General features: G+C 73.7%; 113 protein-coding genes and 1 pseudogene (1 of these 114 only partly in view). 60 read left to right on the forward strand and 54 right to left on the reverse strand.

Features of this window, described 5'->3' with window-relative positions:
* On the forward strand, positions 1-585 hold the end of the coding sequence (locus Dvina_RS24495) for a non-reducing end alpha-L-arabinofuranosidase family hydrolase (RefSeq protein WP_223104794.1). The gene continues 1887 nt to the left of window position 1, outside the view; the window shows 585 of its 2472 coding nt (coding positions 1888-2472); its start codon lies beyond the left edge, outside the window; the stop codon is at positions 583-585.
* Here the strand turns inward: Dvina_RS24495 and Dvina_RS24500 are convergent.
* Positions 582-1433, reverse strand: coding sequence for a LysR family transcriptional regulator (locus tag Dvina_RS24500; RefSeq protein ID WP_223104795.1), 852 nt, complete (start codon positions 1431-1433; stop codon positions 582-584). The two genes, Dvina_RS24495 and Dvina_RS24500, sit on opposite strands and share 4 nt — an antisense overlap.
* A 70-nt stretch (positions 1434-1503) precedes the next feature.
* Here Dvina_RS24500 and Dvina_RS24505 point away from each other — a divergent pair, with 70 nt between their 5' ends.
* Complete coding sequence (locus Dvina_RS24505; protein WP_223104796.1) at positions 1504-2247, forward strand: SDR family oxidoreductase; 744 nt, start codon at positions 1504-1506, stop codon at positions 2245-2247.
* A gap of 10 nt (positions 2248-2257) precedes the next feature.
* Here the strand turns inward: Dvina_RS24505 and Dvina_RS24510 are convergent, their stop codons facing one another.
* Positions 2258-2830, reverse strand: coding sequence for an ATP-binding protein (locus Dvina_RS24510; RefSeq protein ID WP_223104797.1), 573 nt, complete (start codon positions 2828-2830; stop codon positions 2258-2260).
* A gap of 371 nt (positions 2831-3201) precedes the next feature.
* Here Dvina_RS24510 and Dvina_RS24515 point away from each other — a divergent pair, with 371 nt between their 5' ends.
* From Dvina_RS24515 to Dvina_RS24535, 5 genes are all read left to right on the forward strand, one after another.
* The gene (locus tag Dvina_RS24515) at positions 3202-4470 is read left to right on the forward strand and encodes an MFS transporter (RefSeq protein ID WP_223104798.1); all 1269 of its coding nucleotides are present in this window, start codon (positions 3202-3204) and stop codon (positions 4468-4470) included.
* A 76-nt stretch (positions 4471-4546) separates the two neighbouring features.
* Positions 4547-5914 (forward strand): ABC transporter substrate-binding protein, encoded by a 1368-nt coding sequence (locus Dvina_RS24520; RefSeq protein WP_223104799.1) that lies wholly within the window; start codon positions 4547-4549, stop codon positions 5912-5914.
* Complete coding sequence (locus Dvina_RS24525) at positions 5911-6807, forward strand: carbohydrate ABC transporter permease (RefSeq protein ID WP_223104800.1); 897 nt, start codon at positions 5911-5913, stop codon at positions 6805-6807. The genes Dvina_RS24520 and Dvina_RS24525 overlap by 4 nt, the downstream gene beginning before the upstream one ends.
* Positions 6807-7733 carry a carbohydrate ABC transporter permease gene (locus Dvina_RS24530; RefSeq protein WP_246656412.1) on the forward strand — a complete coding sequence of 309 codons (927 nt, stop codon included), beginning with the start codon at positions 6807-6809 and terminating at the stop codon, positions 7731-7733. Before Dvina_RS24525 ends, Dvina_RS24530 begins: the two co-directional genes overlap by 1 nt.
* A complete protein-coding gene (locus Dvina_RS24535) occupies positions 7730-8437 on the forward strand; it encodes an alpha/beta hydrolase family protein (protein ID WP_223104801.1) in 708 nt (235 codons plus the stop codon). The genes Dvina_RS24530 and Dvina_RS24535 overlap by 4 nt, the downstream gene beginning before the upstream one ends.
* A gap of 60 nt (positions 8438-8497) precedes the next feature.
* On the opposite strand, the gene Dvina_RS24540 is transcribed toward Dvina_RS24535, so the two are convergent.
* The 10 genes and pseudogenes from Dvina_RS24540 to Dvina_RS24580 all read right to left on the reverse strand — a co-directional run bounded on the left by Dvina_RS24540 (position 8498) and on the right by Dvina_RS24580 (position 18356).
* Positions 8498-9733, reverse strand: coding sequence for an ABC transporter substrate-binding protein (locus Dvina_RS24540; RefSeq protein ID WP_223104802.1), 1236 nt, complete (start codon positions 9731-9733; stop codon positions 8498-8500).
* Positions 9624-10760 carry a branched-chain amino acid ABC transporter permease gene (locus Dvina_RS24545; protein WP_223104803.1) on the reverse strand — a complete coding sequence of 379 codons (1137 nt, stop codon included), beginning with the start codon at positions 10758-10760 and terminating at the stop codon, positions 9624-9626. The genes Dvina_RS24540 and Dvina_RS24545 overlap by 110 nt, the downstream gene beginning before the upstream one ends.
* The gene (locus Dvina_RS24550; protein ID WP_223104804.1) at positions 10753-11643 is read right to left on the reverse strand and encodes a branched-chain amino acid ABC transporter permease; all 891 of its coding nucleotides are present in this window, start codon (positions 11641-11643) and stop codon (positions 10753-10755) included. Before Dvina_RS24550 ends, Dvina_RS24545 begins: the two co-directional genes overlap by 8 nt.
* Complete coding sequence (locus Dvina_RS55530) at positions 11640-12392, reverse strand: ABC transporter ATP-binding protein (RefSeq protein WP_343217192.1); 753 nt, start codon at positions 12390-12392, stop codon at positions 11640-11642. Before Dvina_RS55530 ends, Dvina_RS24550 begins: the two co-directional genes overlap by 4 nt.
* A 90-nt stretch (positions 12393-12482) precedes the next feature.
* A pseudogene (locus tag Dvina_RS55535) lies at positions 12483-13196 on the reverse strand (ABC transporter ATP-binding protein); the annotation flags it as partial.
* Positions 13197-13211: 15 nt separating this feature from the next.
* Entirely contained in the window at positions 13212-13661 is a 450-nt protein-coding gene (locus tag Dvina_RS24560; protein WP_223104806.1) for a DUF3237 domain-containing protein, read from the reverse strand.
* A 51-nt stretch (positions 13662-13712) separates the two neighbouring features.
* A complete protein-coding gene (locus Dvina_RS24565) occupies positions 13713-14606 on the reverse strand; it encodes an amidohydrolase family protein (RefSeq protein ID WP_281428404.1) in 894 nt (297 codons plus the stop codon).
* Entirely contained in the window at positions 14603-15550 is a 948-nt protein-coding gene (locus Dvina_RS24570) for a 3-hydroxyacyl-CoA dehydrogenase NAD-binding domain-containing protein (RefSeq protein WP_223104807.1), read from the reverse strand. Before Dvina_RS24570 ends, Dvina_RS24565 begins: the two co-directional genes overlap by 4 nt.
* Complete coding sequence (locus Dvina_RS24575; protein WP_223104808.1) at positions 15547-17520, reverse strand: acetoacetate--CoA ligase; 1974 nt, start codon at positions 17518-17520, stop codon at positions 15547-15549. Before Dvina_RS24575 ends, Dvina_RS24570 begins: the two co-directional genes overlap by 4 nt.
* Entirely contained in the window at positions 17517-18356 is an 840-nt protein-coding gene (locus Dvina_RS24580) for a crotonase/enoyl-CoA hydratase family protein (RefSeq protein ID WP_223104809.1), read from the reverse strand. Before Dvina_RS24580 ends, Dvina_RS24575 begins: the two co-directional genes overlap by 4 nt.
* Before the next feature lie 81 nt (positions 18357-18437).
* Here Dvina_RS24580 and Dvina_RS24585 point away from each other — a divergent pair, with 81 nt between their 5' ends.
* Both Dvina_RS24585 and Dvina_RS24590 read left to right on the forward strand, forming a co-directional pair.
* Entirely contained in the window at positions 18438-19319 is an 882-nt protein-coding gene (locus tag Dvina_RS24585; protein ID WP_246656583.1) for a PaaX family transcriptional regulator, read from the forward strand.
* 188 nt (positions 19320-19507) lie between these two features.
* On the forward strand, positions 19508-21319 hold the full coding sequence (locus Dvina_RS24590; RefSeq protein ID WP_223104811.1) for a GAF domain-containing SpoIIE family protein phosphatase: 1812 nt from the start codon (positions 19508-19510) through the stop codon (positions 21317-21319).
* A gap of 176 nt (positions 21320-21495) precedes the next feature.
* On the opposite strand, the gene Dvina_RS24595 is transcribed toward Dvina_RS24590, so the two are convergent.
* Positions 21496-22236 (reverse strand): hypothetical protein, encoded by a 741-nt coding sequence (locus Dvina_RS24595; protein WP_223104812.1) that lies wholly within the window; start codon positions 22234-22236, stop codon positions 21496-21498.
* Positions 22237-22329: 93 nt separating this feature from the next.
* Between Dvina_RS24595 and Dvina_RS24600 the strand changes: the two genes are divergently transcribed.
* Entirely contained in the window at positions 22330-22779 is a 450-nt protein-coding gene (locus Dvina_RS24600) for a hypothetical protein (protein WP_223104813.1), read from the forward strand.
* Positions 22780-22784: 5 nt separating this feature from the next.
* Positions 22785-25715 (forward strand): hypothetical protein, encoded by a 2931-nt coding sequence (locus Dvina_RS24605; RefSeq protein ID WP_223104814.1) that lies wholly within the window; start codon positions 22785-22787, stop codon positions 25713-25715.
* A 277-nt stretch (positions 25716-25992) separates the two neighbouring features.
* Here Dvina_RS24605 and Dvina_RS24610 read toward each other — a convergent pair whose 3' ends face one another.
* The 5 genes from Dvina_RS24610 to Dvina_RS24630 form a co-directional block, all read right to left on the reverse strand.
* Complete coding sequence (locus Dvina_RS24610) at positions 25993-26376, reverse strand: nuclear transport factor 2 family protein (protein WP_246656413.1); 384 nt, start codon at positions 26374-26376, stop codon at positions 25993-25995.
* On the reverse strand, positions 26373-27347 hold the full coding sequence (locus Dvina_RS24615; RefSeq protein ID WP_223104815.1) for an SAM-dependent methyltransferase: 975 nt from the start codon (positions 27345-27347) through the stop codon (positions 26373-26375). Before Dvina_RS24615 ends, Dvina_RS24610 begins: the two co-directional genes overlap by 4 nt.
* Positions 27344-28042 carry a 3-isopropylmalate dehydratase small subunit gene (gene leuD / locus Dvina_RS24620; protein WP_380032018.1) on the reverse strand — a complete coding sequence of 233 codons (699 nt, stop codon included), beginning with the start codon at positions 28040-28042 and terminating at the stop codon, positions 27344-27346. Before leuD ends, Dvina_RS24615 begins: the two co-directional genes overlap by 4 nt.
* 11 nt (positions 28043-28053) lie before the next feature.
* Complete coding sequence (leuC, locus tag Dvina_RS24625; RefSeq protein ID WP_223104816.1) at positions 28054-29454, reverse strand: 3-isopropylmalate dehydratase large subunit; 1401 nt, start codon at positions 29452-29454, stop codon at positions 28054-28056.
* 263 nt (positions 29455-29717) lie between these two features.
* Positions 29718-30890: a LeuA family protein gene (locus Dvina_RS24630; RefSeq protein ID WP_246656414.1), complete on the reverse strand. Its 1173-nt coding sequence runs from the start codon at positions 30888-30890 to the stop codon at positions 29718-29720.
* A gap of 298 nt (positions 30891-31188) precedes the next feature.
* Between Dvina_RS24630 and Dvina_RS24635 the strand changes: the two genes are divergently transcribed.
* From Dvina_RS24635 to Dvina_RS24645, 3 genes are all read left to right on the forward strand, one after another.
* Complete coding sequence (locus Dvina_RS24635; RefSeq protein WP_223104818.1) at positions 31189-31458, forward strand: phosphopantetheine-binding protein; 270 nt, start codon at positions 31189-31191, stop codon at positions 31456-31458.
* Entirely contained in the window at positions 31455-32144 is a 690-nt protein-coding gene (locus tag Dvina_RS24640; RefSeq protein ID WP_223104819.1) for a dihydrodipicolinate reductase C-terminal domain-containing protein, read from the forward strand. Before Dvina_RS24635 ends, Dvina_RS24640 begins: the two co-directional genes overlap by 4 nt.
* Positions 32145-32210: 66 nt before the next feature.
* Positions 32211-33629 (forward strand): MFS transporter, encoded by a 1419-nt coding sequence (locus Dvina_RS24645; RefSeq protein WP_223104820.1) that lies wholly within the window; start codon positions 32211-32213, stop codon positions 33627-33629.
* Positions 33630-33709: 80 nt separating this feature from the next.
* Here Dvina_RS24645 and Dvina_RS24650 read toward each other — a convergent pair whose 3' ends face one another.
* The 3 genes from Dvina_RS24650 to Dvina_RS24660 all read right to left on the reverse strand — a co-directional run bounded on the left by Dvina_RS24650 (position 33710) and on the right by Dvina_RS24660 (position 36891).
* Positions 33710-34396 carry an LmbU family transcriptional regulator gene (locus tag Dvina_RS24650; protein WP_223104821.1) on the reverse strand — a complete coding sequence of 229 codons (687 nt, stop codon included), beginning with the start codon at positions 34394-34396 and terminating at the stop codon, positions 33710-33712.
* A 498-nt stretch (positions 34397-34894) separates the two neighbouring features.
* On the reverse strand, positions 34895-36070 hold the full coding sequence (locus tag Dvina_RS24655; RefSeq protein WP_223104822.1) for a cytochrome P450: 1176 nt from the start codon (positions 36068-36070) through the stop codon (positions 34895-34897).
* A 182-nt stretch (positions 36071-36252) separates the two neighbouring features.
* Entirely contained in the window at positions 36253-36891 is a 639-nt protein-coding gene (locus tag Dvina_RS24660) for a DJ-1/PfpI family protein (protein WP_223104823.1), read from the reverse strand.
* A gap of 207 nt (positions 36892-37098) precedes the next feature.
* On the opposite strand from Dvina_RS24660, the gene Dvina_RS24665 reads away from it, so the two are divergent.
* The 7 genes from Dvina_RS24665 to Dvina_RS24695 are packed head-to-tail and all read left to right on the forward strand — an operon-like array spanning position 37099 to position 44214.
* Complete coding sequence (locus tag Dvina_RS24665) at positions 37099-38286, forward strand: condensation domain-containing protein (RefSeq protein ID WP_223104824.1); 1188 nt, start codon at positions 37099-37101, stop codon at positions 38284-38286.
* 23 nt (positions 38287-38309) lie between these two features.
* The gene (locus Dvina_RS24670) at positions 38310-39002 is read left to right on the forward strand and encodes a class II aldolase/adducin family protein (RefSeq protein WP_223104825.1); all 693 of its coding nucleotides are present in this window, start codon (positions 38310-38312) and stop codon (positions 39000-39002) included.
* 30 nt (positions 39003-39032) lie between these two features.
* Complete coding sequence (locus Dvina_RS24675; protein WP_223104826.1) at positions 39033-40226, forward strand: nitroreductase family protein; 1194 nt, start codon at positions 39033-39035, stop codon at positions 40224-40226.
* Positions 40223-41686, forward strand: a complete 1464-nt coding sequence (locus Dvina_RS24680; RefSeq protein WP_223104827.1) for an AMP-binding protein — start codon at positions 40223-40225, stop codon at positions 41684-41686. Before Dvina_RS24675 ends, Dvina_RS24680 begins: the two co-directional genes overlap by 4 nt.
* Positions 41683-41952, forward strand: coding sequence for a phosphopantetheine-binding protein (locus tag Dvina_RS24685; protein ID WP_223104818.1), 270 nt, complete (start codon positions 41683-41685; stop codon positions 41950-41952). The genes Dvina_RS24680 and Dvina_RS24685 overlap by 4 nt, the downstream gene beginning before the upstream one ends.
* Entirely contained in the window at positions 41949-43067 is a 1119-nt protein-coding gene (locus tag Dvina_RS24690) for an acyl-CoA dehydrogenase family protein (RefSeq protein ID WP_223104828.1), read from the forward strand. Before Dvina_RS24685 ends, Dvina_RS24690 begins: the two co-directional genes overlap by 4 nt.
* 4 nt (positions 43068-43071) lie before the next feature.
* Positions 43072-44214, forward strand: coding sequence for an LLM class flavin-dependent oxidoreductase (locus Dvina_RS24695; RefSeq protein ID WP_223104829.1), 1143 nt, complete (start codon positions 43072-43074; stop codon positions 44212-44214).
* 44 nt (positions 44215-44258) lie between these two features.
* Here the strand turns inward: Dvina_RS24695 and Dvina_RS24700 are convergent, their stop codons facing one another.
* Together Dvina_RS24700 and Dvina_RS24705 are read right to left on the reverse strand one after the other, a co-directional pair.
* Positions 44259-45086, reverse strand: coding sequence for a metallophosphoesterase family protein (locus Dvina_RS24700; protein WP_223105695.1), 828 nt, complete (start codon positions 45084-45086; stop codon positions 44259-44261).
* A 263-nt stretch (positions 45087-45349) separates the two neighbouring features.
* The gene (locus tag Dvina_RS24705) at positions 45350-45943 is read right to left on the reverse strand and encodes a TetR/AcrR family transcriptional regulator (RefSeq protein WP_223104830.1); all 594 of its coding nucleotides are present in this window, start codon (positions 45941-45943) and stop codon (positions 45350-45352) included.
* A 96-nt stretch (positions 45944-46039) separates the two neighbouring features.
* On the opposite strand from Dvina_RS24705, the gene Dvina_RS24710 reads away from it, so the two are divergent.
* Complete coding sequence (locus Dvina_RS24710) at positions 46040-46963, forward strand: alpha/beta fold hydrolase (protein ID WP_223104831.1); 924 nt, start codon at positions 46040-46042, stop codon at positions 46961-46963.
* Positions 46964-47036: 73 nt separating this feature from the next.
* A complete protein-coding gene (locus Dvina_RS24715) occupies positions 47037-47498 on the forward strand; it encodes an NUDIX domain-containing protein (RefSeq protein WP_223104832.1) in 462 nt (153 codons plus the stop codon).
* A 6-nt stretch (positions 47499-47504) separates the two neighbouring features.
* Here Dvina_RS24715 and Dvina_RS24720 read toward each other — a convergent pair whose 3' ends face one another.
* Positions 47505-47915: a DUF3253 domain-containing protein gene (locus Dvina_RS24720; RefSeq protein ID WP_223104833.1), complete on the reverse strand. Its 411-nt coding sequence runs from the start codon at positions 47913-47915 to the stop codon at positions 47505-47507.
* Between the two features lie 119 nt (positions 47916-48034).
* On the opposite strand from Dvina_RS24720, the gene Dvina_RS24725 reads away from it, so the two are divergent.
* Positions 48035-48601, forward strand: a complete 567-nt coding sequence (locus Dvina_RS24725; protein ID WP_223104834.1) for a hemerythrin domain-containing protein — start codon at positions 48035-48037, stop codon at positions 48599-48601.
* A 14-nt stretch (positions 48602-48615) separates the two neighbouring features.
* On the opposite strand, the gene Dvina_RS24730 is transcribed toward Dvina_RS24725, so the two are convergent.
* Positions 48616-49878, reverse strand: a complete 1263-nt coding sequence (locus Dvina_RS24730) for an ammonium transporter (RefSeq protein WP_223104835.1) — start codon at positions 49876-49878, stop codon at positions 48616-48618.
* A 140-nt stretch (positions 49879-50018) separates the two neighbouring features.
* Positions 50019-50921 carry a GNAT family N-acetyltransferase family protein gene (locus tag Dvina_RS24735; RefSeq protein ID WP_223104836.1) on the reverse strand — a complete coding sequence of 301 codons (903 nt, stop codon included), beginning with the start codon at positions 50919-50921 and terminating at the stop codon, positions 50019-50021.
* A 67-nt stretch (positions 50922-50988) separates the two neighbouring features.
* Between Dvina_RS24735 and Dvina_RS24740 the strand changes: the two genes are divergently transcribed.
* Positions 50989-51627 (forward strand): class I SAM-dependent methyltransferase, encoded by a 639-nt coding sequence (locus tag Dvina_RS24740; RefSeq protein ID WP_223104837.1) that lies wholly within the window; start codon positions 50989-50991, stop codon positions 51625-51627.
* Between the two features lie 20 nt (positions 51628-51647).
* On the opposite strand, the gene Dvina_RS24745 is transcribed toward Dvina_RS24740, so the two are convergent.
* Complete coding sequence (locus Dvina_RS24745; protein WP_223104838.1) at positions 51648-51824, reverse strand: hypothetical protein; 177 nt, start codon at positions 51822-51824, stop codon at positions 51648-51650.
* Between the two features lie 84 nt (positions 51825-51908).
* Between Dvina_RS24745 and Dvina_RS24750 the strand changes: the two genes are divergently transcribed.
* Genes Dvina_RS24750 through Dvina_RS24765 form a run of 4 tightly spaced genes read left to right on the forward strand, consistent with a single transcriptional unit; the run spans position 51909 to position 54982 of the window.
* Positions 51909-53078 (forward strand): sensor histidine kinase, encoded by a 1170-nt coding sequence (locus Dvina_RS24750; RefSeq protein ID WP_223104839.1) that lies wholly within the window; start codon positions 51909-51911, stop codon positions 53076-53078.
* The gene (locus Dvina_RS24755) at positions 53075-53701 is read left to right on the forward strand and encodes a response regulator transcription factor (protein WP_246656415.1); all 627 of its coding nucleotides are present in this window, start codon (positions 53075-53077) and stop codon (positions 53699-53701) included. Before Dvina_RS24750 ends, Dvina_RS24755 begins: the two co-directional genes overlap by 4 nt.
* Positions 53702-53720: 19 nt before the next feature.
* Positions 53721-54029, forward strand: coding sequence for a hypothetical protein (locus tag Dvina_RS24760; RefSeq protein WP_223104840.1), 309 nt, complete (start codon positions 53721-53723; stop codon positions 54027-54029).
* Positions 54026-54982 (forward strand): anti-sigma factor RsbA family regulatory protein, encoded by a 957-nt coding sequence (locus Dvina_RS24765; protein WP_223104841.1) that lies wholly within the window; start codon positions 54026-54028, stop codon positions 54980-54982. The genes Dvina_RS24760 and Dvina_RS24765 overlap by 4 nt, the downstream gene beginning before the upstream one ends.
* Here the strand turns inward: Dvina_RS24765 and Dvina_RS24770 are convergent.
* Complete coding sequence (locus Dvina_RS24770; RefSeq protein ID WP_223104842.1) at positions 54970-57213, reverse strand: putative bifunctional diguanylate cyclase/phosphodiesterase; 2244 nt, start codon at positions 57211-57213, stop codon at positions 54970-54972. The genes Dvina_RS24765 and Dvina_RS24770 overlap by 13 nt on opposite strands.
* Positions 57214-57399: 186 nt before the next feature.
* On the opposite strand from Dvina_RS24770, the gene Dvina_RS24775 reads away from it, so the two are divergent.
* Complete coding sequence (locus Dvina_RS24775; protein WP_223104843.1) at positions 57400-57885, forward strand: hypothetical protein; 486 nt, start codon at positions 57400-57402, stop codon at positions 57883-57885.
* Positions 57886-58041: 156 nt separating this feature from the next.
* On the opposite strand, the gene Dvina_RS24780 is transcribed toward Dvina_RS24775, so the two are convergent.
* Entirely contained in the window at positions 58042-59628 is a 1587-nt protein-coding gene (locus Dvina_RS24780) for a tetratricopeptide repeat-containing diguanylate cyclase (protein WP_223104844.1), read from the reverse strand.
* A 170-nt stretch (positions 59629-59798) separates the two neighbouring features.
* Here Dvina_RS24780 and Dvina_RS24785 point away from each other — a divergent pair, with 170 nt between their 5' ends.
* The 10 genes from Dvina_RS24785 to Dvina_RS24830 all read left to right on the forward strand — a co-directional run bounded on the left by Dvina_RS24785 (position 59799) and on the right by Dvina_RS24830 (position 70160).
* Complete coding sequence (locus Dvina_RS24785) at positions 59799-60266, forward strand: TolB family protein (RefSeq protein WP_223104845.1); 468 nt, start codon at positions 59799-59801, stop codon at positions 60264-60266.
* A 966-nt stretch (positions 60267-61232) separates the two neighbouring features.
* Positions 61233-62636 (forward strand): FGGY family carbohydrate kinase, encoded by a 1404-nt coding sequence (locus Dvina_RS24790; protein ID WP_223104846.1) that lies wholly within the window; start codon positions 61233-61235, stop codon positions 62634-62636.
* Positions 62633-63991 (forward strand): NAD(P)/FAD-dependent oxidoreductase, encoded by a 1359-nt coding sequence (locus Dvina_RS24795; RefSeq protein ID WP_223104847.1) that lies wholly within the window; start codon positions 62633-62635, stop codon positions 63989-63991. The genes Dvina_RS24790 and Dvina_RS24795 overlap by 4 nt, the downstream gene beginning before the upstream one ends.
* Positions 63988-65199, forward strand: a complete 1212-nt coding sequence (locus Dvina_RS24800) for an NAD(P)/FAD-dependent oxidoreductase (protein WP_223104848.1) — start codon at positions 63988-63990, stop codon at positions 65197-65199. Before Dvina_RS24795 ends, Dvina_RS24800 begins: the two co-directional genes overlap by 4 nt.
* 167 nt (positions 65200-65366) lie before the next feature.
* Positions 65367-66440 carry a sensor histidine kinase gene (locus tag Dvina_RS24805; RefSeq protein WP_223104849.1) on the forward strand — a complete coding sequence of 358 codons (1074 nt, stop codon included), beginning with the start codon at positions 65367-65369 and terminating at the stop codon, positions 66438-66440.
* A gap of 5 nt (positions 66441-66445) precedes the next feature.
* Complete coding sequence (locus Dvina_RS24810) at positions 66446-67498, forward strand: LolA-like protein (protein ID WP_223104850.1); 1053 nt, start codon at positions 66446-66448, stop codon at positions 67496-67498.
* Positions 67495-68400 (forward strand): ABC transporter ATP-binding protein, encoded by a 906-nt coding sequence (locus Dvina_RS24815; protein WP_223104851.1) that lies wholly within the window; start codon positions 67495-67497, stop codon positions 68398-68400. The genes Dvina_RS24810 and Dvina_RS24815 overlap by 4 nt, the downstream gene beginning before the upstream one ends.
* Positions 68397-69212, forward strand: a complete 816-nt coding sequence (locus Dvina_RS24820; protein ID WP_223104852.1) for an ABC transporter permease — start codon at positions 68397-68399, stop codon at positions 69210-69212. The genes Dvina_RS24815 and Dvina_RS24820 overlap by 4 nt, the downstream gene beginning before the upstream one ends.
* Positions 69213-69223: 11 nt before the next feature.
* Positions 69224-69751: a hypothetical protein gene (locus Dvina_RS24825; RefSeq protein ID WP_223104853.1), complete on the forward strand. Its 528-nt coding sequence runs from the start codon at positions 69224-69226 to the stop codon at positions 69749-69751.
* Positions 69744-70160 carry a hypothetical protein gene (locus tag Dvina_RS24830; RefSeq protein ID WP_223104854.1) on the forward strand — a complete coding sequence of 139 codons (417 nt, stop codon included), beginning with the start codon at positions 69744-69746 and terminating at the stop codon, positions 70158-70160. The genes Dvina_RS24825 and Dvina_RS24830 overlap by 8 nt, the downstream gene beginning before the upstream one ends.
* Before the next feature lie 27 nt (positions 70161-70187).
* On the opposite strand, the gene Dvina_RS24835 is transcribed toward Dvina_RS24830, so the two are convergent.
* From Dvina_RS24835 to Dvina_RS54440, 3 genes are read right to left on the reverse strand one after another with little or no spacing between them, the layout of a single operon-like run.
* On the reverse strand, positions 70188-71807 hold the full coding sequence (locus tag Dvina_RS24835; protein ID WP_223104855.1) for an amylo-alpha-1,6-glucosidase: 1620 nt from the start codon (positions 71805-71807) through the stop codon (positions 70188-70190).
* Between the two features lie 7 nt (positions 71808-71814).
* Complete coding sequence (locus Dvina_RS24840; protein ID WP_223104856.1) at positions 71815-72612, reverse strand: carbohydrate ABC transporter permease; 798 nt, start codon at positions 72610-72612, stop codon at positions 71815-71817.
* Positions 72609-72941 carry a carbohydrate ABC transporter permease gene (locus Dvina_RS54440; RefSeq protein WP_246656416.1) on the reverse strand — a complete coding sequence of 111 codons (333 nt, stop codon included), beginning with the start codon at positions 72939-72941 and terminating at the stop codon, positions 72609-72611. Before Dvina_RS54440 ends, Dvina_RS24840 begins: the two co-directional genes overlap by 4 nt.
* Positions 72942-72955: 14 nt before the next feature.
* On the opposite strand from Dvina_RS54440, the gene Dvina_RS54445 reads away from it, so the two are divergent.
* Positions 72956-73174: a hypothetical protein gene (locus tag Dvina_RS54445; RefSeq protein ID WP_246656417.1), complete on the forward strand. Its 219-nt coding sequence runs from the start codon at positions 72956-72958 to the stop codon at positions 73172-73174.
* A 163-nt stretch (positions 73175-73337) separates the two neighbouring features.
* Here the strand turns inward: Dvina_RS54445 and Dvina_RS24850 are convergent, their stop codons facing one another.
* Positions 73338-74522, reverse strand: coding sequence for a sugar ABC transporter substrate-binding protein (locus Dvina_RS24850; protein WP_223104857.1), 1185 nt, complete (start codon positions 74520-74522; stop codon positions 73338-73340).
* 156 nt (positions 74523-74678) lie between these two features.
* On the opposite strand from Dvina_RS24850, the gene Dvina_RS24855 reads away from it, so the two are divergent.
* Together Dvina_RS24855 and Dvina_RS24860 are read left to right on the forward strand one after the other, a co-directional pair.
* Positions 74679-75689 carry a LacI family DNA-binding transcriptional regulator gene (locus Dvina_RS24855; RefSeq protein WP_223104858.1) on the forward strand — a complete coding sequence of 337 codons (1011 nt, stop codon included), beginning with the start codon at positions 74679-74681 and terminating at the stop codon, positions 75687-75689.
* Positions 75690-75752: 63 nt separating this feature from the next.
* The gene (locus Dvina_RS24860; protein ID WP_223104859.1) at positions 75753-77486 is read left to right on the forward strand and encodes a hypothetical protein; all 1734 of its coding nucleotides are present in this window, start codon (positions 75753-75755) and stop codon (positions 77484-77486) included.
* 66 nt (positions 77487-77552) lie between these two features.
* Here the strand turns inward: Dvina_RS24860 and Dvina_RS24865 are convergent, their stop codons facing one another.
* Positions 77553-78308 carry an esterase/lipase family protein gene (locus Dvina_RS24865; RefSeq protein ID WP_246656418.1) on the reverse strand — a complete coding sequence of 252 codons (756 nt, stop codon included), beginning with the start codon at positions 78306-78308 and terminating at the stop codon, positions 77553-77555.
* A 33-nt stretch (positions 78309-78341) separates the two neighbouring features.
* Positions 78342-79301, reverse strand: coding sequence for a DUF1152 domain-containing protein (locus Dvina_RS24870; protein ID WP_223104860.1), 960 nt, complete (start codon positions 79299-79301; stop codon positions 78342-78344).
* 88 nt (positions 79302-79389) lie between these two features.
* Between Dvina_RS24870 and Dvina_RS24875 the strand changes: the two genes are divergently transcribed.
* Positions 79390-79818 (forward strand): PPOX class F420-dependent oxidoreductase, encoded by a 429-nt coding sequence (locus Dvina_RS24875; RefSeq protein ID WP_246656419.1) that lies wholly within the window; start codon positions 79390-79392, stop codon positions 79816-79818.
* 37 nt (positions 79819-79855) lie between these two features.
* Here the strand turns inward: Dvina_RS24875 and Dvina_RS24880 are convergent, their stop codons facing one another.
* The 3 genes from Dvina_RS24880 to Dvina_RS24890 form a co-directional block, all read right to left on the reverse strand.
* Positions 79856-80467 (reverse strand): hypothetical protein, encoded by a 612-nt coding sequence (locus Dvina_RS24880; RefSeq protein WP_223104862.1) that lies wholly within the window; start codon positions 80465-80467, stop codon positions 79856-79858.
* Positions 80468-80604: 137 nt separating this feature from the next.
* A complete protein-coding gene (locus Dvina_RS24885; protein WP_223104863.1) occupies positions 80605-81438 on the reverse strand; it encodes an NAD-dependent epimerase/dehydratase family protein in 834 nt (277 codons plus the stop codon).
* Positions 81435-82733, reverse strand: coding sequence for an enolase C-terminal domain-like protein (locus Dvina_RS24890; protein ID WP_246656420.1), 1299 nt, complete (start codon positions 82731-82733; stop codon positions 81435-81437). Before Dvina_RS24890 ends, Dvina_RS24885 begins: the two co-directional genes overlap by 4 nt.
* 31 nt (positions 82734-82764) lie before the next feature.
* On the opposite strand from Dvina_RS24890, the gene Dvina_RS24895 reads away from it, so the two are divergent.
* The 5 genes from Dvina_RS24895 (at position 82765) to Dvina_RS24915 (ending at position 86733) form a co-directional block, all read left to right on the forward strand.
* Positions 82765-83265, forward strand: a complete 501-nt coding sequence (locus Dvina_RS24895) for a DUF4240 domain-containing protein (protein ID WP_246656421.1) — start codon at positions 82765-82767, stop codon at positions 83263-83265.
* Positions 83266-83410: 145 nt separating this feature from the next.
* A complete protein-coding gene (locus tag Dvina_RS24900; RefSeq protein ID WP_223104866.1) occupies positions 83411-84220 on the forward strand; it encodes a hypothetical protein in 810 nt (269 codons plus the stop codon).
* A 127-nt stretch (positions 84221-84347) separates the two neighbouring features.
* Complete coding sequence (locus tag Dvina_RS24905; protein ID WP_223104867.1) at positions 84348-84698, forward strand: MmcQ/YjbR family DNA-binding protein; 351 nt, start codon at positions 84348-84350, stop codon at positions 84696-84698.
* 36 nt (positions 84699-84734) lie between these two features.
* Positions 84735-85247 carry a sigma-70 family RNA polymerase sigma factor gene (locus tag Dvina_RS24910; RefSeq protein WP_223104868.1) on the forward strand — a complete coding sequence of 171 codons (513 nt, stop codon included), beginning with the start codon at positions 84735-84737 and terminating at the stop codon, positions 85245-85247.
* Positions 85231-86733: an outer membrane protein assembly factor BamB family protein gene (locus Dvina_RS24915; protein ID WP_223104869.1), complete on the forward strand. Its 1503-nt coding sequence runs from the start codon at positions 85231-85233 to the stop codon at positions 86731-86733. The genes Dvina_RS24910 and Dvina_RS24915 overlap by 17 nt, the downstream gene beginning before the upstream one ends.
* Here the strand turns inward: Dvina_RS24915 and Dvina_RS24920 are convergent.
* Complete coding sequence (locus tag Dvina_RS24920; RefSeq protein ID WP_246656422.1) at positions 86708-87289, reverse strand: class I SAM-dependent methyltransferase; 582 nt, start codon at positions 87287-87289, stop codon at positions 86708-86710. The two genes, Dvina_RS24915 and Dvina_RS24920, sit on opposite strands and share 26 nt — an antisense overlap.
* A 113-nt stretch (positions 87290-87402) precedes the next feature.
* On the opposite strand from Dvina_RS24920, the gene Dvina_RS24925 reads away from it, so the two are divergent.
* Complete coding sequence (locus Dvina_RS24925) at positions 87403-87918, forward strand: YfbM family protein (RefSeq protein WP_223104871.1); 516 nt, start codon at positions 87403-87405, stop codon at positions 87916-87918.
* Here Dvina_RS24925 and Dvina_RS24930 read toward each other — a convergent pair.
* Together Dvina_RS24930 and Dvina_RS24935 are read right to left on the reverse strand one after the other, a co-directional pair.
* Positions 87911-88870 (reverse strand): RNA polymerase subunit sigma-70, encoded by a 960-nt coding sequence (locus Dvina_RS24930; RefSeq protein ID WP_223104872.1) that lies wholly within the window; start codon positions 88868-88870, stop codon positions 87911-87913. The genes Dvina_RS24925 and Dvina_RS24930 overlap by 8 nt on opposite strands.
* Positions 88871-88900: 30 nt before the next feature.
* Positions 88901-90085, reverse strand: a complete 1185-nt coding sequence (locus Dvina_RS24935; protein WP_223104873.1) for a molybdopterin molybdotransferase MoeA — start codon at positions 90083-90085, stop codon at positions 88901-88903.
* Between the two features lie 175 nt (positions 90086-90260).
* Here Dvina_RS24935 and Dvina_RS24940 point away from each other — a divergent pair, with 175 nt between their 5' ends.
* Positions 90261-90851 carry a maleylpyruvate isomerase family mycothiol-dependent enzyme gene (locus Dvina_RS24940; protein ID WP_246656423.1) on the forward strand — a complete coding sequence of 197 codons (591 nt, stop codon included), beginning with the start codon at positions 90261-90263 and terminating at the stop codon, positions 90849-90851.
* Here Dvina_RS24940 and Dvina_RS24945 read toward each other — a convergent pair.
* Positions 90844-92067: an aspartyl protease family protein gene (locus tag Dvina_RS24945; RefSeq protein WP_223104874.1), complete on the reverse strand. Its 1224-nt coding sequence runs from the start codon at positions 92065-92067 to the stop codon at positions 90844-90846. The genes Dvina_RS24940 and Dvina_RS24945 overlap by 8 nt on opposite strands.
* 62 nt (positions 92068-92129) lie before the next feature.
* On the opposite strand from Dvina_RS24945, the gene Dvina_RS24950 reads away from it, so the two are divergent.
* A complete protein-coding gene (locus Dvina_RS24950) occupies positions 92130-93053 on the forward strand; it encodes an NADP-dependent oxidoreductase (RefSeq protein ID WP_223104875.1) in 924 nt (307 codons plus the stop codon).
* A gap of 280 nt (positions 93054-93333) precedes the next feature.
* A complete protein-coding gene (locus Dvina_RS24955) occupies positions 93334-93900 on the forward strand; it encodes an NUDIX domain-containing protein (protein WP_223104876.1) in 567 nt (188 codons plus the stop codon).
* A 3-nt stretch (positions 93901-93903) separates the two neighbouring features.
* Here Dvina_RS24955 and Dvina_RS24960 read toward each other — a convergent pair whose 3' ends face one another.
* On the reverse strand, positions 93904-94050 hold the full coding sequence (locus Dvina_RS24960; protein WP_223104877.1) for a hypothetical protein: 147 nt from the start codon (positions 94048-94050) through the stop codon (positions 93904-93906).
* A gap of 175 nt (positions 94051-94225) precedes the next feature.
* On the opposite strand from Dvina_RS24960, the gene Dvina_RS24965 reads away from it, so the two are divergent.
* Positions 94226-95887, forward strand: coding sequence for an ABC transporter transmembrane domain-containing protein (locus tag Dvina_RS24965; protein ID WP_223104878.1), 1662 nt, complete (start codon positions 94226-94228; stop codon positions 95885-95887).
* On the forward strand, positions 95884-97593 hold the full coding sequence (locus Dvina_RS24970) for an ABC transporter ATP-binding protein (RefSeq protein WP_223104879.1): 1710 nt from the start codon (positions 95884-95886) through the stop codon (positions 97591-97593). The genes Dvina_RS24965 and Dvina_RS24970 overlap by 4 nt, the downstream gene beginning before the upstream one ends.
* 298 nt (positions 97594-97891) lie before the next feature.
* Here Dvina_RS24970 and Dvina_RS24975 read toward each other — a convergent pair whose 3' ends face one another.
* The 4 genes from Dvina_RS24975 to Dvina_RS24990 all read right to left on the reverse strand — a co-directional run bounded on the left by Dvina_RS24975 (position 97892) and on the right by Dvina_RS24990 (position 101119).
* Positions 97892-98359 carry a MarR family winged helix-turn-helix transcriptional regulator gene (locus tag Dvina_RS24975; RefSeq protein WP_246656424.1) on the reverse strand — a complete coding sequence of 156 codons (468 nt, stop codon included), beginning with the start codon at positions 98357-98359 and terminating at the stop codon, positions 97892-97894.
* A 7-nt stretch (positions 98360-98366) separates the two neighbouring features.
* Positions 98367-99497: an FAD-dependent oxidoreductase gene (locus Dvina_RS24980; RefSeq protein WP_223104880.1), complete on the reverse strand. Its 1131-nt coding sequence runs from the start codon at positions 99495-99497 to the stop codon at positions 98367-98369.
* A gap of 99 nt (positions 99498-99596) precedes the next feature.
* Positions 99597-100505 (reverse strand): SDR family NAD(P)-dependent oxidoreductase, encoded by a 909-nt coding sequence (locus Dvina_RS24985; RefSeq protein WP_223104881.1) that lies wholly within the window; start codon positions 100503-100505, stop codon positions 99597-99599.
* Positions 100502-101119, reverse strand: a complete 618-nt coding sequence (locus Dvina_RS24990; protein WP_223104882.1) for an NAD(P)-dependent oxidoreductase — start codon at positions 101117-101119, stop codon at positions 100502-100504. The genes Dvina_RS24985 and Dvina_RS24990 overlap by 4 nt, the downstream gene beginning before the upstream one ends.
* Before the next feature lie 77 nt (positions 101120-101196).
* On the opposite strand from Dvina_RS24990, the gene Dvina_RS24995 reads away from it, so the two are divergent.
* Positions 101197-101766 (forward strand): TetR/AcrR family transcriptional regulator, encoded by a 570-nt coding sequence (locus Dvina_RS24995; protein WP_223104883.1) that lies wholly within the window; start codon positions 101197-101199, stop codon positions 101764-101766.
* Positions 101767-101784: 18 nt separating this feature from the next.
* Here the strand turns inward: Dvina_RS24995 and Dvina_RS25000 are convergent, their stop codons facing one another.
* From Dvina_RS25000 to Dvina_RS25010, 3 genes are read right to left on the reverse strand one after another with little or no spacing between them, the layout of a single operon-like run.
* The gene (locus Dvina_RS25000) at positions 101785-102420 is read right to left on the reverse strand and encodes a response regulator (RefSeq protein ID WP_223104884.1); all 636 of its coding nucleotides are present in this window, start codon (positions 102418-102420) and stop codon (positions 101785-101787) included.
* Positions 102413-103624: a sensor histidine kinase gene (locus tag Dvina_RS25005; protein WP_223104885.1), complete on the reverse strand. Its 1212-nt coding sequence runs from the start codon at positions 103622-103624 to the stop codon at positions 102413-102415. Before Dvina_RS25005 ends, Dvina_RS25000 begins: the two co-directional genes overlap by 8 nt.
* Positions 103614-103994 (reverse strand): hypothetical protein, encoded by a 381-nt coding sequence (locus Dvina_RS25010; RefSeq protein ID WP_223104886.1) that lies wholly within the window; start codon positions 103992-103994, stop codon positions 103614-103616. Before Dvina_RS25010 ends, Dvina_RS25005 begins: the two co-directional genes overlap by 11 nt.
* Positions 103995-104252: 258 nt before the next feature.
* Between Dvina_RS25010 and Dvina_RS55280 the strand changes: the two genes are divergently transcribed.
* Positions 104253-104384 (forward strand): hypothetical protein, encoded by a 132-nt coding sequence (locus Dvina_RS55280; RefSeq protein ID WP_281428405.1) that lies wholly within the window; start codon positions 104253-104255, stop codon positions 104382-104384.
* On the opposite strand, the gene Dvina_RS25015 is transcribed toward Dvina_RS55280, so the two are convergent.
* The gene (locus Dvina_RS25015) at positions 104347-104544 is read right to left on the reverse strand and encodes a hypothetical protein (RefSeq protein ID WP_223104887.1); all 198 of its coding nucleotides are present in this window, start codon (positions 104542-104544) and stop codon (positions 104347-104349) included. The genes Dvina_RS55280 and Dvina_RS25015 overlap by 38 nt on opposite strands.
* 90 nt (positions 104545-104634) lie before the next feature.
* Here Dvina_RS25015 and Dvina_RS25020 point away from each other — a divergent pair, with 90 nt between their 5' ends.
* The 3 genes from Dvina_RS25020 to Dvina_RS25030 all read left to right on the forward strand — a co-directional run bounded on the left by Dvina_RS25020 (position 104635) and on the right by Dvina_RS25030 (position 106922).
* On the forward strand, positions 104635-105753 hold the full coding sequence (locus tag Dvina_RS25020; RefSeq protein ID WP_246656425.1) for a PQQ-dependent sugar dehydrogenase: 1119 nt from the start codon (positions 104635-104637) through the stop codon (positions 105751-105753).
* Positions 105754-105850: 97 nt separating this feature from the next.
* Positions 105851-106033 carry a 4-oxalocrotonate tautomerase DmpI gene (dmpI, locus tag Dvina_RS25025; RefSeq protein WP_223104889.1) on the forward strand — a complete coding sequence of 61 codons (183 nt, stop codon included), beginning with the start codon at positions 105851-105853 and terminating at the stop codon, positions 106031-106033.
* A 16-nt stretch (positions 106034-106049) separates the two neighbouring features.
* Positions 106050-106922: a LysR family transcriptional regulator gene (locus Dvina_RS25030; RefSeq protein ID WP_223104890.1), complete on the forward strand. Its 873-nt coding sequence runs from the start codon at positions 106050-106052 to the stop codon at positions 106920-106922.
* A 54-nt stretch (positions 106923-106976) separates the two neighbouring features.
* Here Dvina_RS25030 and Dvina_RS25035 read toward each other — a convergent pair whose 3' ends face one another.
* The 3 genes from Dvina_RS25035 to Dvina_RS25045 form a co-directional block, all read right to left on the reverse strand.
* Entirely contained in the window at positions 106977-107984 is a 1008-nt protein-coding gene (locus Dvina_RS25035; protein ID WP_223104891.1) for a LacI family DNA-binding transcriptional regulator, read from the reverse strand.
* Between the two features lie 263 nt (positions 107985-108247).
* A complete protein-coding gene (locus Dvina_RS25040) occupies positions 108248-109264 on the reverse strand; it encodes a LacI family DNA-binding transcriptional regulator (RefSeq protein WP_223104892.1) in 1017 nt (338 codons plus the stop codon).
* A 35-nt stretch (positions 109265-109299) separates the two neighbouring features.
* On the reverse strand, positions 109300-110208 hold the full coding sequence (locus Dvina_RS25045; protein ID WP_246656426.1) for an acetylxylan esterase: 909 nt from the start codon (positions 110206-110208) through the stop codon (positions 109300-109302).
* Between the last annotated feature and the right edge of the window lie 197 nt (positions 110209-110405).

The following is a 110405-nucleotide window of genomic DNA, read 5'->3' on the forward strand; positions in this document are numbered from 1 at the left end:
GACCCGACCAACCCCAACGGCTGGTCATCGCCGCAGGCGCTGTTCACGGGCAGCATCTCCGGCTCCGGCACCGGCGTGATCGACCAGACGCTCATCGGCGACAGCCAGAACATGTACCTGTTCTTCGCCGGTGACAACGGCAACATCTACCGGGCCAGCATGCCGATCGGCAACTTCCCCGGGAACTTCGGCTCGAGCTACACGACGGTCATGAGCGACTCGCAGTACAACCTCTTCGAGGCCGTCGAGGTCTACAAGGTCCAGGGCCAGAACCAGTACCTGATGATCGTCGAGGCGATCGGGAGCCAGGGGCGTTACTTCCGCTCCTTCACGTCCTCCAGCCTGAGCGGCTCGTGGACCCCGAACGCCGCGACGGAGAGCAACCCGTTCGCCGGCAAGGCCAACAGCGGCGCGAGCTGGACGAACGACATCAGCCACGGGGACCTGGTCCGCAACAACCCCGACCAGACCAAGACCGTCGACCCGTGCAACCTGCAGTTGCTGTACCAGGGCAAGAACCCCAGCGCCAGTGGTGACTACAACCTGCTGCCGTGGCGGCCGGGCGTGCTGACCCTGCAGCGCTAAGCGTGCGCGCGTACCGCGGCGGCCCAGATGCGGGCGGCTTCGTGGAAGGCGGCCGTCAGGCCGCCGCGGTCGTGCACCCGGGTGACCGCGACGACCCGGCAGGGTTCCATGCCGGTGACGGGGACCGTCGCGACACCGGGGTGCAGGGTGCCCCGCTGGTCCCCGGCGGGCAGGACGGCGACCGCGCCACCCGCGACGCGTTCGAGCTTGTCCTCGAAGCTGTCGTCCGACTCCGGCGGCCGGCTCCACATCGTCGGGGTGCTCGTGCAGGCGACGAGGCCCTCGCCGGCCAGCTCGCCGGCCGTCAGCGCGGCCCGGCCCGCGAGGGGATGCGTGGCGGGCAGCAGCGCCACCCGCGGCTCGTCATAGAGGACGTCCAGCCGCACAGCGTCAGCGGGCAGTGCCACCGGCAGCCGGGTGAGCAGGGCGTCCACCCGGCCGTCGAGCAGTGCCGACGCCTGCGGCCAGGTCAGGTGCCGGGTCCGGATGCCGGCCTGCGGGAATCGGTCGCGCAGCCGCTGCGCGACAGGGGTGACCACGAGGTCGCCGACGTGACCGATCGTCAAGGCCCCGCCCGGACCGCGGGCGGCCGCGACGGCCCGCGCCGCGCCGTCCAGCAGCGACGTCGCCTCGGTGCGGAAGGCGTCGCCGGCGGCGGTGAGGCGGCTGCCCTGCGCCGTGCGCTCGATGAGACGCACCCCGAGCTGCTCCTCGAGGCGCCGGATCTGCCGGCTCAGCGACGGCTGAGCCACGTGCAGGACGGCGGCGGCCCGGCCGAAGCTGCCGTGCTCGGCGACGACCGTGAAGTAGCGGACCAGCCGCAGGTCGAGGTCCGGCGTGCGCGTCATACCCCGATGGTATGGCGGCCGTGCGGAACAGGTCTTGGACCCGGCCGCCGGGGCGGGCTTGAGTGGGCGCATGAGCGACTATGCGGGCAAGAAGGTTGTCATCACCGGCGGGAGCGGCGGCATCGGGTTCGCCGCCGCGCAGCTCCTGGCCGCGGGCGGCGCGCGGGTGCTGATCACCGGGCGGGACCCGGACCGGCTCGGCACCGCCCGTGATCGGCTCGGCGGTGACGTCGTGGCGGTCCGCAGCGACACGGCGGTCCCGGCCGAGGTTGACGCGCTCGCGCAGCGGGTGCGGGCCGAGTGCGGCACCGTCGACGCGCTGCTCGTCAACGCCGGGATCACCAGCAACCGCCCGTTCGCGCAGGTGACGGCCGACGACTACGACGAGGTGTTCGCGGTGAACACCCGCGGGCCCTACTTCACGGTGCAGCGCCTCGCCCCGCTGCTGGCCGACGGCGGCGGCGTCGTGTTCACCACCTCGGTCGCCGGCACCAAGGGCCTGCCGGCGAGCAGCGTCTACGCCGCCAGCAAGGCCGCGCTGCGCTCGATGACCCGCAGCCTCGCCCGTGAGCTGCTCGCCCGCAACATCCGGGTCAATGCGGTGAGCCCGGGCCCGATCGACACCGGCATCCTGCGCCGGAGCATGCCGGCGGACGCGGCGGCCGGGCTGGAGGCGCAGTTCGTCGCCCGCAACCCGATGGGCCGCCTGGGCGAGCCGGCCGAGGTGGCGCGGGCGATGCTGTTCCTGGCGTTCGACGCCACCTACACCACCGGCGCCGAGCTGACCGTCGACGGCGGCGCGGCCCAGCTGTAGTCGCGGTGCGCTACAGCGGGCGTGGCTCGATGCGTCGCCGGGGTCGTCGCCGGCATATCTCCGCGGCGGCGGCGGTCGCCGCGGCCGCCCGGGCGCACAGATACTGGCTCGTCCCGAGCAGCTCACGGGTTCGTTCGGCCAGGGCAGCGGCCAGCGAGGCCGGGGCGGGCGAGGGCGGCGTCCGCCTGCCGTCCGGCTGCTCCGAGGCGATGATCGCGGTGATGGTCGTGCCGACGCGTCCGGGGCCGGCGTGGACGTACAGCAGCCGGGCGAGCCGGCGGCAGAGCCACAGGCCGCGCCCGCCGGTCGCGGTGGGCTCCGGCCGGACGCGCCCGATGTCGGTCCTGGTGAGCCCCGGACCGGCGTCGGTGACCCGGCAGTAGAGCGTGGTGCCGCGGTGCCACAGCTGCAGCCGGCCCCGGCCGCCGCCGTGCCGGATGGCGTTGGTCGCCAGCTCGGTGGCGATGAGCAGGAGGCCGTCGATCTGGCGCCGGTCGGTGGTGTGCTCGCCGGCCCGGGCGGCCAGACTCGGGCGCAGCTCGGCGAGGTCGCCGAGGTCGAAGTGCCGGTCCAGGTCGAACATCGGCCGGCTCCCCGGCGGCGCCGGACGCGCTGTGCCGGCCGGCTCGTCCAGGCCGACCGAGCGTAACTCCTCGGCCACTCCGGACCTCCAGCGTCGGGCCCGCGCCGGACGCGGGCGGCGGCACCTGAGGCCGCCGACCGGCAGGTCACTGGTGCGCTTGTCATGATACGTCGCAGGTCGGGCGTCCCTCAACCGGACCGCTGCCCGTCCGTCGGAACCCCGGACGCCGCGGCCGTGGACCGCGACCGGCCCGCAGCGGGTGGCCGTTTGACGGCCGGCGGGGGCCTGCTATAGCGTTACCCACCCCCGAGCAGCGCATCTTGGAGCCGGGGCGGCGGGACTGCGTACCCACCGTCTCAGCGGAGGCTCCAATGTCCGATCGACCTGCCCTGCGGCACCGCGACTTCCGGCTCCTGCTGTTCGGCCAGACGACGAGTCAGTTCGGCGCGCAGGTCAGTGGGGTGGCCATCCCGCTGCTCGCCGTGCTGATGCTGCACGCCTCGCCGTTCGAGCTCGGGCTCGTCACCGCGGCCGGGACCGTCGCGTTCGCGCTGATCGGGCTGCCGGCCGGGGCGTGGGTCGACAGGTGGCCGCGGCGGCCGGTGCTCGTCGCCGCGGATCTGAGCCGGGCGGTGCTGCTGGCCGCCATCGTGGTCGCCGCGCTCGCGGGCTGGTTGAACGTGTGGTTGCTGATCGTGGTGTCGCTGCTGACCGGCTTCGCGCGGGTGTTCTTCGACGTCGGGTACCAGAGCTATCTGCCCTTCGTGGTCGGACCGCGCGGGCTGCTGGCCGGCAACTCGGCGATGGAGACCGTCCGCGCCACGGGCCAGGTGGCCGGTCCGGGGATCGGCGGCTGGCTCGTCGCCGTCGCCGGGGCGGTGCCGGTCGTGGTGATCCAGGCGGTCACCTACGCCGTGTCCGCCGGGTCGCTGCTGGCGATCTCGGCCCGGGAGCCCGCCCGGCCGGCCCCGGCGGTCCGCCCGCGGCTGCGGGCCGACATCGGGGAGGGCCTGGCGCTCGTGGCCCGGACCCCGGTGCTGCGGGCCACCGCCGTCACCAGCGCCGCGAGCAATTTCGCATTCGCTGTCGCCTCCGCCGTCACGGTCCCGTTCATGGTGCACACCGTCGGGCTGTCACCGGCCGGCATCGGCATCGTCATGGCGCTCGGCTCGCTGACCGTCGTCGCCGGCGCGGCGGTGACGCCACGCCTGGCCCGGCGCCTGGGGTCGGCGCGCATCGTGTGGCTGTCGCTCGCCGTGACCGGCCCCGTGGGGCTGCTCGGCCCCCTCGCCCGCCCCGGATGGCCGGTGGTCCTGCTCGTCGTCGGCGCGGCCGCGGGTGAGCTCGGCCAGATCGTCTACGCGATCAGCAACGTCAGCCTGCGCCAGCGGCTGTGCCCAGGGCACCTCCTGGGCCGGGTGAACGCGACGATGCGGTTCGTGATGATGGGCATCTTCCCGCTGGGCGCGCTGCTCGGCGGCGTCGCCGGCCAGTACGCCGGCCTGCGGGCGACCCTGTGGCTGGCCGGCGCCATCATCGCCGTCGCCGCCCTGCCGGTGCACCTGGCGCTCCGCGGCACCCGCGATGTCGAGCAGTTACCGCAGTGGATTCCTTCGAACACGGAGAGTAGCGTTGATTGATGACGTTGCGGGCGGGGTATGGGCGGGAGCCGCAGGCCATGCGGCGTGTGTAGGCGTTGTCGAAAGGACCCCCCTCATGACATACAGGCGATTGGTCACCGCCATGGTCGGCGTCGCGACCGTGCTGGCCGCGACGACCGCGTGCGGATCGTCCGGCGGCGGTGGCGGCTCCGCCGACGCCGTCGACTTCGGCGCCAAGGCCACGGGCACGCTCAGTGCCTGGGGCTTCAACAACGCCGACGACGTCGGCAAGGCCCGCATCGGCTACGCCGCGCAGCAGCTCGGTGACGTGAAGATCGAGATGGATCAGACCAACTTCGACGCGCAGAAGTTCACCACCCGCCTGGCCAGCGGCAGCGTTCCGGACGTCGTGCAGATGGACCGCGAGCTGGTCGTCACCTACGCCGCGCAGAACCTGGTGATGCCGCTCGACAAGTGTCTGTCGGCGAACACCGTCGACGCCAAGCAGCGGTGGTACCCCAACGTCGTCGCCGATGTCACGTACAAGAACCAGATCTGGGCGGTGCCGCAGTTCTACCAGCCGGCGGCGATCCTGCTGAACCGGACCCTGATGGAGGCCGCGGGGGTCCAGGACGCCGACATCGATACGTCGAACCCCGACCGGCTCATCGCCGCCATCGCCAAGATGTACAAGGCCAACGGGGACGTACCCGCCACGCTCGGCTTCAACCCGCAGGCGACCGGGCAGATCCCGCTGTGGCTGGTCGCGATGGGCGGCAAGGTCGCCGATGCCGACGGCAAGCCGACGCTCACCGACCCGGCCAACGCGGCCGCGATCGAGCTGCTCAAGAAGATCGTCGACGCGCAGGGCGGCTACGCCAAGTACAAGAGCTTCACCGACTCGTTCGACGTGTTCGGCGACAAGAACCAGTTCGTCGGCAACCAGGTGGCCGCGGAAGTCGACGCGCAGTGGTACCCCAACGTCCTGTCGCCGTACAAGGACAAGGTGAAGCTGGGCGCGGTGCCGTTCAAGGGCAAGGACGGCCAGCCGGTCACGCAGGCCGGCGGCTCGGCGTTCGTGATCCCGGCCAAGGCGAAGAACCCGGCCGCGGCGTGCAAGTGGGCCCTGGCGCTGACCGACGACGGGTCCTGGAGCGCGGCCGCCGAGGCCCGGGCGGCGACGGTCAAGGCGAAGAACTCCGTCAACACCGGGCTGTTCACCGGCTCGCCCGCCGCCGACAAGGCGATCCGCGACAAGTACATCACCCCCAGCGGCAGCGCCGGGTTCGACCAGGTGATCAGCACCTACTACGACATCGTCGGCACCGGCAAGAGCGCCGGCGCGTCCCCCGCGGGGCAGCAGATCAAGCAGGAGATGCTCAACGCCGTCACCGCGGCGCTGCTGGGCACCAAGACGGTCCAGAAGGCCCTCGAGGACGCGCAGGCGGCGTCGATGGGCGCCTACAAGAACATCGTCGGATGAGGTACCAGCGCCGCGAGGCCGTGGCCGGCTACCTGTTCATCGCGCCGTGGATCATCGGGTTCCTCATCTTCACCCTCGGCGCGATGATCTACAGCCTGGTCATCTCCTTCAGCCACTACAACCTGGCGACCGACGTCATCAAGCCGGCGGGCCTGGCCAACTACCAGGCGCTGCTCGACGACCCGAAGGTCGCCACGTCACTGAGCAACACGCTGTTCTACGCACTGCTGGCAGTACCCGCGGAGATCTGCTTCGCGCTCCTGCTGGCGGTGCTGCTCGACCGGGTCGGCCGCGGTGCCGGATTCTTCCGGACGGTCTACTACCTGCCGAAGATGACGCCCACCGTCGCCACCGCGTCGGTCTTCCTGCTGCTGCTCAACGGCAATGTCGGAGCCGTCAACCAGGGGCTGCGGCTGATCGGGATCGACGGGCCGCAGTGGCTCGTCGACCCGGCCTGGCTCAAGCCGTCGGTCGTGCTCATGACACTGTGGACGGTCAGCGGCACGATGGTCATCTTCCTCGCGGCGCTCAAGAACGTGCCGCGCGACCTGTACGAGGTGGCCTCGCTCGACGGGGCCGGTCCGGTGCGCCGGTTCTTCTCCATCACGCTGCCGATGATCTCGGGTGCGATGTTCTTCAACGTGATCATCCTGACCATCGCCGCGTTCCAGGTGTTCGACCAGGCGTACCTGCTGTTCTGGCGGGACCAGAACAACGCCGCGCCCGACGCGTCGCTGTTCTACGCGGTGTACCTGTTCCAGGAGGCGTTCCGGCAGTTCAACTTCGGCTTCGCGGCCGCCATGGCCTGGCTGCTGTTCGTCATCCTCATGATCCTGACGTTCATCCAGGTCAAGGTCGGCAACCGGTTCGTGTACTACGAAGGGTCCCGCTGATGACGACGACCCGGCCCGTCCCCGCCCCGCTGGCCGTGACCGGACCGCTGATCGAGCCCGCGCCCGCCCGCCCGGCCGAGCGCCCGCGCTGGAGCGTGGCCCGGGTCCTCATGACCGTGCTGCTCGTCGGGTTCGCGGCGCTGTTCCTGTACCCGCTGGTGTGGCTGCTGGCCGCCAGCCTCAAGCCGGCCGGGCAGGTGTTCGACAACTCCCTCATCCCGCACACCTGGCGCTGGGACAACTACGTCGCCATCTGGGACGAGCTGCCGCTGCTGCACTGGGTGGTCAACAGCGTGTCGATCTCCCTGCTCGCGGCGGTGGCGGTGTCCGTCTCCAGCTCGGTCGTCGCGTTCGGGTTCGCCTACTTCCGCTTCCCCGGCCGCAACCTGCTCTTCGGGCTGGTGCTCGCCACCATGATGCTGCCGGGCTCGGTCACGATGATCCCCACGTACCTCATCTGGCGCGAGACGGGCCTGCTCGGCACCTGGGTGCCGCTGTTCGGGGCCAACCTGTTCGGCTCCGCGTTCTACATCTTCCTGCAGCGGCAGTTCTTCCTCGGCCTGCCCCGCGAGCTGTTCGAGGCGGCCCGCATGGACGGGGCGAGCTACTGGCAGCTGTTCTCGCGCATCGCCATGCCGCTGTCGATCCCGTCGTTCGTCATCGTGTTCCTCTTCGAGTTCCAGGCCGCGTGGAACAACTTCCAGAGCGCGCTGATCTACCTCAACGGCGGCACCGTCGAAGGCTTCACTGCACCGCTGGGCATCGCCTACGCCATGACGAAGTACAGCCCGACGGCCGGCGGCCACGGCGACTACCAGTACGTCATGGTGGCCTCGCTGCTCGTGACGATCCCGATGCTGCTGCTGTTCAGTTTCGGTCAGCGGTACTTCATCGAGGGCGTCGCCACCCAGGGGCGCAAGGGATGACCGGCGCCGCCCGCACGATCACGTTCGCCAACGGCACCGGCGGCCGCTGCCTGGCCTCGCTGCTCGTCCCGGACGAGCCCGGCGACGCGGCCGTCATCATCTCGCACGGCGGCACGGCCGACGGCCGGCGGTTCTTCATGGAGGAGGCCCGCGACCTCGCCCGGCGCGGCGTCACCGTGCTGCTGCCGGTCAGCGAGTTTCCCGAGCACGGCGACGCGCAGGCGAGCGAGGCGGCGGTGCGCCGCTCGGTCATCGCCCACCGCCGGGGCCTGGACGTGCTGACGACGGTGGCCGCCGAGCCGCCGCGGCGCCTGTACTATTTCGGGCACAGCGGCGGGTCGGTGGCCGGCGCCATCCTCAGCGCCGTCGAGCCCCGGCTCACCGGTGTCGTCATCGCCGGGCTGGGTGACGGGACAGTGCTGCGCCACGCCGCCGCCGGCCTGCCCCCGGGCCCGGCCACCGACGACTACCTGCGCCGGCTGCGCCGCTTCGAGCCGGTCGGATACGTCTCGGTCCCCGGGCCCCGGCAGCTGCTGTTCCAGTACGGCACCCGCGACGACGCCGTGCTGCGGTCCGAGGCGGTCGCCCTGTACGAGGCGGCCGCCGCACCGAAGGAGTGGCGCGAGTACGACTGCGGCCACGACACCGACAACGCCGACGCCCGCGCCGACCGGGCCCGGCTGTACACCGGCCGCAGTTCGTGACCCCATCATGGCGATCGATCCGCCCGGCCGGCACCGCCGGGCGAATCGGCACGCCACCGGTCAGGCCGCGTCGGCGCCGCGGTAGGGGCCCTTCGCCAGGACCAGGCCGCCGGGCGCGTCGGCGGCCTTCATGAGGTAGGACTCCCGGGTCGGCGGCGTGCCCGCGGTGCCGTAGTCGAGCACCGCGGCCAGCCCGCCGGTGTCGACCTTGGTCAGCGACTGGCGCGCCCGGACCAGGCCCTGACGGGTGAGGTCCTTCGCGCCGCAGGCGGACTCCAGCAGCTGGCGCATGACGTCGGCGCGGGCCCAGCCGTAGGAGATCTGCAGCGTCGGGTTGGTGCCGGGGTACTTCTTGAGGTACTTGTCCAGCACCGCCTTGGACGCCGGCCTGTCGAACGGGGAGACCGGCTGCGCACCGAGGAAGTGGTCCTTGAGGTACGCCCCGCCCGGGGTCTTCAGCGCACCGGGGGCGAAGGTCTGGGTGTTGCCCAGCAGCGGCACCTGCATGCCGCCGGCGGCGGCCACGGCGGCGGCCGAGGCGAGCGGGCCGCTGCTCGTGGACAGCACGATCGCCTTGACGCCCTGCGCCTTCATGGCGGTGACGTGCGCGGTCATGTCGGTGTCGGTCGGCTTGATCTTCGCCTCGACGAGCTTGAGGTTGTGCGCGGCCGCGACCTTCTTGGAGCCGATGAGGCCGCTCTCGCCCAGCTCGCCCTCGAAGTAGATGTGGCCTATCGCGTCACCGGCGGCGAGCGTCTGCTGATCGAGCAGATAGTCGAGCAGGTTGACCACCTCGAGGTCGGTGGTCGTGCCGACGACTGTCATCAGCGGGTTCTTCAGCAGCACCGGGGCCCAACTGGCCGGCAGCGTGACGATGCCGTCCTTCTGGATGTCGGCGGAGAGCGCCGCGTTCATCGGTGAGCCGAGGATCTGCTCGAACCCGAGGCTCTTCGCCTTCATGCTCGAATACAGCGACACCGCGGTCTGCACGTTGTACCCGTGGTCGCGCACGTCGAGGTCGACCTGGAACCGGCCGCCGCAGACGCCTCCGGCGGCGTTGCGCTCCTCCCAGTACAGCTTCTCGGCGTTTGTCAGTTCGGTGGCCAGCGGCGCGAACTGCCCGGTGAGGTCGGTGAGCACGCCGAGGCTTATCCGGTTGCCGCTGACTCCGACGTCGGTCTTGAACTCACCTGTCGAGCCGGAGCTCGGTGCGTTGGCCTTCCCGCTGCACCCGCTCAGGGTGACGCCGATGGTCACCGTGACGGCGACGGCCAGAAGGCGAAGGGCTCGATGCATTGGTACTCCCAGGGGGTGTCCGGCGCAGGCGGAGGCGGGTGAAGCCGCGGGCACGTACGAGCACCACCGCGATCACGGCGGTGCCGAACGCGAACCGGGCGGCATGGCTGGCGGTGACGCCACCGCTGCCCGGTTCGGCGAGGAAGGGCAGGTCGGCGGCGTACTCCTGCAGCAGTACGGGTAGGGCGGTGACGACGGCGGCGCCGGCGATCGCGCCGCCGACCGAGCCGAGGCCGCCGATCACGATCATCACCAGGTAGAGGACGGAGACGTCGAGCGCGAAGGACTGGGGTGCGACGCTGCCGATCGCCACGGCGTAGAAGACCCCGGCGAGCCCGGCGTACATGGAGGACAGGACGAACGCGAGGGCCTTGTACGACTGGATGGGGATGCCGACGGCGGCCGCCGCCGGTTCGCTGTCGCGCACCAGGATCAGCGCCCGCCCGACCCGGCCGGCCACCAGGTTGCGGGCGAACACGGCGGCGAGCACCAGTGCGGCCGCGCCGACGTACCACAGCTTCTCGTACTCGCCGAACGGGACCCGGGCGACGACGGTGACCGTGTCGCCGACCAGACCGGGGGCGCGCCGGCCGTTGAAGCCGCCGGTCAGCGGCTCGGCGACGTCGAGCACGTGCTGGCCGATGAGGACCAGGGCGATGCTGGCGATGCCGAGGTAGATGTGGCGCAGCCGGGCGGCGATCGGCGAGAACGCGAGCCCGGCCAGGCCGGCCAGCAGCGCCCCGGCCACCGCGGCGACGGGCGCCGGCAGCCCGAGGCCGACGAGGTCGCCGCCGGCCGGTGCGGCCAGGACGCAGTACGTGACCGCGCCGACGCCCAGAAAGAAGGCGTGGGCGAGGGAGAGTTGCCCGGCGACGCCGGTGAGCAACGTCAGGCCGATCGCGCCGATGCCCGCGGCGGCGACCGAGAAGCCGAGCCGGAGCCAGAACTCGTCGAGGTAGTACGGCGGGACGAGGACCGCGAGCCCGATCGCCACCCAGCCGGCGGCGGCCCGGGCGCGCTCAGACACGGCCGGCCGCCCGGGTGCCGAAGAGGCCCGCCGGCCGGATCAGCAGCACCGCGATCATCACGATGTACGGCACCACCTCACCGGAGCCGCGCCCGAACACGGCGAGCTCGTCCTGGTAGCCGGCGGCGAGGCCCTCCGCGACACCGACGATCAGGCCGCCGACGAGCGCACCGGTCGTCGAGTCGAGCCCCCCGAGGATGGCGGCGGGCAGGGCCCGCAGGGCGACGAGGCCGACGGCGGGCGACAGCCCGGGCGTCGGGGAGCCGGCGAGGAAGATCCCGGCGACGACGGCGAGCCCACCGGCGAGCATCCAGCTCGTCGTGACGACCCGCCGCACCCGCACCCCGACGAGCGCCGCGGCCTCCGGGTCCTCGGCGGCCGCCCGCATGGCCACGCCCCAGCCGGTGAAACGGAACGCCAGCAGGAACGCGGCGATGATGAGCGCCGCGACCCCGAGCGCGATGGCCCGGTTGGCCGGCACCGCGACCGCACCGAGCCGCACGGCCGCGCCGCCCCAGGGGTGGCCGAGGACCGTGATGTCCGGCCCCATCCGGCGGCTGAGCTCGGTGCTGAGCACGATGTCCACGCCGATCGTCATGATGGCGAGCGCGACCGGGGCGGCGTCGCGCATCTGCTCGGCCAGCAGCCGCTGGATCACGAGCGCGGCCCCGGCTCCGGTCAGCACCCCGAGGCCCACGGCGGCCGGGAAGCCGACCGTCTCCCAGGTGCGTGCGGTGACGTAGGTGCCGAGCAGCAGCAGCGAGCCGTGCGCGAAGTTCACCACGCCGGCCGCCTTGTACAGCAGCACGAAGCCCAGTGCGACGAGTGCGTAGATGGAGCCGGTGGACAGTCCGGTGAGCACGATGGACAGCAGCCGGGTCATGGCGCCGTCCCCAGGTAGGCGCGCAGGACGTCCGGGTCCTGCTGAATCCGGGCGGGCGGGCCGTCGGCGATGCGCCGGCCGAAGTCGAGCACGGTGACCCGGTCGGCCAGGCGCATCACCATTGGCATGTCGTGCTCGACGAGCACCACCGTGACGCCGTCCTCGTCGCGCAGCCGGCGGATCAGCTCGGCGACGGCCTCGGTCTCGGTGGCGTTGAGGCCGGCCACCGGCTCGTCGACGAGGAGCAGGCGCGGCTCGGCGCACATCGCCCGGGCCAGGTCGACCCGCTTGCGGTCGCCGTAGGCGAGCTGCACCACCGGCCGGTCGAGCAGGCCGGTGACGCCGCAGCGTTCGGCGACGACCTCGACCCGGGCCCGCTCCCGCCGCTCCTCGCGCCGCGCGCCGGGCAGCCGCAGCCCGGTGCGAACCGGCCCGGCGGACATCCGCAGGTGGCAGCCCAGCAGCAGGCTGTCGCGGACGGTCTGGCCGCCGGAGAGCGCGACGTTCTGGAAGGAGCGGGCGATGCCGAGGCGGGCGACGGCGTGCGGCCGGAGGCCGATCAGCTCGGTGTCGCCGAAGCGGATCCGGCCCCGCCGCGGGCGGTACAGCCCCGACAAGACGTTGAGCAGCGTCGACTTGCCGGCTCCGTTGGGCCCGATGACCGCGTGGATGGTGCCCGGCTCGACGCTCAGCGCGACCTCGGACAGCGCGGCGACCGCGCCGAAGCTGACCGCGAGATCCTCAACCACGAGGCGCTCCGCGGCACCCGGCGGCCTGCGCGCCGCAGCGCGGGCGGGCGGCTCGCTGCCGTCGTGCTCGCCGGTGCTCGCCGCCGATCCGCCGAGGTACAGCCGGCGTACCTCCCGGTCCTCGCGCAGCCGCTCGCCGGGGCCCTCCAGCGACACCCCGCCGAGCTCGAGCACATAGGCGTGCCGGGCGATGCTCAGCGCCAGCGCCGCGTTCTGCTCGACGAGCAGCACCGCCATCCCGTCGGCGTTGAGCCGGCGGATCGCGGCCATGACCCGGTCCGCGGTCTGCGGCGCCAGGCCGAGGGTCGGCTCGTCGAGCATGAGCAGGCGCGGTGCGGCGGCCAGCGCCCGGCCGATGGCGAGCATCTGCTGCTCACCGCCGGACAGCAGCAGGCCGCGCTGGCGGCGACGGTCGGCCAGGACCGGGAAGAGGTCGTACACCCGCTGGATCGCACCCCGGCCCCGGGTCCGGCCGGCAGCCGCGGCCGCGAGGCGCAGGTTCTCCTCGACCGTCAGCGTGCCGAAGATGCGTCGGCCCTCCGGGACCTGGACGATGCCGTGCCGGACGGGCTCCTCGGGATCGGCGCCGGTCAGCGCCCGGCCGTCGAACCGGATCTCGCCCTGGGTGATCCGGCCGCGGTGCCGGCGCAGGTTCTGGCTCACCGCCCGCAGCAGCGTGGTCTTGCCCGCGCCGTTGTTGCCGACCAGCGCGACGATGGCGCCCTCCGGCACCGTCAGGCTGACCCCGCGAAGGGCGGCGATGCTGCCCTGGTACGCGATGCTCAGGTCACGAACGTCAAGCATGGCGCCCTCTCGATGTCAGCTCAGCGTGTAGGCGTCGTAGACGACGGCGGCGGGCTCGCGGCGCGCGGACGCGACGGCGACTGTGCGGCCCAGCCACGCGTACGCCGGCGCGGCGGTCTCGAAGTGCAGGGAGAGCCGGAAGTAGTAGTCGGCCGGGTCGACCGGGTCACCGGCGGCCAGGCGGGCCAGCACGTCGGGCGGGCCGTGCCGGAAGCCGCGGGTCCGGATGTACACCAGTGCCCCGTCATCGGTGCGCAGCAGGTAGCGGGTGTCGATGAGCGCGGTGCCGTCCGCCAGCACCAGCTGCCAGTCGGCGCCGCCGGACAGCACCGAGCCGGTGAACGCGGCGCCGGTGAACGAGCCGCCGACGATCGGGTACACCCGCCGTTCGCCACCGGGCGTGGCCCCGACCCCGAGGGCGGGCGCGAGCTCGACGCGGACGGTCGCGAGAGGTTCCAGGTGCATGTCGCCGTCCCTTCGATGAGACAACATTCTGACGACCGCAGCGATAGTGTCTTACGTCGTGCGGAGTCCGAGCACGTGTGCGGCGTTGTGCTTGAGGATCAGCGGGCGGACCTCGTCCTTGATCGGCAGTTCGGCGAACTCGGCCAGCCACCGGTCCGGGCTGATGAGCGGGTAGTCGGTGCCGAACAGCACCTTGTGCCGCAGCGGGCCGTTGGCGTACGAGACGAGCTGCGCCGGGAAGTACTTCGGAGCCCAGCCCGACAGGTCGATGTACACGTTGGGCTTGTGCGAGGCCACCGCGAGCGCCTCGTCCTGCCAGGGGAACGACGGGTGGGCCAGCACGACTGTCAGCTCCGGCAGGTCGGCCGCCACGGCGTCGAGCAGCATCGGGTTGGAGTGTCCGAGCCGGATCCCGGCGCCGCCGGGCATCCCCGCGCCGATGCCGGTCTGGCCGCTGTGGAACAGGGCGGGCACCCCCAGCTCGGCGATCGCCTCGTAGAGCGGGTACGCCATCCGGTCGTCAGGTGCGAACCCCTGCAGGCTCGGGTGGAACTTGAACCCGCGGACCCCGTGCTCGGCGACCAGCCGCCGGGCCAGCGCCACGCCCGCGGGGCCGCGGTGCGGGTCGATGCTGGCGAACGGGATCAGCACGTCGGGGTGGCGGGCCGCGGCCGCCGCCACGTGCTCGTTGGGGATCGGGGGATGGCCGGTCACCGACTCGGAGTCGACGGTGAACAGCACCGCCGCCAGCCGGCGCGAGCGGTAGACCTCGGCGATCTCGTCGATGCCCGGCGCTCGCCCGCCGGTCGTGCGGAAGTACTTCGCCGACGCCGCCATGTGCTGCGGCGGCAGGCTCTCGTGCCCGTCGTCGGCCCGCTCGGCGTGCACGTGGAAGTCGATGGCGTCCACGGTGTCGGGGTCCAGCAGGGCCCGGTGCGCGGTCACGGCAGCGCCTCCTCGGCGGCCTTCGCGGCGAGCAGCCGGACCACCACGCGGTCGCGGGCCGCGGCCAGGTCGGCGTCGGCCCGGTCGCCCAGCTCCGCCCGCACACCGTCCACGAGGGCGGCGCCGAGCTCGGCGGTGAGCGTCGGGGTCCCGAGGTCGGCCCACCACTGCACCATCGGCGGGCCGAGGTGGGCAAGCGTGTGGCTCAGCCCGCCGGCGCCCCCGGAGAGGTGCTGGTTGACGAACGGCCCGAGGACCGACCAGCGCAGCCCGGGCCCGTGCGCGATCGCGGCGTCGATGTCGGCGACGGTGGCGATCCCGCGCTCGACGAGGGAGTAGGCCTCGCGCCACAGCGCCGCCTGCAGCCGGTTCGCGACGTGCCCGGCCACCTCGTGCCGCACGTGGATCGGGCGCTTGCCCAGCCACTCGTACACGGCGAGGGCGCGCGCCGTGAACGCCGCGCCGGTGCCGCGCCCGCCGACCACCTCGACAAGCGGGATCAGGTGGACCGGATGGAAGGGGTGGCCGACCAGGACGCGCTCGGGGTGACGGGTGCAGCCGGCCTGCACGACGCTTGGCGGCAGCCCCGAGGAGCTGCTGGCGATGACCGCACCGGGCGGCGCGGCCGCGTCGAGCTCGGCGATCAGCTCCCGCTTGAGCGCCTCGTCCTCGGGGCCGTTCTCCTGCACGAGCTCGGCGTCGCGGACCGCCGTCGCCGGGTCGTCGAGCACCCGCAGCAGCCCGAAGTCCGGCCGCGGCGGCGCGCCGAGCAGCCGCATGGTCGGCCAGTGGCCGGTGACGGCGGACCGGAGCCGCCCGGCGCTGTCCGGCCCGGGGTCGTAGGCGGCGACGGCCACACCCCGGGCCAGCAGAGTGCTGACCCACCCGGCGCCGATGGTGCCGGTGCCGATGACCGCCGCCCGGCGGATCGCCCCGGCGCTCATCGGGCCGCCCTCCCCGCGGGCCCGCCGGGGACGAACTGGTCAAGGGCGGCCGGGTCGAGCAGCGCGTCGCGGCTCGCCACGGCGTCCGGCGGCAGGCCGAGCAGGACCCGCTTCACCGGCACCTCGAGCTTCTTGCCGGTGCGGCTGCGGGGCACGGCCCACACGGCGCGGATCGCGTCGGGGACGTGCCGCGGTGACAGGCTCGTGCGCAGCGCCGCGCTCAACCGGTCGCGCAGCGCGCGGTCGAGCTCGACGCCATCGGCCGGCACGATGTAGAGCAGCAGCTCGCCGGGGCCGCCGTCCGGGTCCTCGAGGTGCACGACGAGGCTGTCCTGCACCTCGGTGAACTCCTCGACGACGCGGTAGAACTCGGCGGTGCCCAGCCGCACCCCGCCCCGGTTGAGCGTGGCGTCGGAGCGGCCGGTGATGACGCAGCTGCCGCGCTCGGTGTACCGGATCCAGTCGCCGTGGCACCACAGGCCCGGATAGCGCTCGAAGTAGGTGGCCCGGTAGAGGGCGTCGCCCGGATCGTCCCAGAAGCCGACCGGCATCGACGGCAGCGGCCGGGTGATGACCAGCTCACCGAGGCGCCCGACGATCGGCCGGCCGGCCTCGTCGAACGCCTGGCCGTCGACGCCCAGCAGGTTGCCGGTCATCTCGCCGGCGTACACCGGCTGCATGGGGCTGCCCGCGACGATGCCGGTACACAGGTCGGTGCCCCCGCTGCCGACATTGAGCAGCACGTCCGGGCCGAACTGCTCGTGGACCCAGGCGAAGCCCTCCACCGGCAGCGGTGATCCGGCGACCCCGAGCTGGCGCACGGCGCCCAGGTCGAACCGCCGGGCCGGCTCGATGCCCTGCTTGCGGCAGGCCATGAGGTATCCGGGACTGGCGCCGACAAGTGTGGCGCGGGTCCGGGCCGCGAGGCGCCACTGCTCGGTGAGGTCCGGGTAGAGCGGGTCGCCGTCGATGAGCACGATCCCGGCGCCGAGCAGCAGTCCCGACACCAGCGTGTTCCAGAGCATCCACGCGGTCGAGGTGAACCACAGCAGCCGGTCGCCCGGGCGCAGGTCCCAGCTCAGGCTCAGGTTCTTGAGGTGCTCGACGAGGATGCCGCCGTGGCCGTGCACGATCGCCTTGGGCTTGCCGGTGGTCCCGGAGGAGAACAGCACGACCAGCGGATGATCGAACGGCACCGCCTCGAACGCGAGCGGCTCGGCCGTCGCGAGCAGGTCGCTCCACGCCACGGCGCCGGGCAGCCCGTCGCCGCCGTAGGGCACGTGCACCACGTGGCGCACTGTGGGCAGCGCGGCCCGGACGGCGGCGACCGCGTCACGCCTGTCGATGTCGCGGTCGCCGTAGTGGTAGCCGGACACCGCGAGCAGGACCGTCGGTCGCAGCTGGGCGAAGCGGTCCACCACGCTGCGGACGCCGAACTCGGGGGCGCATCCGGCCCAGATCGCGCCGATGCTCGCCGTGGCCAGCATCGCCACGACGGTCTCCGGGATGTTCGGCAGGTAACCCACCACCCGATCGCCCGCGACCACCCCGAGCCGGCGCAGCCCGGCCCGGGCCCGGGCGACCCGGTCGGCCAGCTCACCGTAGGTGAGCTCGACCGGCTCGCGGGTCTGCGAGTATGCGATGATCGCGGCTTGGCCGGGGTCGCGGAGGCGGCCGACCGCGTGCTCGGCGTAGTTCAGCGTCGCCCCGGCGAACCAGCGGGCGCCGGGCATCCGGTCGGACTCCAGCACCGCCCGGGGCGGCGTGTGGGCCCGCACGCCGAAGAAGTCCCAGATTGAGCCCCAGAAGCCGGGCAGGTCGGTGACGGACCAGCGCCACAGGTCGGGCACGCCGGTGAAGTCGAGCCCGCGGCTGTCGCGCAGCCAGTCGAGGTATCGGCCGAGCTCGCTCGTGGCCCGCGCGTCCGGTGGGACGGCGCGCAGCAGGCTGCCCTCGGTGATGCCTGTCATGTCGCCGCTCCGGACGATCCGTCCGGGCGGGGGGAGACCCGGGCGGCACGGCCGTCCAGGAAGGCCCGCATCCGGTCCTTGGCCTCGTCGCTGCCCTGCGCGACGGCGCTCATCAGCGCCTCCAGGAGCAGCCCCGTGCCCGGATCGGCGGCGGCGATGCGGGGCAGGGCCTGCAGCACCGCGAACGTCGTGAGCGGGGCGGCGGTCGCGATGCGCTCGGCCAGGCTCAGCGCGGTCGGCAGCCCCTCGCCGTCGGCGACCAGATACTGGGTCAGCCCGGCGGCGTGCGCCTCGGCCGCGTCGTACACCCGCCCGGTCAGCATGAGGTCGACCATGCGGGCGGTGCCGATGAGCCGGGGGAGCCGTACCGAGCCGCCGCCACCGACGAAGATGCCGCGCTGACCCTCGGGCAGGGCGTAGAACGCCGTGGACTCGGCGACCCGCACATGCGTCGCGCACGCGAGCTCCAGTCCACCGCCGATGACCGCGCCGCGCAGGACGGAGACGACAGGCACCGTCCCGAACTCGACTGCGGCCATCGCGCGGTGCCACATCCGGGAGTGGGCGATGCCGGCCACGACGTCGGTCGTGGTCAGCTCGGCCAGGTCCAGCCCGGCGCTGAAGTGCCCGCCGGCGCCGGTCAGCACGACGGCCCGCACGCCCGGCGGCGGGGCGGCGAAGAACCGTTCGAGCTCCAGCAGGGTGGCGTCGTCGATCGCATTGCGCCGGTGCGGCCGGCTGAGCGTCACGACGGCGACCGGACCCTCGCGGTGGACGGCGAGGCCCAGTGGTGGGTCCTCGGCACCGCGGGGCGTTGTGGCGTCCGTCACCGGCATGGGCGAATGTTAGACATCGATGACGACGGCAGTCAACGGAACGTCGAAGGTTCCGATTCGCGTAGCCTGGCCTTCGTGACCATGAACGAGACCGCCGCCGCGGACGTAGCGGCCACCGATCCCGCGGTGACGCGCGTGACCGCAACGGTCGTGCTGCGGCCCCAGTCGGTCCTGTTGACGTTCTTCGGCGACTACGCGCTCGACGGCGCCGTGCTGGTGGCCGCGGGCAGCGTCATCGACGTGCTGGGCCGGGTCGGCATCGGCGAGCACGCGGCCCGGGCGACCCTGTCCCGGATGGTCCGCCGCGACCTGCTGCAGCGCGAGGTCCGGGGCCGGCGGGCGTACTTCGGGCCGACCGAGCACGGCCGCCGCGTCATGCTCGACGGTCGCCGGCGGGTGCAGGAGGGCGACATCGTGACCCACCAGTGGGACGGCACGTGGACCGTCGTCGGCTTCTCCATGCCGGAGTCGTGGCAGCGCGAACGGCACGACCTGCGCTCCCGCCTGCAGTGGGCCGGCTTCGGCATGGTCCAGGCCGGGCTGTGGGTGGCGCCGCGCCGGGTCGACCTCGCCGGCGTGCTGGAGGACTCGCAGCTGCAGGAGTACGTGCGGGCGTTCGAGGCGGCGCCGATCGGCCCGACGGAGCCGACCCGCCTCGTGGCCGAGGCCTACGACCTGCCGCTCCTCGCCGCTCGCTACACCGGGTTCATCGAGCGCTGGATGCCGTACGACGGCGACGGGTCCGGTCCGGTGGACGCCGTCAGCCGGCGCGTCGTGCTGACCACCGACTGGCTGCAGGCGGTCCGCGACGATCCCCGCCTGCCGCTGGAGTTCCTGCCGGCCGACTGGCCGGCGGTCCAGGCCGAGATGCTCTTCCGGCGGATCAACGGCCGGCTGCGGCGCACCGCGGAGCGCGAGATGCGCCAGCGCCTCGACGTGATCCAGGGCGGGGCCGACGCCTGAGTGCGCCTCCTTCGACGCCGGCGCGGCCCGGCGCGGGTGACGGCGTGCGTGCGGGTGATCCGGTCGGCCGGGGCGTGTCCGGGCCGCCTGCTGGCCGTTGGTTGGGCCGGGTGGTACACATGTTCGGGGCGCCGCGACGGTTCATGCATCGGGAATGAGCTGCGATGACCTGCCGCCGTGGAGGGTTCGTGACAGAGCGGCCGAAGCCGGGCGCCTTACGGGACGCGACCCGCCTGGCCGCGCTCGACGCCACCGGCCTCGACGCGCGGGCGGATGCGGCGTTCGACCGGTTCGCCGCGCTCGCCTCGAGCGCGATCGGGACACCCCTCGCCCTGGTCTCCCTCGTCGACGCCCGCCGCCAGTTCTTCCCCGGCCAGGCCGGGCTGGTGCAGCCGCTGTGCGACGAACGGCAGACACCGCTGTCGCACTCGTTCTGCCAGCAGGTGATCACGACCGGCGCTCCGCTGATCGTCACCGACGCCCGGCAGGACGCCCGGGTCGCCGGGAACGCGGCGGTCGCCGACCTCGGCGTGATCGCCTATGCCGGCCTGCCGCTCACCGACAGTGACGGACGCATCCTGGGTGCGCTCGCCGTCATCGACCACCAGCCCCGGGACTGGAACGCGGCCGAGCTCAAGCTCCTGGACGGCATCGCCGACGCCTGCGCGGCGGAGCTGCGACTGCGGATCGTCGCCGATCAGGTGGGCCGGCGGCTGGCCGAGCAGCAGCGGCTCGCCGCGGAGACGGCCGACGTCCTGGCCAGCACCGAGCTGCTGCTGCGGGCCAGCGAGGACCTCAGCGCGGCCACGACTGTGGACGGGATCACCGCCGCGGTGACCCGCCTGCTGGACTCGGCGGTCGCGCCCGCCTATGTGAGCCTCGGCATCACCTACGCCGACGGCGCCCGCCGCCACATCCGGGTGGCAAACGTCCAGCACCCGCAGTGGGAGGCGGCGTGGCTGCACGACGTCGACACGGGCGGTTCGCCGATGCTGCGGTGCGTGCGGGACAACACGCCGGTGTACTACGCCGGCGTCGCCGCGCTCGCCGCCGACTTCCCCGACCTCGCCGGGCACGTGGTCGCCGCCGGCCGGCAGTCGCTGGCCTGCCTGCCGCTGCCCGGGCCCGCGGGCCCCATCGGCGTCATCGCCTTCTGGTGGGACCAGTCGCACGCCCCGGACGCCGCGGAGCAGATGACCCTGGCCGCGCTGGCCGGCTATACCGGCCTGGCGGTGCAGCGGGTCCTGCTGCTGCAGAACCGCATCGACGCCGCGCTCGCCCTCCAGCAGGCCATGCTCACCGACCTGCCGGACCCGGCCGGCCTGGCCCTCGCCGCCCGTTACCACGCCGCGCACGCCGGCGACCGGGTCGGCGGCGACTGGTACGACGCCTTCCACACCGCCACCGGCGCCACCATCCTGGTCATCGGTGACGTCACCGGCCACGACATCACCGCCGCCGGGCAGATGGGGCAGATCCGCGCCACGCTGCGTGCGCTCGCCCACGACCGCGACGAGGCGCCGGACCAGATCCTGACCCGCACCGACCGCACCATCGCCGATCTCGGGCTGGACATCCTGGCCTCCGCCGTCGTGGTCCGGCTCAGCCCCGCCCCGGACCGGCCGGGGACCTACGAGCTGTCGTGGTCCGCCGCCGGGCACCCGCCGCCGCTGCTGCAGCACCCCGACGGCCGCGTCGAGGTCCTCACCGGCTCCGACATGCTGCTCGGCATCAACCCGTCCCGGCCCCGCCGCAGCGAGTCGGTCGCGCTGCCGCCCGGCGCCACGGTGCTGCTCTACACCGACGGGCTTGTCGAGGTGCGCGGCGTGGACCTGCGCGAGCGCATCGCCGACCTGCGCGACCTCGTGGCCGACCTGCACCACCGGCCGCTCGACTGCCTGCTCGACACCGTCGTCGAGACCCTCACCGGCCGCACCCACAGCGACGACGTCGCGGTGATCGCGTGCCGCAACCCCGGCCCGGTCCAGCCGGTGCCATGACCGTCGAGCACCCCGCGTGGACCGGGCGCTACCGGCTGAACCGGAACCAGTTGACGTTGACGAAGTCGGCGCCCACGGTCCCGGTGAACGTCAGGTAGACGGTGTGCACGCCAGCGGCCGCGCGGCCGTCGGTGAGGTGGGCGCGATTGCCGCAGTGATCGGCGGTGCGACGTCGGTCAGGGTTTGCGGCCGACCAGCCACATACTGACGTTCTTGGGTCCGGTGCGGACCACGAGCTGGAAGCGCCCGAGGTCGGTCTGGTGGTCCGAGGTGCCGGGGCAGGTGCCGTCGGAGGTCGGGGTGCACGAGGGCGTCGTGTCGGGCTGGGCGTGGCCGGCCAGGAAGTCGATGACCCGCTTCGGCTCGTCGCCCCGCAACGCCGGCCCGGCGCAGCCGGCGACGACCTGCTCGGCGATCTTGCGGGTCATGGTGACGTACCCGTTCACGCCGAGCGAATTGTCGATGACCCCACAGTAGATCATGCTCGCGGCGGTACTCTCGGCGCTCGGCCGTTCGACGATCATGTACAGCTGGCCGTGCACGGCCGGGAAGTCGACCGTCAGCCTGGTCATGTGTATGCCCGGCCGCTTGTCGGGAATCGGCGTGGCGTGCCAGCGTTCGGACCAGGCCGTGGCGACGGCGTCGGCGACGACGTCGGGGATGGGACCCTCGCCGTGCGGAAGGCCGTCTCCCGTGCCGGTCGAGGGGCCGGCACTGTCGGCCGGAGCCGTACCCGCCGCGCTGCGGGTGGCCGGCGCGCCGGTTGTGGGAGCCGGGCCGGGTTTCGCCGCCGGGCTGCAGCCCGCCGTCAAGGCAGTCGCGGTCAGCGCCGCGAGTAGCAGGCCCTTGTGTTTCACCATGTGCCCTCCCGGATCGTTTGCCGGCGGCCCGGACTTTAGCATGATCTGCGAATCCATTGCATTGACATGCGCCAATAGAAAGGATGGGTGGCGGTTGGCGTTCAGTCCGGCCGTTCCCAGCTTTTCGGAGGGCACGTGAGAAGACGCTTGATGATCTGGGCTGCCGTCGTTGGCCTGGTTGCGGCGGCGGGTCCGGTCGGTCCCGCCGCCCCGGCGCTGGCCACGCCGTCGCACTGCTTCGAGGCGACCTGCGACAACGTGGCGTTGAGCGGCACCGACTGTGCGACCAATCAGCTGGTCTGGGACGACTTCGTGGTCGGCAGCGGCATTGCCATCCAGCTCATGTACAGCCCTGGCTGCCACGCCTTCTGGGGTGAAGTGCAGGAGCCCAGCGGGGGCGTCTACGGCATCCTGTTCGCCATCCCGGAGTACGGGGGCAGCGAGCAGATTCTCGAATCGGGTCTGGTCACCGGCGTGGCTCTGGAGACGCACATGTGGAATTCGGCCGGTCACTCGGTGAAACTCTGCCGGAATACGGTCAGCGCCACAGACCCGGGCGACACCAACATCCCCACGGCCCAGTGCACGGGCTGGCGGTGATCGCGATGCGCAGTCGATCCGCGCTGCGGCGCCTCCTCATCGTGTCGGTGGCCGTGGTCCTGGCCGTCGGGTTCCTGCCCGGCCGGGCCCCGGCCGCACCGCCCGGGCCCCACACCGGCCAGGGTGCGATCGCCGATCCCGACCATGCGCTCGGCGCCAGGTGGCGGTCCTCGTCCGACGTCGTCGTCACCGGGGCCGGCGACGCGGACGGCTACCACCTGTACATCGCCCGGGAGAAGGACGCGTTCGGCTGGCAGACCCTCGCCACGTTGAAGTCGACGGACATCGACGTCGGGCCGTGGGGCGGCTCGGTCTGCGTGACCGGGTCCGGCCGCTACGCCGTGGTCGTGTTCGCCCCCGTGAAGGCGTCGAACGACCCGAAGCTCATGATGGCCGGCGCCCTCGCGGCCGTCGTCGACACCGGCACCGGCAAGGCCACGGCGGTCGCCGCCGGGGTGCAGTTCTCCTACTTCAACCCGGCCTGCGGCCCCGGCGACCGGGCCCTGCTGACCCGGGCGGTCGGCGACGACACCGAGGCCGGTCGCAGCACCGACCTGCTGACCGTGGACGCCGCGGCCGGCAAGGTGACAGCCACTCGGCACGTCGCCGCCCAGCTCACCACGCCGGCGGCGGCACCCGACGGCGACTACGGCATCGTGGCCGGGCAGTTGGTCAAGGTCGCCGCGAGCGGCTCGGTGAGCGCGCTCGGCCGGCCACAGGGCCGGCCGTTCGCGGTGCGCGCCACGGCGGGCGGCGGCATCGACGTGGTCTCCGCCGACGGCGAGCGGGCGGTCGCCCAGCGCTTCGGCGGCGGCCGGTTCACCACCACCGCGACCGGCCCCCGCAACCGGATGCAGCTGTTCGGCCTGCGCGGCGGCCGCAATGTGCTCGTCGGCCAGGTCGGCAAGGCCGCGGACCTACCGCCGGACCTCACCACCCTGGCCGAGGACAAGCAGGTCGGCACCGTGTCCGGTGACGGCCACCTGATCGTCGAAGGGACGCTGACGAGCCAGGCCGAGGCCGCCGCCGCCCAGCCGCTGACGGCCGTCGACCCCGGCGCCGCCGGGCGGGTGCGGATCGCGGTCCGCGCGGTCGCAGGGCACGTCGACTCGACCGCGCAGGTCGACACCGCCGCGGCCCCGACCCTCGACGTCGACCTCGCGGCGTTCGCACCGGGACAGGCCGAGCGGCCCGGCGCCAAGCTGACCACGGCGACGGCGTCGCCCTGCATGATCCGGCGCAACGACCCGACGGTCCAGCCGCTGCAGCCCAGCCCGAACCAGGTCGAGTGGGCCGTGGACAACGCAGTGCACGGCACGCTCACCGCGAGCCGCCCGGCCAACTACCTCAAGTCGGGACAGCCGGCGTACAGCCCGCAGGGCATGTTCCCGCTCGATGTGACGCGCCACGGCGACGGCAGTGTCTCCGGTGCCGGGCGGGTGCCGGCCAACCTGGAGCTGGCGATCCTGGCCCAGGAGACGAACCTCAGCCAGGCGTCCTGGCACGCGGTGCCGGGCGACACCGCCAACCCGCTGATCGCCAGCTACTACGGCACGTACGACATCAACACCATCGACTACGACAAGGCCGACTGCGGCTACGGCATCGGCCAGGTCACCACCGGCATGTCGAGCAACGACAACCCCCTCGACCGGTTCACCCACCCGCAGCAGGTGGCCGTGGCCGTCGACTACGAGGCCAACATCGCGGCGAGCGTGAACATCCTGGTCAGCAAGTGGAACCAGCTGCACGCCGAGCCCGACCCGTACAAGGACACGCTGAACAACGACAACGCCGACTACATCGAGAACTGGTTCCTCGCGCTCTGGGCGTACAACAGCGGACTGCACACGTACGACCAGCGCAACCTGCCCGACAGCGGCGGCCACTTCGGGCTGGGCTGGCTGAACAACCCGGCCAACCCGGACTACAGCGCCGGCCGCGACGGCTTCCTGCGCGACACCCTGGCCGACGCGGAGACGCCGAACCACTGGAGCTACCCCGAGCGGATCATGGGGTGGGTCGAGACGCCGCAGAACAAGGGCGGCCAGTTCAGCCAGGCCTACAAGTACCCGGCCTTCGGCTCGAACCCGAACATCTTCTTCCGCAACCTGGTACCGCACTACGGCGTGACGCTGCCCGGCCTGTACGACTTCTGCGACACGCAGTTCGGCTGCTCCCAGGCGAACAACGGCTGCCCGGCGGTCAACAGCTCCTGCTGGTGGCACGGGCACATCGACTTCGCCGACTGTACCGCCGGCCGGTGCACGACGGAGAACCTGCAGTACCTGCCCGGGTCCGGCGCGGAGCCGGGCGTGGTGCGGACCTACCCCACCGGCTGCACGCCCTTCGACGCCACCGCGGTCACCGGCCGTGACCCGAACGTGCAGATCAACATGGTCTACACGCTGCGGGACACCGGCCAGTACAACCTCGGCTGCGCCATCCCCACGAACACGCTGGGCGGCAAGTTCCTGCTGCGCGGCGGGTCCCCGGCCGGGCAGAGCGGGGCACCCTACGCCGACATCGACCTGCACCAGCTCGGAGCCGGGTACCTCGGGCACATGTGGTTCACCCACGGCGCGTCCGGCAGCGCCCTGGCCAAGCACAAGGTCGTCGGCGCCTGGGAACCGGAGCTGCCGCTCCTGCCCGGCCAGAGCAAGACTTACACCATCTGGGCCCACCAGCCCAGTCACGGAGGCACCTGGGCCACCGCGGTCTACAACATCCAGAAGGTCGCGAACAACAAGGCCCTGTACAACAGCCCCGTGATCGACCAGGGGCCCGAAGCCGACGGCGCGCTCGGCTCCGACCACTGGGTCAACCTCGGCACCTACGTCCTGGGCCGCGGTGCCCGGGTCCTGCTGAGCAACGACGGCGCACCGGCCGGCGCCGACGTCGCCTACGACGCGATGGCCTTCGTGCCCATGGTGTGAGCACCCTGGGCGATCCGGCGCCGCGCCCGTCCCCGGGCGCGGCGCCGCGTTGAGGCCCGAGACTGTCGGCGGGAAGGGCTGCTCACGGACCCTGCGCACCGAGTCGCACCTTGAACGTGTCCCACGCGCGGGCCGACTGCGGCGACCGGGCCGGCTCGGCCGGCGCGGGAACGCCATGAACTCGATGCCGGCGAGCGTCGGGAGCGTCTCGGTCCACCCGAGCCGGGGCCGCCCGGGGGCCCGCTGACCGGTTCGGGGCCGATCAGCGGGCCGGGTCTCAGGCGACCGGCGCGTCGAAGTAGCTGTTGCGCTCCACGACCCGGCCGTCGGCGACCCGCCAGAAGTCGGCCCACCGCACGTTGAGCGCCTCGCCACTGGTGCGGGTGCCGTCGAAGCGGCCGCGCACGGCCACCTCGTCGCCGTCCTCGACTGTCACCTCGATGCTGTGCCGGCCGGGGCCCACAACCCGCGTGGCGGCGTAGAACGCCTCGATCGCGGCCCGCCCGACGAGCGCGGGATAGCCGGGTCGCCGGTAGACGGCGGTGCTCGCGAAGCAGGCGAGGGCGGCCGGGACGTCGCCGGCGTCGATGTTGTCGTAGTAGGTGCGCACCAGGTCGGCCAGCGGCGTCGCCCGCACCGCCGTCACGGCCTCGCCGGTCACGGCTTGCGCGCCAGGTAGATCCGGGCCTCCGGCAGGTCGGGGGTGACCACGTCGACGATCTCGAACCCGGCCTCGGTGAACGCCTTGCGCCAGCCGTCCTCGCCCAGCAGCCGCTGCTCCATGAGGGCCTGCGTCAGCGCGTACTCGGGCGTGAACAGCTCCACCCCGTCGGCCTCGCACCCGGGCGGGGCGACCTCGGCGGTGAGCATGTGCGCCCCGGCGGGCAGGCTCTGCTGGATCTGGCGCAGGTAGGCGACGAGCACGTCGAAGCCGTGCTCCAGCACCTCGTGCAGGAAGAAGAACGTGAAGACCAGGTCGACCCCGTCGATGCCCGGCACCTTCTGCAGGTCGCCGGCGTCGGCCTCGATGATGCTGATCCGGTCGGTCAGGCCGGCCTTGGCGACCTCCTGCTCGGCCTCCTTGCACGACGCGGGGCTGATGTCGACCCCGATGCCGCGGGCGCCGACCTCCTGGCACAGCGAGATCAGGTAGTGGGCGTTGCCGCAGCCGAGGTCGGCGATGTGCTGGAACTTGAACCGCCGGGCCAGGTCCACCACGTACGGCCACATGTCCTTCTGGCCGATCTCGGCCGAGCCGACCGCGACCCAGCGCACGTTGCGATCGATGTCCTCGCCGAAGCGGCGCCTGCCGGTCAGCAGGTCGCCGAGGGCCGTCATGGCCTCGCCGTAGCCGCCGGAGAGCCACACCAGGTAGCCGCGGTCGGCGTAGATCGTCCGCCCGAACTCGGTGAGCCGGACCCGGTCGCCGTCCTCCGCGACGATGCCGCGCTCGGTGAGGTACCGCAGCGTCGCCCGGGTCAGGAACTCGTTGGACCCGATCTGCTCGGCCCGCAGGCCGTCGGCGGCGAGCGCGTCGAGGACGCCGAGCTCCTCCAGGGCCGACATGACCGTGCAGAGGGTGTACCCCTGCATGTAGTCGAACACGGACGTCTGGGCACGGACTTTGCTCATCGGCTGACCCACTCCTTGATTGGTGCGGACTGGCCCGGGGCGGGTGGCTCCGGGACGGCGGACTGCGGGCCGAACGGCCCGGCGGGCTCGGCCGGGTGCACGCGGACGACCGGCAGCCAGTCGGGGCGCGACCGCTCGTGCGCGGCGATGACCGCCTCGGCGCTGAGCGTCACGGCGATCTCGTCGAGGCCGGCGATCAGGTGCCGGCGGGCCCGCTCGTCGATCGGGAACGGCCAGGAGCGGCCGGCGGCCCGCACGGTTCGCGTCGTGACGTCGACGCTCACCGGCCCGGCCGGGTCCCGCTCGACGAGCGCGGTCAGCTCGGCCAGCGCCTCGGGTGGGAGCTGGACGGGCAGCAGGCCGTTCTTGAGCGCGTTGCGGCGGAAGATGTCGCCGAAGCCGGTGGCGAGCACCGCCCGGAAGCCCCAGTCCCGCAGCGCCCACACGGCGTGCTCACGGGAGCTGCCGGTGCCGAAGTTGTGGCCCGCGACGAGGACCGTCGCGCCGGCCGCGGCCGGGTCGTTGAGCGCGAAGCCCGGCTCCTGCCGCCAGCGGGAGAACAGCACGTCCTCGTACCCGCTCTTGGTGATCCGCTTGCAGTACTCGGCCGCGACGATCTGGTCGGTGTCGACGTCGTCGCGGCGCAGCAGCACGGCCCGGCCGGTGTGTTCGGAGACGGCCCCCACCCCTGTCATCGCAACCCCTCTCATCGGCTCAGCTCGCCGGGCGCGGCGATGCGGCCCAGGACGGCGGACGCGGCGGCGGTGGCCGGAGAGGCCAGATGCGTGCGGGCGCCGGGACCCTGCCGCCCCTCGTAGTTGCGGTTCGAGGTGGAGACGCAGCGGCTGGGTGCGCCGATGCGGTCGGGGTTCATGCCGGGGCACATGGAGCAGCCCGAGAGCCGCCACTGGGCGCCGGCCGCGATGAACACCCGGTCCAGCCCCTCCTCCTCGGCCTGGGCGCGCACCTGCATGGACCCGGGGACGACGAGCATCCGCACGCCGGACGCCACCCGCCGGTCGCGCAGCACCTCGGCCACGGCCCGGAGGTCCTCGATGCGCCCGTTGGTGCAGGAGCCGACGAACACGGTGTCGATGGCGATGTCGGTCATCGCGGTCCCGGGCTCCAGGCCCATGTAGGCAAGCGCCCGCTCGGCCGCCGCCCGCGCCGCCGGGGTGTCGAAGGCGGCCGGGTCGGGCACCCGGTCGTCGACCCGCACGGCCTGGCCGGGGTTCGTGCCCCAGGTGACGTAGGGCTGCAGGCCGCTCGTGTCGATCATCACGATCCGGTCGAAGATCGCCAGCGGGTCGGTGCGCAGGCCGTCCCAGTGCCGGCGGGCCCGGTCCCAGGCGTCGCCGGTGGGTGAGTGCGGCCGGCCCCGCAGATAGCCGGCTGTCACCTCGTCCGGCGCGACCAGACCGGCCCGGGCGCCGGCCTCGATGCTCATGTTGCACAGCGTCATGCGGCCCTCCATGGACATGCGCTCGACCGCCGGGCCGCGATACTCGATCGCGTGGCCGTTGGCGCCGTTCGCGCCGATCCGGGCGATCAGGGCCAGCGCCAGGTCCTTCGGGGTCACCCCGGCCGGCGGCACGCCGGTGAACTCCACGGCCATGCTGCGCGGCCGGTCGAAGGCGACCGTCTGGGTGGCCAGCACGTGCTCGACGTCGCTGGTGCCGACGCCGAAGGCGAGCGCCCCGAACGCGCCGAGCGTGCTGGTGTGACTGTCGCCGCAGACGATCGTCATGCCGGGCTGGACGTAGCCGCGCTCCGGCACCGTCACGTGGACGATGCCCTGGCGCCGGTCGCCGAGCGTGAACAGCTCGATCCCGGCGGCGGCACAGTTGGAGCGCAGCGTCGAGATCTGCAGCCGGCTGATCGGGTCGGCGATCGTGAGCGAGTCGGTCGGCACGTTGTGGTCCTCGACGGCCAGCGTGAGCTCCGGGCGCCTCACCGCCCGCCCGGCCAGGCGCAGACCGTCGAACGCCTGCGGTGAGCTGGCCTCGTGGATCAGGTGCAGGTCGACGTAGACGAGGTCGGCGTCGACCGTGTCGGCCCGCAGCGCGTGACTGTCCCAGAGCTTCTCGACAAGCGTCGTCGCGCTCATGCCGGCACCTCCGCAGGCTCCGGCGTCGGCCTGAGCTCCGCCCTGTGTCTGCAATGACCGGCCAACTCGCTGCGCTCCTTGCCGCTCATGCCGGCACCTCCGCAGGCTCCGGCGTCGGCCTGAGCTCCGCCCTGTGTCTCCAATGACCGGCCAACTCGCTGCGCTCCTTGCCGCTCATGCCGGCACCTCCGCAGGCTCCGGCGTCGGCCTGAGCTCCGCCCTGTGTCTCCAATGACCGGCCAACTCGCTGCGCTCCTTGCCGCTCATCCGAGCACGCCGCTGTCGACGATGGCCCGGCGCAGCTCCGGCAGGCTCATGCACTCCGCGCCGGGGCGCCCGGCGATGTGCTCGGCGTAGATGCGGTCGACGACGCCGTCGCCGGGGTCCGCGTCCAGCTCCAGCAGGATGTGCCGGATGACGGCCCGCCCGGAGTGGCGGCCGATGACGATCGAGCGTTCGCGGCCGTAGCGGTACGGCTCCACGAACTCGTAGGTGAACGGCGCCCGCAGGATCCCGGCCTGGTGGATGCCGGCCTGGGTGGCGAACGCGTTGGCGCCGAAGATGGCCTTGTTGCGCGGCGTGGCCAGCCCGATCGTCCGGCTCAGCAGCTCGTACGCGCCGTACAACCCGTCGGTCTTCGCCGTTGTCGTGCAGCCGAGCTCGTCGCCGCGGTAGGTCAGCACCGTGACGAGCTCCTCGAGCGGGGTGTTGCCGGCCCGCTCGCCGATCCCGGCGACCGTCGCCTGGACCTCGTCGGCGCCCGCCTCCAGCCCGGCCAGGGCGTTGGCCAGCGACAGGCCCATGTCCTCGTGGCAGTGCGTCGAGATGACGATGTCGTCGGGGATCCACGAGCGGATCCGGGCGATCAGCCCGCCGTACTGCGACGGCAGCATGCAGCCGGTGGTGTCGGCGATGGTCAGCGCGTCGGCGCCGGCCGCGATGGACTCGGTGATGAGCGGGCGCAGCAGGTCGTCGGGGCCGCGCGAGGCGTCCTCGATGGCCAGCGTGACGTGCCGGGCGCCGAGCGAGCGGGCGAAGCCGATGGCCTCGACGCACTCGTCCTGGGCCTGTTCCCGGCTGACCCCGCGCTTGTGCTCCAGGTGGATGTCGCTGCCGGTGGCCATGATCTGCAGGTGGTGGCGCTCGGTGCCGGCCAGGTCGACGGCGAGCTGGATGTCGGCGTGGATCGGCCGGTTGAGCGTCGAGACGTAGGCGGACGTCAGCGCGGCGGAGACGAGCCGGACCGCCCGCTGCTCGGAGGCGGATGACGACGGGAAGCCCGCCTCCACGACGTCGACGCCGACCGCCTCGATCGCCAGGGCCATGTCCAGCTTCTGTTCCGGGTCCATGGCGTTGCCGGGGGCCTGCTCGCCGTCCCGCAGCGTCGTGTCGAAGATGCGGATCTTCCGCGGGAGGGCAGGGTTTTGCGTGCGCACTGGACGTACCTCCAACGACCATCGGGTCAACAGCCGAATACGCGTGACGGAGTCAGGCGGCTTGGTGGAAATGCAATTCGGCCGGCGCACAGGAACGAACGTTCCCATGTGGTGTACTTCATCCTTGCCCCGCCCGGATCGGGGTGTCAATGCGAATCGGGCGGCTCGCCGCCGGTCCACCGCGTCCCGTCGACAGGACATGTCCCGCGCCGAATCCGGATGCCTTGACCGGTGGACGGACGCCTATATAGCGTCCGGGTCGCCATTACCTCTGACGCTTTCCGGAAAGAAGTGACCGATGAGTGTGGACGTCGAGCGGGACGCATTGCGCCAGGAGCTGTTCGCGATGGTGTCGCGGAGCACCGGTGGTGCGCTGGAGTCGGGGGAGTCGTTCGGGGTGGCCACGGAGTTTCCGGATACGGGGATGACGTCGATCAGTTATCTGGAGCTGATCGACGGGTTGGAGACGAAGTACGGGGTGGTGGTCGATCTGGAGTCCGACGGGCTGCGGCTGACGAGTATCGACAAGGTCGTGGACTTCCTGCTGGAGCAGGGCGTCGCGGCATGACTGCGGCCGGCACCGCGATCGGCGTCCTCGGCGGCCACGGCCGGTTCGGCAGCCGGATCGTCGCCGCGCTGCTCGAGTGCGGTGTCGCGGCCCACCCGCTGGACGGCGCGGCCGGGCCGGTGCCGCCGGTCATCGTCGACGCCAGCTCCCCGTCCGGCCTGGACACGGTCGCGACCGCGGTGGAGCGGGGCGCGCGCGGCGTCGTGTCGTGCGTCTCCGGCATCCCGGCCGACGGGCAGGCGCGGCTGCGGGCGCTCGCCGCCCGGGTGCCGGTGATCGTGGTCGCCAACGCCTCGGTCGGCAGCCACCTCCAGCTGGCGGTGGCGCGCCTGCTCGCCTGGTCACCGCTGCTGGACGGCTACGCCGCCGCCTGGAGCGTCGTCGACCGGCACCCGGCCACGAAACGCGACGCGCCGAGCGCCACCGCGGTGCGCCTCGCCGACGCCGTGCGCTCCGGCCACACCGATGTCACCATCCGCTCCGACCGGCACGGCGAGCCGGTGGCCGACCACACCCTGGTCCTGGAGTTCGGCTCCGAGTCGCTGCGGATTCAGCATTCGGTCCGGTCCCTCGACAACAGCGCCCGGCAGGTCGCGCGGCTGGCGCTGCTCATTGCCGACCTGCCGGCCGGGCACTATTGCGTCAATGACGTGTACGAGCGTTTCGCCGCGAAGCTTTCGGGTTAGCATCGCAAGTGATACCGGGCGATTGCACTTCCCAATTGCCGCCGACGCCGAGGAAAGCAATTGCATATGCCGAGCAGCCGGATGGACGCCACCGCCAAGCGGGCGGTCGCGGTCACCTGCATCCTGATGTTTCTGACCTCCCTCGACGTCACCATCGTCAACGTCGCGCTGCCGGCGATCCGGCACGGGCTCGACGTGTCCACCGGCTCGCTGGGCTGGACGGTGGAGGCGTACGCGATCCCGTTCGCCACGCTGATGCTCTCCGGCGGTGCGCTGACCGACCGGCTCGGCCCGGCCCGCGCGTTCGTGACGGGCATCGCGGTCTTCGGGCTCGGCTCGCTGCTGTGCGCCGTCGCCCCGGTCTTCTGGCTGCTGGCCGCCGGCCGCCTCGTGCAGGGCGTCGGGGCGGCGGTCTGCATGCCGTCGGCCCTGGCCGTGCTGCGCTCCGGCGTGGGCCTGGCGCACCTCGGGCGGGCGGTGGCGCTGTGGGCGTTCTCCGGCTCGGTGGCGATTTCGATGGGCCCGATCCTCGGCGGCACGCTCGTGCAGTACTCCTCCTGGCGCACGATCTTCGTGGTCAACATCCCCGTCGTCGTGGCCGCGGTGCTCCTGCTGCTGCCCGCACTGCGCGCCGGTGGTGAGCGCCCGGCGGCCGCGGGCCGGACGGCGGACGCGGCCGGGCAGGCGGTCTACGTCGCCGGCTCGGGCCTGCTGATCGGCGGCCTGCTGCTGCTCAACGCCGAGTCGGGCCCGGCCCGGTGGCGGATGCCGGTGCTGCTGCTGGTCCTCGGCGCGGCCGCGTTCGCGGCGTTCTACGCGTGCGAGCGGCGGGCGGCCCACCCGGTGCTGCCGGCGTCGCTGATGCGCAACCCGGCGTTCCAGTCCGCCGCGATCGTCGGCGGCTCGGTCAACGTCGTCAACTTCGGTCTCCTGTACTGCCTGGGCCTCTACTACGGCGGCCAGCACGGCTTCACCGCGCTCAAGTCCGGCCTGCTGTTCCTGCCGATGATGCTCGGGACCGGCGTGTCGACGCTCGTCGTGGAGCGCATCCGCAAGGTGGCCGGCGACCGCGTCACGGTGCTGACCGGCCTGGCCCTGGAGCTCGCCGGGACCGTCCTGATCGGGGTCCGGCCGGAGTCGGCGAGCTGGGTGTCGGCCGCCACGGCGGGCATCGGCTTCGGAGTCGGCCTGGTGATCCCGCCGATCACCACGGGGCTGCTCAGCGCGGTGGAGCCGGGCGTGTCCGGGGTGGCCGGCGGCGCGTTCAGCTCCATCCGGCAGCTGGGTAGCGCGCTCGGTGTCGCCGTGCTCGGTCTGCTGGTCAGCGACGCCGGCGGGGCCGTGCGGGTGCCACTGCGGCCGATCGGGGCCGTGTGCGCCGCGCTGCTCGTCGTCGCGCTCGTCACCTACCTCGTCTCGTCGGCGCTGCGGGCCCGGGCCCGGGCCGAGCCGGTCGCGGCGAGCGTGTCGCAGGAGGCATCGTGATATCGCCCGGCCCGGCCCCGGGCGCCCGGGCCATCGCCTCGATGGCGCCGAGCGCCCCGCCGCCGTGATCCGCCGGCCGCTCAACCCGCGGATCGCGTCAGCACGCCGGGGCCCGGCCGTGCGGTCCGGGCCGCGGCCTGGTCCAGGGCCCAGGCGACCCAGCTCTCGAACTGCACGCCGCAGAACTCCGCGGCCTGCCGCCAGCCGTCGATCTTGCCGCTCTCCACGCGGATGCGCGGCATCACCTCGGTCGGCTCCGGCTCGGGGTCGGGCTCCGGCTTGGCGTCGAGCGCACCGACGTAGTCCTTGATCCGGGCCCGCAGCTGCTTCGTCGTCCAGTGCGAACGCTCGGCCTGGTCGAGCCACCAGTCCTGCTCCGACGCGGGCAGCGAGGCGATCTCGGCGTGGTGCTGGAACGACAGTCGCTCCCGCCGCCGCTCCAGCGGGAACCGCCGGGAGACCCACGAATAGTTGCGCAGCGTCTGGTACTGCAGCCCGGCCGCCCGGATCGCCAGTTCGTAGCGGTCGGGGAAGCGGCTCTTGCCGTACACCAGCCAATCGCCCAGACACCAGGCCGAGGAGTCGACCACCTCGGACAGCCGGCGCCCGCACTGCTCCCACATCTCGAAGCTCAGCTCGTGCGATATGCGCAGCCCGACCCGGGTCATGCGGGTCCGGGCCGGACCGGCGGGGGGTGCCGGGTCCATGGCGGAGGCCGCCTCGGCGCCGGTCGGCGCGTGGTCACGAATGCCAGCATCGATGTTCATCTAGTGCCTTTCCTGAGGGGTCCCGACGAAGGTCACGGTCGCGATGAGTTCTGACGATCGCGCGATGGCAACACCTTTCCGCACGGCTCGACGGCGGTGGGCAGGGTCGGTCGACGCGCCGGCGACGCTGCCGGTGCGTCGTGCGCATGCTGCTGGCCCGGCGGTCCGATGGACGCCGGTGTGGCATGTCGACAGTGGCTGCGGGCTCGGCTCGGCGCCGTGGTGCCGCGCGGCTCCCGCGGGTCTCCGCCGGGCCGCCGGACGGCGTCCGGGGCGCTGATGCGGGCCTCACGGGCCGTCCTGGTCCTCCTCCGCGCAGACCACGACGTGCCGCGTGCCGGCGAGCTACAGGGGTCGGGTCCTCCCATCGTCGCGCGGCCGGAAATCACCACTTGTGGATGCTTCATCCACAAATACGAATCTATGTGACGGTTGTATGACGGTCAACCGTGGCCGCCCGCGCCCGGCCGCCGATGTCGCCGGCGGCCGGGCGCCGGCTCAGGCGATGCGCTCGCGCCGCTGCCACGCCAGGCGCAGGTGCTCGGGGGCGCGGAACACGTGCCCGCGCAGGGCGGCCAGGGGCGCGCCGGGCCGCAGCCGCCCGTAGCGGCGGGCCATGCGCTCGAAGAGCACGTCGAACTCCGCCATGGCCAGCTGGATGCCCAGGCAGGTGTGCGGGCCGGCCCCGAAGGTGAGGTTGCGCGTCTCGGTCCGCTCCGGCCGCCAGGTGTCGGGGTCGGCGAACGCCTCCTCGTCGCGGTTCGCGCTGCCCAGCGACAGCAGCAGCGCCGCCCGGCGGGGGATGCGCACGCCCCGGATCTCCATCGAGGTCGCCGCGTAGCGCAGCACGGAGTGCGTCGGCGGCTCCCAGCGCAGCGTCTCGCGGAGCACCTGGGTGCGGAACCGGTCGTCGAGCAGGGCGTCGGGCTCGATGCCGTGCGCGAGCACCGTGTGCATGACGGTGCTGATGGTCGCGACGCTCGTCTCGGTGCCGGCCAGCAGGAACAGGATCGCGGTGCTGAGCTGGGCCGGGTCGACCGCCTGGCCCGGCGGCACGAGCAGGTCGATGAGCGTCGGCCGCTCGCCGGTGACGCGCTCGGTGAGCAGGTGCTCCCAGTAGTCGGCGAGCTCCTTCTTGGCCGCCCGCGCATCGTCGAGCGGCGCCGGGGGCAGGTCGATGACCCCGGCGAGGGGCTTGACGCGCGGGCGGATCCAGGGTGCGTCCCCGGGCGGCAGGCCGAGCAGCCGGGTCACCACGCCGTAGGGCACGGCGACGGCGATCTGCTCGGCGAAGTCCACCTCGGTGGCGTCGCCGACCGCGTCGAGCACCTCCTCGACCACCGGGACCAGGATCTCCTCGCGCCACCGCCTCACGCCCGAGACGCCGAACATCGGCGCGAACAGCTGCCGCATCTCGCGGTGCTGCTGACCTTCGGAGTCCAGCACCGTGGGCCCGTAGAGCCGGCGGCTGGCCCGCATCGGGAAGTCGCTGATGAGCCGGCGGTCCGACAGCGCCGCGGCGACGTCGGCGTGCTTGACGACCAGAAACGCGCTGGCCTGTGCCGAATAGTGGACCGGATCGGTATTGCGCAGCCGTTGATAAATCGGCCAGGGATTGGTCTGGAACTCATCCGACGTGAGGTCCGGCGAATATTCGGTCCCCGTTACGCTCATGTACATTCCTCGCCCACGGTACATGTCGAGCGGGCCGTGCCGACCCTATCGACGATCGTAAGTAGATGATCAAAACCCGGCAACCGGCCGTCCCTGGTTGGGAGTCGCCCGCCAGCCGATACTCAGGAAATTGCCAGCCGCCGGTAATCACCCGGTATTGCGGGCGGTGGCGCGGGCCGTGACTAGCTGCGCATCACCGTCTCGCGGCGCGCCCACAGCAGCTCCCGGACGCGGCGCGGCGCGGTCTGCGGCGACCCGGCGTCGAACGGCGGGTGCGGGTCATACTCGGTGGCGAGCTGGATCATCTTGGCCGTCAGCGGCCCGGACAACTGCTCGGCCAGCGCGAGGGCCATGTCGATGCCCGCGGACACCCCGGCCGACGTCATGTACTTGCCGTCGCGCACGAACCGCTCCGGCACGTGCGTCACGCCGCGGGCCTCGAGCTCCTCCACGGCCAGCCAGTGCGTGGCCGCCCGGCGACCCTTGAGCAGGCCGGCCGCGGCCAGGATCAGCGCGCCCGTGCACACCGACGCGGTCCAGGTGCTCGTCTCGTCGACGGCCCGCAGCCAGGTGTGCAGCGCGCCGCCCTCGGGCAGTTCGAAGCCGCCCGAGCCGCCCGGCACCAGTACCACGTCCGGGCTCGTCACCTCGTCCAGCGTGCGGTCCACGGTGAGGCCGAGCAGCCCGGTGTCGGAGCGGACCTCGCCGCGGCGCTCACCGACGAAGACGAGCTCGGCGTTGGGCACGCGCTGGAGGATCTCGTAGGGTCCGACCGCGTCCAGCGCGGTGATCCGCGGATACAGCACGATGGCTATCTGCATGCGTCAGTCCTTTTCGCCGGTGGCTTTCGCCCGATCGTAATAGCCGCCCTGTCCTGTCGACAGGACAGGACAGGCATTGGCGGAGATCGAGCTTGCCGGGCCGTATATCGGCGCCTTCTTCTTGACCTGTCACCGGCGCCCGCAATAGCGTCCGACGTCATGAGTGACGAGGACTATTACCCTTGCACCTGGGATCAGAATGAATCGTTGACCTGGCAATTCAACGGCTGTATCGGGCACGGTGTCGCGGAGCGGGTCTGGACGATCGAACCGGCCCTCGATCCCGCCCTCGTCCGCCGTGCCTGGCTGCAGACGCTCGCGAAACATCCGGCACTGACGGTGCGCTATTCCCTGGGCCGGGACGGGTTCTGGCGCCAGACGCCGCAGAGCCTCGACGTCTGCGACAGCTTCGTCGTCGACGCACCCTACGTCGACAACACCACCCGCGGGCTGATCAAGCGGTACACCGACCCGCTGCAGGGCCGGGTGACCTCGCTGATCATCGACACCCAGGCCGACCGCACCGTCGTGCACATGTACATCGACCACATCCCGCTCGACGGCTACTCGATGCGCACGATCATCGAGACGTTCAGCGGCTACCTGTCCGGCGCGCAGTACCGCGGCGAGCGCGACATGCGCTTCTTCGAGCACTGCCGCACCTACGGCGCCACCCCGCAGACGAGCGGCCCGCTGCCGCCCCACGCACCGATCACGCCGTACGACCCGGTGCCGCGCAGCGAGGGCCCGCTCCGCGACGAGCCGATCGCCGTCGTACGCCGGTTCAAGCTGCCGATGGCGGGGCTGTCGCGCGAGGACCGGGTGAACGTCGCCGGCATCGGCCCGGCGATCGGGGCGGCCGCCATCGCCCGCGCGGCCGGCGGCGGCGTCGACGAGGTCCCGACCCTCGTCACGGTGCCCGGCCGGCGCACCGACACGCTCGGGGCGGTCGGCCGGTTCCTCGGCTACGTGATGATCGGCCTGCCGTCCGACGACAAGGACCTCTCGGCGGTGGCCCGGCGCATCTACGGCCGCATCCTCAACGCCGCGAAGCCGCGCACGCCGGTGCCGATGAGCCGGATCGTCGCCGCCCGCGCCCCGCACCGGACCGCCTCGAAGTACAAGCAGCCGGAGCAGATGCTGCCGTACATGGCGATCGACCACTCGCAGCGCGAGCCGGACCTGGTCGCCGGCGAGCACCGCACCCGGCTGGACGTCGCCGGGCCGGAGCTGTACCTGGGCGCCGCCGCCGTCTACACCGGCATCGCCGACGACAACCTCGCCATCACCGTGGGCATCCGCCTGGATCACCTCAACCCCGTGGTGTTCGACCACGTGGACGAGCTGATCGGGGAGTTTCTCGCCCAATCCGGGCCGCGGCCCGGCGCCAACTGAAACCGACGGAGGCGGTGTCATCCATGGACAAGCAGACTTCGCCCCTGGCCGGGCTCGCGGTGGCCGGGGCGCGCATCCTGTCCCGCAACGGCCACGACGACTTCAACCAGGGCCAGATCTCCTTCCGCCGCCCCGGGGCCGGCGACTTTCACATCAAGCAGGCGCAGACCGGCTTCAACGAGGTCGACGAGCACGGGTTCGTGCCGGCCGAGACGCGGGCCGACGCCGCGCCGGACCGGCTGGCGCCGCCCGAACTCCCGCTGCACCAGGCGATCTACCGGGCCCGCCCGGACGTCGGCTGCATCGTGCACAGCCACGCCCGCGCCTGCCTGGCCTTCGGCGCGCTGGAGCGTGACATCGAGCCGATCAGCCACGAGGGCGCGCTGTTCCAGGGCGACGTCGGGCACTTCACCGAGACCAGCAACACCGTGCTCGAGCAGAGCGTCGGCGAGGCGATCGCCGGGGTCCTCGGCGACAAGATCGCCGTGCTCCTGGTCAACCACGGCAGCGTCGTGGTCGGCAAGTCGATCCGCCACGCGGTCGTCTTCGCCACCATGCTCGAACGCGCCGCCGACCTGCAGCTGCGGCTGCTCGCCACCGGCCTGCCGTACTCGATATCGGACGCGCTGGACGTCAAGGCGAAGCGTGAGTTCGTCTTCGCGGACCTGTCGGTGCGCTCCTACTGGGACCACGCGGTACGACAGCTGTCCATGTGAATGACCGGCACCGATCCGATAGGGCTATCAATGCAGGCACTGACTTGGTCGGACCTGATCGACCCGCCGTGCCCGGGACACCGGACATCGCAGCCGCTGCAGGGTGCGCCGGCCGCCGTCGTCCACCTCCTGGAGGGCGCGGTCGGCCACCCGCAGGACGCGGCCCGCTGGCGGACGCCGTCGGCCGGCGGCATCTACCCCTACGAGCTGTTCCTCGCCCTCGAGGACGCCCCGCACCTGCTGGCCCACGTGGACCTGCACCGGCGGGTCGTCACCACGACGGCCGAGGCGGCCGAGGCGATGGCCGGCGCCCGGCGGTTCCTCTACGCGCTGTGCGGGCGGCCGTGGCTGTCGATGCGGGCCTACGGCGGGCGCGGCTTCCTGTACCACCTCGTCGACCTGGGCCACGCGCTGTTCAACGCCGCGCTGCTGACCGGCGGTGACGACCCGGAGGCCACGCTCGGGGTCAAGCGGTTCGCCCGGGCCGTCACCGCGGCCCACCCGACCGCGCAGGTGGTGTGCATCGACCGCGTGGCGGCCGGGGCGAGCCCGGCGGACGCCGGCGGCTGGCGCCACGACGTCGTCGACGCGCGCGACCTGATCCCATACCGGACGGAGTACGAGATCGCCAGCACCGGCGCGCTCAACGCCTCCACCCGGGAGCGGCTGCGCCGGCCGGTCGACCCGAGCCTGCAGGTGCTGGCCAAGCTCGTCGAGCAGCGCCGCTCGGCCAAGCGCTTCCACGACTCCGCGGAGGCCGACGGCCGCATCGGGCAGCTGCTCGACGCGCTCCCGGAGCGGCTGGCCGCGACCGCCGCCGGGCTGGGCCTGCCGGCGCCGGGCCTGCGGGTGCTGGCGCCGGACGAGCGGGAGCGTCGCCTGCCCACGCCGCGGCAGGCGACAGCGGCGATGTCGCAGCAGAAGTACCTCGCCCACGCGCGCGCCTACGTCGTGTTCGGCATGGAGCGGGGGCCGTACCGCAGCATCGACCGGGCCGTGCGCCGCGAGCTGCTGTCGATCGGCGCGGCCAGTGAGCTGATCTACCTGGAGGCGGCCCGCAGCGGCGTCGCCGTCACCGGGGTCGGCGGCATGGACCCGCGCATCTGGGCCCGGGTGACCGGCCTGGCCACCCCGCTGTACCTCATCGCGCTGGGCGTGGAGACGGGTGTCGTGCCCGCGCCGGCGGTACCCCACAAGCTCGATCGGATGAACGTGGTCGCATGATGCTGGGTCAGACGCTGCTCGAGAAGCTCGAACACCACCAGGACGCCGTCTTCGTCGACGGCCGGGGCGCGGCGCTGCCCTTTCCGGAGCTGGCCAAGCGGTGCGCCGAGCACGCCGGTGAGCTGCGCGCGCTGATCGGCGGCCGGCCCCGGCCGCGGCTGCTGCTGGCCAAGGAGAACGGCACCGGGCTCGTGGTGGCCCTCCTGGCCGCGCTCGCCGCCGACGCCGTCCCGATCGTGGTCGACCCCACGATCTCCGACGACCAGCTCGCGATCCTGCTCGCCGACTGCGGGGTGCGCGCCGTGCTCGCCGACCGCGACCCGGCCCGCCTCGGCGACCGGACAGTGCAGACGGCCGAGGGCGCGTGGATCGTGCGGGACGGCCCCGACACCGCCGTCTCGGCCCCGGCACCCGACACCGCGCTGTGCCGGCTGTCCAGCGGCTCGACCAAGACCCCGGCCTGCGTGGAGTTCTCCGCGACGGCGGTGCTCAACGCGGCCACCACCTGGGCGGCGGCGTCGGGCCTGAGCGGGCGGGACCGGATCCTGTGCTTCGCCGGGCTGTACAACGGGCTGGCCTTCAACACTTCGCTGATCCCGGCCATGGTGTCGGGGGCGTCGCTCATCGTCTCGGCGGCCCCGCCGACCGGCGGCCATGTGATCCGCATGATCGACGAGCACCGGCCCACGGTGATCGTCGGCTTCCCGGTGCTCTACGAGCGGATCGCGCACCGCATCGACAGCGCCGACCCGCAGCAGGTGCGGGCCGTCCAGCAGGCCCGGCTCCGGCTGTCGTCGGCCGCGCCGCTCGCCGCCGAGACCCGCCACCGCCTGGCCCGCCACGACATCGAGGTGCACGACTACTACGGGACCATCGAGACCGGACCGGTGACCTTCAACCACCCGGCCGCCGACGGCCAGGGCCGGCTGCTGCCCAACGCGGTCATCGCCCTGGCCGACGACCGGGGCGACGGGACGTACGCGGCGCTGAACATCAAGACGACATCGGGCGCCACGAAGTTCCTCAACTACCCGGGGCTGTTCGAGTCGCAGCTGGACGCCGGCGGCTTCTTCTGCTCCGGCGACCTCGGCTTCCTGGAAGGCGACCGGCTGTTCCTGCGCGGGCGGGTCTCCGGCCACCTCAACATCGGCGGCAAGAAGCTGTCGCGTGAGCTGCTGCGCGAATGCGTGGAGTCGGTGGTGCCGGCCGGGGCCACCGTGTTCGCCGGCTGCGTGATCGACCGCGACGGCCGCGACGCCATCGGCGTGCTGGTGGAGACGGCCGGCCCGCTCGACCCCGCGCTGATCCGCAGCCGGGTGCGCGAGCGGCTCGGCGCCTCCTACACCCCGGCGTTCGTCGCCGCGGTGGCGGCACTGCCGCGCAGCGGTACCGGCAAAGTGCGCCGGATCGACACCGAGAAGTTCATGAACGAGTTGTTTGCGAAGGGGATTGACCGATGAGTGTGGACGTCGAGCGGGACGCATTGCGCCAGGAGCTGTTCGCGATGGTGTCGCGGAGCACCGGTGGTGCGCTGGAGTCGGGGGAGTCGTTCGGGGTGGCCACGGAGTTTCCGGATACGGGGATGACGTCGATCAGTTATCTGGAGCTGATCGACGGGTTGGAGACGAAGTACGGGGTGGTGGTCGATCTGGAGTCCGACGGGCTGCGGCTGACGAGTATCGACAAGGTCGTGGACTTCCTGCTGGAGCAGGGCGTCGCCGCATGAGCGCGGCGAGCTTCGATGCGGAGCTCGCCGCCCTGCTGGAGGAGATCACGCCGGACGTGGTCGAGCACCACGAGCGCTCCGGCGCGCACCCCGGCAAGCTGCTCGCCCGGGTCCTCGGCACCGGCCTGGCCGGCTGCGTCCTGGACCCGGCCGGGCCGCCCGGCGGGCGGTGGCGCTTCGCCGCGGCCGTCGCCGCGATCGCCGAGCGCTGGACCGCCCTTGCCGAGTCGGTCCACCTGCAGGTCCTCGCCACGTGCGGGCTGGCCGAGCACGGCACCGCAGGGCAGCGGGAGCGCTACCTCGACGGCCTGCGCTGCGGCACGCTCGTCGCGGCGAACTGCCTCAACGAGCGCGAGGCCGGCTCCGACCTGGCCGCCATGACCACCGCGGCGACGCGGACGGCGGACGGCTACGAGATCAGCGGGGTCAAGGAGTGGATCGGCCACGCGCCGGTCGCTGACGTGTTCAACGTGTATGCGAAGACGTCCGGCGGCGGGCTCGGCGGGATCACGTGCTTCCTGCTCGACGCCGGTGCTCCCGGCCTCACGGTGCACGAGCGGGCGAAGGTGGCCGGGCTGGGCGGGCTGCCGGCCGGTGACGTGCACCTGGACCGGGTCCGCGTCGGCCCCGAGGCGGTCCTGGGCCGGGTCGGCCGCGGGGTCCGGGTCGCCCACCCGCTGTTCACCCAGGGCCGCATCGGCATCGCCGGGTGCGCGCTCGGCCTCGGCCGGGCCGCGCTGCGCCGGGCCGTCGCCCACGCCTCGGCGCACCACCAGTTCGGCCGGCCGATCCTGGAGTTCCAGGGCATCGCCTTCCCGATCGCCGAGGCGAGCACCGAGCTGGCCGCGGCCCGGGCCCTGGTCCGGGTGGCCGCCGATGCGCTCGAGCACGGCGGCGGCGACGCCGAGCTGCTCGCCGCCCAGGCGAAGCTCAAGGCGACCACGGCCGCCAGTCAGGCGGCGGCGGTGGCCGTGCGCGTGCTGGGCTCCCGCGCCTACGACGAGGACGAGCCCGCCCTGCGCTGGGCGGGCGAGGCCCGGCTGCTCGAGCTGCTGCAGGGCACCAACGAGATCCAGAAGATCGCCATCAGCTCCCGACTCAAGTTCCTGGGGTGAGTGCATGAATCCGAAAGCGTTCGGCGTCTTCCTGCCGCCATACCACGACCCGGCGAAGAGCCCGCACACCGCGCTGCGCGACGACATCGAGCTCTGCGGGCTCGCCGACGACCTCGGATACGACGAGATGTGGCTCGGCGAGCACCACTCCGGCGGCTGGGGCACGCTCAGCTCACCGGAGCTGCTCATCGCCGCGCTGGCCCGCGAGACCCGCCGCATCCGGTTCGCCACCGGCATCACGCCGCTGCCGTACCATCATCCGCTGCACGTCGCGGAGCGCATCGCGCTCGTCGACCACCTCAGCGCCGGCCGGGTGATCCTCGGCTGCGGTACCGGCACCTACGTGCACGACATGGAGATGGTCGGCGTCGACCCCACCACCGTGCGCGCACACTTCCGGGCCGCGCTGGACGCCGTGCGCGCCCTGCTCGCCGGGGAGACGGTCACCGTCGAGACACCCTGGTTCAGCGTCAAGAACGCGGTGCTGCAGCTGCGGCCGTACCGGGACCGGGTCGAGATCGTCGTCGCCTCCTCGCTCAGCGACGAGGCGGTCGAGCTGCTGACCGAGACCGGGACGACGCCGATCGTCAACCTGGCCCCGCCGTACGGCACCGTGCGGCCCGGCACCGGTGCCGACCCCGTCGCCACCCTCACCGAGCGGGTGGCGACCTACCGGGCCAAGTCCGACGACCCGGCCCGCCTGCGCGCCAACGTCTTCGTCCACCTCGCGGAGTCGGCCGAGCGGGGCGTCGACGAGCTCATCGACGGCTTCACGGGCCAGCGGCTCGGCCTGTACCGCACCGTGCTGGGCCTGCCGATGCCCGCCGCCCCGGCCGTGAACCGCAAGGCGCTGGAGAGCATGGTGGAGCAGGGCGTGTTCGTGGTCGGCGACGCGGCCGCGTGCGTCGCCCGGCTGGAGGACCTGCTCGGCCGCCTGGGCGAGCTGGAGACGCTGACGTTCTTCGTCCCCGGCTGGCTGCCGCACTCGGCCGTGCGCGAGCAGCTGACGGCGCTCGCCGACGAGGTCGTGCCGGCCCTGCGCGCCGGGCGCGCCGGCACGGCCGAGTCCATCCGGATCGTCTCGGAGGAGGCGGCCCGGCAGGCAAAGCTGCGGGCCGCGATGACGGTCAGCGCGCCGGCGCAGTAGCCCGTCGCTCGCGAGGGCCGGCGGGTCACCCCGCCGGCCCTCGTTCATGCCGGGCCCAGAATCCGCCGCAGCGGTGGTGCGTCGCCGCGGGCCTTCCACTCCTTCGGGTAGCCGAGCGACACCTCCTCGAACCGCACGCCGTCGACGGTGCGCGTGCCGGGGATGTGCAGGTGCCCGTAGACGGCGGCGGCGGCCCGGTAGGTGCGGTGCCAGCCGCCGGTGAGCGTGGTGCCGCACCACTGCGCGAACTCCGGATGCCGCAGCGGCTCGGTGAGGCACCGCTCCAGCGGCCAGTGCGACACCAGGACCGTCGGCACCCCCGGCTCCAGCGCGGCCAGCCGCGGCAGGGTCTGCGCCACCCGGGCCCGGCACCACGACTCCCGGTCCGGGTAGGGGTCGGGCGGCAGGAACATCTCGTCCGTGCACACCACCCGGGCGCGGTAGGCCGCGCGCAGTGACTCCTGTTTCGTGGACGTCCCGGGGGCGCGGAAGCTGTAGTCGTACAGGACGAACAGCGGCACGATGACGACCGGCCCGTCCGCGCCCTCCCAACGCGCGAACTCGTCCTCGGGCGTGCGCACCCCGAGCCCCCGGCACATGTCGACGAGCGCCAGGTACCGCTCCTCGCCGCGTACCTGCACCGGGTCGGCGGGTAGCGTCCACAGCTCATGATTGCCGGGCACCCAGACCACCTCGGCGAAGCGCGCCCGCAGCCGACGTAGTGCCCACTCCACGTCGGCGAAGGTGTCCGCCACGTCCCCGGCGACGATCAGCCAGTCCCCATCCGACTCCGGCCGGATCTCGTCGGCGATCCGGCGATTCTCCCCGAACGACACATGCAGATCACTGACCGCGAACACCGAATTGTTCATCATCGATATCGTGCCACAGCCCGCTGCGGTGCAGGACGCGGCGCAGCAGGTGCAGCCCGTCGAGGCCGGGCGAAGTCGAGATCCTCGAACCCGACCGGCGCGACCGCCCGGCTGTACGCGGCGACGTCAAACCCCATGTCCCATTCGACACCCGGCCGGCGCCCGCACGGGCCGTTTCGCCGGGCTCGCCACGGACCCGGTGGACGCGATGGCCGGGGTTCAGGCGGTGGCCATGGCGTGGCGTCTGCGCAGTTTGCGAGGGTTCAGTGCGGCCGGGCGGCGGCCCGCTCGGCGGGGATGCGCGCGGCGGCCGCGGCGACGGTTGCCAGGTCCTCGTTCGAGAAGCCGGCGCGGCTGAGTACGGCCAGGGACTTGTTCATCGCCAGCACGCCCAGCGCCAGGTCGGCCGCCTCCCGCTCGTCGGCGCCGGCCGCCCGGAACGCCTGTTCCAGCAGCACGCGCAGCCGGTCGATGGTGGCGCGGACAAGCGCCTGGCCCGGCGGGTCCAGGGCTTGCAGCTGCGCGGCCGACATCGTGAGCAGGCACCCGTCCGGGACCGCCGGGTCGGCGATGCGGTCGAGGGTCACCCGCAGGTAGGCGGCGATGGCGGCGGCCGGGCCGGGATGGGGGCCGGCCAGGGCCTGCTCGTACAGCGGCTGGTAGGTCTCGGTGTACCGCTGCAGGCTCCTGCGGAACAGGGCGCTCTTGTCGCCGAAGGTGCTGTACAGCGACCCGCGGCCCAGGCCGGTGCCCTCGGTGAGGCGCTCGATCGAGGTTTCCGAGTAGCCCCAGCGCCAGAAGACGAGCATCGCGCTGCGCAGCGCCTCGTCCACGTCGAACTGCTTGCGACTCACCATGATGCTCAGGCTACACATCTTGCACCGATCGTTCCAACATGCGTATGGTGTCGGCATGACAAGTTGTACCGATCGTTCCAAGATGGCGGTGGCGGCATGACGGCACTGAGCGCACTACGACTGCCCGACGGGTTCACCGACGTCTTCACCAGCCGGTTCGTGGACGTGGACGGGCTGCGGCTGCACGCGGTCACCGGCGGGGCGGGCCCCGCGCTGCTGCTCGTCGGCGGGTGGCCGCAGACCTGGTACGCCTGGCGCGAGGTGATGCCCGCCCTCGCCCGCCACCACACCGTCGTCGCTGTCGACTCGCGCGGCGCCGGGCTCTCCGACAAGCCCGACGACGGGTACGACGCCGGCACGCTCGCCGATGACCTGGTCGCGCTGATGGCCGCGCTCGGCCACGACCGCTTCGACGTGGCCGGCCACGACATCGGCACCTGGACCACGTACGCCCTCGCCGCCGACCACCCCGACCGGGTAAGCCGCATCGCCGTCGTCGAGGCGATGATTCCGGGCCTCACCCCGTCCCCGCCGCTGCTCGGGCCGGTCGCGCTCAACCAGAAGCTGTGGCAGTTCGGCTTCAACCGGCTCACGGACCTCAACGAGGAGCTGGTCCGGGGGCGCGAGCGGCTCTTCTTCGGCTGGCAGTTCGCCACCAAGGCGGCCACCCCGGCCTCGATCCCCGAATACGCCGTCGACGTCTACGTCGACGCGATCACCGCGGACCCCCGCGCGCTGCGGGCGAGCTTCGCGTACTACCGGGCGCTCGAGGAGACGATCCCGCAGAACGAGCGGCGCAGCCGGACCCGGCTGACCCAGCCCGTCCTCGCCGTCGGCGGTGCGCTGTGGAGCGGCACGTACGCCGTCGACACGATGCGGCTCGCGACCGACGACGTCACCGGGGTCATCCTCGACGACTGCGGTCACTACCCGGCCGAGGAGCAGCCGGCGCGCTTCACGCAGGTGCTGGAGCGCTTTCTCGCCGGCGAACCGGCGGACGGGGCGACAACGGCGCCGTAGCCCTGGGGCCGCCTTCCGCCCGCAGCTTTGGGGCGGCGGCGCCCGGTCAGGGGTGGGCGGCTAGGCTCGCCGCGTGCCCTTCGAACCGTTCCGGGCCGCCGTCGCCGTGCACGGCATCCTCCGCGACGGCGAGCGGACACTGCTGATGCGCCGGGCCGACACCACCCACCGCGACGGGCAGCTGGCCCTGCCGGCCGGGCACCTCGACGGGGGCGAGGACGCCGTCGCCGGGCTGGTCCGGGAGCTGCGCGAGGAGCTGGGCATCGAGGCCGACCCGGGCGCGTGCCGGCTGCGGGTGCTCGTGCACACCGCCCCGGAGTACGCCGAGGACTTCGAATACCTGCACCTGTTCTTCGACGTCGGCGGCTGGCTCGGCACACCGCGCATCGCAGAGCCGCACAAGTGCACCGAGCTGCTGTGGGCCGACACCCGAACGCCGCCGCCCGACCTGGTCGACTACGTCGGTGCCGCCCTGGCCGCCGCCGAGCGCGGCGAGACCTTCGCGCGGCACGGCTGGCCGCCCGCGCACGGCTGACCCGGCTCACCAGGCCGGGCCGCGGGCCAGGCGGACCGGGCCGGCGGCGGTGGCGATGTCGACGTCGGTGCCGCGCTGGCGGACGGTGAGGACGCCGCGGCGGGCCAGTTCGGCGGCGACGTCGCGGGCCGTGTCCATCGCGTCACGCCAGGCGTCGCCCGCGGCGACCCGAGCGGCGTCGCTCGGGCAGATCGTGGATGCCGGGCGCCGGTGGCGCAGGAGTGCCCGCATCGCCGCGGCCAGCCGCGCCCGCCGGGCGTCGGGTGTCGCCTCCGGCCAGGGCTCGCCGCGGGTGCCGAGCGCCATCTCGGCGTCGCGGACCCGGTCGCTGTCGGGCCGGGCGCGCGCCGCGGCCAGCTCACTGCGCAGCTCCCGGCGCAGCGGTTCGGGGACGCCCCGGTCCGGCTCCTGCTCCACACGGCCATTGTGCGCCGCCGCCGTCCGGGCCGCGGCAGGCCGCCCGGTTCTGCGTAGGTTCGCCGGATACGGGTACTGACTGCAACGTCCAGGCCACCGAACGAAGGAACGCGATAGCCATGCCCGACGCCGATGTGCAGGCCGATGTCGTCGACATCCTCGCCACCGACCACACCGAAGCCACCGACCTGCTGGCCCAGGTCCGCGCCACGACGGACCCCGCCCGGCGGCGCGAGCTGCTCGACACCGCGGTCAGCGAGCTGGTCCGCCACGCCGTCGCCGAGGAGATGTACGTCTACCCGGCCATGCGCAAGCACCTGGCGGACGGTGAGCGGGCCGTCGAGCACGACATCGCCGAGCACAAGGAGCTCGAGGCGACGATGAAGGAGTTCGAGGCGGTCGACGCCGACAGCCCCGAGTTCGACGACGCGCTCGACCGGCTCGACGCGCTGCTCGCCGACCACATCCGCGACGAGGAGGCCGAGCAGTTCCCGCAGCTGCGGGCGCGCCTGCCCCGCGAGGAGCTGGTCGAGCTCGGCGAGAAGGTCCAGAACGCCAAGAAGCTCGCCCCGACCCGGCCGCACCCGAACGCGCCCAACAGCGAGCTGTTCCACAAGCTCGTCGGCCCCGGCGTCGGCCTGGTCGACCGTCTCCGCGACAAGCTCTCCGGCCGCACGACCGCCTGACCCGGCGGAGCCCGTCAGGCCAGGTGGCTGAGCCGCCCGGCGGTCGTCGTGTGCTGCTCGTAGGCACTCTCCGCATGGATGGCCAGGTCGAGGCCGCCGAGCTCGTGCTCCGGGGCGACCCGGAAGCCGGTGGTCCGGTCGATGGCCTTGGCCACCAGCCAGGTGACGGCGAAGGCGTAGGCGGCGACGACGAGCACGGCGAGGCTCTGGCGGCCGAGGAGATCAAGGCCGCCGCCGAACGCGAGGCCGCGGTCATGACCGGTGACCGCGGCCGTCGCGAGGACGCCGATGAGGACGGTGCCGAGCAGGCCGCCGACGCCGTGGACGCCGACGACGTCGAGTGAGTCGTCGTAGCCGAGCTTGTACTTCAGGCCCACCGCGTAGCAGCAGGCGACGCCGGCGACCGCGCCGATGGCCAGCGCGCCGAGGGGGTTGACCGAGCCGCACGCGGGCGTGATGGCGACCAGGCCCGCGACCGCGCCGGACGCGGCGCCAAGCGTCGTCGGGTGCCCGTCGCGCCAGCGTTCCACGATGAGCCAGCCGCCGACCGCGGCCGCGCCGGCGACCTGGGTGTTGAAGAACGCGGTCGAGGCGACGCCGCCGGTGCTCAGCGCGGATCCGGCGTTGAAGCCGAACCAGCCAAACCACAGCAGCCCGGCCCCGAGGATGACCAGGGGCAGGCTGTGCGGGCGCATCGCCTCGGTGCGGAAGCCGAGCCGCGGGCCGAGGACCAGGGCCAGGGCCAGCGCCGACGCGCCGGAGTTGATCTCGACGACGGTGCCGCCGGCCAGGTCGAGGATGCGCAGGTGGGTGGCGATCCAGCCGCCGGCGAAGACCCAGTGCGCGATCGGGACGTACACGACGAGGACCCACACGGCGACGAAGGCGATCCAGGCCCCGAACTTCGCGCGGTCGGCGATCGCCCCGCTCAGCAGCGCCGCGGTGATGATCGCGAACATGAGCTGGAAGGCCGCGAACGCCATCGTCGGCACCGAGCCGGTCAGGTCGCGGGCGCCGATCCCGGCCATACCGGCGTGCTCCAGCGACCCGATCAGGCCGAAGGCGCTGTCCTTGCCGAAGGCGAGCGAGTATCCGGCGAGCACCCACACGACGGTGACGACGGCCAGGCACGCCAGGGACATCATGAGCATGTTCAGCGCGCTCTTGAGCCGGACCATGCCGCCGTAGAACAGCGCCAGACCGGGGACCATGAGCAGTACCAACGCCGCACTCACCAGCAGCCAGGCCGTGTCGCCCGCGCTGAACCCCTCCGGCATCCCGGACCCCTCCCGCCTCGCCTGTGGCCCGTGATCGCCGTTGATCGCGTGGCATGCAGCGTTACGGTCCCTCATTTCGCCGGGTGAACACCGAGGTTTCGAGCATGTTTCCGGGGCTACATTCCCGTAGCGCCGGGCGGTCAGCGGTGCGGGCGCTCGAAGTGACCCTCCCGGGCGTCGGACTCGTAGCCGGCGCGCTGCAGCAGCCGGACGGCGGCGGTGTTGTCGGCGCTGACCCGCAGCTCCCAGGGCTCGGTCCGGTCCGGGGCCGGCGGCACGCGCGAGATCGCCTCGGTCAGCATGGCCAGGCCCAGGCCGCGGCCGCGCCACTGCGGGACCGTGCCGAAGTGGAACGGGCCCTCGCCGTCGCACCCGACCAGGCCCACCGCCCAGCCCTCCGCGTCCCGGGCCAGCAGTGACCTCTCCGGGACGAGGCCCTGGGCGTAGATGACGCCGCGCCACGTCCGGCGGGACTGGTCCGGGTCCTCGAGATAGGTGAACGGGTTGGCCGGCAGCTCCGCGAACGACTCGGCGTACACGTCGTAGCCGTCGTCGTCGTCCCAGTCGGTGAACGTGATCCCGGCCGGCACCGGTGCGAGCTCGACCGGGTGGTCCGGGGGCCGGCCCAGGTGTTCGAGGGCCGCGACCCGCCGCAGGCCGCGGCTCTCGGCCAGGCGCTCGGCGGCCGGGGTCAGGACCGGGATCTCCAGCGAGACCCCGCCGCGCTCCAGGGCCCAGTCGAGGATCGCGCCGCCGATGCCGCGGCCGCGCCACTGCGGGTGCACGTGCCCCTCGATCGTGCGGCTGCGCGGCGACGGGTGCACCACGACGCCCGCGACGAGCCGGTCCCCGGCGAAGCCGGCCACGCCGGCGCAGCCCTCGAGCCCGGCCCACCCGCCGGTCGGCTCGGCCCGCCGGGCACCGTCGGCGACGGCACACGCCGCGGCCAGGTCGATGAGGTCGTCCCGCTCATCGATGCCGAGATCACGCCACTGGACCCCGTACACGGCGCGCGGCGGCTGCCGTCTCCTGAACCACCACATGGCCGGATCGTCCGCCCGCGGCCCGGCCGGGGCGACTGTTCCGTCGCAATGGCGGCACACTTGGGCGATGACTGATGAGGTTCTGGCCGAGCAGGTCGGCTACTACCGCAGCCGGGCGGCGGAGTACGACGCCACCGCCTACGGGGACCTGGGGCCGGCCCGGGAGCGCATCGCCCGGATCGTGGGCGAGCTGGCGCCGCGCGGGCGGGTGCTGGAGCTGGCCTGCGGGACCGGGCTGTGGACGGAGCCCATCGCGCGCGTCGCCGACTCGGTGCTGGCCGTCGACGCGGCGCCCGAGGCGATCGCCATCGCGCGGGAGCGGCTGACCGGCGGTGACGTGACGTTCGAGGTGGCCGACATCTTCGCGTTCACGACCGGCGAGCGGTTCGACGTCGTGTTCTTCTCGGCCTGGCTCTCGCACGTGCCGGCCGAGCGGTTCGCCGGGTTCTGGCAGCGGCTGCGCGGGCTGCTCGCCGACGGCGGGCGGGTGCTGTTCATCGACGAGCCGGTGGACAACAGCGCGAAGGAGGCGTTCGTCGGCGACGCGATCGTCGAGCGGACGCTCAACGACGGGCGGACGTTCCGGATCGTCAAGTGGTTCATCGACCCGGCGGCGCTCAGCGAGCGGCTGCGGGCGCTCGGCTGGCAGTGCTCGGTCGAGCGGGACGGCACCGACTGGGTCGTGGGCACGGCCCGCCCCGCGTGAACAGGGCCGGCCGTGCCGGGTCAGCGCGCGCCGCGCAGCAGGAAGGAGCGGGCCGTCCACAGCACGCCCAGCACGATGCCGCCGATGAGGGCGACAGTGCCCACGAGGTCGTCGGTCGTCAGGGCGACGATCGCGACGGCGGCGCCGTAGCAGACGGACAGGATCAGCATGATGTTCAGGCTCAGCCGGGGAGTCATGGCTCCACGCTGCCGGGGGCGGCGGCGGGGCGCATCCAACGACCGTTGGATGCGCGGGCGGCGCCGGTGCCCGATCATGGCGGGATGAGCGCGACCGCCGATCCGGGGCAGCACGAGTGGCACCGGCTCGCGGTCGGCTGGCACATCGCGTTCGCGGTGCTCGCGGTCACGACCGCGGTGCTGATCGTGCTCGACCCGCCGCTCAGCGGGGGCGAGCGGGTGCTGGGGGTGGCCCTCGTCGGGGTGTTCGCCGGCTGGTACCCCCTCGCCGGCGCACGGCTGCTCAGAGCGCCCCGCAGCCGCAGCGGCTGGTGGTACGTCGGGGTCGCCGTCGCGCTCACCATCGCCGTCGCGGCCGTGTCGCCGGCCGGGACCGTCCTGCTGTTCGTCCTCTTTCCCCAGGTGTGGGCGATGCTGCCGGTGCGCCAGGCGGTGCTCGGCACCACTGTCGCCGTCGCCGGGATCGGGACGGTGTTCGCGCTGCGCTACCAGGACCCCGCCTCGGTGCTCGTCTCGGCCGGCCTGGCCCTGGTGTGCGCCGTCGGGGTCGGGCTGTGGATCAGCCGGATCATCGACCAGAGCGCGCAGCGGGCCCGCCTGGTCGCCGAGCTCGACGCCACCCGGGCCGAGCTGGCCGCCGTGAGCCGCGAGGCCGGGGCCCTGGCCGAGCGGGAGCGCATCGCCCGGGACATCCACGACACGGTGGCCCAGGGCTTCACCAGCGTGCTGCTGCTCCTCGACGCGCTCGAGGCCGACTTCACGAACGAGGAGCTGGCTCGGGGGTACCTCCAGCGAGCCCGCGACACCGCCCGCGACAACCTGGCCGAGGCCCGGTCGCTGATCGCCGCGGCCACCCCGCCGGCCCTGCGCTCGGCCTCCCTGCCGGCGGCGCTGCAGCTCGTCGTCGACCGGATCGGCCCCGACCTCCCGGGCGGTGCGACGCTCACCGTCGAGGGCGAGCCGCGGCCGCTGCCGGCCGAGCTGGAGATCGTCGCGCTGCGGGCCGGGCAGGAGGCCCTGGCCAACGTCCGCCGGCATGCGAGGGCGTCACGGGTCGAGGTCCTGCTGCAGTACAGAAGCGGCATCCTGGCTCTTCGCATCGGCGACGACGGTCAGGGCTTCGACGCCGAGCAGCGGCCCGCCGGCTTCGGGCTCGCCGGGCTGCGCGAGCGCGTGACCACGGCGGGCGGGTCGGTGATGGTGCGGACCGCCCCCGGGGCCGGCGTCACTGTCGACGTGGAGCTGCCGACGTGAGCGCCGTGCGGCTGCTCGTCGTCGACGACCACCCGATCGTCCGGGAGGGGCTGCGGGCCGTGCTCGACCGGGAGCCGGACCTGACCGTGGAGGCCGACTGCGGCAGCGGGCGGGAGGCGGTGCGGCTGGCGGCGGCGCTGCGCCCGGACGTCGTGCTCATGGACCTGCGCCTGCCGGACCTCGACGGGATCGACGCGATCGAGCGGATCACCGCCGACGGTACCGCCCGCGTGCTGGTGCTGACCAGCTACGACACGGACGGCGACGTGGTGCGGGCGGTGGCCGCGGGCGCCGTGGGGTACCTTCTCAAGGGCTGCAGCCGCGAGGAGCTCACCGCGGCCGTGCGCACCGCCGCGAAGGGCGGCACCGCGCTCGCCGGACCGGCCGCGGGGCGCCTGGCCCGGCACCGGCGCGGTGACGTGCCCCAGCTCACCAACCGCGAGCTGGACGTGCTGCGCTGCCTCGCCCGCGGCCTGTCCAACCCGGAGACCGGCCGCGAGCTGTTCGTGAGCGAGGCGACGGTGAAGACCCACGTCATGCGGATCTTCGACAAGCTCGACGTGAAGGACCGCACGGCCGCGGTGACGACCGCCATCGCCCGCGGGCTGCTGCCGCGCCTGTGAACAGAGCTACGCTGCGAGTGTGAGCTGTCCGGCGACCGACGAGCACGTCCGCCGGGTCGACGGCGCCCTCGCCGCCGGTGCGCTCGACGCCACTGCCGAGCAGTGGTTTCCCGCGGTCCCGGACCGGGTACGAGCCCACCCTGTAGAGGGACTGATCGTGTTCGACGCCCAGGACCTGCGTTTTCTCGAGTTCCGGGCGCTGCTGCACCGGCAGCGCCACCCCGAGCGGCGCAGCGTGATGGTGACGCCGTGCAACCCGCCGGCGACCGCGGCCCACCTGGTCGAGCTGCTGCGGCTGTCGCGGATTCGGATCGGGGCGGCGCGATGAGGACGGGGGCCGGGGCCGGGCACACCGGCTACCTGCACGAGGCCATCTGCTACGACTCCGACGAACACCTGCTCGACGTCGTCGTGCCGTTCCTGCTCGGCGGGGTCGCGGCCGGCGAGCCGACGATGGTCTCGTTCGGCGAGCGCAACGCCGGGCTCGTGCGCACCGCACTGCCGCCCGGCTGCCCGGTGACGTACCTGACCGGCGGTGAGGTCTACGCCCGCCCGGCCGGGGCCATCCGCTCCTACCGCACCCTGCTCGCCGAGCACGTGCAGCGGGGCGCCGGGCAGATCCGCATCGTCGGCGAGCTGGGCCGCCCGCAGTTCGGCCCCACCTGGGACTGGTGGGCCCGCTACGAGTCGGCGATCAACCACGCCTACGACGAGTTCCCGCTGTGGAGCATGTGCGCCTACGACACCCGGGCCACGCCCGCCCACGTGCTCGCCGACGTCCTGCGCACCCACCCGAAGACGGCCGGGCCATTCGACAGGCACACGGCGAACGCGCAGTACACCGACCCGGAGACGTTCCTGCTGGAGAACCGGCCGGAGGTCGCCGACCCGCTGCAGCGCGCCACGCCCGCCTCCGACACGCTCGACGGGCAGCCCGGCGAGTCGCGCCGGATCGTGCGCGAGGCCGGGGCCGGCCGGGTCGGGCCGGCCAAGCTCGACGACCTGACCCTGGCCGTGAGCGAGATCGTCGCCAACGCCCACCGCTACGGCCGGCCGCCGGTGCGGATGCGGGTCTGGGCCGGTCCCGGCCGGGTCGTCGTCACCGTCACCGACACCGGACCCGGCCCCAAGGACCCGTTCGCGGGGCTGCTCCCGGCGGCCAGCGAGACCTCCGCCGGGTTCGGGCTGTGGATCGCCCACCAGGTCTGCGACCACGTCAGCATGCAGCGCGGCCCGGACGGGTTCTCGATCCGGCTGACCGTTTCGGATCAGACGGGCTGAGTGGCCTTCTCCAGCCGCGCCTCGAGCTCCGCCGGGGAGAGGGGGCGGGCGTAGAGGTACCCCTGACCGAGCTCATAGCCCTGTCGTTGCAGCAGCCGGGCCTGGTCCTCGGTTTCGATGCCCTCGGCCACGGCCGCCAGGTCCAGGGTCTTCGCGATGTGGATGACCGCCTGCGCCACCGCCGCCGGCCGGCCCGCCGTCGTGATCTCCTCGACGAAGCTGCGGTCGAGCTTGAGCGTGGTGACCGGGCACGTCAGCAGCAGGCCGAGCGACGACGCGGCCGTGCCGAAGTCGTCGAGCGCGATGCGCACGCCGAGGGCCCGCAGCTCGTGCAGGGTGGCGATGGCCGGCCCGTCGCCGAGCACCGCCGTCTCCGTCACCTCGACAAGCAGCCGCTGCGGGGCCAGCCCGGCCGCGGCCAGGGCCGCGCGCAGGTCGTCGACGAACCCCGGGTCCTGCAGCTGGCGCCCGGCCACGTTGACCGTGATGGACTGCAGGGAGTGCTCGCCGTATCGCCGCAGCCAGTCCGCGGCCTGCCGGCAGGCCTCCCGCAGCGCCCACCGGCCCAGGGGCACGATCAGGCCGGACTGCTCCGCGACCGGGATGAACTCGCCCGGTGACACCGGGCCGCGCGTCGGGTGCTCGAAGCGCATCAGCGCCTCCGCCCCCACGAGCCCGCCGTCCTCCAGGCGGACGATCGGCTGGTACCGCAGGAAGAGCCGGTCGGTCCCGATCGCCTCACGCAGGTCGGCGCCGAGCTCCGCGTGGGCCTGCAGCCGGGCCGCCATGTCCGGCGTGTAGCCGACCGAGCTGCCCTTGCCCCGGTCCTTCGCCGCGTACATCGCGATGTCGGCCTGGCGCAGCAGCGTCCCGAGATCGTCGCCCGGGTTCGCGGGGGCGACGCCGATGCTGGCGTGCACGAGCAGGTGGTGCCCGGCCGCGTTGACCGGCGGCACGAGCAGCGACAGGATGCGCTCGCCGGCCCGGTCGGCGTCGCGGCCGGGAGCGTGGCGCAGCAGGACGGCGAACTCGTCCCCGCCGAGGCGCGCCACGACGTCACCGCCCCGCACCGCCGCCCGCAGGCGCTCCGCGACGGCCACCAGCACCGCGTCGCCCACGGCGTGCCCGAGGGTGTCGTTGACCTCCTTGAAGTCGTCGAGGTCGATGAGCAGTACCGCCGCCTGGGTCTCGGTCTGCAGCGCCGCGTCGACGAGCGCGCTGAACCCGGCCCGGTTGGCCAGCCCGGTGAGCGCGTCGTGGGTCGCCTGGTGCTGCAGCTGCTGCTCGTGACGGCTGACCGAGTCCAGCAGGTGCGCGTTGTCCCGCAGCGCGAACAGCTGCCGGGCCACGACGATCGCGGTGATGAGCATCGCGCCGCAGGCCACCGGCGCGATGTCGATGATGCCGTGCTGCGGGCCGGCCTGGAAGCTCTGCACCGCCAGCAGCAGCGAGGTCGCCCCGACGGCCACGTAGGGCAGCGAGGAGAACCGGCGCCGCCGCCGCGCCTCGGCCTGCACGTCGACTGTCTCGTCGGGGGTCCGCCGCTGTACGTGGGCCGACCAGCACACGATCAGCATGTTGATGATGACGCTGATCGGCTGCAGCCCGACCCACCGCGGCTGGTTGGTGATCGGCGCCGCGGCCGAGGCCAGCACCCCGATGAGGATGGTCAGCGCGAGCAGCCGCAGCGACGACGCGGAGACCGGCCCGCTGCCGACAAGGATCACCTTCATCACGGCGACGAGGGCCAGCAGGCACAGCAGCGAGATCAGCAGGATGCCCAGGAACTTCGGCACCTCCGTGTGCCGCTCGACCATCGGCCGCAGCACGAGGTGCCACAGGAACAGCGCGGCCGCGGCGGTCACCGTGGCCCCGTCGAGCGTCAGCCGGGTCCACTCGCTGCGCGAGCGGTGCCCGACCGGAATCCGCAGCAGCGCCCACATCACCAGCAGCAGCGCCACCGACAACAGCGTCACCGCCGACCCGACGAACACCAGCGGCCGCGACGTCCAGTGCGCGAACGTCGCCACCGTCATCAGCGACGCCCCGACGAGCACCAGCCCCTCGACCACCGTGATGTGCATCCAGAACCGCCGCGCGGCCCGCTGCAACCCCGCCGCCCGCGCCACCCGCACCGTCGTCAGCAACGACGCCAGGCTCGTCCCCGGCACCGTCAACCACATGATCACCTTCGGCGCGGGCAGCCCGGCGGCGTAAAACACGGTCCACACGCACCCGACACCGAAGATCCCGAGGCAGGTGTACAGCAACGGCCGCGTATCCGCCCGCTCGTCCACCGCGCCGCCACCTCTCCGCCTCGCTGGGGGTCCGCCGCCGCTCAGATCGGTCACCGCGCGAGAATTTGAAGGCATTCGGCGCCGGCACTGCGCGCCCCGGTCGGGTATAGCCTGGCCTCTATGGGTGTGCGGATGCGGAGGATGCCGTGCGCGGCGGTCGTCGTCGCTGTCGTCCTCGCCTGCGCATCGGCGTGCGCGGCGAAGTCGGCGGGCGGGTCGCCGTCCCCGCCGCCGGCCGGCAGCGTGTCGGCGCCGGCCCGGGTGGAGGCGCCGTCGGCCGCGCCGAGCGGGCCGTGTGCCGGGGGAGCGTGCCAGATCGAGGTGGCCGTGGGCGATGTCGTGGTCGTGCCCGAGCGGTACGGGCTCGGGCCGATCGAGATCACGGCGATCAGCGGCACCACCGTCGAGATGGTCGCGCCCGTGACCGGGTCCGGGTTCGGCGTCTCGGGGTGCTCCGGGGGTGGCGGCGTGTCGTCGCAGGGCGGCGGTGGGGTGCGGCTGCGCTGCCAGGTGCACACGGCCGGGACCGTCAACGACGTGATGAGCCTGGAGGTCGTCGAGGTCCGCGGCACCACCGCCGTCCTGCGGATCAAGCCCGCCGGCTGACCGGTCGAGCGTCGGGTGCTGCCGGAACGCCTGACTCGCGGCCACATGATCAATACCATGTGTCCGGGTTGGCGGCGGCAGCCGGCCCACGACCGGCAGCGTCAGCTCGGCCTGGTGCTGCCCGTGACCGGCGCCGCACTGCGCCCGGGCGGCCGGTCAGGCGGCGCGGTCGGTGACGCCCGGGTCGGGCGGGCCGACGACACGGTTGCGGCCGGCGTGCTTGGCCTGGTAGAGCCGCAGGTCGGCCAGGGCCAGGAGGTCCGGGCCGGAGGCCACGCCGATGCTGACCGTGATGGTCAGGCCGGGGGCGACGGTGGACCACGGATACTGCTCGACCAGGTGGCGGATGCGTGCGGCCGCCTCAACGGCCTCCGCGTCCGGCAGGTCGCGGAACAGCACGGCGAACTCCTCGCCGCCGTAGCGGGCGGCCGTGTCGCCGGTGCGGCAGCCGGTGCGCAGGAGCGCGGCCAGAGTACGCAGGACCTCGTCGCCGGTCTGGTGGGAGTACCGGTCGTTGACCTGCTTGAAGTGGTCCACGTCGATCAGGGCTATCGCGTGGCCCTCGACGCCGCCGGCGAGCTCGTCGTCGAGGCGGCGGCGGTTGGCCAGGGCGGTCAGCGGGTCCTCGCGGCTGATGCGCAGCAGGCCGTCGGCGCGGCGGCGCTCCTGCTCCGCCGTCGCCTTCGCCAGCTCCGTCTCCATGCGTACCGCGGTGACGCGCGCGTTGCGCTGGGCGGTCTCGGAGGCCACCTGGCAGTACAGCTGATGGAATTGCTTGAATGCCTGGAGCGCCGCACCCGGATCGCCGCAGCGCTCGTAGGCCTCGGCGAGGTGCTCGGCCGCGGTCAGTGCGGCGCCCTTGCTCTCGGCCCGCTCCAGGGCCTCGGTGAACGCGGCCACGGCCTCGCCGTACTGCTCCAGCGCCAGGTGGATCTGGCCGCGGGTGTCGAGGTGGTGGGTGATCGTGTAGGTCGAGTCCCGATCCGGGTCGAGCGTCAGGGACTGCAGCAGGCGCAGCCCCTCCCCGGCCCGGCCGGCGAAGGTGAGCAGCTCGGCCAGGTTGGCCATCGCGGACGCCTCGTTGCGGCGGTGACCCAGCCGGCGGGCGATCAGCATCGCCGACCGGCACCGCTCGGCGGCGTCCTGGGCGTGGGCGAGCGCGGTCTCCTCGTCGCCCACGGCGCGGGCGGCGATCGCGAGCGCGGCCGTGGCGCACCCGCCGGTGTCGAGCATGACGCCCTCGGCCAGCTCGTCGCCGACCAGCCGGGCCATCTCGGCGCCGCGCTCGCACAGCTGCACGGCCAGGTCGAACTGCTGCATCACCAGATACACGTACGACACCGCGGCCATGGCCGGGATCGTGGCGGCCAGGTCCCCGCTGGACTCGGCCAGGGCCAGCGCGGCCGTGCTCTCCTGCAGCGCCTCGGAGGTCTCACCGGCGGCCAGCAGCGCCCGCGCCGCCTCACTGCGGGCCCGCCCCTCGACCGCCGGATCGCCGCCGGCCCGGGCCAGCTCGGCGGCCTCCTGGGCGGCGGCCAGGGCATCCGGGTACTCGTCGCGCAGCCGGCGGCAGGTGGCGATGATCGACAGCGCCTCGGCCCGGGCGCCCGGATCGGTCCGGGCCTGCTCCGCCAGCGCGCGGGCGCCCTCGGGATCGGACACGGCGAGGCGCTCCCGGCTCAGCCGGATGAGCCGCGCGGGCGTGCCGACCCCGGCGACCGCTACCTCTGACCCTGCCGACATGCGCTGCTCCGCCTTTTGCCGACGTACGCGAGCTGACACCTGACACCATCGGTGCTCCGGCCCGGCGGTTGCGGACTCTTCGGGTTGCCGCCCGGTTTCGCTCAGGTGCCGCCCGGTTGCGCCGAAGTTCACGGCGTCACAAGGACGGGACGCACACACCGGGGGCAGGGATGAACCGCAACTTCGTCACGCGCACGCTTATCGTCGCCGGTTTCGCCGCCGCGGCCGCCGCGCTCACCGGGGCCACCGCCGCCTCCGCGGGCACCACCCCCACCGTCTACGCCAGCCACGGCGCCGTCTACGTCAAGCAGGCCGGCCACGCCACCCGCCTCACCCAGGACGAGGTCAGCAAGCAGCCGGTCCTGTCCCCGGACGCCACCCAGATCGCCTACGTGCACAACGACACCGTGTGGGTCATGAACCTCGACGGCTCGCAGCAGCACCAGGTAAGCGACCGCACCGGCCGCAAGCCGGCCTGGGACGCGAGCGGCGTGCGCATCACCTACACCGCGACCTCCTGCACCGGCGCCCCGGGCACGTTCCGCACCGGCGTCGACGGCGGCGCCGCCTCCGAGGTCGTCGCCCCGGCCGCCTGCGTGAGCCAGGACGCGCCCCTGGTCGGCTACATCACCGGCTGACCGGGCACCGCGTCGCCGGGCGGTGCCTGTCGCTCCACCGCCGCCCGAAGCTCCGGCGCCACCTCCCGGGCGACCGCCACACAATCGACGGCGAGCCGCACTGCCTCGGCCGTACCGCTCCCGCTCGACCAACAGCCCGCTGCCGGCGGTCTCCTCGAGTGCCACCAGGGGCGTGGGGATGCTGCTCCCTGCGGCGGCTGTTCGAGGCCCGGGCCGGACCAGCCGACCGGCCTGGCCGGCCAGGCCGGCCCGAGGGCGTGTGCTCGTCGTCGTGTGCGGCACCCGCGCCCTGCTCGACGCCGCGTCCGGCCCGGAATGAGGGCGAACTCAGGGGCCCGATTCCTCGTCCGCGGCGACGCCGACCGCTGACCGACGCTCACCCAACGCCTGCCCGACGGCTCGACCCGCGGCTGGAGTCATTGACCCTCGCATCCGCCCGGTCCGGCAGCATGGCCCGGCTCGCCGCCGCCGACCTGCCTTCGGGCCGCCCCACCCGACCGTGGCGGGAATACTCCTGGGGACATCACACCGGCGCCCACCGCAAACCGAGCTGAACGAGGACATGCGCGTGCTGATATCCGAACGGACGGGACGTTACGACGAAGTCGTTGTCCGGATACTTCGCGGCCTGCCGATCACCGTCGAAGGGTCGGGCGGCCACGAGGGTCCGGGTCGGGGACTCGCCGATCGTCGCCGGATCGGCCGCCTCGACTCGCGAACGGCCCGCGCGGGGGTTGACGGTCGGGCCGCCGGACCGGGTACGGTCAGGATCTCGGCCTCGCGCGGCCCGGGCCGGCGCCCCGGTCGGGAGTCGGTCGGGAGTCGGTTGCGGCCCTGGCTGTATCGGAGGTGAGCGGCGGCCATGTTCGAGCACTTCGGCCGGTCCGCCGGGCCGCGGACCCCGAGGGCTGTCCCGCCCGGTGAGGCGAAGCCCGGGCGGGTCGGGCTGTTCACGGCCGCCGTACGGTGAGCGGCATACTCGCCATCGACCAGGGCACCTCGGGCACCAAGGCCGTGGTCACCGGCTTCGACGGGCAGGTGCTGGCCACGGCCGAGGAGGAGCTGCGCCCGCGGTACCTCGACGGCGGCGGCGTCGAGCAGGACCCGCACGCGCTGCTCGCCTCCGTGTTCACGGCCGGGCGGCGGGCGGTCGCCGCGGCCGGCGTGCCGCTCGAGGCCGTGGCGCTCGCGAACCAGGGCGAGACGGTCCTGGCCTGGGACCGGGCCACCGGCGAGCCGCTGAGCCCGGCGATCGTCTGGCAGGACCGCCGGGCCGAGGCCGTCTGCACCGCCCGCGCCGACGCCGCCGGGCGGGTGGCCGCGCTCACCGGCCTCGTGCTGGACCCCTACTTCTCGGCGCCGAAGATGCGGTGGCTGCGCGACCAGGGCTTCGACGGTGGCGTCGTCACGACGACCGACGCCTGGATCGTGTACCGCCTGTGCCGTGCCTTCGTCACCGACGCCGCCACGGCGAGCCGTTCGCTGCTGCTCGACCTCGACACCGTGGCGTGGAGCGACGAGCTGCTCGACCTCTTCGGGCTCGGCGCCGAGGAGCGGCCCGAGATTGTGGCGAGTGACGCGATCGTCGGCACCACCGCCGCGTTCGGCGGCGAGGTCCCGGTCACCGGCCTCATCGTCGACCAGCAGGCCGCCCTGCTCGCCGAGGCGTGCCTCGACCCGGGCACCGCCAAGTGCACGTACGGCACCGGCGCCTTCCTCCTGGCCCAGCTCGGCGCGGCCGCCACCCGGTCCCGGGCCGGCCTGTCGACGTCTGTCGCGTGGCGGCTGCGCGACACCACCGCCTACTGCGCCGACGGCCAGGTCTACACCGCTGCCTCCGCCGTGCGCTGGCTCACCGACCTCGGCCTCATCCGCGGCGCCGCCGAGCTCGACACCGTCGCCGCTCCCGACAGCGGCGGCGTCCTGTGCGTCCCCGCCCTCGCCGGTCTCGCCGCACCGTGGTGGCGCCCGGCCGCGACCGCCTCGCTCACCGGGATGACCCTCGACACCGGCCGCGGGCACATCGTCCGGGCCGTCCTGGAGGGCATCGCCGCCCAGGTCGCCACGCTCGTCGGCGTCACCGGCAGCGACCTCGGCACGCCGCTGACCCGGCTGCGCGTCGACGGCGGCCTCACCCGCTCGCGCGTGCTCATGCAGGCCCAGGCCGACCTCGCCCAGATCCCCGTCGACGTGTACCCGTCGGCGCACGCCACAGCCCTCGGCGCCGCCGCCTGCGCCCGCCTCGCCCTGCACCCGGGACTGTCCATCGCGGACGCGGCCGGCGCCTGGAGTCCGGCGGCGACGTTCGAGCCCGAATGGTCGCCGGACCGCGCCGCCGAGCACCTCGGCCGCTGGCGGGCGCAGGTATGACGGCGTTCGACGTGGCGGTCATCGGCGCCGGGCTGGTCGGCTCGGCGATCGCCCGGCTGCTCGGCGGTGCCCGGCTGCGCACGGTGCTCATCGAGGCCCGCGACGACGTCGGCGACGGCACGAGCAAGGCCAACACCGCGATCCTGCACACCGGCTTCGACGCCACGCCCGGCACCCTCGAGGCCCGCCTGGTCGCCCGCGGCTACCGCCTCCTGCGCGAATACGCCGAGGCCACCGGTGTCCCGGTCGAGCGCACCGGCGCCCTGCTCGTCGCGTGGACGCCGCAGGAGCTGGCCACCCTCCCCGCACTGCGGGACAAGGCCGAACGCAACGGCTACACCGACTGCGCCATCATCGATGCACGGCAGGTGTACTCCACCGTCCCCGGCCTGGCCCCCGGAGCCCTCGGCGGCCTCACCGTCCCGGGCGAGTCGATCACCTGCACGTGGACGACGAACCTGGCCCTGGCCACCGACGCTGTCAACCGCGGCGTGACACTCCTGCGCGGCCACCGCGTGACGGCGGTCCACGACGACGGTGCGCTGACCCGGCTCGGCACCGACCGCGGCGAGATCGGCGCCCGCTGGGTCGTCAACGCGGCCGGCCTCGGCGCGGACACCGTCGACCGGCTGTTCGGCCACGAACGGTTCACCGTCACCCCGCGCCGCGGCGAGCTCATCGTGTTCGACAAGCTCGCCCGGCCCATGGCGCCGCTCATCGTCCTGCCCGTGCCGTCCAAGGTGGGCAAGGGCGTCCTCATCTCCCCGACGATCTACGGCAACGTGATGCTCGGGCCGACCGCCGAGGACCTCGACGACCGCACCGCCACCGGCACCTCCGAGGCGGGCCTGCGATTCCTGCGGGACAGGGGCGCGGCGCTGATGCCGGGCCTGCTGCGGGAGGAGGTCACCGCCACCTACGCCGGGCTGCGGGCCGCGATCGACGCCGACGACTACCTGATCGACGTGTCCGCGCGGCAGCGGTACGCGCTCGTCGGTGGCGTCCGCTCGACCGGCCTGACCGCCTCGATGGCCATCGCCGAGCACGTCGTGTCCCTCCTGGCCGGGCACCTGGACGTCGCGCCGCGGCCCGAGCTGCCGCCGGCGCCGCGCATGCCCAACCTCGGTGAGGCGTTTCCCCGGCCCTATCAGGACGTCGCGGCGATCGCGGGCGACGGCGAGTACGGCCGGATCGTCTGCTTCTGCGAACGCGTCACCCGGGGCGAGATCCGCGACGCGCTCCGGTCGGTGATCCCACCGGTCACAGTGGACGGTCTGCGCCGCCGGACCCGGGCGATGAACGGCCGGTGCCAGGGGTTCTACTGCGGTGCGGAAGTCGCGGGGTCGCTGCGGTGAGCGAGCACGTGCGGGTGGCGGTCGTCGGCGGCGGGCCGGCCGGGCTCACCGCGGCCGCCGCGCTGGCCGGGCGGGTCGGCGGGCCTGTGCTCGTGCTGGAGCGCGAGGCCGCGGCCGGCGGCATCCCGCGGCACAGCGACCACGGCGGGTACGGTCTGCGGGACCTGCACCGCGTCCACAGCGGACCGGCGTACGCGCGCTCGCTGGTGGCCCGCAGCCGCGCCGCCGGTGCCCGGGTGGAGACCGAGGCGATGGTGACCGGGTGGGCCGGCGAGCGGGCCCTCGAGGTGACGTCGCCGCGCGGGCGCCGGACCGTGACCGCCGACGCGATAGTGCTCGCGACCGGCGCGCGGGAACGGGCCCGCCCGGCCCGCTGGATCGCCGGCGACCGCCCGGCCGGCGTGTACACCACCGGCCAGCTCCAGCAGCTCGTCCACCTGCACCACCGCCCGGTCGGCCGCCGCGCCGTCGTCGTCGGAGCCGAGCTGGTGAGCTGGTCGGCAGTGCTCACCCTGCGCGCGGCCGGGTGCCGGACGGTCCTGCTCACCACGGAGCTGGACCGGCCCGAGCTGCGGCTGCCGATCCGGCCCGTGCGCACCCGGACCCGCGTCGCCGCCGTCCACGGCACCGGCCGGGTGTCCACTGTGGAGCTGGAGGACCTGCGCACCGGGCGCCGCACCCGCGTCGAGTGCGACACCGTCGTGCTCACCGGCGACTGGGTTCCCGACCACGAGCTGGCCCGCGCCGCCGGGCTGACCCTCGACCCCGGCACCCTCGGCCCGCGCGTGGACGCGGCGCTGCGCACCAGCCGGCCGGGCGTGTTCGCCGCCGGAAACCTGCTCCACCCGGTCGATACCGCCGACGTCGCCGCCCTTGACGGTCGCCACGTGGCCGCGGCCGTGCAGCAGTGGCTGGCCGGCGGGGCCGCGGCGGCCGGGCCGGGCCTCGAGGTGGTGGCCGAGCCGCCGCTGCTCTGGGTGGCCCCGCAGCTGATCCACCCCGGCGGCCCGCCGCCGGCCCGTGGCCGCCTGCTGCTGTGGACCGCCGAGCGCCGCCGGCTCCCGCTGGTGACCGCCGCGCAGGACGGCCGCGTCGTGGGCTCGGCCCGCCTGCCGTGGCCCGCCGCGCCCGGCCGCATGTTCCGGGTCCCGTACTCGCTCGTCCGCGGGGCCGACCCGGGCGGCGGCCCGGTCCACCTCACACTCTGACCGGGGCTGCGGCCACGGCCCGGTCACCGTCCCGGCCGGAAGCGGTCGGCGGGTGGCCATGCGGCGCCCCGGTGCGCTTCTCGCCGATGTCACCCTGAACCTGGACAATGCGTCCGCGCGGGTGGCGGCTATGCTCGGCGGCTCCACGAGACTGGGGGGTGGCGACGGTGCGGGCGTGGGCGGTGCGGCAGTGGCCGGTGGCCGTGGGGCTGGGCGTGCTGCTGATCGGGGACGTCGTGTCGGTGCGCTGGCGGGACGTGCCGGGGCAGGGGTGGGTCTGGCCGGGAGCGGTCGCGCTCTGTGTGCTCGCGATAGCGGCCTGGCGCTGGCCCGTCGGCGCCGGCGTGGCCGGTGGGGCGCTGCTGATCGGGTGGTCGACGGTGCTGCGGCTGGCCGGGGCGCAGGTCGTGCCGGAGCTGGGCACCCTGCTCGCCGTCGAGGTCGGCGCGGTGGCCTGGCTGATGGTGGTGGCGGTCCGCCGGGAGAGCGTGGTCGTCGCCAGCGCGGCCGTCGCCTCACTCGTCACGGGCGGGGTCGCGGCGCAGTGGCTGCGGGTGGAGCCGTCGGCCGGCGCGCCGATGCACGATCGCCTGCTCTCGGCCGCGCTGCTGCTCTGCGTGTGCGTCATGGCCGGGCGGTTCCTGCGCAACCGCGACGCCGAGCGGGCCCGGGCGGTGCGGGCGGCGGTGGCGGCCGCGCGCGAACGGGAGCGCCTGGGGCTGGCCCGGGAGCTGCAGGAGGTCATCGCCCAGCACACGCCGCCGGACAACGCCGAGGCGCAGGCGGCGCTGCAGTGCCTGACCGCGACGCTGCGGGGTGGGGACGCGGGCGAGGCACCGCGGGTGCGGGCCACCGACGATCTCGTGGCCGATTTGAAGAGCGCGACCCATGGCGGCGGTACCGCGGTGGCGCTCGACGTGGACCTCGCGGAGCCGGTCCCGGCCGCCGTCAGCACGACGGTGCTGCGCATGGTGCAGGAGTCGGTCGCCAACGCGCGGCGGCACGCGGCCGGGGCGCGGCGCATCGAGGCGAAGGTGCGCGCCGGCGGCGGCCTGATCCGGGTCGAGGTGAGCGACGACGGGCGGCCCACCGCCGCGAAGACGAGCGGGTTCGGGCTCATCGGCCTGCGCGAGCGGGTCCACCTCCTGGGCGGGGAGTTCTCGGCCGGGCGCACGCCGGAGGGCGGCTGGCTGACCGCCGCCGAACTGCCGTTGCGGGAGCCGGAGCCCGACGTACCGTAGGTCGGGTGAGTGTGGTCCGGCGGGAGGCGCGGCGGCGGTGGAGCGTTGTCGCCGGGCTCGTCGGCGTGCTCGTCGCCGTCCCGCTCGTGGTGGCGTTCGCGCCGGTCCGGGCGGCCGCCGTCACCCGCGACCAGGTCCTGGCCGCGTCCGACCGGCCGTATCAGGGCTACGTGGAGACGCGCGGTTCGGTGGTGCTGCCGGATCTTCCCCAACTCGGCGAACTCGTCGGGCTTTTCGGGGGTACCACCAGTATGCGGGTCTGGCACAGGAATACCGATGCGTGGCGGGTGGCGGTGCTCGACCCGGTGGGGGAGCGGGACACGTTCCGCACCCCGGCGGCCACGTTCAGCTGGGACTACGGCCGCAACCTGTGGACCGAGACGGTCGGTGACCCGGCCGTGCGCGCGCCGCGGGCGGCCGATCTGACCCCGCCCGAGCTGGCCCGCCGCCTGCTGCGCGACGCCGGCGCGGACGCGGAGGTGCGCGCGCTGGCGCCCCGGCGCGTCGCCGGGATCGCGGCGTCCGGCCTGCGTGTGGTACCGAAGGATCGGGACAGCACCATCGGGGCGATCGACGTGTGGGCGGACCCGCGCAGCGGACTCCCGCTGCTCGTCGACGTGCCCGGCGCGCTCACGACCCGGTTCCTCGACGTCAGCGCCGACGCGCCCGCCGACGACGTGCTGCAGCCGCGGGCGGCCGCGTCGTCCGGGTTCGCGTCCAGCACCCAGTCGGAGATCACCTCCGCCCTGAACAGCGTCGCCCGGGCGAACCTGCCCGGCGACCTCGCGGGGCGGGCGCGAGTGCCGGGGCCGGTGAGCGCGATCGCGGCGTACGGCAGCGGGCTCTCGCGGTTCGTCGTGATCGCGGTGCCGGGGCGCCTGGGGCAGCGCACGCTCAACGCGCTGCGCGACGGCGGCGGCGCACCGATCACGCAGGGTTACCTGATCCGGGCGGGGGTGCTGAGCATCGCTGTGACGCAGGCGGGGCGGCGCACCTACCTGATCGCCGGGTTCGTCACCCCCGCGCTCCTCACGGCCGCGGCCGGGCAGCTGCGATGATCGAGACGTCTGCACTCGTCAAGCGCTACGGCCGGGTGACAGCGGTCGGCGGCGTCGACGTGCGCGTGCCGGAGGGGGCGCGCTACGGGCTGCTCGGGCCCAACGGCTCCGGCAAGACCACGCTGATCCGGATGCTGCTCGGGCTCGTCTTCGCGACGAGCGGCGAGATCACCGTCATGGGCCGGCCGATCCCGCGCCGATTAGCCGAGGTCCTGCCGGAGGTGGGCGCGCTCGTCGAGGGTCCGGCGGCCTACGGGCACCTGTCCGGGCGGGCCAACCTGCGCCTGCTCGACGGGGCCGGGCGGGCGGTGCGGACCACCCGCCGCCGGCGGATCGAGGAGGCGCTGGAGCGGGTGGGCCTGGCCGGGGTCGACGGCCGCCCGGTCCGCACCTACTCCCTCGGCATGCGCCAGCGCCTCGGCCTGGCCGCCGCACTGCTGCGCACCCCGCGCCTGCTCATCCTCGACGAGCCGACCAACGGCCTCGATCCGCAGGGCATCCACGAGATCCGGGCGCTGCTGCTGGAGGTCAACCGGGCCGGGACCACGCTGCTGCTCTCCAGCCACCTCCTGGCCGAGATCGAGCAGCTGTGCACCCGGGTCGGGATCATGGACCGCGGCCACCTCGTCGGCCAGGATGAGCTCGCCACGCTGCAGGCCCCGACCGGCCGCGTCGTGCTGCGCAGCCCCGACGCCGACGGGGTGGCCGCCCTGCTCGACGGCCGGGTCGTGGACCGCGACGGCGACCGGCTCGCCGTCACCCACCCCGACCCGGCCGCCCTCAACGCGCAGCTCGTCGCGGCCGGCCTGCGGGTCACCGAGCTGGCCACCGAACGCCGCACCCTGGAGCAGGTCGTGCTGCAGGCGACCGGGGCCGGCGCCGACCGGATGGAGCGCCGATGATCGTCGTCGAGCTGCGCAAGCTCTTCCGCCGCCCGCGTACCCTGGTCTCGCTGGCGCTGCTCGTCGGCCTGCCGCTGACCGTGGCCGTCCTGCTCGCCACCACGCGGGTCGGCACCGCGGCGGGCAACGGACCGGCGTTCCTGTCGGCGGTCCTGAACAACGGTTCGCTCTTCCCGGCCGCCGCCCTGGCCATCGTCCTGCCGCTGTTCCTGCCGGTCGCGGTGGCGATCGTGGGCGGCGACGCGGTGGCGGGCGAGGCGAGCGCCGGCATGCTGCGCTATCTCATCGCCCGCCCGGTTGGCCGCACCCGCCTGCTGCTCGCGAAGCTCATGTCGCTCGTGGTGTACGTCCTGGGCGCCGTCCTGGCCGTCGTCGTCAGCGGCTACGTCATCGGCCTGCTGTTCTTCCCGGCCCAGCCCGGGGCCGAGGTCGTCACGTCGGTGTCCGGCCCGGCCCTGACCCCGCAGCAGGTGACGCTGCGCATCGGCGCGGCCATGCTCTACGTGGCCCTGTCCATGCTGGGCGTGGGCGCGATAGCCCTGTTCCTGTCCACGGTGAGCGACTCGTCACTCGGCGCCACGCTCGGCGCGCTGGCCGCCCTGGTCGCGAGCCAGCTCTTCACCGCCCTGGACGCCGCCGCCGCGATCCGCCCCTACCTGCCGACCCGCTACTGGCTGGCCTGGATCGACTTCTTCCGCGAGCCGATCCTGTGGCGCGACATCGAACGCGGCCTGGGCATCCAGGCCGTCTACGTCGCCGTCTTCCTGGGCCTGGCCTGGGCCAACTTCGCGACGAAGGACGTCACCTCGTAGCCCGGCCGGCCATGGCATTCCGGCTGCGCGGCCGCGACGATGCGGTGGTGGACCTGGTGAGCGCCCTGACGAGCGTGCTCGGGCTCGTCGCCGCAGCGGCCGGTGGCGCCGCCGCCTACAGGGTCCTCCGGCGCAGGTCCGGCATTGGCAGGCTCCACCGGACAGCGCTGCGCGAACGCGTCGACGTCGAAACCGTCATGCGCTCGCTTCAGGATTTTCTGCGCGAGTACCCCAGTCTGTCCGGGCTGGAAGCCCATATCCGAAGCCAGCTGTACACGATGAACGATGACTCGGTTCGCATCCGCAGCGAGGCGCTGTACTCCGAGTTGCAGGCTCCACCGCGATCAGTGCAGCGGCTGCGCCGCTTCGTGACAGCGCACGCGGACCACGGTGGTGTCTATCGGCTTGCCGTCCCGCTCGCCGTATCGCTGAGCAGTTGGTGGGACCCCGACGCCGCCCTCGTCGAGGTGCTCGATGCGCTTGCGGTCTCAGCCGCCGCGGTCGCTGACGCCGAGCGTCAGGCGGTGGGTCGTGGGTGACTCGGGTCGAGCCACGGCCCGGGGCGCCGGGCCGCACCGCCTGCTGCCCTTGCCGAAGGAGATCGCCGACTTCGAGCGGGCGCGGACGGGCTCCTCGGACTGGATCTTCGAACAGGCGCGCAATGAGCTCGAGCACCGGCGCCGCCGCGCGTACACGAACCTGGTGGTGCAGCTCGTCGGCTACAGCTGCGGGCTTGCGGCAGTCGTCGTGCTGGCCGTCCTTTCCTGGCACTTCGTCGACCGGGGTGACCCGAGCGCGGGGGCCGCGGTCATGATCTCGGCCGCCGGCGCGCTTGTCGGGATCTTCGTGACCGGCAAGGTCGTCGGTCAGAGGGGCCGGCCGGGCGCTGCGTCCACCGAGCCGCCGGAGCAAGGCGCCGACGGGCACCCGCCCGCTGAGGAGCCGTAGCCGGCGGCGGTGCTCCGGCGTGGACGGTCAGGGCCGGCGGCGCTGGGCGTGGGCGGCGGCGAGGATGAGGTAGGCGCTGGCCGTCCAGGTGTAGGCCCGGTCGCGCAGGCCGGCGCCGGTGTGGGCGTCGAAGTTCTCGGCGAAGCCGGAGCGCTCGCACAGGGCGCGGAACCGGGCGCTGATCTCGTCGGCCAGCCCGGTGTGCCCGGCCCGGCGCAGGCCGTCCTCGATCAGCACCGTCGACGGGGCCCAGATCGGGCCGCGCCAGTAGCCGTCGGCCTCGTAGTGCCCGGAGTCGGGCCGCTCGGTGGCCAGCCCGTGCTCGGTGAGGTGGGCGCGGATCTGCCCGGCCAGGGCGTCGCGGACCTCGGGCGGCAGCTCGTCGCCCAGGACGATCGGCATGCAGAAGAGCAGGCTGGGGGTACTCCACGCCCCGCCCGACCCGGGAGCGCGGGCGACGAACCGCTCGCCGTCCCACAGCCGCTCCAGCAGCGCCGCGCGGAGCCGGTCGGCGCGCTCGTGCCAGCCCAGCTCGCGCAGCTGCAAGATGAGGAACGCGGCCAGGTCGGGGGCCTGCACCACCCGGCCGGCGTCGAAGAGCGTCGCGTTGTCCCAGCCGCTGTCGTTGCCGTGCTGGTAGTGCGGCAGCTCCTCGCCGGGGGCCCGCCGGGCGGTCAGCCAGAACTCGGTCCACCGGGCCAGCTGCTCGTAGGTGCGCGGGTCCCGCGGGCCGCCGAGGCGGGCCAGGGCCCAGCCGTGGATCGGCGGCTTGACGAAGTTGTAGAGCACCTCGGAGTGGGTGATCGAGTCGGGCAGGGCGCCGGAGTCGTCCTGGTGGTCGAAGACGAGCCGGATCTGGTCCCAGGCGAGGGCCGGGTCGCCGGCGGCCAGGGCGAGGGCGTTGAAGCAGTGGTCCCAGCTCCACACCTTGTCCATCCAGTGCTTCGACATCAGCACGGCCGGGCGGGTGACGAAGCCGGCCGGGGCGACCGTCGCCGACCACAGGACGTAGGCGGCGAGCTCGGCCGCCGGGGTGCTCGCGTCCCGCCACGGCGCGACAGCGTCGGCGAACGCCGTGAACCGCTCGTGCGCGGCCTTGACCGCCGCGTCGAAGCCCAGCGCGGGGCGGTAGGGCGGGCGCTCGCCGGCGTACTCCTCGATGGCGATCTCCCAGTGCCCGGCGCCGAGGACCACGCCGCGCTCGGCCGGGCCCAGCGCCTCCGCGCCGCGCACGCCGGGCTCGGCGCCGGTGAGCACGGTAAGGCGGTACCGGCGGCCGGTCTCGTAGTTGGTGAACACGTGGGCGCCGTCAACCGGATCGCGGTATAGGTACGTGCCGCTGAACGGCGTGAGCGTGGACGCGGCCGCGCAGACCGTGAGCCCGAGCCCGGCGCCGCGCAGCCGGACGGTGTCGGGCGTCTCGTAGGTCAGCTCGATCCGCCCGGACCCGTGCACCCACTCCAGCCGGGCCGGGGTGGCGGTGACGGCCGTCCCGGCCGCGGCGGGTACGAACCGCAGCACGGCGTGCATGCCGCTCTGGTGCGAGACCAGGTGCAGGTCGTCGGCGACGTGGCCCTGGGCAATGACCGGCGAGATGCCGAACCAGGAGCCGGGGTGGCTGAACGGGGTGTCGCGGATCGCGAACAAGACGGGCTCATTCCTTGACGGCGCCCGCGGTGACGCCGGTGGCGACGAACCGCTGGGCGGCGACGAGCAGGACGGTGGCCGGAATGGACGCCACGACGGCGGTCGCCATGATGGCGTTCCACTCCTGGTTGTTGTTGCCGATGTACCGGTAGATGCCGAGCGTGATCGGGCGCAGCGCGCCGCCGCCGTCGAGTGTGGAGGCGAAGACGAAGTCCGACCACGCCCACAGGAACGCGAACAGCGACACGGTGACGACGGCGTTGCGGCTGACCGGCAGCACGATCGCGGTGAAGGTGCGCAGGGCACCGGCACCGTCGGTCTTCGCGGCCTGCAGCAGCTCGTCGGGGATGGCGGCCATGAACGCCGTGAACACGAGCACGGCGAACGGCACGGCGATCGTCGAGTCGGCCAGGATCAGGCCGGGCCAGGAGTTCAGGACGCCGAGGTTCAGGTAGATGGCGTAGAACCCCATCGCCATGATGATACCGGGGATCATCTGGGCGATCAGGAACGCGAAGCCGAGCGCTCCACCGCCGCGCGGGCGCAGCTTCGCGAGGCTGTACCCCGCGGGCGCGGCGAGCAGCACCGTGAACGCGACGGTGCCGAGCGCGACGAGCAGGCTCGTGCCGAGGTAGGGCAGCTGCTGCTCGAGCACGGCCCGATAGCCGTCCAGGGTCGGGTGCACCGGAAACAGGGTCGCCCGGCGCATGTCCCGATCCTGGGTGAGCGAGACGTTGACCATCCAGTAGACGGGGAACAGCATGATCGCGGTGAGCAGCACGCCGACGACGGTCCGCAGCCTCATCGCTGGGTCCGGATGTAGACGAGCCCGGCGACCAGGGCCAGGACGATCAGCAGGTTGCCGACCGCGGCGCCCGGCCCGAACTCGGGCAGCAGGTTGCCGAAGCCGAGCCGGTAGGACCACGTGGCGAGGGTCGTCGAGGCACCGTTCGGCCCGCCCCTGGTCATGATCCAGATGATGTCGAAGACCTTCAGCGTGTACACCAGGCCCAGCAGCAGGGTGATGAGCGAGACCGGCCGCAGCAGCGGGAACGTGATGCGCCAGAACTGCTGCCGGCCCGTCGCGCCGTCCAGGGCCGCGGCCTCGTACAGGTGGGCCGGGATCGCCTGCATGCCCGGAGTCGCTGTTGAGCATCCACGACCAGGTCGAGGCCGACACGATCAGCGGCAGCAGCCAGGGCACCAGGAACAGCGCCCGCAGCGTCGCCGCCAGCGGGAAGTGCCGGTTGAAGAACACGGCCAGGGCCAGGCCGATCGCGAACTGCGCGGCCAGCGACGCCGCCGTGAAGACGAGCGTGTGCGCGAGCGCGGGCCAGAACGTGGGGTCGGCCAGCACCGTGCGGTAGTTGTCCAGGCCGTTGAACGGGGCGTCGCCCTGCACGAACGAGCGGACCGTGTAGTGGCGCAGGCTCAGGTCGAGGTTGCGGTACAGCGGGTAGGCGTAGAACGCGCCGAGGTACACGACCACCGGCGCGAGGAACGCCCACCCGCTGACTCTGGAGCGCGTCGTCACTTGCCGGCCGAGGCCAGGGCGGCCTGCACGGAGGTCCACAGCTGCTGGGAGATCTTCGGGTATCTGGTGCCGAGGTTGTCGCTGGTCCGGCCCTTGGCCGCCCTGACCGCCTCGACCCACACCTTCAGCTCGGGGTTCGCCGCGACCTGCTTGTCCTGCACGGCCGCGGTGGGCGCGATGTAGGACAGGGTGGTGACTGTCGTGAGCGAGTTGTCGGTGTTCGTGAGGCATTCGACGAGCTTTTTCGTCTGGGGGTACCGGGAAGTGTCCTTCTGCACCGGAATGCTCACGAACTCGCCGCCGGTCGGCGCGGGCGCGGTGCCGCCGCCCTTGGCCGGGATCGGGATGATGCCGTAGTCGAAGCCGGCCTTCTTGGCGTTGGCCAGCTGCCAGGTGCCGTTCTCGGCGAACGCGTAGCCGCCGGTGGCGAACTCCTGCCAGCTCGTCGTCTGGGTGTTGCCGATGACCGAGTTCGGCGCGTAGCCGCTGCGCAGCCAGCCGGTCCACAGCTGCACCGCGGAGAGGCCCTCGGGCGAGTCGAGCTTGGTGAGGTTCGCCCCGGAGCCCCAGAACCAGGGCAGGAACTGGAAGCTGCCCTCCTCGGTGCCGATGGCGGAGAACGTGATGCCCTTCTTGCCCGCCGCCTTCACCTTGGCCAGCGCGGCGGTCAGCGAGGGCCAGTCCTTGACGGTGGCGATGTCGACGCCGGCGGCCTGCAGGACCGGTTTGTTGTAGTACAGGGCGAGGGTGTTCGCGCCGATCGGGATGCCGTAGGACTTGCCGCCGCTCTGCCCGGCCGCGATGAGGTTCCTGTCGATGGCCGTGGTGTCGAGCTTCGTGTCGTCGGTGCTGGTCAGCACGCCGGCCTCGGCGAGGGTCGACACCACGGGGTTGTCGACGATGAGCACGTCGGGCGAGCTGCCCTGCTGGGCGGCGAGCAGGGCCTTGTTCGTCAGGTCGGAGGTGTCGTAGCCGGTGCGCTTGACGGTGACGCCGGCGTCGGTGCCGCACTTGCCGAGCAGCTTGACCCAGGCGGACGCGTCGTCGTACTGCGGGTACGGGTCCCAGATCGTGTACGTGCCGCCGGCGGCCGCGCTCGTGTCACCGCCGCCGGTGGAGCAGGCGGCGAGCCCGCCGAGCAGTGTGAGCGCTACCAATGACGCACGCAGGGAAGTGTGCATGGGGTGCCCCTCGAGACGGTTGGGGTGTGTGGCGAATCGGTTCGCGAACCGATTCGCTGGGACGATAGGCACAGGGCGGCCCCGCGGTCAAGGGCCCTTTGACAGTGGTGAGGCGGCGCTCTAGATTCGAGGCGAACCGATTCGCTGGGGGTGTCCGTGAACATCGGCGAGATCGCCAAGCGGGCGGGCGTCTCCCGCAGCACGGTGTCCTACGTGCTCAGCGGCAAGCGCACCGTCTCCGAGGAGCTGCGCCGGCGCATCCTCACCGTGATCGAGGAGCTCGACTACCGCCCGAACGCGGCCGCCCGCGCCCTCAAGGAGGGCCGCACCCGCACGCTGGGCCTGGTCATCCCGCCGGCCAGCCAGCGCCTCACCGACATGCAGCTCGGCTTCGTCGCCAGCGTCGTGGAGGCCGCCGCCGGCGCCGACCTCGACGTGCTGCTCTCCCCGTCCGGCGGCGACCACGAGCGCTCCTTCGAGCGGGTCGTCACCGGCCGCCGTGTCGACGGGGTCATCCTCATGGAGATCCGCCTCGAGGACGACCGCGTCAGCCGCCTGCGCCAGAGCGGCCTGCCGTTCGTCACCATCGGCCACCCCGCCGACGCCGCCGACGTCTGGTGGATCGACGTCGACTACGCCACCCTCATCACCCGCTGCGTGCACCACCTGGCCGACCTCGGCCACCGCCACATCGCCTTCGTCAACCGCTCCGCCGAGCTCGTCGCGGCCGGCTACGGCCCCGGCCACCGCGCGCTCGCCGGCTTCACGTCCGCGATCACCGAGCGCGGCCTGGCCGGTGTCGACGTCTGCTGCCCCGACGACGCCGCGGGCGGCGAGGACTGCCTCGAGCGGCTCCTCGCCGACCATCCCGAGGTGACGGGCCTGGTCACCATCAACGAGGCCGCCCTGCCCGGCGTGCAGCGCGCACTGGAGCGGGCGGGCCTGCGCGTGCCCCGCGACTTCTCGATCGCCGGGGTCGCCGGCCGCCACTGGGCCGAGGACTTCCGCCCTCCGCTGACCGCCGCCGACGTCCCGGCCATGGAGATGGGCGACGAGGCCGTGCGGCTGCTGCAGGAGCGCATCGCCAACCCCGCCACGCCGCCCCGTCACATCCTGCACGCCCCACCGATCTCCCTGCGCAGCAGCACCGGCCCCCGCCGTCACTGATCGCGGCGTCAGGCCGGGCCGGACGCATTGTCCGGCTCGCTCGGGACTGATAGAAGTTGCTGCATGCCGTCACCCGCCGAGGTCGACCGTCTGCTGCGCGCCGCCGATGACCTGACCGCGCGGGCCGGGCTGGGCGCGGAGACCTCGGCTGCCGTCGGCCGGGCCCTGGCCGCGGCCCGTGCGCTCGGCGACCCCGGCCGGCTGCTGCACGCACTGGGCCGGGCAACGCTCAACCTCGCGCTCGAGCGGCTCGCCGACGGCGGCGACGTCACCGCCGTCCGCGAGGGAGCCGAGGAGGTGCTCCTGCTCGCCGCGGACCTGCTCGCCGCGCCCGGCGGCGATGCGAGCCGCCGGGCCGACGCCGTGTACCGCACCGCGCAAGCGGCCCAGATCCTCGGCGCCACCGGCCTCGGCGACCGCTGGCGCTCGATCGTCGAGGAGCTCTGGCGGACCGTCGCGCCCGGGCCGGCCGACGACCTCGACGGGCGGCGGGCCCGGACCGTGGCGCTCACCGCGTTCGTCGGGGTGCGGCTCGACGTGGACCCGGCCGGCCTCGCGCCGGCCGCCGCCGAGATGGTCGACCTGCAGCGGGGGCTCGCCCGTGACACCGGGGAGCCGGCCGCCCTGATCGACCTCACCGACGCCCTCGGGATCTTCGCCCGGGTCGCCCGGGCCCTGGACCGGCCGGACCTCATGCGGGTGGCGCTGAGCGAGCAGTACTCCCTCGCCCAGCTGTTCGCCGGCCCGCAGGTCCAGGCGCGGCTGGACGGCATCATGGCGTCCCTCGAGGAGCTGCACCGGGCCGCGCCGGGCGTCGCGATCGTCGTGCCCGGCGGGGGCGCCTGGCGCACGCGCGGCTCCTACCTGGACCTCCTGGATGAGCCCGCGCAGTCCACCGGTGCCACCGGACGGTTCGCGGCCCGGCTGGCGGCGGAGACCCGGGTGACGGCCCCGCCCGGCCCCGCCCCCGGCGACCACCCACCCGCCGACCCGTCGGTCACCGCCGAGTACACGGGCCGGCTGCACGCCGGTGTCGCGCTGGCCGCCGTGGACCGGACCGCGGACGCCGACCGCGTCCTGGCCGACCTCGCCGACGAGCTGAGCCTGCACGACCGGCTGGCGACCGGCCCGATCCTCGATGCGGTGCGGGGCCTGTGGGCCGCCGCCCTCTACGAGCGGGCGATGCTGCTGCACGGGCTCGGCCGCGCCGAGGAGGCCTGGGACCTGGGCTGGCTGTCGGTGGTCGTGGCCGTACGCCGGCACGAGGCCCTGACCGCCGCGAGCCCCACCGAGCGGGAGGCGCTGGCCGCCGCCGCCACCCACATGGTCGACGCCGCCGCGATCGCGGCCGCCGCCGGTCGCCCCGAGGACGAGGCGATGCTGCTGGCCGAGGCGACCGGCCGCTGCGCGGATGCGGCCGACCCACCGCTGCGGCGCATCCTGGGCACGGCCCTGCACAACCGCGCCGCCACCATGCGCGACCGGGGCCGCCCCGCGACCGCCGCCGCCCTGGCCGGACGCGCCCGCACCGTGCGCCGCGAACTGGCCGGCCCGCACGACGAGCGAGCGATGCGGGAGTACGCAAACACGCTCCTGCTCACCGCCGCCCTCGCCATCGACGCGGCGGACTGGCCGGCCGCCGTCGACAGCCTCACGGCCTTCGGATCGCAGCTGCACGCCCTGCGGCCGCCACCGGAGGCGATGGCCGACCACGCCGCCCACCTCGCCGCCGCGGTCGCCACTGGAGCCCCCGCCCTCGTGGCCGCCGCCCGCGCCGCCGGCTCCTGGCCCTACTGAGCCCCGGCGATACGAGGCCCCGCACCGCCCCGCGCGACGACGGTGGCGCGCCGGACCGCCCCGGCCTCAGCAGGGTGGGGCGGCGGCGATCGGGGCCGGGCCGATGGCGTCGATGACCAGGCCCGTCACGTAGTCGTCGGTCGGGAGCTCGCCGTGGCTGACCGGGCGGCCCGGGCACGACTGCTGGATGTCGGCGTCGATGGCGCCGGCCAGGCGGGCCGAGTCCGGGGGCTGGACCGTCTGGTCCTGCTCGGTCCAGATGCTGAGCCACTGCGGCGGGGTCGGGACCGGGGAGCGCAGCTGCGCCAGCAGCGTACTGCCCGGAGCCAGCTGCCGGCACGCGGCCGGGCAGGCGCCGGGGAGCCCCGCGGCACCCGCGGCGGCCAGGCGGGCGCCCTGGTGGGGTGAGCCCAGGGTGACGACCCGGCGGGCCTTGTGGACGCCGTCGTGGCGCTGGACCCAGAGGCGGGCCACGACGCCGCCCGCCGAGTAGCCGATGACGTCGACAGAGGGGGCGCGGCGCAGGGCGTCGGTGGCCGCGCGGTCGAGCGTGTCGGCCTGGGCGGTCAGGTCGCCGGTGCCGCCGTCGGGCATCTCGACGACAGTGGCCGTGCGGCCCGTGGCCCGCACGGCCGCCGCGAGCCGGTCGAGCCCGTCGGTGCCGCCGCCGTAGCCGGGGACCAGCAGTACGACACCCAGGGCGTCTTGCGCGGGAACCCGGACCGGCTCGGCGCGCAGCAGCGCACGCACCCCGAGCCCGGCGGCGCTCAGCACGGCGATCGCGGCCAGGACCGCGAACATCAACCGGCGCCGGGGACTCATCCTCCATGTGTACCTCGGCCGGCCCGGACCGGTTCAGTGCGGGAACGGGCGGGCCGGGCGGCGGGCCACGCCGGCCCGGAACTCGGCGATGCGCTCCAGCACCTGCTGCTCGCTCACCGTTGCCTCGAGGCGGTCGAGGTACAGGCAGCGGTCGGCGAGCTTGGCCAGGTCGACGGTGAAGTACACGGCCATCAGCGGGTTGACGAACAGGGTGCTGCCGCCGGTGCGCTCCGTGATGTGCACGTCGCCGGACTCGCCCCGCAGGGCGGCGGCGATCTGGCCGTTCACGATGCTCGGCCAGGACGCGGTGGCGTCCTGGGCGTGGGCCACGGCGTCGCAGTACAGCTGCGCCTCCTGGCTCCGGCTCGGAATCGACAGCGCCCCGAGATAGCCGCCGTCGCGGTCGAGGGCGGCGAGGTTCTCCAGCACCTGCGTGTGCACGACGCCATGGAACGCGTCGATGCCGAACCCGAGACAGGTGACGAGCCGGACCGGGACGTCGAGGCCGTTGACCGCGGCCAGGCTCGTGATGTCCTCGACGGGCGTGCCGAGGCCGGCCTCGTCGCCGCGCATCAGGATGTCCGTGCCGCCGTCGACGAGCACGACGGCGTCGAGCCGCAGCTGCTCGACCAGCTGCTGGTAGGCCTCCCGCAGCCGCAGCACGCCGACCTTCGCGAACGCGTACACGCTCATGGCCCGGCCGCGCTGCTCCAGCCAGCGGGCGAGCGTGCGCTCCGGGAAGTAGTCGCCGAGCCCCTCGGTGTCGGCGTCGATCCGCGCCAGGTCCGGCCCGACCCACACATCGAGATCGAGCCGGTGCAGCGGGGCGAACGACAGATTCCCGAGGTGTACATCCACACCCCGCTCCTGCAGCGCAAACGCCAACGGCAGCCCGGCGTAGACGTCGAACCCGCCCCCGGCCCCGGCGATGAGGACACGCTCGCAGTCGCGCAGCGCCGCGAACAACGGCGGCACGCCCAGGGATTCGGTCACGCCTCCATGATCCCGGCGGTGTCAACGCGGCCCGATCCTTGCGAATGTTGGCCCGAACCGATGACCGATGTTGGCTACGGTAGTTGCCGTGAGCACGCTGCCGCCCGACCTGCGGGCCCTGATCGAGTCCGGCCCGCTCGTCCACCTGAGCACGATCAACCCCGACGGCAGCCCGCAGGTGACGGTCATCTGGGTCGGCCTGGACGGTGACGACCTCGTCAGCGGGCACATGTCCCGGTACCGCAAGCTGCGCAACATCGAACGCGACCCGCGCGTGGCCCTGTCCTTCACGGCGCCCCGCACGCCCGACGTGTTCCTGAACCACTACGCCGTCCTGCAGGCCCACGCCACCGTCGAGCCGAGCGAGGCCGGCGCCTGGGACCTGCTGGACCGCCTGACGAAGGTGTACATGGCCCCGGACGCCGGCTTCCCCGCGCCGAAGGGGCCGGGGTACATCGTGCGGTACCGGATCGGCCGCATCACCGGCGTCGGCCCCTGGACCACCCCGCCGGCCTGACGCCCGGCCGGCTCGCACCCCGCCGGCGAGCGGGGGATCAGCCCGCCGTCCGCAGCCCGTGCAGAGCGTCGAGGACGCGGGGGAGCAGGGCGACGTTCCAGGACCCGTTCGGGACCGAGATCCGCGCCTTGGGCGTCTTGCCGGCCCGGTCGGCCAGCAGGTGGAGGTAGACGTTCTCGCGCTTGACCCCGGCGTACTCGGGCCAGGCGATCGTCTTGCGAAACAGGCTGCCCCGGTGGATGCCCGCACCGTCGAGGCGCACGTCGGCCAGCTCGACCGGGGTGCCGCGCCGGACCGCGTCGACGGCCTCGGTGGCGATGCGCGTCCCGGCGTAGCGCTCGAGCACGTCGACCGCCTGCCCCCACCGGTGCTGGTACGCGCTGCGGGTCTCGTGGTCGATCTTCGTCTTCAGCGCCCCGGTGGTGCCCGAGGTCATCATGAACGTGGCGGTCCGCTTGGCGTCGCCGAGCCCGACGGTGAACGTCGTGTGCAGGTACGAGCCGTTCACGTGCTGATCGACGGCCCGGTACAGCAGCCGCGTGACGTCCCGCCAGGCGAACACCACCCCGTTGACGTCGGCGGCCTCGTCGGTGAGCTTCAGCCGAGCGGACCGCGCCTTGCCCGGCCGCGACTCCAGTTCCAGCAGCATGACAGTCACACCTGAGGTGCGTTCCACCCCGTTCCATCGACCCGACAAGATTCGACATGGCACCATGAATCCGCCGACGGGGTATAAGTCCGATATGCCGAGGCGCGCCGGCGCCCGACATATCGTGCCCCCGGCGATTACAGCGTCCAGCCGGCCCGGAAGCCGAGCAGCCGTTCGATGGCGCCGGTGTCGATGGGGGTGTCCCGGCCGGGGATCGGGCGGTTGAGCACAGTGGACGGATGATACTCGGCGATCAGGTCCATTGTGGACCGGTCCGCCAGGGTGGTCGGGGCGGCCAGGAGCAGGGGGTGCACGCCGGTCACGGGTCTGGTCAAGGCCAGCCACACGGCCGCCGCGGCGTCGTCCACGTGGAGGTACGACCAGGAGTCCGCGGCCATCCGGGACGGGTCCTCGCGGGTCGCCGCGGCGGTGGCGGCGATCCGGTCGGCGCCCGCCGTGAACGGGAAGCGCAGCGCGACGATGTCCAGGCCGTAGCGGCGCTGCATCATGGCGGCGGTGGCCTCGTCGACCTGTTTGGACAGCGAGTACGGGTCTTCGATCTGCAGCGGGGTCGACTCGTCGATGGGGTAGTACGCCGGGTGCAGCACCCGGGGCGCGAACGGCAGGCCCAGGATCGAGTAGCTGCTGGCGATCACCGCGCGGCGCACGCCGGCCCGGGCGCACTCCTCCAGGACGTTGAAGGTGGCGCGGGTGTTGCCGGCGAAGACGTCGATCGGGGTGCCGAGGGTCGGGGCGGGGATGGCCGCCAGGTGGACGACCGCGTCGACGCCGTCGCCGAGGGCCCGGCGGACCGTGTCCGGGTCGCCGGCGTCGCCGATCACCCAGGCACTCGCCGGTGGGGGCGCGGGCTCGGCCAGTACCAGTGCGGCGATCGAGGCTTGTTCAGCGGCCAGCCGGGCGCACACGGCGCGGCCGATGTTCCCGTTCGCGCCCGTGACGAGCACCCTCACGGCGCCTCCAGCGCGCCGTCGGGGCGGCGGACCACGGCGGCCCAGCGGTCGAAGAGGAACTTCGTCGGCGGGTACTTCACCGCCTCGCGCTCGTCCAGGTCCACGCCCCAGCCGGGCCGGTCGGAAGGGTTCATGTACCCGCTCACGACGTCCGGGCAGCCGGGGAAGACCTCGTGGGTCGCCTCGTTGTACTCGTGCGACTCCTGGAACCCGAACGCCGGACTGGAGACGTCGACGGCGAGGTTGGCCGCGACGCCGACGGGGGAGACGTCGGCGGGGGCGTGGAACGCGGTGCGCACGCCGCAGAGCTCGGCCAGCGCCGCGAGTTTGCGGGTCGGTGTGAGACCGCCGATCGCCGACGTGTGCAGGCGGATCAGGTCGACGCCGCCGTCGCGGATGAGGCGGGCCGCGTCCGGCACCGAGCCCACCTGCTCGCCGACCGCGAGCGGCACCGGGGACGCCGCCCGCACCTCGGGCAGCCGGTCGTAGTGCTCGGGCGGGATCACGTCCTCGAGGAACGACAGGCCGTACGGCTCCAGGCTGCGGGCCAGCACGATCGCCTGCTTCGGCGTCAGCCGGCTGTGCACGTCGTGCATGAGGTTGATCCCGGAGCCGAGGCGCGCCCGGGCGGCCTCGAACAGCGACGGGCAGCCGCGCAGGTACCGCTCGGGGTCCCAGCCGTCCGGGTTCGGCGACCCGGGGTAGTGCCCACCCGTGCCGGCGGCGCCGTAGCTGCCCAGGCCCGGCTCGGCCCGCTGCAGCCGGATGCACCGGTAGCCCTGCTCGATGAGCCGTTCGGCTTCGAGCAGGACCTCGTCGGTGGTACTGCCGGAGGCGTGGGTGTACACCTCGACGCCCCCGCGCACCCGCCCGCCGAGCAGCTCGTAGACGGGAAGCCCGGCGCGCTTGCCGGCGATGTCCCACAGCGCCTGGTCAAGCCCCGAGAGGGCGTTGTTGAGCACGGGCCCGTTGCGCCAGTACGACGAGAAGTGCACGGTGCGCGTGATGTCCTCGATGTCGGCCGGATGCCGCCCGACCGCGAGCGGCCCGACGTGCTCGGCCACCGCCGCCGCCACCGCCGCGTAGCGCTGGGTGAACGTGGCGCACCCCAGGCCGTACAGGCCGGGTTCGCTCGTCTCGACCTTCACCACGACCAGCGGGAGCCCCTCGGGGGCGGTGACGACGGGCCGTACCGCCGTAATGCGCAGCTTGTCCCGGGCCGGCCACGGCGGTCGCGCCTCGGGCAGCCCGCCATCGGCATCCAGCAGCGCATTGGGGTCGTGCGAAGTCGTCACGATCCGCACCTTAGCTCGTAGACTGCCGGGCGTGGAGAACGCGCGGTGGTGGCACCTCGTGTCGGGTGCCCTGACGGACGTGGGCGAGCCGCGCCCCGACGTGGTCATGGACCGGCTCCGGCAGCTCTCGCCCGCGGAGATCGTCGAGTTTGCGCGGCTGTTCTCCGACGTGCTCGACATGGCCTACCTGGAGCCGCTCTGGACGGCCGCCGGGCTCATCGAGGGCGGCTGCGGCGACGACGGCTTCCGCGACTTCCGGGCCGGGCTCATCCTGCAGGGCCGGGCCGCGTTCTCGGCCGCCGTCGACGACCCGGACTCGCTGGCCGACCTGCCGCTGGTGCGGCGCATGGCCGAGGGCTCCGGCCGGCTCGGCTGCGCGGCGCTGCTCGCCGCGCCGCGGACCGCATACCGCGAGCTCACGGGCGACGTCGAGGCGTTCGACGCGGCGATGGCCCCGCCGGTCCACCCGCCGTCGCCACCGCGCGGCGGCCCCCGGGCCCTGCCGCGCCTGACCGCATTGTTCCCCGATTGACCGACCTGTCTATCCTCGCCGGGTGCGGCACAGAGCCGCCCGCGATGCCTGCGCAAGGTCCGGCACCGTGGGCGTCGCACTGTGTCTGCTGAGTGAGCGGCCCCTCCGCGAGCTCCGGACCCGTCACGGGAGGAACTGAACGACAATGAAGTCCAGCAGAAGTGCGCTGTTCGCCGTCGTGCTGAGCGGCGCGCTCGCCGTCACCGCGGCCTGCGGCGACAAGAAGGACGACAGTGCGGCGACGCCCGGCGCGGCGGCCCCGGCCACCTCGGCGGCGGCCCCCTCGCCGACGGCCGACGCCAAGGCCGAGCTGACGGCCGCGTTCAAGAAGCTCGCCGCGGTCAGCATGACGTACACCGCGTCCACCGACACCGCGGGCGCGGGCGGCACGAAGATCACCGGCGCGGCCGACCCCAACGCCAAGGCGACGAGCGCCACCATGGTCATCACCGCGGCCGGCCAGACCATCAACGCGCAGATGCTCGTCGTGAACACCGACATGTACCTGAAGATGGACCTGCCCCTGCCGGGCGTCGACGCGAAGAAGTGGATGTACATCGACGGCTCCAAGACGTCGCTGAGCAAGCTCGGCCTCGGCAGCCCCGACGACCCGGCGAACATCAAGAACTTCACCGACGCCGTCGTGACGGCCGAGAAGACCGGCGCGACCTCGTTCAAGGGCACCTTCGACGCGACCAAGCGCAACATCCCGGCCGTCGGTGCCCAGCTGATCCAGTCCATGGGCGACGCCGCGAAGGCCATCCCCTTCGAGGCGACCGTCGGCGCGGACGGCTACCTGACCGGCCTGACCGTCAAGATGCCCGCCGCCGGCCAGATCCCGGCCACCACGTCGACCCAGACGTTCAGCGACTTCGGCAAGCCGGTCACCATCAAGAAGCCGGCCGCCGGCGAGACCCAGCCGGCCCCCGCGGCCCTGCTGGCCCAGTTCGCGTAAGGCGTCGTGCCGCGGGGGCCCGGCGCCGTCCGGGCCCCCGCCGGCAGCGGCTCCCCGGTGGCCTCCGGGTCCACCGCCAGCCGGCGGGCAGATGATGACCCGGATCGACCGGAGGGAGTGAACGGCAGTGGCCGGAGTCGAGGACGTCCGGGCCGTCACCTCGACGTTGCCGCGCGCCTACGAGGTCGTCGTGCGCGACCGCATCAAGTGGCGGGTCGGCGCGATCGTGTTCGCGGCGTTGTCGCGCGATGAGACGAGCATCGGTTTCGGGTACCCGAAAGATGCCCGCGACGCCCTCGTGGAGTCCGACCCCGCCAAGTTCTTCCTGCCCCCGGCGGGCGACCTGCGGTACAACTGGACCTGCGCGTGGCTGTCGCAGCTCGGCGTCGACGAGCTGGAGGAGCTCGTCGTCGACGCCTGGATCATGACCGTCCCGAAGAAGGTCTGGACGGCCTACCTCGAACTTCACCCGCGCTAGAAACTTCGGCCGGGTCCGGTGCGTGTCTCTGGTGTGATGACGGCCGAGATGTTCGATGCGTTCTACCGCGGCACGGTGCCGCGGCTGACGCGATATGCCTTCGGGCTCACCGGGGACGCGGGTGAGGCGCAGGACCTCGTCCAGGAGGCGTACGCCCGGGCCTGGCAGCACTGGCGCCGGGTGGGCGCGTACGAGGACGTCGAGGCGTGGCTACGCCTCGTCATCAGCCGGCTGGTGAAGGACCGCTGGCGGCGGCTGCTGGTCCGCCGGGCGGCCGCGGCCAGCGCACCGCCGCTGCCGCCGGTCGCGCCGCCCTCGGAGGAGACCGTGCTGCTCGTCGCGGCACTGCGGCTGCTGCCGTTCGAGCAGCGCCAGGCCGTCGTGCTGTACCACCTGCTGGACCGCTCGCTGGCCGACATCGCCGCCGAGACCGGGGCCAACCTCAACACCGTGAAGACCCGGCTGACCCGGGGCCGCGCGGCCCTGGCCGCGCTGCTCACCGCCGACACCGCGACGAACGCCGGGGGTGCCCATGTCCACGGAGCTTGAGTCCTACTTCGCGGCCCTGCGCGACGACGCGGACACCCTGCCCGCCGCGCCCCCGGCCGCCGCCCGCCACCGCGGCGAGCGCCGCCGGCGCCGCAACGCCGTGCTCGTCACGGCCACCGCGTTCGCCGCCGTCGCCGCGGTCGTGATCGCGCTGGGCTTCGGCCTGCCCCGCGGCGGCCCGCCGGCCGACCGCGTCACCACCCCGCCGGCCCCGGTCGAGACCGACCCGGTGCCGAAGTTCCAGCCGCTCACACCGGTGCCGACCGGCATCGCGCTCGGCACCGCGGGCACGCCGGTGCCGGGCACGAGCACGACCATCGGCGACCGGGCGTTCGTCTGCTGGCCGGGCCCGGGCGGCCAGACCACCGTCGCCGCGATCGACCTGCCCACCGGGGCCACCGCCTGGGGCCCGGTCAAGCTCGCCGCCTTCGCCGACTTCGCCGCGGTCTACTACCACCCCGGCTACGTGCTGGTGATGGGCCGCAACGACGACGGCACGAAGCCCGACGGCGCGATCTTCGCCCTCGACCCGAGGACGGGCCGGACCCTCCTGCACGTCGACGTCGACAACTTCGAGGCCGACGACATCATCATCGGCGTGTCGACCCTGGTGATCGCCTCCCGCACCGACGGGCAGACCCGCGGCTACGACTACGCCACCGGCGAGGTCCGCTGGACCGTGCCCGACCCGGCGTCGCGGATCGTGCACAGCCTGCCGATGCAGCACGGCTCCGGCCGGCCCGCCGCCGCCGGCCGTGCCTCCCTCGGCGGCGCGGTGCTCGCGACGGACCAGTTCGTGCAGCTCACCGAGGACGGCACGGCCATACTGCGCGACCTGGCCACCGGCGTGGAGAAGGCCCGCCGCCCCGGCGCCGACAAGCCCGGCACCGTGGGCATCATGATGGCCACCGCGCTCGACGGCATCCTGTACACGACCGACCACACGACGCTGAAGGCGCTGCGCGCCACCAACCTGACCGACTCGACCCCGACCACGGAGATCTACAAGACCCCGCAGCGCGTCGGGATCGGCCCGCCGTTCGTGTGCGGCAAGGCCTGGATCTGCTTCAAGGAGAGCACCGAGGACCCTGGATACTTCGTCGGCTTCGACACCGAGCGTCGGCAGGTCGTCTGGCGCCAGGACGGCGCCGCCGACACCGTGCAGGTCGTCGGCGACCGGACCCTGCTCGTCCTCTCCGGCGCGACCGCCGAGGACCGCAGCGCCGTCATCGACCCGTCGGGCCGCCAGCTGCTGAAGCCCAGCGCCCAGGCCGGCCGGGTAACCTGGGTCACCAGCCAGTCCGCGCTGGTGTTCACCGCCAAGCCGAACAGCGGCCAGGACCGCGAGGTGGCCGGCCTGGCCCCCCTCGACGGCGACCCGGTGCCGCTGGGCTCCATCGGCACCGTCACCGGCTGCAGCTCCAGCCGCACCCACCTGATCTGCATCGCCGCGGCGGGTATCAAGGTCTGGCGGTTCGCGACGTGACAAGGTAACGCTCGTCGCCGACCGGCCCACCCCACAGCCCGGGATCGTCGAGGCGGCGCACCCGGGCCCGCGGGACGAGCGCGGCGCACTGCGCCGCGCTCAGCCCCGCCCCGGTCGACCACCGCCCCTCGATGAGCACGAGCATCCCGTGCGGCCCGCGCAGCAGCTCGATCCAGCGCGCGACGGTCGCCGCCGGGTGCTCGACGGACCACAGCACGTGACGAACCAGCACGACGTCGAACGAGCCGGGCGCGAACGGCGGACGTTCGGCGTCCCCGCGCACCAGCGGCAGTGCGACCCCCTGCTCCACACGTTTCTGCCGGGCCCGCTGCAGCATCGCCGCCGAGCGGTCCAGGCCGACCACGCGGTGGCCGAGCCCGGCCGCGACAAGCGCCAGGCTGCCGGTGCCGCAGCCGACGTCGACGATCGCGGCCGGCGACTGCGGCAGCACCGAGGCCAGCAGCGCTGTCCACGCGGCCCGCACCGCCGGTCCGCGCAGGCCGTGGTCCGGCTCGTCGTCGAACGTCGCGGCCGCGGCGTCCCAGATGTCGCCCACCAACGCAGGCTACCGAGCCCGGTCCGGTGCCGGGGCCGGACCGGGGCACCCGGCGGGGGCTTTCGCGGCGGCGGCGGGGCCGCCCGGCCGGGCACCCGTTAGCGTTGAGTGCCATGAGCATGAACGGCAACTACCTGCGCCTCGCGCCGTTGGAGATCGAGCGGGCCCGGAAGGACCCGGACTGGGCCATGGAGTACTCCGACGACCTCGAGGACGCCGAGCTGGAGGCGCCCCAGAGCCCCGACGGCAAGCTGGCCGTCGAGCGGCTGCACCGCACCGATCGGCTGTGGGACGTGCTGCGGTTCCTGCTGGAGCGGGCCGGGTGCCCGGTCGGCGTCGTGTTCGGCGAGGAGGAGTTCACCGAGGCTGACTGGGGCTACGGGCCGGCGCGGCTGCTCACCGTCGAGCGGGTCGCGCTCGCCGCCGAGTTTATGGACGCGCTCTCGTTCGAGCAGCTGATCGCCGGGGTCACGGCGGCCGACCTCGCCGCCGCCGATCTCTACCCGGTCTTCGACCGGTCGGACGCCGACTTGATCTTCGAGCACATCCGGTCGTACTACCGCGACCTGGTGGAGTACTTCCGCGTGACGGCGGACGCCGGAGACGGACTTGTGGTCTGGCTCAGCTGACCACTGACGCCCGGGCCGGGGGCTCCAGGCCGCCCACATCCGCGGCCGGGGTGGAGAACAGCGGCCGGAGGCGCTCCGGCTCCAGGTACGTCGTGATCCCCGTGATCTCCTCGCCGACGACGTCGAGGACGACCAGGGCGAACAGCTCGTGCGCGCCACCGGCACCGGGCCGGGTCTGCCAGAAGGCCGCGGAGCCGTTCGCCCGCACCGGCCGCAGCCGCGCCCCCGCGCACGACGCCTGCGGGTCCTCCAGCGCGGCCCGGATCGCCGCCCGCCCGCGCAGGAGCCAGGCGAACGGCGGCATCGTCATCGTCGCGTCCTCGTGCAGCAGCGCCACGAGCCCGGCGACATCGTGCCGCTCGAACGCCGTGCAGTACCGCTCCAGCAGCTCCCGCTGGCCCGCGTCCTCGGGTCGCCACGGGTCGCCGGGCGCGGGCGGGTGCGCGCGCAGGGTCGCCCGGGCCCGCTGCAGGGCGCTGTTCGCCGCCGCCGTCGACGTCCCCAGCAGCCCCGCCACCTCCTCGGCCGACCAGCAGAGCACATCGCGCAGGATGAGCACCGCCCGCTGCCGGGCCGGCAGATGCTGCAGCGCCGCCACGAACGCGAGCCGCACCGTCTCTCGCCGCACTGCCAGCTCCTCCGCCGCCAGCACCCGCTCATCGGCCATTGGATACACCCAGTGCTCGGCCGGCAGGAGCGTCCCGAACGGCCGGAGGTCCACCGCCAGGCTGCGCCGCTGCGCACTGCGCAGCATGTCCAGGCACACGTTCGTGGCGATCCGGTAGAGCCAGGTCCGCACCGACCCCCGCGAGCCGTCGTACCGCGCGAACGCCCGCCAGGCCCGCACCAGCGTCTCCTGGACGGCGTCCTCGGCCTCGAAGCCGGACCCGAGCATGCGGTAGCAGTACCCGGTCAGCTCCGTCCGGTACGCCTCCAGCCGCTCGTCCGCCACCTCCCGACCTTAGGCCCTGGGCGATCCGCCCTACGGCAGGGTGAGCAGCCGGGCCGGCGCGCCGGGCTGCCAGGCGTCGTCGATGACGGCCAGGGCGTCGGCCGCGGCGACCGCGCGCAGGCCGGCCGAGCCCGCGCCGGGCACGATCCGGGCCGGGCCGCCGTCGGCCACGGTGACCGGGACGATGTGCGTGCAGCCCGGGCGGCGCTGCAGCGCGTCGGTGACCGGGGCGGTGTGCGGGGGCGGCTCGGGGCGGCCGGCCAGGGCGGTGACGAGCGGTTCGAGGAGCGTGAGCGCGGCGACGAGACCGGCACCGGGGTTGCCGGGCAGGCTGACGACCCAGCGGCCGTCGGGGAGGGCGGCCAGGCCCTGCGGATGGCCGGGGCGGCAGGCGACACCGTCGACGAGCCAGACCGCTCCCAGCCGGTCGAGGACGGCGTGCAGGTGGTCGGCGGCGCCCGCCGAGGACGCGCCGGAGACCACGACGACGTCCGCCCCGGCCGTGCGCAGCGCCGTCCGCAGCGCGTCGCGGTCGTCGGGCACGAGCCGGGCCGCGGTCGGGGCACCGCCGCAGCGGGCGACGAGCGCGTCCACGAGCGGGGCGAACACGTCGCGGACCTGGCCCGGGCCGGGCGATCCGGTCAGCACCACCTCGTCGCCGGTGATCAGCAGCGCCACGCGCGGGCGCGGCACGACAGGCGCCTCGGCCACGCCGAACTGCAGCGCCGCCGCGACGGCCACCGGCGTGACCGGGCGGCCGGTGGGCAGCAGCAGATCGCCCGGGCGGCCGTGCTCACCCGCGCGGCGGATGTGCGGGCGCCCGGGCGTGCCGGTGACGAACCCGCCGTCGACGGCGCTGTCCTCGTAGGGCAGGACCGCGTCGGTCCCGGCCGGCACGGTCGCGCCGGTCGCGATCTCGACGGCCCGGCCCGCCGCCAAGGCCGGCGCCGGTGCGCGCTCCCCGGCCAGGCGGCGGCCGGTCAGCCGCCACGGTCCGGGCCCGGCGACCGCGTAGCCGTCCATCGCGGCGGTGTCCGCGGCCGGGGCGGCGCGCTGTGCGATGAGCGGCGCCGCCAGGATCAGGCCCGCCGCCGCCAGGATCGGGACCGGCCGCGGCGCGAGCGGGTGCGCCGCGGCCCGGGCGGTCGCGTGGGCGGCGGCCCAGGCCAGGTCGGCGGCGCGCTGCGGTGGGCGCGCAGTGGTCGCGGCGGTCATGGGGGTGATCCGACACCTCCCGGATATCGCGGCCGTGGCGCCCGTAGGTCGGCCCGGCTTCGGACTGCTCTCGGCGGCCCGATACCCGCTGTGAGGCGCGGGGGAACGTTTCCGGCGATGAGTTTCGCCCGGCCGGTCCGTATCCCCTCTGCAACCTCGCGATGGGAGACGGACAGTGATCGAACGGCACGTGCAGGCGGAGCGGACCGAGCTGGCGGAGCTGCTCAGTGGGCTCGATCAGGCGCAGTGGGAGGCGGACACGCTCTGTGACGGGTGGCGGGTGCGGGAGGTGGTGGCCCACATGACGCAGCCGTTCCGGATGTCCGGCGGGCGGGTCGTCTGGGAGTTGGTGAAGGCCGGTGGCCGATTCAACCGCATGGCCGACCGGACCGCCCGGCGCGACGCCGCGCGGATGAGCGCCGCCGAGCTGACGGCGCTGCTGCGGGACAATGCGGCCCATCCTTGGAAACCCTTCGGCGGGGGTACCGCCGGCGCCCTGTCCCACGACGTCATCCACGGGCTCGACATCACCGCCGGTCTCGGGCTGCAGCGCCGGGTGCCGCTGGAGCGCCTGGCGATCGTGCTCGGCGGTGTGACGCCGCGCAGTGTGGCGTTCTTCGGCGTGGACCTGCGTGGGGTACAGCTGCAGGCGCTGGATCTGGACTGGTCCTATGGGGCCGGGCGGCCGGTGCGGGCGCCCGCCCAGGAGCTGCTGCTCGCGCTCTGCGGGCGGCGTCTGCCCCGGCCGCTCGACGGGCTCAATTGACCGACAGCCGCATCGCGGTGTAGTCGAACGTGACGCTGAAGCGCCTGAAGTACTCGTGGGTGAAGTTGGCGATCACGTCGAAGCCGAACATCGCCGACTGGCCGGGGCCCGGCAGCCCCGGCCAGAGCGCCGCGACCGCGTTGCCGCGCACGTTGCGGGCCACGGCGCGGCCGAGGGCGATGCGGTCGGGGCGGATCGGGTAGACGTCGGTGCCCTCGACCTGCTCCGGATGGGCGTAGTCGACGGGGATGCCGGCCCGCTCGGCGATCTCGGCCGTCGTGTCGAGGCCGTGGCCGACGCCGCCGGTGTCGAGGGTGACGACCCGCGGGCCGTAGTCGCGCAGGGTGCCGAGCGTGCACGGGAAGTGGTCGCCGGCGAGCCAGAGCGGGAGCGGGTTGGTGGTGTACGGGGCGGGCTCGTCCTTGCGGCGCAGCAGCAGCGCGCCGCCGGCATAGTCCAGTGTGGACAGCAGGTGGTACAGGACGGTGGTGCCGAGGACGCCGGCCGGAGGCGAGCCGTCGGGCAGCGCGGGCAGGTCCAGGTCCGCCCACTGCACGGGCAGGCTGCGCAGCTCGATGTCGCCGAGGCGGAGGGAGCCGAGGACACCGAGGTGCAGGGTGACGGGCCGGTTGCCGAGCACCCCCTGAGCCGTCGCGAGCACCCGCAGGCCGAGCCGCTCGGCCTCGACCGTGTGCAGCGTCAGGACCGCGTAGGTGTCGATGAGCATCGGGCGCGGCGGGCCGCCGTTGAGTGACGCCGCCACGTGCGGGAGCGGGTCGAGGCCCAGGAACGGCACGCGGGTGCGCCGGGTGCCGAGGACCTCCCAGGGGTTGGGGCCCAACTGGGCGTACACCTTCGACAACGGCCCTTCCGAGAGTGGTGCGGCCCTGTCGAAGCGGTCCTGGCGGACATAGGACTCGGCGAGGCGCTGCCGGGCGACGGGATCGCTGCCGGCCAGCGGGGTGAGCAGCCGTTCGACGTCGGCGAAGCGGTTGTGGAGCAGGGCGATGTACCCGCGCTGGCCGCGCGCGTGGGTGTCGCCCGGGTCGGCGCGCAGGCGGCGGGCGTAGCCGCGGTCGGCCTCGTCGAAGCGGCCCTGCCGGAAGAGCTGGTCGGGGTCGGTCGCGGCCGCGGCGGGCGCCGTCCACAGCGCGCCGGCCACCGCGGCGCCGCCCAGCAGGACGCCGCGGCGGTTGAGGTGTCGATGATCTGCCATGGCTCGATGAAAGCGGCGGCCCTGTATCCACAGCGTCACCATCACCGTCTAGAGTGGACCGCGTGCTGGGGGTCATCGCGACCGCGATCGGCGGTCCTGAGGTATTGCAGGTCACTGAGCTGCCCGACCCGGAGGCCGGGCCGGGGCAGGTGGTTGTCCGGGTCCGCGCGGTCTGCGTGCACCCCGCCGACGTGGCCTCGACCACCGGCGAGATTCCCCGCGGGCCGGTGCCGCTGCCGTTCAGCCCCGGCTGGGACATCGCCGGCGAGGTGGCGTCCGTGGGCCCCGGCGTCACGGAGCTCCAGGTCGGGGACCGGGTCGCGGGCATGATTCCGTGGTACCTCACCCGCGGTAACCCGGGTGGCTACGCTGAGTTCGTCGCGGCCGACACCGGCTGGCTGGTCCCGCTGCCCGACACGCTCGACTTCGCGGCCGCGGCCACCGTGCCGCTCAACGCCCAGACCGCCCACCAGGGCCTGGCCCTCATCTCGACGGGCCTCTTCCCGGCCGGCAGCACCATCCTGGTCACCGGCGCGAGCGGCGGCGTCGGCGGGTTCGCCGCGCAGCTGGCCGTCCAGGGCGGCTACCGGGTCCTGGCCCAGGCCGCCGACGGCGACGAGGCCTGGGTGCAGAGCCTCGGCGCGCACGAGGTCGTCTCCCGCTCCGCCGACCTGACGGCGCTCGGCCCGGTCGCCGCGGTGTTCGACGCGGTGCCCCTCGGCGAGCCCGCCGCCGCCGCCGTCCAGGACCGCGGCGTCGTCGTCGCGACCCGCCCGACCCCGGCGATCGTCCCGGGCCGCGGCGTCCGCCAGGACCTCCAGCTCATCCGCCTCGACCACGACCTGCTGGCCGACCTGGTCCGCCAGGTGGCCGCCGGCTCCCTGCTGACCCGCGTCGCCGCCACCCTGCCCCTGGCCGAGGCGGCCGAGGCCCACCGCCGGGTGCTGGCCGGCGGCCTGCACGGCAAGCTCGTCCTGACGCCGTAGGCCCGCCCGCCCGCCCGGCCCGCCCGGCTTCCGCACGCCCGTCGCCGCCCCGGCCGGGCCGCGCGGCCGGGCGCTCCGTGTGCCGGTCGGGGTCTGGACAGGCCCTGTGCGCCGTTCGACGTGCTCGTGAACCTGCACGGCCGCCGGCAGCGCGCGGTCGGGGGTGTGCTGCGGTGCGTCCACGCCGTCCTCGTCCGGCCGGCGGACGCGCACGCCGGCGTCGGGGCCGCCACCGTGCGTTGAGCCACGCCGTCGCCCGGGCCCGTGGCAGCATTGCCGGATGCGGAAGTCCGTGGCGCTCGTCCATGACCTGGTGTCCCGGCTCTCACCGCTCGACGAGCTCGGCGCCGCCCACCGCGCGGCGGCGCTGGCCTGGCTCGCGCGCACCGACGACGTGTTCCGCCGGGTCAAGCCGGCGACGCCGCCGCAGCACCTGGTGTCCTACGTGGTGCCGGTCGCCGCGGACGGTCGGGTCCTGCTCGCCGACCACGTCATTGCCGGGCTGTGGCTCCCGCCCGGTGGTCACGTCGAGGTCGATGAGGACCCCGCACTGACCGCGCGGCGGGAGATCCGGGAAGAGCTGGGCCTGGGCGGCGCCGGTCTGGCCCGGTCGCCGAGCCTGCTCACCGTCACGCCCACGCGCGGGCCCGACCGCCACACGGACGTCAGTCTCTGGTACCTCCTGGTCTGCACTGGCGACGAGCCGCTGCACCCGGACCCCGGCGAGTTCCACGCCGTGCGCTGGTGGACCCGCGACGACCTGGCGGCGGCCGATCCGGGCCGCTTCGACCCGCACTTCTCGCGCTTCCTGGCCACCCTCGACCGGGACCTCGAAGCGGGCCGCTAGGAGCTACGTCCGGCGCCGCAGCCAGCCGAAGACGCCGGTGGCGACGAAGAGGATCAGCGCGACGATGAACAACCAGAACAGACCCTTGATCACGACGCCGAGCACGGCGAGGACCAGCCAGATCACGAGCAGTGCGACGATGAGTCCCATGACCCCTGCACTCCCCGCTACGCCGAGCGCCTAAACAAGCCGGCCCCGCATCCGCTCCCGGCGCGGCCGGTGCCGACGGGTCGAACCCGGATGGTGGGCACCGGCTCGACGGGCGGATCGCTCGATCGTGAGAAACCGGTTCGGCCTCGGCGGAGGCATCGGACATGATGAACGAATGTGGACACGGGGGCCTGGGCGGTTTCTTGGATGGCTGGCGTGGCGGCAGAAGTGGCGGGTCGCGCTCGGCGCGCTCTGGAGCTCGCTGTGGATGATCAGTCTGGCGGTCACTCCGTACCTGATCTCGCAGGCCGTCGACCGTGGCATCCGGCCGAGGCAGACCGGGCCGCTGCTGTTCTGGGCCGCCGCGATCCTCGTGGTGGGCCTGGCCAACGCGGCGCTCGGCATCCTGCGGCACCGGACGATGACCAAGATCCGGCTGGACGGTGCGCTGCGGACGGCGGACGCGGTCATGGCCCACGGGGTGGCGCTCGGGGCGGCGCTGCCGCGCGGGATCACCGCGGGTGAGGTCGTCACCATCGGCATCGGTGACGTGTGGCTCGTCGCGCGGGCGCTCACCGTGACCGGGCCGGGCGTCGGGGCGGTCGTGGCCTACGCGGTCGTGATGACGCTGCTCGCCGGCGTCTCCGGGATGATCGCGCTTGTCGTCGCGGGCGGGGTGGCGGTGCTGGCCCTGGTGCTCGGACCGCTGCTGCAACGGCTCAACCGCGCCGGCGGCGAATACCGGGAGCAGCAGGGCCGGCTGGCCGCGCGGCTTGTCGACGTGCTCGGCGGCCTGCGGATCCTCAACGGCCTCGGTGGCAAGGACCTGCATCTGCGGCGGTACTCCCACCAGTCCGACGCCGTCCGCGCCGAGGGCTATCGCATGGGCGGGGCGCTCAGCTGGATCAGCGCCCTCGGCGACGGACTGCCGACCATCTTCGTGGCCGCCGTCACCTGGCTCGCGGCCCGCCTGGCCGTCCGCGGTGACCTCACGCCCGGCGAGCTCGTCGCCGTCTACGGATACGTGGCGATCCTCGTGGTCCCCACCTGGATGCTGATCTTCAGCGCCGGCGACGTCAGCCGGGGTGTGATCGCGGGCCGCCGGGTCATCGCCTTCCTGCGCCTGCCCGTCGAGGCTCCCGGGGACGGCCCGGCCCCGCCGGGCCCGGCGGTCCTGCGCGACCCGGAGTCCGGTGTCGTCGCCGAGCCCGGGCGGCTGACCATGCTGGCCTCGGCCCGCCCCGGCGACGCCATCGCGATCGTCGACCGGCTCGGCCGCTACACGCCGAGCGACGCCACCTGGGGGCCGTACCGGATCGGGGACGTCGCCAAGCCGCCCGTCCGCGCGCGCGTGCTCGTCGCCGAGCACGACGCCGACCTGTTCGCCGGGGCGCTGCGCGATGTCGTCGCCGGCTGCACCGGAGCCGACGACGACGCGGTCCGCCGGGCCGTCCGGGCCGCGGTGGCCACCGACATCGCCGGGCTCGACCATCACATCGAGCGCGACGGCCGCAACCTCTCCGGCGGCCAGCGGCAGCGCCTGCGCCTGGCCCGGGCCCTGGCCGCGGACCCGGAGATGCTGCTGGCGACCGACCCGACGTCGGCCGTCGACGCGCACACCGAGGCGGCGATCGCCGAGCGGCTGGCCGCGGCCCGGGCCGGCCGGGGCACGCTGCTGTCGACCACCTCGCCGGTGCTGCTGGACCGGGCCGACGTCGTGCACTATCTGGTCGACGGCCGGGTCGCCGCCTCCGGGACGCACCGCGAACTGCTGGACCGCGAGCCGGGCTACCGCGACCTGGTCAGCCGGACGTTCGCCGACGCGCAGGACGCATGAGCACCTCCACGCTGCCGATCGCGGACACCCGTCAGGTCGTCCGGGCCGCCGCCCGGCTCGTCGCGGCCGACCGGCGGGCCGCGACCCTCGTGCTCCTGCTCAACGTGCTGGCCGCGCTGGCCGCCCTGGGCGCGCCGTATCTGCTGGGCCGGATCGTCGACGCGGTCACCGGCGCGCACGCCGAGGCCCGCATCGACCTGCTGGCCGGGGCGGTGCTCGGGTGCGCCCTGGCCCAGACGCTGCTCGCCCGGACGGCGCTGCTGCTCGGGTACCGCTTCGGCGAGCGCACCGCGGCCCGCATCCGCACCGGCTTCCTGAGCCGGGCCCTGGCCCTGCCGGCCGCGGTGATCGAGCGGGTCCCGGCCGGTGACCTGGCCGCCCGCGGCACGACCGACGTGGACGCCGTCGCCGGCACGCTGCGCGACATCATGCCCGGGGTGTTCGTGGCCGCGATGCAGGCGCTGTTCCTGGTCGGGGCGGTCCTCGTCGTCGACCCGCTGCTCGGCGTGGCCGGGCTGCTCGGGCTGTCGGGGATCGTGGTCACCGGGCGCTGGTACCTGCGCCGGGCCCGCACCGCATACCTGGAGGAGGGCGCGGCCAACTCCGAGCTCGCCGAGGAGCTGGCCGCGACGACGGCGGGTGCCCGTACCATCGAGGCGTTCGGTTTGCACAGTTCCCGCCTGGCCGTGGGCCGGGCCGCGATCGCCCGGACCAAGCGCAGCCGGCTGGCCACCCTGCGGCTGCGGTCGGTGTACTTCCCGGCCGCCGAGGCGTCGTACAACATCCCCGTCGTCCTGATCCTGCTCATCGGCGGCCTGCTCTACCAGCACGACCGGATCACGCTCGGCACGGTCGTCGCGGCCACCCTGTATCTGCGCCAGCTCATCGGCCCGATGGACAGCATCCTCATCTGGCTGGAGCAGCTGCAGAGCAGCAGCGCCTCGTTCGCCCGGGTCGAGGGCCTGGCCGCCGTCCCGCCCGCGCCGGCCACCGCGACGACCGCCCCGGCGAGCGACCGCATCGAGGTGCGCGGCGTCCGGTACGCGTACGCCGGGGGCCCCGACGTCCTGCACGACGTCGACCTGACCGTCCAGCCCGGCGAGCGCCTGGCCATCGTGGGGCTCTCCGGCGCCGGCAAGTCCACCCTGGGCCGCCTGCTGGCCGGCGTGGACCGCCCGCACACGGGCACCGTCACCGTCGGCGGCGTCGCCGTGGCCGACCTGCCCCCGGACCTCCTGCGCCGGCAGGTCGTCCTGGTCACCCAGGAGCACCACGTCTTCCGCGAGACGGTCCGCGACAACCTCATCGTCCCGGCTCCCGACGACCGCCTGCGCGCCGCCCTGCACACCGTGGGCGCCGACTGGGCCCTGGACCTCGACACCGACCTGGGCGAGCACCCACCGACCGGCGCCCAGGCCCAGCAGCTGGCCCTGGCCCGCGTCCTGCTGGCCGACCCGCACACGGTCATCCTGGACGAGGCCACCGCACTGCTCGACCCGGGCGCCGCCCGGGCCGCCGAGCGCGCCCTGGCCGCCGTCCTGCACAACCGCACGGTCATCGCCATCGCGCACCGCCTGCAGACAGCCCACGACGCCGACCGCATAGCCGTCATGGACGGCGGTCGCATCACCGAGCTCGGCACCCACGACGACCTGATAGCCCGCGACGGCCCCTACGCCAGACTCTGGCGCCAGTGGCACGGCTGAACGCCGCACACCGCTGCGGGTGTACCGCGCACACCGGGCGGCGCATCGCCAGGTGCCGCGCACCCGGATCTCGTTGCCGTGCTCGTGCTGCGGCCGCCATCCGCGTGCGCTGCTCCAGGAGGCGGTGGACCGGCTGCCCGGGCCCGCCGCGGCCGCGCTCAGACGGCGATTGACGCCGCTCGACGACGAGTTCCAGCGGCGAACGGTGCCGGATCCGCACCTACCGGGGGCGTGGCCCTGGTGGGATCGGCGGTTCCGGCCCTGAGACCGGGCCGGGCGCCGTCGCCGCGACGGCGGATCACGTGCGGGCGAGCGCGGCCATCTGGGTGCGGTACACGGCGCTCATCGTGTCGTAGTGGCGGGCCAGCAGGGCCAGCTCGTCGGCGGTGTAGGAGCCGATGACCTCGCCCACGGCGGCGCCGAAGGCCGCGTACAGCCGGGCGCCCTCGTCGATGCGGGCCGGGAGCAGCGTGACGATGACCCGGCGGCGGTCGGCCGGGTCGCGCTCGGCCGAGACGAAGCCGGCCTTCTCCAGGCGGCGGATCAGGCTGGTGACGGCGCCGGTGGTGAGGTTCGTCTGCTCGGCCAGCCGGCCGGCGGTGGCGGAGCCGGTGTCCATGAGGAAGTCCAGGCACTCCATGTCGGTGACGGTCAGGCCCATCCGCGCGGCGAGCGCGTGGCGGAACAGGACCGACAGCCGCGACGACTCGCGGCCGGCCCGCATGAACTCCGCGGCTGCCCGCGCGCGATCGTCGTCTTCTCCCACGCTTCCATTATGGAACCGTCACGCGGTGCAGCCGGGGCAGGACGCGCGTCAGGACCAGGTGGGCCAGCCGCCCGCCGCTCGTGAGGCGGCGCATCATGGCTTCGGCGGTGTCGACGGCCTTGAAGGCGTACGACACCATCTGCTGTTGGTAGTCGGCGAGCGCCTCCTCGACGGGGCGGCCGTCGGTGAGCAGGCCGCCGAGCAGCGCCGCGTCGCGCAGTGCGGTGTTGCCGCCGTGGGCGCCGAACGGTGGCATGGCGTGGATCGCGTCGCCGATGACCGTCGCGCGGGGGAGGGGCCAGGCGGTCGGGCGGCGGCCGACGGCGAACCGGGTGCGCACCGTGGCGTCCGGGTCGGCGTTGTCGACGAGCCGGCGGATCAGCGGGTGGAAGCCCTCGACGAGGCCGGCGGGGTCGCGGTCGGACTCGCCGGCGGGCACCACGACGCCCCACATCACGTAGTCGCCCTCGGGCTGCGGCTCGCCGAAGCGCATCGCGGTGAAGAAGACCGCGCGGCCGGGCCGGTCACCGAGCGCGAGCACGCCGCTCTTGTCCAGGGCCGCGGGCAGGTCGGCCTTCGCCAGCGGCGTGCGGCCGTAGATGCCGGCCGCTGCGGTGTCGAGCGGCTCGGTGCCCGGCGCGATCGAGGAGCGCAACGCCGACCCGACGCCGTCGGCGGCAACGACCAGAGCGGCTTCGACGGTACTGCCGTCAGCGCACCGCACCGCGACCCGCTCGCCGTCCGGCGAGACCCCCACCGCCTCCCGTCCATAGTGGACACGGCCCTCGAGGCCGGTGAGCAGGATCGCCCGCAGCACCTGCCGATCCATCTGCCGCCCGCTCTCGTCGGTCGGCGCGAACGTGAGCTTGAAGGCGTCGCGGAGCCGGCTGTCGGTGAACCGGAAGTATCCGCCCGGCGCCCCGGCCACCGCGACCGCCCGCTCGAACAGGTGCGCCGGCAGGCTGGCCCGCAGCGCAGCGAGCCCGTCACCGTCCACCGTGATCCGGTACCCCTGCCGCCGCCCGAACGGCCCCGGGTCCCGCTCGAACACGTGCACGTCCACGCCGTCCCGCCGCAGCCGCTGGGCCAGGCACAGCCCGGCCAGCCCCGCTCCGGCGACGGCCACCTCGATCGCCATGGGCAATACCTTAGTTATTAAGATAACCGTGCGCAACGGGTGGCGGGTTTGGGGGACCACCCGGCAGGCCGTCCGGCGGGCCCGGCCGGGCGTCGGTGGTCATCGGGCGAAGTGGGCCTCGGTGAGGGCGAGCAGCTTCCGCTGGACGGCCGGGTCATGGGAGATCGGCGGCGTGGCCGCTACCGAGCCCCTGTCGAAGTAGCGGCCGGTGACCCCGACGAGTCCGGGGTCGGTGGCGATGCGCAGCGCGGCGGCCGCCCCTTCGGCCGGGGTGAGCATGGTGCGGCGGATGAGGGTGCCGAACGGGCGCAGTGCGGGCGGTATCAGGTCGTCGATGATGCCGGTGGCGACGATGCCGGGGTGGACGGCGTTGACGGTGACGCCGTCGGTCGCGAACGAGGGGGCGAGGGCGTAGCCGGCGGTGACGGTCATGAGCTTCGCCCGCGCGTAGGCCTCGAAGGGTACGAATCCGGATCGCGGGTTGAGGTCGGCCAGGTCGTCGACGTGGGTCAGGTCCAGGGTCGGTGGGCGGGGCCGGCCGGCGAGTTTGATCCGGCGGGTGTCGTTGAGGGTGTCGCTGGCGACGTTCACGACGCGGGCCCGGCCGCGCCGCAGGGCGGCGTCCAGGTGGGTCATGAGGCCGCAGGCGGCGAGGTAGTCGAGGGCGACATGCATCTCGACGCCGTCGGGCGAGACCCGGTGGTCGGGGAAGTGTGCGCCGGCGTTGTTGACCAGGATGTGGACCTGCTCGTAGCGGTCCTCGATGATCCGCGCCGCGGTGCGCAGGTCCGCGCGCCGGGACAGGTCACCGGAGATGACGTCGAGCCGGTGCCGGCTGTCCGCGCCGATCCGGGCGCGCAGCATGTCGGCGCGGGCCGGGTCGCGGGCCACGGTGATGACGCGGGCGCCCGCATCGACGAGTGCGGCGGCGATGACCTGTCCCATGCCGCCGGTTGCGCCGGTCACGACCGCGGTGCGGTGCCTGAGGTCGGGGATCGTCGCGGTCATCGGGTGATCCGGGGGTAGGCCCGGACGTATCGGGGGCTTTCCGCCTCGCCGATCAGGAAGGCGGCGAGGTCGGCGCGGCCGACGGAGCTCCACACGCGGATCGGCAGATCGGTGCCGACCCGGCTGTTCCCGGTGGCCGGGCCGTCGGACAGCTTCGGGGGCCGCACGATCGTCCAGGCGAGATCGGACGCGGTGATCAGCGGCTCCATCGTCTCCTTGTCGCGCATGCGGTCGGCCACGCCGGCCCAGACCGCGCGGGAGTAGAGCGACCGGTCGTGGGTCTCCAGCACCCCGTGTGCACTGACGGCGATCAAGCGCGTCACTCCGGTCGCCGCCATCGCCGCCACAGTCGTACGGATGCCGTCGGTGCACACCGTCGTCGGCCCGCCGGCGGCACCACCGAGCGCGCTGATCACGACGTCGGCGCCGCGCAGGGCGCGGGCCAGTGCGGGCGTGTCGCCGGTGTCCGGCCAGACCGCCTCGGTCAGCCGTTCCTGCTCGGCGAACGTTGCGGGCCGGCGGACGCAGGCCGTCACGAGGTGCCCGCGATCGAGGGCGGTGGCCACCACGTGCCGCCCGGTCGCCCCGGATGCGCCGATCACGGCGACCGTCATCTGTGAAACACATTGTCTCATAGGTCGAGTATGCGTGGCGGCGCTCTGTGAGTCAACGTGTCTCATAGAATGGGGCGGTGAACACCGATGCGGACCCACGTTTTCAGCGCAGCCGCCAGGCCATCCTGTCCGCCGCCCGTGCGCTGCTGCTGGAGAAAGGCCCGGTCGCGGTGACGCATGCGCAGGTGGCGGAGCGGGCCGGGGTGGGCCGGGCCACCGTGTACCGGCACTGGCCCCGCTCCGACGAGCTGCTGGCCGAGGCCATGGCGACGGTACGGATGCCGCTGCTGGACAACCCGACAGCCCCGACCCGGCAGTGGCTGACGCGCGAGCTGACCGCGCTCGCCGAGCAGCTCGCGCTGGCCGACGTGCGCGCCGTGGCCACCACCCTGGCCAGCACCGCCCTCTGGGACCAGCAGATGGACGCCCGGCGCGCGCAGTTCGCCTCGATCCTGGCCGACCGCCTCGCCGGCGCTCTCGCCGCGGCCCAGGACCGCGGGGAAGTCGCGCTCGCCGTGCCCGTCCGCGACGCCGCGGCCTTCCTCGTCGGCCCGATCTACTACCGCAGCACGATCGAGCACGGCCCCGCCGGCTCGACACTCATCGAAACGCTGATTGCCGCGATCGGGACCTGGACCACGCCCTGAGCCCATCCGGCGGCGGCGTCAGCCGATGCCGGCGTCGCGGGCGCGGACGATCGCCTCGGCCCGGCTGACCACGTGCAGCTTGCCGAAGACGTTGCTCACGTAGTTGCGGACAGTCTTCGGGCTCAGCCCGAGGCGGCCCGCTATCGCCTCGTTGGACAGGCCGCGGGCCATCAGCTGCAGGACACTGCGCTCGCTGCCGGTCAACCCGGGGAACGGCTCGGCCGGGCGGCCCGCGAAGAAGGCCATGATGCGGGTGGCGATGGCCGGGCTGAAGATGGCCTCGCCGCGGCCGACCGCGTGGATCGCGCGGATCATCTCCTCGTCGTCGGTGTCCTTCAGCACGTAGCCCCGGGCGCCGGCGCGCAGCGCGGCGAAGACCGAGTCGTCGTCGGCGAACATCGTGACGACCAGGATGTGCGGTCCTGGGTCCAGCGCGGCCAGGCCGCGGATGGCGGTGAGGCCGTCGCCGCCGGGCATCTGCAGGTCGAGCAGGATCAGGCGGGGGCCCAGGCGCGCCGCCAGCCGCACGGCCTCGGCGCCGTCGGTCGCCTCGCCGACGACCTCGAACCCGGGCATGCTGTGCAGCAGCGCCCGCAGGCCCTTGCGGAACAGCGGGTGATCGTCGGCGACAAGGACGGTGATCGGCTCAGTCATGCGGCCTCATCGGAAACGTGGCGGCGACCCGGGTGCCGCCGCCGGCGGCCGGGCCGATGTCGATCGTGCCACCGAGCTCGGCGCTGCGCTCGCGCATCGAGCGGTGCCCGACGCCCGCGAGGTAGCCGTCGGGCAGGCCCCGGCCGTCGTCGGCGACCGCAATGGCCACCCGGTCCGGCCCGGCGCTCAGCTCGACGGTGCACCGGCTCGCCCCGGCGTGGCGGGCCGCGTTGTGCAGGGCCTCGGCGGCGATCCGGTAGATGGCGACCTCGATCGCCGCCGGCAGCTCGGGCATGGGCTCGGGCGCCGTGACGGTGCGCTCGAGCCCATCGGCGAGGCTGAGGTTGCGCAGGGCCTCGGCCAGCCCCAGCTCGTCGAGCATCGGCGGGCGCAGCTGATACACCAGGCGGCGGATGTCGCCCGTGGCCTGCCGTACCGCCGCCCGCAGCTCTCCGGCGAGACGCTCGGCGCCGTCCGGATCGCTGCGCAGGGTCCGCTGCACGACGCCGAGCTGCAGCCCGATCGCCGCGAGTGTCGGCGCCAGCCCGTCGTGCAGGTCCCGCCGGATGCGGCGCCGCTCTTCTTCACGCGCGGCGACGAGCTGCTCGCGCGACTGCTGCAGCGCCGTGGTCAGGCCGGCGGCGTGCAGCGTGATGGCGACCTGACGAGCAAGATCCTGCAGCAGGTGTACGTCCGCCGCCGACAGCCAGTCCCGGCGGCGTGCACTCACCCGCAGGCTGCCCAGCGTCAGGTCGAGGTACCGCAGCGGTATGACGACGATCGTCGCCCCGTCCGGCACCGTCCCGTGCGCCGTGACGACCCGCCCCTCGGTCTCGATCTCGACGTACGGCAGCGCGAGCGTGTCGGCCAGCAGCGCCGCGACCGCGGGCAGCAGCTCGTCGGCGCGCGGCTCGGCGTGCAGCTGCCGCGCGACCCGCCCGGCGACGTCGTAGGCGTCGTCGCGCTGCCCGTAGGCCAGGTGGTGCACGCCCCGTTCGACCCACGCCGCGACCGGCGCCCAGGTCACGACGACGAGCCCCGCCGCGATCGCGTGCGACCACCACGGGATGTCGGCCGGCGAGCCGATCGGCCGCTCGGGCCAGGTGACGACCACCGCGACGAGCCCGGCGACGATGAGGCCGTACCAGAGCATGAGCAGCGGATACAGCAGCTGATACAGCCACCGGCTCCGCTCACGCCGCACTGACGACCCGCTCCCGCCACAGGCAGAGGCTGACCACGGCGATGTGGTGCACCAGCATGGCGCTCGCGAACACCAGTTCGGTAGTGGTCGAGTCGAACAGCAGCGACGCGATCGCCTGCACGATCCAGAACGCGTTGACCAGGATGAGCAGGACGGCGCCCCACTGCTGCCCGCGCCACGCAGCGTAGGCGGCCACGAGCGCCACGATGTCCGACGTGAAGCTGCCGACGACGAGCGCGAACGGCGCGGCGCTGCCGTCGGCCCCGCGGACCAGGTTGGGCAGGTCGAACAGCCCGATCCCGATGCACGCGACGAGCACGGAGAGCACGGCCGCGAGCTTCAGCGCGGTGGAGCGGGTCATGGCAGCCATCAGAAGTCCTCCGGGTGTCGGTTGTCGAGGGCTTCACGGTAGGAATACGCCGACCCACCGGGCAGGAGGCAGCCGTCCCAACGGTTCGGGACACGTCCTTGGGACCATTGCCGCGGAGGCGCTCTCCGCGATCCCCTCGAGTGCGGCGGCCGGCCCGCACCGCTCGTCGAGGAGGTTCAGGTCGCGATCGCGAGCCGCTTCCGCGGCCGCTTATGCTATAAAGTCGATGGGAATAGCAGCCTGATGGAGGGCGGGTCGGTGATGGCGGTCGCGGGCCTGCTCCTCGCCGGTGCGCTGGCCGCGCTCCTGCTGCACTGGGAGGCCGGCTTCTGGGTGCTGGGCGCGCTCGCCGTCACCTGGCAGATGGCGGCCCTGGAGCGGCGACGGTGAAGTCGGCCTCGGTCTGGTGGGTGATGCGGTGCAGTGCCCGGTCCGGCGACAGCTCGGCCCACACCAGCGCCTCCGGCGGCGTGTCCACGCCGAAGCCGACGAGCTGGTGGGCGAGGCGGACGGCGCGGTTCACCACACGCGTCACGACGTAGGACGTCATGCGGGCAGCGTAGCTTAAATCCTATAAAAACGATAGGACATTGGTCCGGGAACCAGGAAACGTCCAGGTGCCTCTCTTACAATTGTGCTGGTGCGAGTAGGTGTGGTGGCAGTCCTGTCCGCGGTCCTGGTGGCCGGCTGCAGTGGCGAGCCGGATTCGCGGGCGCCGGAGTCCGCCGCCCCGGCGGCGCCGAGCGGTGCGCCGAGCGTCCCGGCGGGTGCGTCCTCCGCCGCCGCGGGCCGGGTGCCGGACCTCGGCTCGCCGCAGGAGATCGCGACCGGCCTGAACGTGCCGTGGGGCGTGGCCTTCCTGCCCGGCGGCGACGCGCTCGTCGCCGAGCGCGGCACCGGGCGGATTGTGCAGATCCCGGCCGGCGGCGGTGCGGGCCGGCAGGTGTTCCAGGTGCCGGAGGTCGCGGCGCAGGGCGAGGGCGGGCTGCTCGGGCTGGCGGTGTCGCCGAACTATGCGCAGGACCGGTACGTGTACGCGTACTTCACCAGCTCCTCCGACAACCGTGTGGTGCGGTTCCGGCTGACCGGCGGTACACCCGAAGTCGTGTTCGGAGGTTTGACCAAGGCGAGCATCCACAACGGCGGCCGGATCGCGTTCGGCCCCGACGGGCAGCTGTACGTCGGCACCGGCGACGCGGGCCAGCGCAGCCTGGCCCAGGACCCGGGCCGGCCCAACGGCAAGATCCTCCGCCTGACCCCGGACGGGAAGCCCGCGCCGGGCAACCCGACGCCCGGCTCGCCCGTCTACAGCCTCGGCCACCGCAACGTCCAGGGCCTCGCGTGGGACTCGGCGGGCCGCCTGTGGGCGATCGAATTCGGTCAGGACACCTTCGACGAGGTCAACCTGATCAAGCCCGGCGCGAACTACGGCTGGCCCACCGTCGAGGGCAAGGGCGACACCCAGGGCGGCAAGTTCACCAACCCCCTCGTCACCTGGCCCACCGACGACGCCTCCCCGTCGGGCGCCGCCATCATCGGCGACACGCTGTACGTGGCCGGTCTGCGCGGTGAGCGCCTCTGGACAGTCCCCCTCAGCGGCGAGCGGACCGGCACGCCGAAGGCCGAGCTGACGGGCCGGTACGGCCGCCTGCGCACCGCCGTGGCCGCCCCCGACGGGTCGCTGTGGGTGACCACCTCCAACCGCGACGGCCGCGGCGAGCCCAAGACCGGCGACGACCGCATCCTGCGCTTCGCCTGAGCGCGGCCACGGCCGGCCCGGCGCCATCACCGACGCTTATCGCTGCGCGAACCACCTGGGTCTTGGTCGCCGCGAGCGGTACCCGTGCAATGGATGCATGCCTATCGTCACCGTGCTGCAAGGTCCTCGCGACGTCGAGCTGAAGCGGGATCTCGTGCGCCGCATCACCGACGCGTTCGTCGACGCCTACAAGATTCCCGCCGAGACCGTCCAGGTCTGGATTCAGGAGACGCCGCCCGAAAGCTGGGCGGCGGCCGGCACGCTCACCGCCGACCGGTAGCGCCTACGGTGGCGGCATGGAACTGCGCCAGCTGCGGTACTTCGTGACCGTCGCCGAGACGCTGCACTTCGGGCGGGCGGCCGAGCTGCTGCACATCGTGCAGCCCGCCGTGTCGCAGCAGATCCGCCGCCTGGAGCGGGAGCTGGGCGCGGCGCTGTTCGACCGCTCGCCGCGCCGGGTCGCCGTCACCGACGTCGGCCGGGCGTTCCTGCCGGCGGCCCGGGAGGTGCTCGCCGCGGCCGACCGGGCGCGCGCCGTCGCCGACCGGGCGGCCCGGCCGGGGCGGCGCACGCTGCGGGTCGGCACCAGCACCGGGCTCGGCGACCACCTCGACCGGGTCCTGGAGCGGCTCGCCGCCGCGGCGGCGCACCTCGACGTCGACCTCGTCTCGGCACCCGTCGGCGAGCGGCTCGCGCAGGTCGCCGAGGGGCGCCTCGACGCGGCGTTCGTGCGCGGGGAGGTCCGCCACCCGGGTGTGCGGGCCGTGCCGGTGTGGACGGACGAGCTGCTCGCCGCCGTGTCCGCCCGCGGGCCCGGCGGCCCGGTCGAGCCGGCCGAGCTGCGGGACATGCGGCTCATGCTCACCGCGCGGCGCAACCATCCGGCGCTCGTGGACCTGGTCACCGGCGCCTGCGCGGCGGCGGGGTTCGAGCCGCGGCCCGGGCCACCGGCCGGCACGCTGCAGGACACCCTGGCCGCGATCGGCGCCGGGGACGGGCTGTGGACGGTCGTCTACGCCGCGCACGCCCGGATGCTCAACACCACCCGGGTCGCGTTCCGGCCGTTCGCACCGCCGGGGCTGGCGCTGCCGACGTCACTGGCCGTGGCCGCCGCCGGGCCTGACGACGCCGTCGAGGCGCTGCTGGCGGCGGCCGCGGACCGCGCCTGAGCGCCGGCGCCCGGCGGCGGGTGGGCAGGAGCAGGGCCGCACGCCTGGCTGCGGTCAGATCGGCGCGGTGCTGCCCCGGACGATGAGCTCGGTGGCGAGCTCGACCCGGGCCGGTTCGACGGGCTCGCCCATGGCCAGCTGCAGCACCATGCGGGCGGCGGTGGCGCCCATCTCGGCGAACGGCTGGCGCACGGTGGTCATCGGAGGTCCGCACCAGCGGGTGACCTCGATGTCGTCGAAGCCCACGACGCTCAGGTCGTCGGGGATGCGCAGGCCCAGGCGGCGGGCGGCCTCGTAGACGCCCAGGGCCTGCAGGTCGTCGCCGCAGACGACGGCGGTCGGGCGGTCGGCGGCGCTCAGGAGCTCGCGGGCCAGGTCGACGCCGTCGTCGAAGGTGAAGCGGCCGTGGCGCAGCAGCGCGGGGTCGAGGGGGTGGCCGGCGGTCTCCAGGGCGCCGCGGGACGCTTCGAGGCGGGCGCGGGCGCAGAGGTACTCCAGCGGCCCGGTGATGACCGCGATGCGCCGATGGCCCAGGTCGAGCAGGTGGCGGGTCGCGGCCACGCCGCCGCTCCAGTTCGTGGCGCCGACCGAGGGGATGGCGTGGCTCGGCTCGCCTGTCGGGTCCAGGACGACCATCGGCACGCCGCTGGCGATGAGCTGCTCGTAGTGCCTCGCCCGGAACGCCGAGTTGACGGCGATGACCCCGGTGGGCCGGCGGGCCAGGAGCCGGTCGGCGGGGCGGCGACCGGCCGGGGCGGGGCCCTGCAGGTCGGTGAAGCCGACGGCGAGGCCGCGCTCGCGGACGGTCTGCTCGACCCCGCGCAGGATCTCCATGGCCAGGTGACTCTCCAGGCCGAAGAACGCCACCTCGATGTTGGGGGTCGTGGTGGCGGTGTCGGCGCGGCGGTACCCGTGCTCGCGCAGCAGCGCCTCCACACGGTCGCGGGTCTCCGCGGCGATCCCGGCCCGGCCGTTGAGCACCTTCGACACGGTCGGCACCGAGACCCCGGCGAGCTGCGCGATGGCGGCAACGGTGACCTCGCCCCGCCTCCTGGCGCTCATGCCGTCACCTCCGCAGGCTCCGGCGCCGGCCTGAGCTCCGCCCTGTCACATTGATGAGCGGCCACTCCGCTGCGCTCCGTACCGCTCATGCCGTCACCTCCGCAGGCTCCGGCGCCGGCCTGAGCTCCGCCCTGCAACATTTATGAGCGGCCACTCCGCTGCGCTCCGTACCGCTCATGCCGTCACCTCCGCAGGCTCCGGCGCCGGCCTGAGCTCCGCCCTGTCACACTGATGAGCGGCCACTCCGCTGCGCTCCGTACCGCTCATGCCCGGGCAGCCGTACTGTCGCGGACGATCAGCGGCGTCGCCAGCTCGAGGCGTGACGCGTCGAGCTTGTCCCCGGCGGCGAGCGTGAGGAGCATCCGGGTGGCCAGGGCGGCCATCTCGGTCAGCGGCTGGCGGACAGTGGTCAGCGGCGGGATCGACCAGCGGGCCTGCTCGAGGTCGTCGAACCCGACGACCGACAGGTCGTCGGGCACGCGCAGGCCGCGCTCGTAGAGGGCCTCGTAGGCGCCGCGGGCCATCTCGTCGGAGCAGGCGAACAGGGCGGTCGGCGGGTTCGGCAGGTCGAGCAGGGCGAGGGTCTCGCGGTAGCCGGTCGGGCTCGTGAAGTCGCCGGTGCGCACGAATCCGGGCGGGATCTGCAGGCCGGCGGCGTGCATGGCGGCCCGGTACCCGTCGATGCGCGCCTGCGAGCACAGGACGTCCTCGGGGCCGCCGATGACCGCGATCCGGCGGTGCCCGAGGCCGATGAGGTGCTCGGTCGCGGTCAGGGCGCCTGTCCAGTTCGTGGCGCCGACCGACGGCACCGCCGGGTCGGGCTGGCCGACCGGGTCGATGACGACGACGGGGATGCCGAGGCCGGACAGCTGCTCGAACTGGTCCGCGGACAGCTCCGACAGGACCAGTAACACGCCGTCCGAGCGGCGGGCGGCGAGGTTCTCCAGCCAGCCGCGGTCGGGCGCGGTGCGGACCCGGCCGTGCACGGCGGAGACGACGACGCCGGTGCCGGCCCGGTGCGCGGTCTCCTCGACGCCGGCCAGGATCTGCATGGACCACGAGTTGCCGAGGTCGACGAAGACCACGTCGATGAGGCCGGCCGCCGCGGCCGGCTGGGCCCGCCGCGGCTTGTAGCTGTGCCGGCGCAGCAGATCCTCGATCCGGTCCCGGGTGGCCGGCGCGACGTCCCGCCGGCCGTTGAGGACCTTGGACACGGTCGGCACGGAAACGCCCGCTTCTGCGGCGATCTCCGCCATCGTGGCCCGTTGGTGCGGCGGCATCCGGTGTCCCTTCGCGTGACTGTGGCTGCGCGAGTCTACTTCGAAAGTTTCGCGAGCCAATCCAGCTGTCGCATGGTGTGCAGTGCCTCGCCGCCCTCGTGGCCGTTGTACGGGTACACCTGCAGCGTTTTGTCCGTTCCGCCGTAGGCGTCGAAGGCCGCCCGGGCGGTCTCCGGGGGGCAGACGGGGTCGCGGCCGCCGACGCCGAAGTGGGCCGGGGCGGTGGCGCGGCGGGCGAACTCGACACCGTCCATGTAGGACAGTGTGCGGTGGATCCGCTCGTGGGCGTCGCGGTGCACGGCGAGGTACTGCGCGATCTCGGCATAGGGGGCGAGCCGGCTGAGCTCGAGGCCCCGCTCGATGTCGCACAGGAACGGCGCCGACGTGAGCAGCGCGAACAGGTCGGGCACCAGGCCGGCGACGGCGAGGGCGAGCCCGCCGCCCTGGCTGTTGCCGGCCGCCGTCACCCGCGCGGCGTCGACCCCGGGCAGGGCGCGGACCGCGTCGACGGCGCGGACGGCGTCGGTGATGAGCCGGCGGTAGTAGTAGTCCCGCGGGTCGAGGATGCCGTCGGTCGTCGGGCGGGAGCCGCCGGTGCCGTGGCCGCGGTGCGGGTCCGGCGTGTCGCCGCCGTTGCCGTAGAGGTCGCCCTGGCCGCGGGTGTCCATGAGCAGGTGCGCGTAGCCGGCGGCGGGCCAGGTCAGGCGCTCGATCGGCAGCCCGCGGCCGCGCCCGTAGCCGACGAACTCGACGACCGCGGGGAGGTCGGCCGTGACGCCCGCGGGGCGGGTGTACCAGGCCCGGATCGGGGCGCCGCCGAAACCGGCGAATGTGACATCCGCGGTGTCGAACAGGGGCAGCGGCGTCGTCACCCGCTGCACGCTGAGCAGTGGCGGGGTCTGCCGGGCCGCGTGGAGCGTCTCGTCCCAGAACGCGTCGAACATGGCCCTCCTTCGAAAGTTTCTGATCGCTGGACGGTCGCCGCCGCGGGCCATGGTAGCGCTACCAGGCAGGGTGCGAAAGATCGGCGTTTGCAAGTGTTTGCAGCTCAGTACCGTACCAGCGGATCCCTTGACACCATCCAGTGAAAAATCTAAATTACGCGTTGCCTCACCGGCAGTTTTCCGAAAGTTTCGGATTA

Source organism: Dactylosporangium vinaceum (genome assembly GCF_019904175.1).
Classification (GTDB): Bacteria; Actinomycetota; Actinomycetes; order Mycobacteriales; family Micromonosporaceae; genus Dactylosporangium; species Dactylosporangium vinaceum.

Coding starts and splice junctions, on each gene's coding strand:
- Dvina_RS24550 (WP_223104804.1), bottom strand. CDS start 11,643: ATGACCCGGCTGCTGTCCATCGTGCTCACCGGACTGTCCACCGGCTCC.
- Dvina_RS24700 (WP_223105695.1), bottom strand. CDS start 45,086: ATGAACAATTCGGTGTTCGCGGTCAGTGATCTGCATGTGTCGTTCGGG.
- Dvina_RS24945 (WP_223104874.1), bottom strand. CDS start 92,067: ATGGCAGATCATCGACACCTCAACCGCCGCGGCGTCCTGCTGGGCGGC.
- Dvina_RS24540 (WP_223104802.1), bottom strand. CDS start 9,733: ATGCATCGAGCCCTTCGCCTTCTGGCCGTCGCCGTCACGGTGACCATC.
- Dvina_RS24530 (WP_246656412.1), top strand. CDS start 6,807: ATGACGACGACCCGGCCCGTCCCCGCCCCGCTGGCCGTGACCGGACCG.
- Dvina_RS24645 (WP_223104820.1), top strand. CDS start 32,211: ATGCCGAGCAGCCGGATGGACGCCACCGCCAAGCGGGCGGTCGCGGTC.
- Dvina_RS24725 (WP_223104834.1), top strand. CDS start 48,035: ATGCCCGACGCCGATGTGCAGGCCGATGTCGTCGACATCCTCGCCACC.
- Dvina_RS25000 (WP_223104884.1), bottom strand. CDS start 102,420: ATGACTGAGCCGATCACCGTCCTTGTCGCCGACGATCACCCGCTGTTC.
- Dvina_RS24990 (WP_223104882.1), bottom strand. CDS start 101,119: ATGACGGTCGCCGTGATCGGCGCATCCGGGGCGACCGGGCGGCACGTG.
- Dvina_RS24955 (WP_223104876.1), top strand. CDS start 93,334: ATGCGGAAGTCCGTGGCGCTCGTCCATGACCTGGTGTCCCGGCTCTCA.
- Dvina_RS24595 (WP_223104812.1), bottom strand. CDS start 22,236: ATGGATTCGCAGATCATGCTAAAGTCCGGGCCGCCGGCAAACGATCCG.
- Dvina_RS24780 (WP_223104844.1), bottom strand. CDS start 59,628: ATGTCGGCAGGGTCAGAGGTAGCGGTCGCCGGGGTCGGCACGCCCGCG.
- Dvina_RS24730 (WP_223104835.1), bottom strand. CDS start 49,878: ATGCCGGAGGGGTTCAGCGCGGGCGACACGGCCTGGCTGCTGGTGAGT.
- Dvina_RS24685 (WP_223104818.1), top strand. CDS start 41,683: ATGAGTGTGGACGTCGAGCGGGACGCATTGCGCCAGGAGCTGTTCGCG.
- Dvina_RS24865 (WP_246656418.1), bottom strand. CDS start 78,308: ATGAGTCCCCGGCGCCGGTTGATGTTCGCGGTCCTGGCCGCGATCGCC.
- Dvina_RS24575 (WP_223104808.1), bottom strand. CDS start 17,520: ATGACAGGCATCACCGAGGGCAGCCTGCTGCGCGCCGTCCCACCGGAC.
- Dvina_RS24535 (WP_223104801.1), top strand. CDS start 7,730: ATGACCGGCGCCGCCCGCACGATCACGTTCGCCAACGGCACCGGCGGC.
- Dvina_RS24820 (WP_223104852.1), top strand. CDS start 68,397: ATGATCGTCGTCGAGCTGCGCAAGCTCTTCCGCCGCCCGCGTACCCTG.
- Dvina_RS24795 (WP_223104847.1), top strand. CDS start 62,633: ATGACGGCGTTCGACGTGGCGGTCATCGGCGCCGGGCTGGTCGGCTCG.
- Dvina_RS24600 (WP_223104813.1), top strand. CDS start 22,330: ATGATCTGGGCTGCCGTCGTTGGCCTGGTTGCGGCGGCGGGTCCGGTC.
- Dvina_RS25015 (WP_223104887.1), bottom strand. CDS start 104,544: ATGACGTCCTACGTCGTGACGCGTGTGGTGAACCGCGCCGTCCGCCTC.
- Dvina_RS24560 (WP_223104806.1), bottom strand. CDS start 13,661: ATGCACCTGGAACCTCTCGCGACCGTCCGCGTCGAGCTCGCGCCCGCC.
- Dvina_RS24650 (WP_223104821.1), bottom strand. CDS start 34,396: ATGAACATCGATGCTGGCATTCGTGACCACGCGCCGACCGGCGCCGAG.
- Dvina_RS24965 (WP_223104878.1), top strand. CDS start 94,226: ATGTGGACACGGGGGCCTGGGCGGTTTCTTGGATGGCTGGCGTGGCGG.
- Dvina_RS24850 (WP_223104857.1), bottom strand. CDS start 74,522: ATGCACACTTCCCTGCGTGCGTCATTGGTAGCGCTCACACTGCTCGGC.
- Dvina_RS24900 (WP_223104866.1), top strand. CDS start 83,411: ATGAAGTCCAGCAGAAGTGCGCTGTTCGCCGTCGTGCTGAGCGGCGCG.
- Dvina_RS24775 (WP_223104843.1), top strand. CDS start 57,400: ATGGGTGTGCGGATGCGGAGGATGCCGTGCGCGGCGGTCGTCGTCGCT.
- Dvina_RS24515 (WP_223104798.1), top strand. CDS start 3,202: ATGTCCGATCGACCTGCCCTGCGGCACCGCGACTTCCGGCTCCTGCTG.
- Dvina_RS24745 (WP_223104838.1), bottom strand. CDS start 51,824: ATGACTCCCCGGCTGAGCCTGAACATCATGCTGATCCTGTCCGTCTGC.
- Dvina_RS24970 (WP_223104879.1), top strand. CDS start 95,884: ATGAGCACCTCCACGCTGCCGATCGCGGACACCCGTCAGGTCGTCCGG.
- leuD (WP_380032018.1), bottom strand. CDS start 28,042: ATGACAGGGGTGGGGGCCGTCTCCGAACACACCGGCCGGGCCGTGCTG.
- Dvina_RS24525 (WP_223104800.1), top strand. CDS start 5,911: ATGAGGTACCAGCGCCGCGAGGCCGTGGCCGGCTACCTGTTCATCGCG.
- Dvina_RS24675 (WP_223104826.1), top strand. CDS start 39,033: ATGCAGGCACTGACTTGGTCGGACCTGATCGACCCGCCGTGCCCGGGA.
- Dvina_RS24880 (WP_223104862.1), bottom strand. CDS start 80,467: ATGCTGCTGGAACTGGAGTCGCGGCCGGGCAAGGCGCGGTCCGCTCGG.
- Dvina_RS24960 (WP_223104877.1), bottom strand. CDS start 94,050: ATGGGACTCATCGTCGCACTGCTCGTGATCTGGCTGGTCCTCGCCGTG.
- Dvina_RS24605 (WP_223104814.1), top strand. CDS start 22,785: ATGCGCAGTCGATCCGCGCTGCGGCGCCTCCTCATCGTGTCGGTGGCC.
- Dvina_RS24840 (WP_223104856.1), bottom strand. CDS start 72,612: ATGAGGCTGCGGACCGTCGTCGGCGTGCTGCTCACCGCGATCATGCTG.
- Dvina_RS25040 (WP_223104892.1), bottom strand. CDS start 109,264: ATGCCGCCGCACCAACGGGCCACGATGGCGGAGATCGCCGCAGAAGCG.
- Dvina_RS24585 (WP_246656583.1), top strand. CDS start 18,438: ATGAACGAGACCGCCGCCGCGGACGTAGCGGCCACCGATCCCGCGGTG.
- Dvina_RS24690 (WP_223104828.1), top strand. CDS start 41,949: ATGAGCGCGGCGAGCTTCGATGCGGAGCTCGCCGCCCTGCTGGAGGAG.
- Dvina_RS24695 (WP_223104829.1), top strand. CDS start 43,072: ATGAATCCGAAAGCGTTCGGCGTCTTCCTGCCGCCATACCACGACCCG.
- Dvina_RS24765 (WP_223104841.1), top strand. CDS start 54,026: ATGAGGACGGGGGCCGGGGCCGGGCACACCGGCTACCTGCACGAGGCC.
- Dvina_RS24570 (WP_223104807.1), bottom strand. CDS start 15,550: ATGAGCGCCGGGGCGATCCGCCGGGCGGCGGTCATCGGCACCGGCACC.
- Dvina_RS24925 (WP_223104871.1), top strand. CDS start 87,403: ATGAGCATGAACGGCAACTACCTGCGCCTCGCGCCGTTGGAGATCGAG.
- Dvina_RS24500 (WP_223104795.1), bottom strand. CDS start 1,433: ATGACGCGCACGCCGGACCTCGACCTGCGGCTGGTCCGCTACTTCACG.
- Dvina_RS24860 (WP_223104859.1), top strand. CDS start 75,753: ATGCCGTCACCCGCCGAGGTCGACCGTCTGCTGCGCGCCGCCGATGAC.
- Dvina_RS24740 (WP_223104837.1), top strand. CDS start 50,989: ATGACTGATGAGGTTCTGGCCGAGCAGGTCGGCTACTACCGCAGCCGG.
- Dvina_RS24915 (WP_223104869.1), top strand. CDS start 85,231: ATGTCCACGGAGCTTGAGTCCTACTTCGCGGCCCTGCGCGACGACGCG.
- Dvina_RS24815 (WP_223104851.1), top strand. CDS start 67,495: ATGATCGAGACGTCTGCACTCGTCAAGCGCTACGGCCGGGTGACAGCG.
- Dvina_RS24615 (WP_223104815.1), bottom strand. CDS start 27,347: ATGAGCAAAGTCCGTGCCCAGACGTCCGTGTTCGACTACATGCAGGGG.
- Dvina_RS25045 (WP_246656426.1), bottom strand. CDS start 110,208: ATGTTCGACGCGTTCTGGGACGAGACGCTCCACGCGGCCCGGCAGACC.
- Dvina_RS24935 (WP_223104873.1), bottom strand. CDS start 90,085: ATGACCGCCGCGACCACTGCGCGCCCACCGCAGCGCGCCGCCGACCTG.
- leuC (WP_223104816.1), bottom strand. CDS start 29,454: ATGAGCGCGACGACGCTTGTCGAGAAGCTCTGGGACAGTCACGCGCTG.
- Dvina_RS24635 (WP_223104818.1), top strand. CDS start 31,189: ATGAGTGTGGACGTCGAGCGGGACGCATTGCGCCAGGAGCTGTTCGCG.
- Dvina_RS24825 (WP_223104853.1), top strand. CDS start 69,224: ATGGCATTCCGGCTGCGCGGCCGCGACGATGCGGTGGTGGACCTGGTG.
- Dvina_RS24785 (WP_223104845.1), top strand. CDS start 59,799: ATGAACCGCAACTTCGTCACGCGCACGCTTATCGTCGCCGGTTTCGCC.
- Dvina_RS54440 (WP_246656416.1), bottom strand. CDS start 72,941: ATGCAGGCGATCCCGGCCCACCTGTACGAGGCCGCGGCCCTGGACGGC.
- Dvina_RS24985 (WP_223104881.1), bottom strand. CDS start 100,505: ATGACCGCGACGATCCCCGACCTCAGGCACCGCACCGCGGTCGTGACC.
- Dvina_RS25030 (WP_223104890.1), top strand. CDS start 106,050: ATGGAACTGCGCCAGCTGCGGTACTTCGTGACCGTCGCCGAGACGCTG.
- Dvina_RS24660 (WP_223104823.1), bottom strand. CDS start 36,891: ATGCAGATAGCCATCGTGCTGTATCCGCGGATCACCGCGCTGGACGCG.
- Dvina_RS24735 (WP_223104836.1), bottom strand. CDS start 50,921: ATGTGGTGGTTCAGGAGACGGCAGCCGCCGCGCGCCGTGTACGGGGTC.
- Dvina_RS24670 (WP_223104825.1), top strand. CDS start 38,310: ATGGACAAGCAGACTTCGCCCCTGGCCGGGCTCGCGGTGGCCGGGGCG.
- Dvina_RS24750 (WP_223104839.1), top strand. CDS start 51,909: ATGAGCGCGACCGCCGATCCGGGGCAGCACGAGTGGCACCGGCTCGCG.
- Dvina_RS24505 (WP_223104796.1), top strand. CDS start 1,504: ATGAGCGACTATGCGGGCAAGAAGGTTGTCATCACCGGCGGGAGCGGC.
- Dvina_RS25035 (WP_223104891.1), bottom strand. CDS start 107,984: ATGAGCGCCAGGAGGCGGGGCGAGGTCACCGTTGCCGCCATCGCGCAG.
- Dvina_RS24705 (WP_223104830.1), bottom strand. CDS start 45,943: ATGGTGAGTCGCAAGCAGTTCGACGTGGACGAGGCGCTGCGCAGCGCG.
- Dvina_RS24680 (WP_223104827.1), top strand. CDS start 40,223: ATGATGCTGGGTCAGACGCTGCTCGAGAAGCTCGAACACCACCAGGAC.
- Dvina_RS25010 (WP_223104886.1), bottom strand. CDS start 103,994: ATGGCTGCCATGACCCGCTCCACCGCGCTGAAGCTCGCGGCCGTGCTC.
- dmpI (WP_223104889.1), top strand. CDS start 105,851: ATGCCTATCGTCACCGTGCTGCAAGGTCCTCGCGACGTCGAGCTGAAG.
- Dvina_RS24520 (WP_223104799.1), top strand. CDS start 4,547: ATGACATACAGGCGATTGGTCACCGCCATGGTCGGCGTCGCGACCGTG.
- Dvina_RS24655 (WP_223104822.1), bottom strand. CDS start 36,070: ATGAGCGTAACGGGGACCGAATATTCGCCGGACCTCACGTCGGATGAG.
- Dvina_RS24710 (WP_223104831.1), top strand. CDS start 46,040: ATGACGGCACTGAGCGCACTACGACTGCCCGACGGGTTCACCGACGTC.
- Dvina_RS24980 (WP_223104880.1), bottom strand. CDS start 99,497: ATGGCGATCGAGGTGGCCGTCGCCGGAGCGGGGCTGGCCGGGCTGTGC.
- Dvina_RS24580 (WP_223104809.1), bottom strand. CDS start 18,356: ATGCCGGTGACGGACGCCACAACGCCCCGCGGTGCCGAGGACCCACCA.
- Dvina_RS24640 (WP_223104819.1), top strand. CDS start 31,455: ATGACTGCGGCCGGCACCGCGATCGGCGTCCTCGGCGGCCACGGCCGG.
- Dvina_RS24910 (WP_223104868.1), top strand. CDS start 84,735: ATGACGGCCGAGATGTTCGATGCGTTCTACCGCGGCACGGTGCCGCGG.
- Dvina_RS24510 (WP_223104797.1), bottom strand. CDS start 2,830: ATGTTCGACCTGGACCGGCACTTCGACCTCGGCGACCTCGCCGAGCTG.